At 67.1% G+C, this 111,171-nt stretch carries 103 protein-coding genes, 1 pseudogene and 1 riboswitch (2 of these 105 cut by a window edge); of the genes and pseudogenes, 59 read left to right on the top strand and 45 right to left on the bottom strand.

Annotation, left to right across the window (positions count from 1 at the left end; genetic code table 11):
- From ACSYAO_RS03170 to lpxC, 15 genes and pseudogenes are all read left to right on the top strand, one after another.
- Positions 1–135: the final stretch of a division/cell wall cluster transcriptional repressor MraZ gene (locus tag ACSYAO_RS03170; RefSeq protein WP_008266948.1), read on the top strand. The gene continues 267 nt to the left of window position 1, outside the view; only the last 135 of its 402 coding nucleotides appear in the window; its start codon lies beyond the left edge, outside the window; its stop codon occupies positions 133–135.
- A gap of 14 nt (positions 136–149) precedes the next feature.
- Positions 150–1,118 (top strand): 16S rRNA (cytosine(1402)-N(4))-methyltransferase RsmH, encoded by a 969-nt coding sequence (gene rsmH / locus ACSYAO_RS03175; RefSeq protein WP_012510046.1) that lies wholly within the window; start codon positions 150–152, stop codon positions 1,116–1,118.
- Positions 1,115–1,378: a cell division protein FtsL gene (ftsL, locus tag ACSYAO_RS03180; protein ID WP_005412242.1), complete on the top strand. Its 264-nt coding sequence runs from the start codon at positions 1,115–1,117 to the stop codon at positions 1,376–1,378. Before rsmH ends, ftsL begins: the two co-directional genes overlap by 4 nt.
- Positions 1,375–3,219 (top strand): peptidoglycan D,D-transpeptidase FtsI family protein, encoded by a 1,845-nt coding sequence (locus tag ACSYAO_RS03185; RefSeq protein ID WP_049461624.1) that lies wholly within the window; start codon positions 1,375–1,377, stop codon positions 3,217–3,219. The genes ftsL and ACSYAO_RS03185 overlap by 4 nt, the downstream gene beginning before the upstream one ends.
- On the top strand, positions 3,216–4,724 hold the full coding sequence (locus tag ACSYAO_RS03190; RefSeq protein ID WP_049461623.1) for a UDP-N-acetylmuramoyl-L-alanyl-D-glutamate--2,6-diaminopimelate ligase: 1,509 nt from the start codon (positions 3,216–3,218) through the stop codon (positions 4,722–4,724). Before ACSYAO_RS03185 ends, ACSYAO_RS03190 begins: the two co-directional genes overlap by 4 nt.
- A complete protein-coding gene (locus ACSYAO_RS03195) occupies positions 4,721–6,115 on the top strand; it encodes a UDP-N-acetylmuramoyl-tripeptide--D-alanyl-D-alanine ligase (RefSeq protein ID WP_049461622.1) in 1,395 nt (464 codons plus the stop codon). The genes ACSYAO_RS03190 and ACSYAO_RS03195 overlap by 4 nt, the downstream gene beginning before the upstream one ends.
- Complete coding sequence (mraY, locus tag ACSYAO_RS03200; RefSeq protein WP_010481929.1) at positions 6,105–7,190, top strand: phospho-N-acetylmuramoyl-pentapeptide-transferase; 1,086 nt, start codon at positions 6,105–6,107, stop codon at positions 7,188–7,190. Before ACSYAO_RS03195 ends, mraY begins: the two co-directional genes overlap by 11 nt.
- A gap of 1 nt (position 7,191) precedes the next feature.
- A complete protein-coding gene (gene ftsW / locus ACSYAO_RS03205; RefSeq protein ID WP_049399807.1) occupies positions 7,192–8,514 on the top strand; it encodes a putative lipid II flippase FtsW in 1,323 nt (440 codons plus the stop codon).
- Complete coding sequence (gene murG, locus ACSYAO_RS03210) at positions 8,511–9,599, top strand: undecaprenyldiphospho-muramoylpentapeptide beta-N-acetylglucosaminyltransferase (RefSeq protein WP_049461621.1); 1,089 nt, start codon at positions 8,511–8,513, stop codon at positions 9,597–9,599. Before ftsW ends, murG begins: the two co-directional genes overlap by 4 nt.
- 40 nt (positions 9,600–9,639) lie before the next feature.
- The gene (murC, locus tag ACSYAO_RS03215; protein ID WP_012510048.1) at positions 9,640–11,076 is read left to right on the top strand and encodes a UDP-N-acetylmuramate--L-alanine ligase; all 1,437 of its coding nucleotides are present in this window, start codon (positions 9,640–9,642) and stop codon (positions 11,074–11,076) included.
- On the top strand, positions 11,073–12,035 hold the full coding sequence (locus ACSYAO_RS03220; protein WP_049399805.1) for a D-alanine--D-alanine ligase: 963 nt from the start codon (positions 11,073–11,075) through the stop codon (positions 12,033–12,035). The genes murC and ACSYAO_RS03220 overlap by 4 nt, the downstream gene beginning before the upstream one ends.
- Positions 12,032–12,709, top strand: a pseudogene (locus ACSYAO_RS03225) (cell division protein FtsQ/DivIB); the annotation flags it as partial. The gene ACSYAO_RS03220 and the pseudogene ACSYAO_RS03225, both read left to right, overlap by 4 nt.
- 68 nt (positions 12,710–12,777) lie before the next feature.
- Positions 12,778–14,013: a cell division protein FtsA gene (ftsA, locus tag ACSYAO_RS03230; RefSeq protein ID WP_005408083.1), complete on the top strand. Its 1,236-nt coding sequence runs from the start codon at positions 12,778–12,780 to the stop codon at positions 14,011–14,013.
- A 170-nt stretch (positions 14,014–14,183) separates the two neighbouring features.
- Positions 14,184–15,419, top strand: a complete 1,236-nt coding sequence (ftsZ, locus tag ACSYAO_RS03235; protein ID WP_043397963.1) for a cell division protein FtsZ — start codon at positions 14,184–14,186, stop codon at positions 15,417–15,419.
- Positions 15,420–15,624: 205 nt separating this feature from the next.
- On the top strand, positions 15,625–16,536 hold the full coding sequence (gene lpxC, locus ACSYAO_RS03240) for a UDP-3-O-acyl-N-acetylglucosamine deacetylase (protein WP_005408085.1): 912 nt from the start codon (positions 15,625–15,627) through the stop codon (positions 16,534–16,536).
- A gap of 282 nt (positions 16,537–16,818) precedes the next feature.
- On the opposite strand, the gene ACSYAO_RS03245 is transcribed toward lpxC, so the two are convergent.
- Positions 16,819–17,268, bottom strand: a complete 450-nt coding sequence (locus ACSYAO_RS03245; protein WP_005408086.1) for a DUF721 domain-containing protein — start codon at positions 17,266–17,268, stop codon at positions 16,819–16,821.
- Between the two features lie 12 nt (positions 17,269–17,280).
- Here ACSYAO_RS03245 and ACSYAO_RS03250 point away from each other — a divergent pair, with 12 nt between their 5' ends.
- The 3 genes from ACSYAO_RS03250 (at position 17,281) to ACSYAO_RS03260 (ending at position 22,381) form a co-directional block, all read left to right on the top strand.
- Complete coding sequence (locus tag ACSYAO_RS03250; protein WP_049461620.1) at positions 17,281–18,237, top strand: M23 family metallopeptidase; 957 nt, start codon at positions 17,281–17,283, stop codon at positions 18,235–18,237.
- A gap of 341 nt (positions 18,238–18,578) precedes the next feature.
- On the top strand, positions 18,579–21,311 hold the full coding sequence (secA, locus tag ACSYAO_RS03255; protein ID WP_032129708.1) for a preprotein translocase subunit SecA: 2,733 nt from the start codon (positions 18,579–18,581) through the stop codon (positions 21,309–21,311).
- 113 nt (positions 21,312–21,424) lie between these two features.
- On the top strand, positions 21,425–22,381 hold the full coding sequence (locus tag ACSYAO_RS03260; RefSeq protein ID WP_049461619.1) for a Nudix family hydrolase: 957 nt from the start codon (positions 21,425–21,427) through the stop codon (positions 22,379–22,381).
- Between the two features lie 51 nt (positions 22,382–22,432).
- Here ACSYAO_RS03260 and ACSYAO_RS03265 read toward each other — a convergent pair whose 3' ends face one another.
- Both ACSYAO_RS03265 and metF read right to left on the bottom strand, forming a co-directional pair.
- Positions 22,433–23,023, bottom strand: a complete 591-nt coding sequence (locus ACSYAO_RS03265) for a DUF4124 domain-containing protein (RefSeq protein WP_049461618.1) — start codon at positions 23,021–23,023, stop codon at positions 22,433–22,435.
- 40 nt (positions 23,024–23,063) lie between these two features.
- Complete coding sequence (gene metF / locus ACSYAO_RS03270) at positions 23,064–23,891, bottom strand: methylenetetrahydrofolate reductase [NAD(P)H] (RefSeq protein ID WP_049399801.1); 828 nt, start codon at positions 23,889–23,891, stop codon at positions 23,064–23,066.
- Positions 23,892–24,094: 203 nt separating this feature from the next.
- On the opposite strand from metF, the gene ACSYAO_RS03275 reads away from it, so the two are divergent.
- The 3 genes from ACSYAO_RS03275 to ACSYAO_RS03285 are packed head-to-tail and all read left to right on the top strand — an operon-like array spanning position 24,095 to position 26,820.
- The gene (locus tag ACSYAO_RS03275; RefSeq protein ID WP_049461617.1) at positions 24,095–25,021 is read left to right on the top strand and encodes an alpha/beta fold hydrolase; all 927 of its coding nucleotides are present in this window, start codon (positions 24,095–24,097) and stop codon (positions 25,019–25,021) included.
- 24 nt (positions 25,022–25,045) lie between these two features.
- The gene (locus ACSYAO_RS03280; RefSeq protein ID WP_049461616.1) at positions 25,046–26,092 is read left to right on the top strand and encodes a sensor histidine kinase; all 1,047 of its coding nucleotides are present in this window, start codon (positions 25,046–25,048) and stop codon (positions 26,090–26,092) included.
- Positions 26,089–26,820 carry a LytR/AlgR family response regulator transcription factor gene (locus ACSYAO_RS03285; protein ID WP_049461615.1) on the top strand — a complete coding sequence of 244 codons (732 nt, stop codon included), beginning with the start codon at positions 26,089–26,091 and terminating at the stop codon, positions 26,818–26,820. The genes ACSYAO_RS03280 and ACSYAO_RS03285 overlap by 4 nt, the downstream gene beginning before the upstream one ends.
- Before the next feature lie 6 nt (positions 26,821–26,826).
- On the opposite strand, the gene ACSYAO_RS03290 is transcribed toward ACSYAO_RS03285, so the two are convergent.
- Positions 26,827–28,344 carry an amidohydrolase family protein gene (locus tag ACSYAO_RS03290; RefSeq protein ID WP_049461614.1) on the bottom strand — a complete coding sequence of 506 codons (1,518 nt, stop codon included), beginning with the start codon at positions 28,342–28,344 and terminating at the stop codon, positions 26,827–26,829.
- A gap of 136 nt (positions 28,345–28,480) precedes the next feature.
- On the opposite strand from ACSYAO_RS03290, the gene ACSYAO_RS03295 reads away from it, so the two are divergent.
- Together ACSYAO_RS03295 and ACSYAO_RS03300 are read left to right on the top strand one after the other, a co-directional pair.
- On the top strand, positions 28,481–29,038 hold the full coding sequence (locus ACSYAO_RS03295) for a DUF3228 family protein (RefSeq protein WP_049461613.1): 558 nt from the start codon (positions 28,481–28,483) through the stop codon (positions 29,036–29,038).
- A gap of 109 nt (positions 29,039–29,147) precedes the next feature.
- Positions 29,148–29,762, top strand: coding sequence for an energy transducer TonB (locus ACSYAO_RS03300; RefSeq protein WP_049461612.1), 615 nt, complete (start codon positions 29,148–29,150; stop codon positions 29,760–29,762).
- Here ACSYAO_RS03300 and ACSYAO_RS03305 read toward each other — a convergent pair.
- The 4 genes from ACSYAO_RS03305 to ahcY form a co-directional block, all read right to left on the bottom strand.
- Complete coding sequence (locus ACSYAO_RS03305) at positions 29,759–30,262, bottom strand: hypothetical protein (protein WP_049461611.1); 504 nt, start codon at positions 30,260–30,262, stop codon at positions 29,759–29,761. The genes ACSYAO_RS03300 and ACSYAO_RS03305 overlap by 4 nt on opposite strands.
- Positions 30,262–30,735: a Cys-tRNA(Pro) deacylase gene (ybaK, locus tag ACSYAO_RS03310; RefSeq protein ID WP_049425053.1), complete on the bottom strand. Its 474-nt coding sequence runs from the start codon at positions 30,733–30,735 to the stop codon at positions 30,262–30,264. Before ybaK ends, ACSYAO_RS03305 begins: the two co-directional genes overlap by 1 nt.
- Positions 30,736–31,037: 302 nt before the next feature.
- Positions 31,038–31,769: a GTP pyrophosphokinase gene (locus ACSYAO_RS03315; protein WP_161802495.1), complete on the bottom strand. Its 732-nt coding sequence runs from the start codon at positions 31,767–31,769 to the stop codon at positions 31,038–31,040.
- Between the two features lie 59 nt (positions 31,770–31,828).
- Positions 31,829–33,274 (bottom strand): adenosylhomocysteinase, encoded by a 1,446-nt coding sequence (gene ahcY, locus ACSYAO_RS03320; RefSeq protein WP_014036003.1) that lies wholly within the window; start codon positions 33,272–33,274, stop codon positions 31,829–31,831.
- A 36-nt stretch (positions 33,275–33,310) separates the two neighbouring features.
- A riboswitch (S-adenosyl-L-homocysteine riboswitch) is annotated at positions 33,311–33,394 on the bottom strand.
- A 120-nt stretch (positions 33,395–33,514) separates the two neighbouring features.
- On the opposite strand from ahcY, the gene ACSYAO_RS03325 reads away from it, so the two are divergent.
- Positions 33,515–36,031, top strand: a complete 2,517-nt coding sequence (locus ACSYAO_RS03325) for a S9 family peptidase (protein WP_049461608.1) — start codon at positions 33,515–33,517, stop codon at positions 36,029–36,031.
- A 172-nt stretch (positions 36,032–36,203) separates the two neighbouring features.
- Positions 36,204–38,915 (top strand): phosphoenolpyruvate carboxylase, encoded by a 2,712-nt coding sequence (gene ppc, locus ACSYAO_RS03330; RefSeq protein ID WP_049461628.1) that lies wholly within the window; start codon positions 36,204–36,206, stop codon positions 38,913–38,915.
- Positions 38,916–39,031: 116 nt separating this feature from the next.
- Here the strand turns inward: ppc and ACSYAO_RS03335 are convergent, their stop codons facing one another.
- Both ACSYAO_RS03335 and metK read right to left on the bottom strand, forming a co-directional pair.
- A complete protein-coding gene (locus tag ACSYAO_RS03335) occupies positions 39,032–39,538 on the bottom strand; it encodes an acyl-CoA thioesterase (RefSeq protein ID WP_049399791.1) in 507 nt (168 codons plus the stop codon).
- 138 nt (positions 39,539–39,676) lie between these two features.
- Positions 39,677–40,888, bottom strand: a complete 1,212-nt coding sequence (gene metK, locus ACSYAO_RS03340; protein ID WP_010481882.1) for a methionine adenosyltransferase — start codon at positions 40,886–40,888, stop codon at positions 39,677–39,679.
- Between the two features lie 335 nt (positions 40,889–41,223).
- Between metK and ACSYAO_RS03345 the strand changes: the two genes are divergently transcribed.
- From ACSYAO_RS03345 to ACSYAO_RS03360, 4 genes are all read left to right on the top strand, one after another.
- On the top strand, positions 41,224–42,939 hold the full coding sequence (locus ACSYAO_RS03345) for a lysophospholipid acyltransferase family protein (RefSeq protein ID WP_049461607.1): 1,716 nt from the start codon (positions 41,224–41,226) through the stop codon (positions 42,937–42,939).
- Positions 42,936–43,736: a UDP-2,3-diacylglucosamine diphosphatase gene (locus tag ACSYAO_RS03350; RefSeq protein WP_032129692.1), complete on the top strand. Its 801-nt coding sequence runs from the start codon at positions 42,936–42,938 to the stop codon at positions 43,734–43,736. Before ACSYAO_RS03345 ends, ACSYAO_RS03350 begins: the two co-directional genes overlap by 4 nt.
- Positions 43,737–44,034: 298 nt before the next feature.
- Positions 44,035–44,997, top strand: coding sequence for an IS110 family transposase (locus ACSYAO_RS03355; RefSeq protein WP_228355044.1), 963 nt, complete (start codon positions 44,035–44,037; stop codon positions 44,995–44,997).
- A gap of 87 nt (positions 44,998–45,084) precedes the next feature.
- Positions 45,085–46,152, top strand: coding sequence for a metal-dependent hydrolase (locus tag ACSYAO_RS03360; RefSeq protein ID WP_049461582.1), 1,068 nt, complete (start codon positions 45,085–45,087; stop codon positions 46,150–46,152).
- Between the two features lie 172 nt (positions 46,153–46,324).
- Here ACSYAO_RS03360 and ACSYAO_RS03365 read toward each other — a convergent pair whose 3' ends face one another.
- The 5 genes from ACSYAO_RS03365 to ACSYAO_RS03385 all read right to left on the bottom strand — a co-directional run bounded on the left by ACSYAO_RS03365 (position 46,325) and on the right by ACSYAO_RS03385 (position 51,339).
- Positions 46,325–47,152: a class I SAM-dependent methyltransferase gene (locus ACSYAO_RS03365; RefSeq protein WP_032129690.1), complete on the bottom strand. Its 828-nt coding sequence runs from the start codon at positions 47,150–47,152 to the stop codon at positions 46,325–46,327.
- 174 nt (positions 47,153–47,326) lie between these two features.
- Positions 47,327–48,322: a tRNA dihydrouridine synthase DusB gene (gene dusB / locus ACSYAO_RS03370; RefSeq protein ID WP_049425080.1), complete on the bottom strand. Its 996-nt coding sequence runs from the start codon at positions 48,320–48,322 to the stop codon at positions 47,327–47,329.
- 147 nt (positions 48,323–48,469) lie between these two features.
- Positions 48,470–48,901, bottom strand: coding sequence for a hypothetical protein (locus tag ACSYAO_RS03375; RefSeq protein WP_049425064.1), 432 nt, complete (start codon positions 48,899–48,901; stop codon positions 48,470–48,472).
- A 148-nt stretch (positions 48,902–49,049) separates the two neighbouring features.
- Positions 49,050–50,015: a ribokinase gene (locus ACSYAO_RS03380; protein ID WP_032129936.1), complete on the bottom strand. Its 966-nt coding sequence runs from the start codon at positions 50,013–50,015 to the stop codon at positions 49,050–49,052.
- Positions 50,016–50,040: 25 nt separating this feature from the next.
- On the bottom strand, positions 50,041–51,339 hold the full coding sequence (locus ACSYAO_RS03385; protein WP_010481870.1) for a NupC/NupG family nucleoside CNT transporter: 1,299 nt from the start codon (positions 51,337–51,339) through the stop codon (positions 50,041–50,043).
- A gap of 193 nt (positions 51,340–51,532) precedes the next feature.
- Between ACSYAO_RS03385 and ACSYAO_RS03390 the strand changes: the two genes are divergently transcribed.
- The 7 genes from ACSYAO_RS03390 (at position 51,533) to ACSYAO_RS03420 (ending at position 58,162) form a co-directional block, all read left to right on the top strand.
- Positions 51,533–52,504: an aldo/keto reductase gene (locus ACSYAO_RS03390; protein WP_049461583.1), complete on the top strand. Its 972-nt coding sequence runs from the start codon at positions 51,533–51,535 to the stop codon at positions 52,502–52,504.
- A 289-nt stretch (positions 52,505–52,793) separates the two neighbouring features.
- Complete coding sequence (hemP, locus tag ACSYAO_RS03395) at positions 52,794–52,988, top strand: hemin uptake protein HemP (RefSeq protein ID WP_005412278.1); 195 nt, start codon at positions 52,794–52,796, stop codon at positions 52,986–52,988.
- Positions 52,989–53,141: 153 nt separating this feature from the next.
- Positions 53,142–55,385 (top strand): TonB-dependent hemoglobin/transferrin/lactoferrin family receptor, encoded by a 2,244-nt coding sequence (locus ACSYAO_RS03400; protein ID WP_349675293.1) that lies wholly within the window; start codon positions 53,142–53,144, stop codon positions 55,383–55,385.
- Between the two features lie 4 nt (positions 55,386–55,389).
- Positions 55,390–55,989, top strand: coding sequence for a hypothetical protein (locus tag ACSYAO_RS03405; RefSeq protein WP_032129934.1), 600 nt, complete (start codon positions 55,390–55,392; stop codon positions 55,987–55,989).
- Between the two features lie 73 nt (positions 55,990–56,062).
- On the top strand, positions 56,063–56,989 hold the full coding sequence (locus ACSYAO_RS03410) for a DUF6607 family protein (RefSeq protein WP_049461580.1): 927 nt from the start codon (positions 56,063–56,065) through the stop codon (positions 56,987–56,989).
- 254 nt (positions 56,990–57,243) lie between these two features.
- Positions 57,244–57,774 (top strand): hypothetical protein, encoded by a 531-nt coding sequence (locus ACSYAO_RS03415; RefSeq protein ID WP_049461579.1) that lies wholly within the window; start codon positions 57,244–57,246, stop codon positions 57,772–57,774.
- Positions 57,761–58,162 (top strand): hypothetical protein, encoded by a 402-nt coding sequence (locus ACSYAO_RS03420; RefSeq protein ID WP_143048246.1) that lies wholly within the window; start codon positions 57,761–57,763, stop codon positions 58,160–58,162. The genes ACSYAO_RS03415 and ACSYAO_RS03420 overlap by 14 nt, the downstream gene beginning before the upstream one ends.
- A 215-nt stretch (positions 58,163–58,377) precedes the next feature.
- Here the strand turns inward: ACSYAO_RS03420 and ACSYAO_RS03425 are convergent, their stop codons facing one another.
- From ACSYAO_RS03425 to ACSYAO_RS03435, 3 genes are all read right to left on the bottom strand, one after another.
- A complete protein-coding gene (locus ACSYAO_RS03425) occupies positions 58,378–58,863 on the bottom strand; it encodes a hypothetical protein (RefSeq protein WP_228355089.1) in 486 nt (161 codons plus the stop codon).
- Positions 58,864–58,971: 108 nt separating this feature from the next.
- Positions 58,972–61,488: an ABC transporter permease gene (locus tag ACSYAO_RS03430; protein WP_049461576.1), complete on the bottom strand. Its 2,517-nt coding sequence runs from the start codon at positions 61,486–61,488 to the stop codon at positions 58,972–58,974.
- On the bottom strand, positions 61,485–62,132 hold the full coding sequence (locus ACSYAO_RS03435; protein ID WP_049461575.1) for an ABC transporter ATP-binding protein: 648 nt from the start codon (positions 62,130–62,132) through the stop codon (positions 61,485–61,487). Before ACSYAO_RS03435 ends, ACSYAO_RS03430 begins: the two co-directional genes overlap by 4 nt.
- 75 nt (positions 62,133–62,207) lie before the next feature.
- On the opposite strand from ACSYAO_RS03435, the gene ACSYAO_RS03440 reads away from it, so the two are divergent.
- The 3 genes from ACSYAO_RS03440 to ACSYAO_RS03450 all read left to right on the top strand — a co-directional run bounded on the left by ACSYAO_RS03440 (position 62,208) and on the right by ACSYAO_RS03450 (position 65,080).
- Entirely contained in the window at positions 62,208–62,852 is a 645-nt protein-coding gene (locus ACSYAO_RS03440) for an arylesterase (RefSeq protein ID WP_049461574.1), read from the top strand.
- Positions 62,853–62,939: 87 nt separating this feature from the next.
- Positions 62,940–63,653, top strand: a complete 714-nt coding sequence (locus tag ACSYAO_RS03445) for a response regulator transcription factor (RefSeq protein ID WP_002811889.1) — start codon at positions 62,940–62,942, stop codon at positions 63,651–63,653.
- 155 nt (positions 63,654–63,808) lie between these two features.
- Positions 63,809–65,080, top strand: a complete 1,272-nt coding sequence (locus ACSYAO_RS03450) for a sensor histidine kinase (protein ID WP_032129926.1) — start codon at positions 63,809–63,811, stop codon at positions 65,078–65,080.
- Between the two features lie 231 nt (positions 65,081–65,311).
- Here the strand turns inward: ACSYAO_RS03450 and ACSYAO_RS03455 are convergent, their stop codons facing one another.
- The gene (locus ACSYAO_RS03455) at positions 65,312–66,013 is read right to left on the bottom strand and encodes an SGNH/GDSL hydrolase family protein (RefSeq protein ID WP_049461812.1); all 702 of its coding nucleotides are present in this window, start codon (positions 66,011–66,013) and stop codon (positions 65,312–65,314) included.
- A gap of 213 nt (positions 66,014–66,226) precedes the next feature.
- Between ACSYAO_RS03455 and ACSYAO_RS03460 the strand changes: the two genes are divergently transcribed.
- From ACSYAO_RS03460 to ACSYAO_RS03505, 10 genes are all read left to right on the top strand, one after another.
- Positions 66,227–66,622 (top strand): diacylglycerol kinase, encoded by a 396-nt coding sequence (locus ACSYAO_RS03460; RefSeq protein WP_032129924.1) that lies wholly within the window; start codon positions 66,227–66,229, stop codon positions 66,620–66,622.
- 32 nt (positions 66,623–66,654) lie between these two features.
- Positions 66,655–67,404, top strand: a complete 750-nt coding sequence (locus ACSYAO_RS03465; RefSeq protein ID WP_004144462.1) for a TerC family protein — start codon at positions 66,655–66,657, stop codon at positions 67,402–67,404.
- A gap of 220 nt (positions 67,405–67,624) precedes the next feature.
- The gene (locus tag ACSYAO_RS03470; protein WP_032129923.1) at positions 67,625–68,785 is read left to right on the top strand and encodes an MFS transporter; all 1,161 of its coding nucleotides are present in this window, start codon (positions 67,625–67,627) and stop codon (positions 68,783–68,785) included.
- A gap of 543 nt (positions 68,786–69,328) precedes the next feature.
- Entirely contained in the window at positions 69,329–69,949 is a 621-nt protein-coding gene (locus ACSYAO_RS03475; RefSeq protein ID WP_049460899.1) for a LemA family protein, read from the top strand.
- 3 nt (positions 69,950–69,952) lie between these two features.
- On the top strand, positions 69,953–70,840 hold the full coding sequence (locus ACSYAO_RS03480) for a TPM domain-containing protein (protein ID WP_049460901.1): 888 nt from the start codon (positions 69,953–69,955) through the stop codon (positions 70,838–70,840).
- Entirely contained in the window at positions 70,840–71,334 is a 495-nt protein-coding gene (locus tag ACSYAO_RS03485; protein WP_049460903.1) for a TPM domain-containing protein, read from the top strand. Before ACSYAO_RS03480 ends, ACSYAO_RS03485 begins: the two co-directional genes overlap by 1 nt.
- Before the next feature lie 51 nt (positions 71,335–71,385).
- On the top strand, positions 71,386–72,273 hold the full coding sequence (gene lgt / locus ACSYAO_RS03490) for a prolipoprotein diacylglyceryl transferase (protein ID WP_049422854.1): 888 nt from the start codon (positions 71,386–71,388) through the stop codon (positions 72,271–72,273).
- Complete coding sequence (locus tag ACSYAO_RS03495) at positions 72,270–73,064, top strand: thymidylate synthase (RefSeq protein WP_049460905.1); 795 nt, start codon at positions 72,270–72,272, stop codon at positions 73,062–73,064. Before lgt ends, ACSYAO_RS03495 begins: the two co-directional genes overlap by 4 nt.
- Entirely contained in the window at positions 73,061–73,624 is a 564-nt protein-coding gene (locus ACSYAO_RS03500) for a hypothetical protein (protein WP_223224670.1), read from the top strand. The genes ACSYAO_RS03495 and ACSYAO_RS03500 overlap by 4 nt, the downstream gene beginning before the upstream one ends.
- Positions 73,625–73,637: 13 nt before the next feature.
- Positions 73,638–74,129, top strand: coding sequence for a dihydrofolate reductase (locus ACSYAO_RS03505; RefSeq protein WP_049460906.1), 492 nt, complete (start codon positions 73,638–73,640; stop codon positions 74,127–74,129).
- A gap of 89 nt (positions 74,130–74,218) precedes the next feature.
- Here ACSYAO_RS03505 and ACSYAO_RS03510 read toward each other — a convergent pair whose 3' ends face one another.
- The 10 genes from ACSYAO_RS03510 to ACSYAO_RS03555 form a co-directional block, all read right to left on the bottom strand.
- Positions 74,219–74,866: a DUF1287 domain-containing protein gene (locus ACSYAO_RS03510; protein ID WP_032129902.1), complete on the bottom strand. Its 648-nt coding sequence runs from the start codon at positions 74,864–74,866 to the stop codon at positions 74,219–74,221.
- On the bottom strand, positions 74,863–75,882 hold the full coding sequence (locus ACSYAO_RS03515; protein ID WP_049460908.1) for a symmetrical bis(5'-nucleosyl)-tetraphosphatase: 1,020 nt from the start codon (positions 75,880–75,882) through the stop codon (positions 74,863–74,865). The genes ACSYAO_RS03510 and ACSYAO_RS03515 overlap by 4 nt, the downstream gene beginning before the upstream one ends.
- A gap of 15 nt (positions 75,883–75,897) precedes the next feature.
- Complete coding sequence (apaG, locus tag ACSYAO_RS03520) at positions 75,898–76,281, bottom strand: Co2+/Mg2+ efflux protein ApaG (RefSeq protein ID WP_005412297.1); 384 nt, start codon at positions 76,279–76,281, stop codon at positions 75,898–75,900.
- Between the two features lie 13 nt (positions 76,282–76,294).
- The gene (gene rsmA, locus ACSYAO_RS03525) at positions 76,295–77,098 is read right to left on the bottom strand and encodes a 16S rRNA (adenine(1518)-N(6)/adenine(1519)-N(6))-dimethyltransferase RsmA (RefSeq protein ID WP_049460910.1); all 804 of its coding nucleotides are present in this window, start codon (positions 77,096–77,098) and stop codon (positions 76,295–76,297) included.
- On the bottom strand, positions 77,095–78,075 hold the full coding sequence (gene pdxA / locus ACSYAO_RS03530; protein WP_049460912.1) for a 4-hydroxythreonine-4-phosphate dehydrogenase PdxA: 981 nt from the start codon (positions 78,073–78,075) through the stop codon (positions 77,095–77,097). Before pdxA ends, rsmA begins: the two co-directional genes overlap by 4 nt.
- A gap of 3 nt (positions 78,076–78,078) precedes the next feature.
- Positions 78,079–79,425, bottom strand: coding sequence for a peptidylprolyl isomerase (locus ACSYAO_RS03535; RefSeq protein WP_032129906.1), 1,347 nt, complete (start codon positions 79,423–79,425; stop codon positions 78,079–78,081).
- Positions 79,422–81,923: an LPS-assembly protein LptD gene (lptD, locus tag ACSYAO_RS03540; RefSeq protein ID WP_080291831.1), complete on the bottom strand. Its 2,502-nt coding sequence runs from the start codon at positions 81,921–81,923 to the stop codon at positions 79,422–79,424. Before lptD ends, ACSYAO_RS03535 begins: the two co-directional genes overlap by 4 nt.
- 89 nt (positions 81,924–82,012) lie before the next feature.
- Complete coding sequence (locus ACSYAO_RS03545; protein ID WP_049460914.1) at positions 82,013–82,951, bottom strand: histone deacetylase family protein; 939 nt, start codon at positions 82,949–82,951, stop codon at positions 82,013–82,015.
- A 9-nt stretch (positions 82,952–82,960) separates the two neighbouring features.
- Positions 82,961–83,515 (bottom strand): cob(I)yrinic acid a,c-diamide adenosyltransferase, encoded by a 555-nt coding sequence (locus ACSYAO_RS03550; protein ID WP_049460916.1) that lies wholly within the window; start codon positions 83,513–83,515, stop codon positions 82,961–82,963.
- 8 nt (positions 83,516–83,523) lie between these two features.
- Positions 83,524–84,108 carry a hypothetical protein gene (locus ACSYAO_RS03555; protein ID WP_019338105.1) on the bottom strand — a complete coding sequence of 195 codons (585 nt, stop codon included), beginning with the start codon at positions 84,106–84,108 and terminating at the stop codon, positions 83,524–83,526.
- A 105-nt stretch (positions 84,109–84,213) separates the two neighbouring features.
- Here ACSYAO_RS03555 and ubiH point away from each other — a divergent pair, with 105 nt between their 5' ends.
- Together ubiH and ACSYAO_RS03565 are read left to right on the top strand one after the other, a co-directional pair.
- Positions 84,214–85,422 (top strand): 2-octaprenyl-6-methoxyphenyl hydroxylase, encoded by a 1,209-nt coding sequence (ubiH, locus tag ACSYAO_RS03560; protein ID WP_049460918.1) that lies wholly within the window; start codon positions 84,214–84,216, stop codon positions 85,420–85,422.
- Positions 85,419–86,600 (top strand): UbiH/UbiF family hydroxylase, encoded by a 1,182-nt coding sequence (locus tag ACSYAO_RS03565; RefSeq protein ID WP_049398145.1) that lies wholly within the window; start codon positions 85,419–85,421, stop codon positions 86,598–86,600. The genes ubiH and ACSYAO_RS03565 overlap by 4 nt, the downstream gene beginning before the upstream one ends.
- Before the next feature lie 211 nt (positions 86,601–86,811).
- Here ACSYAO_RS03565 and ACSYAO_RS03570 read toward each other — a convergent pair whose 3' ends face one another.
- From ACSYAO_RS03570 to ACSYAO_RS03595, 6 genes are all read right to left on the bottom strand, one after another.
- On the bottom strand, positions 86,812–87,207 hold the full coding sequence (locus ACSYAO_RS03570) for a hypothetical protein (protein WP_049460920.1): 396 nt from the start codon (positions 87,205–87,207) through the stop codon (positions 86,812–86,814).
- A 49-nt stretch (positions 87,208–87,256) separates the two neighbouring features.
- Positions 87,257–88,324: a 23S rRNA (cytidine(2498)-2'-O)-methyltransferase RlmM gene (gene rlmM, locus ACSYAO_RS03575; RefSeq protein WP_049460923.1), complete on the bottom strand. Its 1,068-nt coding sequence runs from the start codon at positions 88,322–88,324 to the stop codon at positions 87,257–87,259.
- Entirely contained in the window at positions 88,308–88,868 is a 561-nt protein-coding gene (locus ACSYAO_RS03580; protein ID WP_004154307.1) for a nucleoside deaminase, read from the bottom strand. Before ACSYAO_RS03580 ends, rlmM begins: the two co-directional genes overlap by 17 nt.
- 98 nt (positions 88,869–88,966) lie before the next feature.
- Positions 88,967–89,689: a DUF6348 family protein gene (locus tag ACSYAO_RS03585; protein WP_049460925.1), complete on the bottom strand. Its 723-nt coding sequence runs from the start codon at positions 89,687–89,689 to the stop codon at positions 88,967–88,969.
- Between the two features lie 46 nt (positions 89,690–89,735).
- Positions 89,736–90,389: a membrane protein gene (locus ACSYAO_RS03590; protein WP_049460927.1), complete on the bottom strand. Its 654-nt coding sequence runs from the start codon at positions 90,387–90,389 to the stop codon at positions 89,736–89,738.
- A 43-nt stretch (positions 90,390–90,432) separates the two neighbouring features.
- Positions 90,433–92,181, bottom strand: coding sequence for a glutamine--tRNA ligase/YqeY domain fusion protein (locus ACSYAO_RS03595; RefSeq protein WP_049460929.1), 1,749 nt, complete (start codon positions 92,179–92,181; stop codon positions 90,433–90,435).
- Between the two features lie 258 nt (positions 92,182–92,439).
- Here ACSYAO_RS03595 and ACSYAO_RS03600 point away from each other — a divergent pair, with 258 nt between their 5' ends.
- Entirely contained in the window at positions 92,440–92,703 is a 264-nt protein-coding gene (locus tag ACSYAO_RS03600) for a putative signal transducing protein (RefSeq protein ID WP_049460931.1), read from the top strand.
- Between the two features lie 30 nt (positions 92,704–92,733).
- Complete coding sequence (gene msrA / locus ACSYAO_RS03605) at positions 92,734–93,399, top strand: peptide-methionine (S)-S-oxide reductase MsrA (protein WP_049460935.1); 666 nt, start codon at positions 92,734–92,736, stop codon at positions 93,397–93,399.
- A gap of 591 nt (positions 93,400–93,990) precedes the next feature.
- Here msrA and ACSYAO_RS03610 read toward each other — a convergent pair.
- From ACSYAO_RS03610 to ahpC, 5 genes are all read right to left on the bottom strand, one after another.
- The gene (locus ACSYAO_RS03610; protein ID WP_049463648.1) at positions 93,991–94,947 is read right to left on the bottom strand and encodes a transaldolase; all 957 of its coding nucleotides are present in this window, start codon (positions 94,945–94,947) and stop codon (positions 93,991–93,993) included.
- 50 nt (positions 94,948–94,997) lie between these two features.
- Positions 94,998–95,402, bottom strand: coding sequence for a nucleoside diphosphate kinase regulator (rnk, locus tag ACSYAO_RS03615; protein ID WP_005408156.1), 405 nt, complete (start codon positions 95,400–95,402; stop codon positions 94,998–95,000).
- Positions 95,403–95,525: 123 nt separating this feature from the next.
- The gene (locus ACSYAO_RS03620) at positions 95,526–96,488 is read right to left on the bottom strand and encodes a LysR substrate-binding domain-containing protein (RefSeq protein ID WP_032129919.1); all 963 of its coding nucleotides are present in this window, start codon (positions 96,486–96,488) and stop codon (positions 95,526–95,528) included.
- An 85-nt stretch (positions 96,489–96,573) separates the two neighbouring features.
- A complete protein-coding gene (gene ahpF, locus ACSYAO_RS03625; RefSeq protein ID WP_049463647.1) occupies positions 96,574–98,166 on the bottom strand; it encodes an alkyl hydroperoxide reductase subunit F in 1,593 nt (530 codons plus the stop codon).
- A 225-nt stretch (positions 98,167–98,391) separates the two neighbouring features.
- Positions 98,392–98,955: an alkyl hydroperoxide reductase subunit C gene (gene ahpC, locus ACSYAO_RS03630; RefSeq protein ID WP_005408159.1), complete on the bottom strand. Its 564-nt coding sequence runs from the start codon at positions 98,953–98,955 to the stop codon at positions 98,392–98,394.
- Between the two features lie 349 nt (positions 98,956–99,304).
- Between ahpC and prmC the strand changes: the two genes are divergently transcribed.
- Positions 99,305–100,162 carry a peptide chain release factor N(5)-glutamine methyltransferase gene (prmC, locus tag ACSYAO_RS03635; protein ID WP_049463646.1) on the top strand — a complete coding sequence of 286 codons (858 nt, stop codon included), beginning with the start codon at positions 99,305–99,307 and terminating at the stop codon, positions 100,160–100,162.
- 48 nt (positions 100,163–100,210) lie between these two features.
- Positions 100,211–101,152 carry a prolyl aminopeptidase gene (gene pip / locus ACSYAO_RS03640; RefSeq protein ID WP_014646006.1) on the top strand — a complete coding sequence of 314 codons (942 nt, stop codon included), beginning with the start codon at positions 100,211–100,213 and terminating at the stop codon, positions 101,150–101,152.
- 197 nt (positions 101,153–101,349) lie between these two features.
- On the opposite strand, the gene ACSYAO_RS03645 is transcribed toward pip, so the two are convergent.
- Positions 101,350–102,234 carry a LysR family transcriptional regulator gene (locus ACSYAO_RS03645; protein WP_049463645.1) on the bottom strand — a complete coding sequence of 295 codons (885 nt, stop codon included), beginning with the start codon at positions 102,232–102,234 and terminating at the stop codon, positions 101,350–101,352.
- A gap of 105 nt (positions 102,235–102,339) precedes the next feature.
- Between ACSYAO_RS03645 and ACSYAO_RS03650 the strand changes: the two genes are divergently transcribed.
- Both ACSYAO_RS03650 and ACSYAO_RS03655 read left to right on the top strand, forming a co-directional pair.
- The gene (locus tag ACSYAO_RS03650) at positions 102,340–103,758 is read left to right on the top strand and encodes an MFS transporter (RefSeq protein ID WP_049463643.1); all 1,419 of its coding nucleotides are present in this window, start codon (positions 102,340–102,342) and stop codon (positions 103,756–103,758) included.
- Complete coding sequence (locus tag ACSYAO_RS03655) at positions 103,755–104,426, top strand: hypothetical protein (RefSeq protein ID WP_071229183.1); 672 nt, start codon at positions 103,755–103,757, stop codon at positions 104,424–104,426. Before ACSYAO_RS03650 ends, ACSYAO_RS03655 begins: the two co-directional genes overlap by 4 nt.
- A 312-nt stretch (positions 104,427–104,738) precedes the next feature.
- Here the strand turns inward: ACSYAO_RS03655 and ACSYAO_RS03660 are convergent, their stop codons facing one another.
- Genes ACSYAO_RS03660 through ACSYAO_RS03675 form a run of 4 tightly spaced genes read right to left on the bottom strand, consistent with a single transcriptional unit; the run spans position 104,739 to position 107,608 of the window.
- On the bottom strand, positions 104,739–105,536 hold the full coding sequence (locus ACSYAO_RS03660; protein ID WP_049463512.1) for an N-formylglutamate amidohydrolase: 798 nt from the start codon (positions 105,534–105,536) through the stop codon (positions 104,739–104,741).
- Complete coding sequence (locus tag ACSYAO_RS03665) at positions 105,529–106,083, bottom strand: NUDIX hydrolase (RefSeq protein WP_010481791.1); 555 nt, start codon at positions 106,081–106,083, stop codon at positions 105,529–105,531. The genes ACSYAO_RS03660 and ACSYAO_RS03665 overlap by 8 nt, the downstream gene beginning before the upstream one ends.
- On the bottom strand, positions 106,080–107,030 hold the full coding sequence (locus tag ACSYAO_RS03670; protein WP_049463514.1) for a 5'-3' exonuclease: 951 nt from the start codon (positions 107,028–107,030) through the stop codon (positions 106,080–106,082). The genes ACSYAO_RS03665 and ACSYAO_RS03670 overlap by 4 nt, the downstream gene beginning before the upstream one ends.
- Positions 107,027–107,608, bottom strand: coding sequence for a nitroreductase family protein (locus ACSYAO_RS03675; protein WP_049399990.1), 582 nt, complete (start codon positions 107,606–107,608; stop codon positions 107,027–107,029). The genes ACSYAO_RS03670 and ACSYAO_RS03675 overlap by 4 nt, the downstream gene beginning before the upstream one ends.
- A gap of 331 nt (positions 107,609–107,939) precedes the next feature.
- On the opposite strand from ACSYAO_RS03675, the gene ACSYAO_RS03680 reads away from it, so the two are divergent.
- Positions 107,940–110,261, top strand: a complete 2,322-nt coding sequence (locus ACSYAO_RS03680) for a DUF1631 domain-containing protein (protein ID WP_049463516.1) — start codon at positions 107,940–107,942, stop codon at positions 110,259–110,261.
- A 52-nt stretch (positions 110,262–110,313) separates the two neighbouring features.
- Positions 110,314–111,171 carry the 5' portion of an NAD(P) transhydrogenase subunit alpha gene (locus ACSYAO_RS03685; protein WP_032130088.1) on the top strand. The gene runs 222 nt beyond the window's last position, so the window shows 858 of its 1,080 coding nt (coding positions 1–858); the start codon lies at positions 110,314–110,316; its stop codon lies off the right edge, out of view.

Raw genomic sequence — 111,171 nt, forward strand, 5'->3', positions numbered from 1 at the left:
ATTGAGAAGAAGGCGGTATTGCTCGGTATGGGCGACAAGTTCGAATTGTGGAGCGAGCAGGCGCATCGGGCCCTGATCCAGCAGACATTGTCTGACGAGGATCTGGGTGATGGGTTGCTCGACCTGAAGTTGTGAGCCGGGGTGCCCGGATGCGCCCAGAAGCGCAGGCCGGTCACCTTCCGGTGTCGCAGTCGCCGGCGGTGCACCTGCCGGTCCTGTACACCCAGGTCCTTGAAGGCCTGAGGGTGATCGAAAACGGACGTTATCTGGATGGCACGTTCGGTCGTGGCGGTCATGCACGTGGCGTGCTCACCCAGCTCGGTCCCGAGGGGCGCCTGCTGGTCATGGACAAGGATCCGGAAGCCATCGCCGTAGCCGAGCGCGATTTCGCGCCGGACCCGCGCGTGTCCATCTTCCGTGGCAGCTTCGCCCAGCTGCTGCAGTGGGATGCGACGGCTGAAGGCCTGGACGGCGTGCTGTTCGACCTGGGCGTGTCGTCGCCGCAGCTGGACGTGGCCGAGCGTGGCTTCAGCTTCGGCAAGGACGGCCCGCTGGACATGCGCATGGACCCGGACAGCGGTGAAAGCGCCGCGCAGTGGATCAACCGCGTCGAAGATCGCGAGATTGCCGACGTGCTGTGGACCTACGGCGAAGAGCGTCAGAGCCGCCGTATCGCCCGTGCCATCGTGGCCCGCCGCGAGAAACAGCCGTTCTCCCGCACCGCCGAACTGGCTGAGCTGATCGCCTCGGTGATGCCGCGCGGCAAGGACAAGATCCACCCGGCCACGCGCAGCTTCCAGGCCATCCGCATCCACATCAACCGCGAGCTGGCCGATCTGGAAGCCGGGCTCGATGCGGCCGTGGAACGGCTCAAGCCCGGCGGCCGCCTGGCGATCATCAGCTTCCACTCGCTGGAAGATCGAATCGTCAAGCAGTACATGAACCGCCTGGCCAAGGCGCCGCCGGCCAACCGCCGCCTGCCCGAGGCGGAGGTGTTCGTGCCGACCCTGGATCTGATCGGTGGCGCCATCAAGGCCACCGACGAAGAACTGGCGGCCAACCCGCGTGCCCGCAGCGCCGTGCTGCGCGTGGCCCAGAAGCGGGAGGCCGATGCATGAGCCGGCTGCTGCTGATCATCCTGTTGGCCTCGACCGTGGCCTCGGCGATCGGCGTCGTGTTCGTGCGTCACCGTCACCGGCAGACGTTCATCGAGCTGTCGCGCGCTGAGCGCAAGCGCGATGACATCAATCTGGAATTCGGCCGCCTGCAGCTGGAACAGGCCACCCTGGCCGAAGCCAACCGTGTGGATCGCATCGCCCGCGAGAAGCTCGGCATGAAGTTCCCCGAGGCCGCCGACATCGTGGTGGTGCGCCCATGAGCAAGACCGGCCGCAACCGCCCGCGCAACGCCTTCAACCTGCGCCAGCGCCTGCGTTGGGTTGCCCTGGCGCTCGGCCTGTGCTCGGTGTCGCTGGTCGGCCGCGCGGCCTACGTGCAGATCATCAACAGCGATTTCTACCAGCGCCAGGGCGAAGCCCGCTACCTGCGCGAGCTGCCGATCAAGACCTCGCGCGGCATGATCACCGACCGCAACGGCGAGCCGCTGGCGGTGTCGACCCCGGTCGCTTCGATCTGGGTCAACCCGCAGGACCTGCTGCGTTCGCCCGAGCGGATTCCTGAGCTGGCTCAGGCGGTCGGCATGTCGGTGGATGAGCTGAGCAGCCGCCTGTCGCAGAAGTCGGACAAGGAATTCATGTACCTGCGCCGCCGGATCAATCCGGACGAGGCAGAGAAGGTGGTCGCGCTGAAGATTCCGGGCGTGGCCGCGCAGCGCGAGTTCCGCCGCTTCTACCCGCAGGGTGAGGCGATGGCGCACGTGCTGGGCTTCACCAACATCGACGACCGCGGCCAGGAAGGCCTGGAGCTGGCGTTCGACGAATGGCTGCGCGGCAAGGCCGGTGCCAAGCGGGTGATCCGCAACCGCAAGGGCGAGACCGTCGAAAGCGATCTGCTGCGCGCCGCCGAACCGGGCAAGGACCTGACCCTCAGCATCGACCGCCGCATCCAGTACCTGGCGTTCAAGGAACTGCGCAACGCGCTGGTGGCCAACAAGGCGGCCGGCGGTTCGATGGTGATCATGGACGTGACCACCGGCGAGATCCTGGCCATGGTCAACCTGCCGACCTACAACCCGAATTCGCTGACCGGCGCGCTGCCCGATGCGCGCCGTAACCGTGCAGTGACCGACCTGGTCGAGCCGGGTTCGACGATGAAGCCGTTGACCATTGCCACTGCGCTGCAGGCCGGTGCGGTGACCAAGGACACCATCATCGATACCAACCCGGGTTACATGACCCTGGGCCGCTTCACCATCCGCGACGTGCCGCGCAACAACGGCGTGCTGAACGTGACCGGCGTGATCACCCGCAGTTCGAACGTGGGCGCGGCCAAGGTCGCGGCAAAGATGCCGGACCAGGTGTTCTACGACGGCGTGCGCCGCTTCGGCTACGGCTCGGTGCCGCACAGCGGTTTCCCGGGTGAATCCGGCGGCGTCGTGCTGCGCCCGGCGCGCTGGTCAGGCACCACCAAGACCACCATGTCCTACGGCTACGGCCTGAACGTCACCCCTCTGCAGATCGCTACTGCCTATTCGGCGTTGGCCAATGGTGGCAGGTTGATCGCGCCGACCTTCGTCAAGGGCCAGCGCAACGAAGGCCAGCAGATCATCGACGAGAACGTCGCCAAGCAGGTGGTGGCGATGATGGAAACCGTGGTCACCCAGGGCGGCGCCAAGCAGGCGGCGGTGCTGGGCTACCGCGTGGCCGGCAAGACCGGTACCGCGCGCAAGGCCGGCCCCGGCGGTTACGAGCGCGGCCATTACAACGCGCTGTTCGCTGGCGTGGTGCCGGCCACCAATCCGCGCTTCGCCACCGTCATCGTCATCAACGACCCGCAGGCCGGCAAGTTCTATGGCGGCCTGGTGTCGGCGCCGGTCTACCACAACGTGATGGAAGGCACCCTGCGCCTGATGGACGTGCCGCTGGACGACCTGCAGTCGTGGCTGGCCGCACAGCAGTCCGGCAAGGTCGGCCATTCGGCCTCGATCCTGCCCGCGCCGCCGGCCGAGGCCGCGCTGCCGGTGGATGCCGCCGCTGAATTCGACGCTGCGCTGCCCAGCGCGCAAGCCCAGACGCCGCCCGCTACGGGAGGCACGCAATGAGTCCTTCGATGTTGCTTTCGCAGTTGCTTCCGGATGTGGCCCTGGCGGGCCACGATCCCGTTTTGACCGGCCTGGTGCTGGACAGCCGCGCCGTGCGCCCCGGCAATGCCTTCGTCGCCATCGCCGGTTTCGGCGCGCATGGCCTGGGCTTTGTCGAGCAGGCCCGTGCGGCCGGCGCTGGCGCCATCCTGTTCGAACCGCCGGCACCGGTCGAACTGCCGGCACCGGCCGATGCGATTGCGGTGCCGGGCCTGCGCGCGCGCATGGGTGCGATGGCCGACCAGTTCCATGGCGCACCGTCGCGGGCGATGGCGATGGTGGGCGTGACCGGCACCAACGGCAAGACCTCCACCGTGCAGCTGCTGGCCCAGGCCTGGCACCTGCTCGGAACGCCCAGTGGCAGTATCGGCACGTTGGGCGCCGGACTTTACGGTGCAGTTGAGCCGACCGGCTTCACTACGCCGCTGGTGCTGCAGATGCATGCGTTGCTGGCGCAGCTGCGTGATGCCGGTGCGCGCGCGGTGGCGATGGAAGTCAGCTCGCATGCGCTGGACCAGGGCCGCGTGGATGCGGTGCACTACGACGTGGCGGTATTCACCAACCTCACCCGCGATCATCTGGACTACCACGGCGACATGGCCAGCTACGGCGCGGCCAAGGCACGGCTGTTCCATCGCCCGGGACTGAAGGCCGCGGTGATCAATCTTGACGACGCGTTCGGTCGCCAGCTGTTCGCCGGCCTCCCGGCGGGCGTGCAACCGATCGGCCTGAGCTCGCGCGGTGCCACCGATGCCAGCGTGCGCGCCGAGGCGCTGCAGCTGGACGGCCGTGGCATTGCCTTCGAACTGGTCATCGACGGCCAGCGCGCGGCGGTGCAGTCGCCGCTGCTGGGCCGCTTCAACGTGGACAACCTGCTGGCCGTGGCCGGCACCCTGCACGCGCAGGGTCAGCCGCTGCCGCGCATTGCCGAGGTGTTGTCGGCGCTGCAGCCGATCCGTGGCCGCATGAACCGCCTGGGCGGCGAAGACGGCCTGCCGACCGTGGTGGTCGATTACGCACATACCCCGGACGCACTGGAACAGGCGCTGGACAGCCTGCACGGCCACCTGCAGGGCACGCTGTTCTGCGTGTTCGGCTGCGGTGGCGAGCGTGATACCGGCAAGCGCCCGCAGATGGCTGCGATCGCCGAGCGCCTGGCCAACCAGGTCATCGTTACCGACGACAACCCGCGTGGCGAAGACGGCGACGTGATCGTGGCCGACATCCTGGCCGGCTTCCAGAACGCCGATGCCGTGACCGTGCAGCGCAGCCGCGCGCGTGCGATCGGCCTGGCGGTGAAGCGTGCCGGTGCCGGCGACATCATCCTGATCGCTGGCAAGGGCCACGAGCCGTACCAGGAGGTGAATGGCGTGCGCCATGACTTCGACGACACCGAAGTGGCCGCCGCTGCGTTGGCAGCCAAGGCCGGTGTGCTCAGCGCGCAGGCCGGGGAGGGCATCGCATGAAGCGCACTCTGCTTTCGCTGATCGCACACTGGGCCGGCGGCGAGATCCACGGCGACGACGTGGCCATCGATGCGGTCAGCAATGACACCCGCAGCCTCGGCCCGGGCAGCCTGTATGTGGCGCTGCGCGGCGAGCGTTTCGATGGCCATGACTTTGCCGCCGACGCGCAGGCGCGCGGTGCCAGCGCGCTGCTGGTCGAGCGCCTGCTGCCGATCGAACTGCCGCAGGTGCTGGTGGCCGACAGCGAACTGGCGCTGGCGAAGATCGCCACCGGCATGCAGCGCGACCGCGATACCGAGGTGTTCGCGATCACCGGCAGCAACGGCAAGACCAGCGTGAAGAGCCTGCTGCTGTCGATCCTGCAGCAGGTGGCCCGTCATGCGCACAAGGTGGTCTACGCCAACCCGGGCAACCGCAACAACGAGATCGGCCTGCCGCTGGCAGTGATCGATGCCCCGGAAGATGCCGACTACGCTGTCTACGAGATGGGCGCGGGCAAGCCGGGTGACATCGCCTACCTGACCGACATCGCCCGCCCGCGCTATGCGCTGGTCAACAACATCGCCCCGGCGCACCTGGAACGCATGGGCAGCCTGCTCGGCGTGGCAGTGACCAAGGGCGCGATCTATGCCGCGCTGCCGGCCGATGGCGTGGCGGTGATCAACGTCGACGATGCCTACGGCCGCTGGTTCGAACAGCACTTCGTCGGCACCCCGCCGCGCTGCCGCGTACTGCGCTATGGCCTGGAGCACACCGCGGACATCACCGCGCGCGACATCCGCGCCGGCGCGCAGGGCAGCCAGTTCACCCTGGTCGCACCGGGCGGCGAAGCCCGCGTGGTGCTGGGCCTGCCGGGTCGCCACAACGTCAGCAATGCGCTGGCCGCTGCCAGCCTGGCGCTGGCCGCCGGTGTCGATCTGGCGCTGATCGCGGCCGGCCTGGCCGAAGCACAGCCGGTACCGGGCCGCCAGATCGCCCATCAGCTGCGCAACGGCGCGGTGCTGGTGGACGACAGCTACAACGCCAACCCCGGTTCGCTGGCCGCGGCCATCGACGCCCTGGCCGCCGCGCCGGAAGAGGGTTGGCTGGTGCTGGGCGACATGCGCGAGCTGGGTCCGGACGCCGAAGCGCTGCACGCGCAGGCAGGGCTCCGCGCGCGCGCTGCTGGCCTCAAGCGCCTGTATGCGCTGGGCCCGCTCAGCGCCGCTGCCGCCACCGCCTTCGGTGAAGGCGGCCGTCATTTCGCCACCCATGACGCGCTGTCGCAGGCGCTGAAGGACGAGCTGCACGCCGGCGTGCGCTGCCTGGTCAAGGGTTCCCGTGGCAGCGCCATGGACACGATTGTCAAAGCGCTGCTGGCGCAAGGAGAGGAATCCCCGCATGTTGTATGAACTGGCTCGATGGTTGCAGCAGTTGGAGAGCCTGTTCGGGCTGTTCAACTACCAGACGTTCCGCGCCATCCTTGCCGCGCTGACGGCCCTGTTCCTGTCGCTGTGGCTCGGCCCGGCGATGATCCGCAAGCTTGCCCAGTTCAAGGGCGGCCAGCCGATCCGCAAGGACGGTCCGCAGACCCATTTCTCCAAGGCCGGTACGCCGACCATGGGCGGTTCGCTGATCCTGCTCACCATCACCCTGTCGGTGCTGATGTGGGCCGACCTGCGCAACCGCTACGTGTGGCTGGTGCTGGCGGTGATGCTGTGCTTCGGCGCCATCGGCTGGTATGACGACTGGATCAAGATCGTCCGCCGCGACCCGAACGGCCTGAAGTCGCGCTGGAAGTACCTGCTGCAGTCGATCTTCGGCCTGGCCGCGGGCCTGTTCCTGTTCTACACGGCCGACGTGCCGGCGGCGCTGACCTTCTACATCCCGATGTTCAAGTCGATCGCGCTGCCGCTGGCCGGCATCGGATTCGTGGCCATCGCCTACTTCTGGATCGTCGGCTTCTCCAACGCGGTGAACCTCACCGACGGCCTGGACGGCCTGGCGATCATGCCGACCGTGCTGGTGGCCTGCGCACTGGGCGTGTTCGCCTACGCCTCGGGCAACGTGGTGTTTGCCAACTACCTGCAGATCCCGCAGATCCCGGGCGCCGGCGAGCTGGTCATCATCTGCGCGGCCATCGCCGGTGCGGGCCTGGGGTTCCTGTGGTTCAACACCTATCCGGCCATGGTGTTCATGGGCGACATCGGCGCGCTGGCGCTGGGTGCGGTGCTGGGTACGATCGCAGTGATCACCCGCCAGGAGCTGGTGCTGGTGATCATGGGCGGCGTGTTCGTCATCGAAACGCTGTCGGTGATGATCCAGGTCGCCTCGTTCAAGCTGACCGGCAAGCGCGTGTTCCGCATGGCACCGATCCACCATCACTTCGAACTGAAGGGCTGGCCGGAGCCGCGCGTGATCGTGCGCTTCTGGATCATCTCGGTCGTGCTCGTGCTGATCGGCCTGGCCACGTTGAAGGTGCGCTGAGATGAACGACCTGTCCCGCCAGGCAACACGCCTTGAGGCCATCGAAGGCAGCTACGACAAGTGGCTGCTGGGCGCGATCATCGCGCTCACGGGCATCGGCGTGGTGATGGTGGCGTCCAGCTCGATCGCTCTGATGAGCAGCCCGTTCTACTACCTCAACCGCCACCTGATCTTCCTGGCGGTGGGTATCGTGCTGGCGGTCGTAGCCGCCCGCACTGAACTGAAGTCCATCGAGCAGTACAACCAGATGCTGCTGCTGGGCTGCTTCGTGCTGCTGCTGGCGGTGTTCGCACCGGGCCTGGGCAGCACGGTCAACGGCGCACGCCGCTGGATCAATCTGGGCATCTCCAAGTTCCAGACGGTGGAAGCGGTGAAGGTGCTCTATATCGTCTGGCTGTCCAGCTACCTGGTGCGCTTCCGCGACGAGGTCAACGCGACCTGGCCGGCGATGCTCAAGCCACTGGGCGTGGCCGGTGCGCTGGTGCTGTTGCTGCTGCTGCAGCCGGACTTCGGTTCCTCGACCCTGCTGCTGGCGATCACCGCCGGCATGCTGGTGCTGGGCGGTGTGAACATGCCGCGCATGTCGATGCCGGTGATCATCGGCCTGGTCGGCATGAGCGCGCTGGCGATCATCGAGCCGTACCGCATGCGCCGCATTACCTCCTTCCTCGACCCGTGGGCCGACCAGCAGGGCGACGGCTACCAGCTGTCCAACGCGCTGATGGCCGTGGGCCGCGGCGAGTGGACCGGCGTTGGCCTGGGCAACTCGGTGCAGAAGCTGTACTACCTGCCGGAAGCACATACCGACTTCATCTTCTCGGTCACCGCGGAGGAGTTCGGCTTCCTCGGCACCTGCGTGATCGTGGCCCTGTACGCGCTGCTGGTCGGCCGCACGTTCTGGCTGGGCATGCGCTGCGTGGAAATGAAGCGCCACTTCTCCGGCTACATCGCCTTCGGCATCGGCCTGTGGATCAGCATGCAGACCTTCGTTTCGATCGGCGTGAATCTGGGTATCCTGCCGACCAAGGGTCTGACCCTGCCGCTGATCTCCTCCGGCGGTTCGTCGGTGCTGATGACCTGCGTGGCGATGGGCCTGCTGTTGCGCGTCTCCTATGAGCTCAAGCGCGCCGAGCGTCGCCAGGCCGTGCGCATCGGCGGTGGCGACGAGGCCGTGGCCGATGCACCCGTGGACGCGCCGGCCGCACCGGCTGCGGCCAGCGTGCCGATGAGCGCCGAGCCGACGGCTGCCGCTGCAGCGAACGCCGCACGCGGTACCAGCCGCCTGCAGTCGCGCATCGAACCGACCTTCGGGAGGCTGTCATGAGCGCAGCCACCGATAACGTGCGCCCGGTGATGATCCTGGCCGGTGGCACCGGCGGTCACATCTTCCCCGGCCTGGCCGTGGCCCGCGTGCTGCGCGCGCGCGGCGTACCGGTCACCTGGATGGGCGCCGATGGTGCGATGGAAACCCGCCTGGTGCCGCAGCACGACATTCCGATCGACACGCTGGCCATCACCGGCCTGCGCGGCAAAGGCAAGCTGGCCCTGCTGGGCGCGCCGTGGCGGCTGATGCGCGCGCTGCGTGCCGCCGGCATGATCATCCGCAAGCGCCAGCCGCGTGCGGTGGTCGCCTTCGGTGGTTTCGCGTCCGGCCCGGGGGGCATGGCCACACGCCTGCACGGCCTGCCGCTGCTGGTGCACGAACAGAATCGCGCTCCCGGCATGACCAATCGCATCCTGTCGCGCTATGCGCGCCGGCTGCTGACCGGCTTCCCGGGCACCTTCGCCAAGGGCGAAGAGTTCGTCGGCAACCCGGTACGTGCGGAGATCGCCGCCATCGCACCGCCGGAACAGCGTTTCGCTGACCGCCAGGGTCCGCTGCGCGTGCTGGTGGTCGGTGGCAGCCAGGGCGCGCGTGCGCTCAACACCGGCGTGCCGCAGGCGATTGCTGCGCTGGGCACGAGTGTGCCGGTGCAGGTTCGCCACCAGAGCGGCGAAAAGCTGCATGCCGAAGCGGTCGAGGCATATGCCAAGGCCGGCGTGCAGGCTGAAATCACGCCGTTCATCGCCGACATGGCCGAGGCCTTTGCCTGGGCCGATCTGGTGGTGTGCCGTGCGGGCGCTTCGACGCTGGCCGAGCTGTGTGCGGTGGGTGTCGGCAGCGTGCTGGTGCCTTTCCCCGCTGCCGTCGACGATCACCAGACCCGCAATGCGGAGTACCTGGTCGAACGCGGCGCGGCGGTTTTGCTGAAGCAGGACGGAACGCTGGCCGACGGCATTGCCGCACTGCTGCGCGATCTGTCCGAAAATCCCGCCCGCCGCATGCAGATGGCGCAAGCCGCGCGTGCCCTGGCCAAGGTCGATGCCGCCGAGCGCATCGCCGATATCATTCTTGAGGAAGCTGTATGAAGAAGGCATGCCACCGCGCCTGCCCTGCGCGAGGCCGCGCATGATCCGTCGCCTGCACGACACCAACGACCTGGTGCGCGCGTTCCCGCGCGTGCATTTCGTCGGCATCGGCGGCACCGGCATGAGCGGTATCGCCGAAGTGATGCTGACGCTGGGCTATGAGGTGTCCGGCTCGGACAACGCCGACAACGTGGCGACCCGTCGCCTGGCCAGCCTGGGTGCGCGCATCATGCGCGGCCACTCCGCAGCCAACGTGCTGGGCACCGACTGCGTGGTGGTCTCCAGCGCCATCCGCGAAGACAACCCGGAACTGATGGAAGCGCGCAGCCAGCGTATTCCGATCATGCCGCGTGCGGCGATGCTGGCCGAGCTGATGCGCTTCCGCCGCGGCATCGCTGTGGCCGGTACCCATGGCAAGACCACCACCACCAGCCTCACCGCTGCAGTGCTGAGCGAAGGCGGGCTCGACCCGACGTTCGTGATCGGTGGCCAGCTGCTGGCTGCCGGCGCCAACGCCAAGCTGGGCGGTGGACAGTGGCTGGTGGCCGAGGCCGACGAAAGCGATGGCAGCTTCCTGCGCCTGAACCCGCTGATGTCGATCATCACCAACATTGACGCCGATCACCTGGAGAACTACGGCAACGACTTTGCCCGCGTGCAGGCGGCGTTCGCCGAGTTCCTGCAGCGCCTGCCGTTCTACGGCCTGGCGGTGCTGTGCATCGACGATCCAGAAGTCGCGGCTCTGGCTGCCAAGACCCCGCGCCACGTGATGAGCTACGGCATGAGCCCGCAGGCCGACGTGCGCGCCGAGAACGTGGTGCAGGAAGGCTCGCGCATGCGCTTCACCCTGCGCCTGCCGCAGGGCACCAGCCAGGAAGTGGTGCTGGCGCTGCCGGGCAAGCACAACGTACTCAACGCGCTGGCCGCCGCTGCGGTGGGCTGGCAGCTGGGCGTGGCACCGGACGCGATCGCGCGCGCACTGGAAGGCTTCGCCGGTGTCGGCCGTCGCTTCAACGATCTGGGCGAAGTGACCACCGCCAGCGGCGCCAAGGTCCGCATCATCGACGACTACGGTCATCACCCGAGCGAGCTGGAAGCGGTGTTTGCCGCCGCCCGTGGTGGCTGGGCCGACAAGCGCCTGGTGGTGGCCTTCCAGCCGCACCGCTACAGCCGTACCCGCGACCAGTTCGACAAGTTCGCCGCGGTGCTGTCCAGCGTCGATGCACTGGTGCTGAGCGAGGTCTACCCGGCCGGCGAGGAACCGATTGCTGGTGCCGATTCGCATGCGTTGGCCCGCGCCATCCGTGCGCGTGGCCGCAGCGAGCCGGTGGTGGTGGGCAAGGCCGCCGAGCTGGCCAGCGTGCTGCCGGACGTGCTGCAGGACGGTGACCTGCTGCTGATGATGGGTGCCGGCGACATCGGTGCCGTGGCCACCCATATTGCGGTGGAAGGCTTCAAGGGGGAGGGCGAGGCGTGAGCGCGCTGACCTTCCCGCCGCTGCGCGTGACCGACCCGGCCGTGTTCGGCCGCGTCGCCGTGCTGCTCGGCGGCAGCTCCAGCGAACGCGAGGTGTCGCTGGACTCCGGCCGCAACGTACTGGAAGCGCTGCAGTCGCGCGGCGTCGATGCGTTCGCGGTGGATGGCATTCCGGCGCTGGCCAAGGCGCTCGCCGCCGGTGGCATCGATCGCGTGTTCAACATCCTGCATGGCCACAACGGTGGCGGTGAGGACGGCATCGTGCAGGGCCTGATGGACGCCTTCGGCGTGCCGTACACCGGCTCGAACGTGCTGGGCTCGGCGCTGAGCATGGACAAGATCCGCACCAAGCAGGTGTGGCTGTCGCTGGGCCTGCCCACCCCGCAGTACCGGAAGGTGGACGCGACCACGGTGCATGCACTGGCAGCCGAACTGGGCCTGCCGGTAGTGGTGAAGCCGGCCAATGAAGGCTCCAGCGTGGGTATCAGCCGGGTCACCGATGACGCGGGCCTCGATGAAGCCGTGGCGCTGGCCGCGCGCTACGACGGCCAGCTGCTGATGGAACAGATGGTGGTGGGCGACGAGCTGACCGTGGCCATCCTCGGCGATGTCGCACTGCCGTCGATCCGCATCGTGCCCAAGGGCCAGTGGTACGACTACAACGCCAAGTACATCGCCGAGGACACCCAGTACCTGTGCCCAGGCCTGGATGGTGACGACGAAGAGGAAATCCGCCGCATCGCGCTGGCCGCGTTCCGTGCCGCCGGCTGCCGTGGCTGGGGCCGCGTGGACGTGATGCGTGACCGCAGCAGCGGTCGCTTCTTCCTGCTGGAAGTGAATACCGCGCCGGGCATGACCAGCCATTCGCTGGTGCCCAAGGCCGCAGGCCAGGCCGGCATCAGCTTCGAAGAGCTGGTGTGGCGCGTGCTGGAACAGACCCTGGAGGCCTCGCACGCATGAACGCGGTGCTGCGCATCTTCGTCTGGCTGTTGGCGCTGTCGGTGGTTGCACTGCCGGTGGTGGCCGTGGTCAATGGCTGGGTCGGCGCCGAGCGCTGGCCGCTGGCGAAGCTGCGCGTGCATGGTGAGTTCAAGCGGGTGCCGGCCGAGCAGTTGCAGCAGGTGCTGCTGCCGTACGCGCATGCGGGCTTCTTCGCGGTCAAGCTGCAGGACGCGCAGGACGCCCTGGAGCAGCTGCCGTGGGTGGAAAGCGCGCAGGTGCGCAAGCAGTGGCCGGACGTGCTGGAAGTGACCCTGGTCGAGCACAAGCCGTTCGCGCGCTGGGGCAACGACCGCCTGGTTTCCGAGCAGGGCAAGTTGTTCCCCACGCCGAAGAAGCTGGCCGATCTGGCGCTGCCCGAACTGGACGGCCCCGACAGCCAGACCGAAGAAGTGATGAAGCTGTACAGCGACTCGCGTGCATTGTTCGCACCGGCCGGCGTCGACGTGCGCCGGGTGACGATGGATGCGCGCGGCAGCTGGTCGCTGGTGCTGAGCAACGGTACCGAAGTGGTGGTCGGCCGCGACGACGCGCGCTCGCGCATGCAGCGCTTCGTCAAGGTGCTGCCGCAGCTCAACCGTCAGGACGCGCCGATCGAGCGCGCCGATCTCCGTTACACCAATGGTTTCACGCTGAGCTGGGGTACCCCGGCCACGCCGGCGAAAACGCCGGCGACCCCAGCCAGCAGGACGCAGGAAAGGACATGAATCGCAAGGGTGACAAATCGCTGATCGTTGGGCTGGACATCGGCACCTCCAAGGTGGTGGCGCTGGTGGGCGAGTACTCGCCGGGCAACCCGATCGAAGTGATCGGCATCGGCTCGCACGAGTCGCGCGGGCTCAAGCGTGGCGTGGTGGTGGACATCGAATCGACCGTGCAGTCGATCCAGCGCGCGGTGGAAGAAGCCGAGCTGATGGCCGGCTGCGAGATCCGCTCGGTGTATGCCTCGATCTCCGGCAACCACGTGCAGTGCAAGAATTCGCCCGGCATCGTGCCGATCCGCGACGGCGAAGTGACCTGGGGCGACCTGGATCGCGTGCTCGATGCGGCCAAGGCCGTGGCGATTCCGGCCGACCAGAAGATCCTGCACGCGATCCCGCGCGAGTACGTCCTGGACGATTCGCAGGAAGGCATCCGCAACCCGGTCGGCATGACCGGCGTGCGCCTGGAAGTGCATGCCCACCTGGTGGTGTGCGCGCAGTCGGCTGCGGCCAACATCAGCAAGTGCGTCCAGCGCTGCGGCCTGCAGGTGGACGACCTGGTGCTGTCCTCGCTGGCCTCCAGCGTGGCGGTGCTGACCGCTGACGAGCGCGAGCTGGGCGTGGTGCTGGTCGACATGGGCGCCGGCACCACCGATATCGCGGTGTTCGTGCAGGGCGCGATCTGCCACACGGCTTCGCTGCCGATCGCCGGCGACCACGTCACCAATGACATCGCGCACATGCTGCGCACGCCGACCCCGGAAGCCGAGCAGATCAAGGTGCGCTATGCCTGCGCCCTGGCCCAGCTGGCCACCGCCGAGGAAAGCATCCAGGTGCCGTCGGTGGGCGACCGCCCGCCGCGCCGCATGCCGCGCCATTCGCTGGCGCAGGCCGTGCAGGGCCGCTACGAGGAAATCTTCGAGATGGTGCAGGCCGAACTGCGCCGCTCCGGCTTCGAGGAACTGGTACGCGCCGGCATGGTGCTGACCGGTGGCGCTTCGAAGATGGAAGGCGTGGTCGAACTGGCCGAGGAAATGCTGCAGATGCCGGTTCGCGTGGGCATCCCGCAGCACGTCACCGGCCTGGGCGAAGTGGTGGGCAACCCGGTGCATGCCACCGGCGTGGGCCTGCTGCTGATGGGCAGCCAGATCGAGCACCCGCGGCGGCCGTCGCTGCCGACCGGGCGCGCTGGAAGCATGTTCAAGAAACTCAAGACCTGGTTCCGCGGCGAGTTCTGACGCGGAACCCGTAACACCGGGCATCGCCCGGGCGCAGCACCCGCAGTACCCGTAGCACAACGCAACACCGGCAACACACAACCCACACAGCCGCAACGTCGGCATGCAGCAGGACGGCAGGACGCCCGAATGCCCATGCCAGCCAAAGCGGATACAACGAGGACACGGACATGGCGCATTTTGAACTGATCGAAAAGATGGCACCCAATGCGGTGATCAAGGTGGTTGGCGTGGGCGGCGGCGGCGGCAATGCCGTGGCGCACATGGTCAACTCGGCGGTGGACGGCGTGGAATTCATCACCGCCAACACCGACTCGCAGGCCATCAAGAATTGCGGTGCCAAGCTGCAGCTGCAGCTGGGTACCAACGTGACCAAGGGCCTGGGCGCAGGCGCGAACCCGGAAGTCGGCCGTCAGGCCGCGCTGGAAGACCGTGAGCGCATCATGGACGCCCTGCAGGGTGCGGACATGGTGTTCATCACCGCCGGCATGGGCGGTGGTACCGGCACCGGCGCTGCGCCGGTGGTGGCACAGCTGGCCAAGGAAATGGGCATCCTGACCGTGGCCGTGGTCACCAAGCCGTTCCCGTTCGAAGGCCGTCGCCGCATGCAGGTGGCGCTGAAGGGCATCGAGGAACTGAGCCAGCACTGCGACTCGCTGATCACCATCCCGAACGAGAAGCTGATCACCGTGCTGGGTCGCAACGCGACCATGATCCAGGCCTTCCGTGCCGCCAACGACGTGCTGCAGGGCGCCGTGCAGGGCATCGCCGACCTGATCGTGCGTCCGGGCCTGATCAACGTCGACTTCGCCGACGTGCGCACCGTCATGTCCGAAATGGGCCTGGCGATGATGGGTACCGGCACCGCCCGTGGCGATGACCGCGCCCAGGCCGCCGCCGAAGCCGCGATCCAGAACCCGCTGCTGGACGATGTGAACCTGGCCGGTGCCAACGGCATCCTGGTCAACATCACCGCCGGCGCCGACTTCACCATGGCCGAGTTCGACGAAATCGGCCGCACCATCGATGGCTTCGCTTCCGAAGACGCCACCGTGGTGGTCGGTACCGTGCTGGATCCGGACATGCAGGACGAAGTGCGCGTGACCGTGGTCGCTACCGGCCTGAACCGCGTGTCGGCCAGCAAGACCCAGCGTCCGGGCGAGCGTGCGCCGATCAAGCTGGTCCGCAATGCCACCACCGGCCAGCCGGAATTCGGTGACTTCGACAACGGCGGCGACGCCGTGTCCAAGGCCGTGGGCGGCATGGGTCTGGGCCTGCGTCGCGCCAGCAGCGATACCGCGGCAGCCTCCGCTCCCTCGGCCCCGGCCGCTTCGGCCCCGGCGGCGGCGGAACTGCCGAACGACTACCTGGACATCCCGGCGTTCCTGCGCCGCCAGGCGGACTAAGCGGGGCACCCGGGGCTTGTCCTCCCCGGGTTGCGCCACCATGTCCTGAAAACGCGGGCGCCGGGCCAGGATGGGTCCGGCTGCCCTGCTTCACGCGCGTCCCCACGGCGTGCCGGTGCGTCCTGCCTGCAGCCTTCACTGGCGTTTCAGCCAGGGTAGGGGAGGGCGCGTGTTAATCTAATGTGTCACTTCCGGCCCATCCCCCATGATCCAGCAACGCACCCTCAAGAACACGATCCGCGCCACCGGCGTTGGCCTGCACAGCGGTGACAAGGTCTACATGACCCTGCGCCCGGCACCGGTCAACCATGGGATCGTGTTCCGTCGCGTGGACCTGGACCCGGTGGTGGAAGTGCCGGCCAAGGCCGAACTGGTCACCGAAGTGACCCTGTGCACCGGCCTGACCTGCAACGACGCCAAGATCCAGACCGTCGAACACCTGATGTCGGCGCTGGCCGGCCTGGGTGTGGACAACATCATCGTCGAACTGTCCTCGGCCGAGCTGCCGATCATGGACGGTTCGGCCGGCCCGTTCGTGTTCCTGCTGCAGTCGGCAGGCATCGTGGAACAGGATGCGCCCAAGCGCTTCATCCGCGTGCTGAAGACCGTGGAAGTGACCGAGGGCGACAAGGTGGCCCGCTTCAGCCCGTACGAGGGCTACAAGCTGGGCTTCACCATCCAGTTCGATCACCCGATGATCCCGGCCAAGCAGTCGCGCCAGGAAATCGAGTTCTCGACGCTGGCCTACACCAAGGAAATCTCCCGCGCGCGCACCTTCGGTTTCATGCGCGACCTGGAATACATGCGCGAGCGCAACCTGGGCCTGGGCGGTTCGATGGACAACGCCATCGTGCTGGACGAGTTCCGCGTGCTCAACGAAGACGGCCTGCGCTACGCCGACGAATTCGTGCGCCACAAGATCCTCGACGCGATCGGCGACCTCTATCTGGCCGGTGGCCAGGTGCTGGGTGCCTACGAAGGCTTCAAGTCCGGTCACGCCCTCAACAACAAGCTGGTGCGGGCGCTGATGGCCGACGCCACCGCCTGGGAATGGGTCAGCTTCGACTCGCCGGCCACCCCGGACCCGGTGGAATATGCCACTCCGGCCTACGCCTGATTCCTGTAGATCGTTGAATTGAAAGACAAAAGCGCCGCCTTCCAGGGCGGCGTTGTCGTTTCAGGCGTGTCCGGCGCATTCAGCATGCTTGACGCGCGTCAAGGCCGGTTCGAGGTCACGGTTTTGTGAACCTGTTGGATCGGAAGCCTGAATTTAACGTAGTTTTAACAACAATCTAACGACAGGCCCCCGGATGGCAGCTAGGATGCGACCCGGCCCCCGAAATGTTTCACGCCGTGGTGACACGCGCGACGGGGAGCGGAGCCGGATGCTCCGTTGTCGTCAGGACCGCTTCTTCGGCTTCGAAGGAACGTCCTGCAGGCAAGCCAAGGCGTCGCGTAGCCCTTTGTGCGTGGCGGCTGAAACTGCGTGGGGTCCATTCCGGTTGTCGAGCGCTGGGGAGCGCGTGGGAGTGGGAGACGCAGTCTTGATGGTCACCCTGGTGGCCTTCAGCCCGATGGAACGGGCCGCGTCGAGCAACTGGGCTTCGGCAAGCCGCAACTTGGCATGCCAGACCGGGGACTCGACGAGAAAAACGAGGTGTTCCCCGTCCACATTGGCCAGCCGGCAACGGCTGCGCAGAGGTGGCGGCAACTGGGGGCGCAACTGACGGTCCAGCGCGTCAAGCCACAAGGCACGCCGCAGCGGGTTCCCGCTTTTGTCCGCCATCACCGCATCCAGCGCCGGCTTCGGCACTGACGCGGGGCGAACGCTGGATTTCGGCTCAGACATGAAAACTCACTGATGGCATTCAAAAAGATCGTAATCAAAACGCGTGAAGGACAGGCCAAAGCGTCGCCGATCGCGCGTTTGCGGTTCTATTTCGAGGACCGCCCCCGCGCCCTGCTGGGCAGCGTGCTCGGGGTAGGCTGCATTATCGGCCTTGCCGGCGGCATTGGCGCCAGCGCGCTGAATGATTCCCGCCTGCAGGCCAAGGTCGAGCGCCAGGATGCAGAGCTGGCCAAGATCAAGCGCGATGCGCAGACCCAGGTCAACGCGCTGGCGGCCCGCCTCGGCGAGCTGCAGGCCCAGGCCACCCGCCTCAACGCCCTCGGCGAACGGCTGACCCAGATGGGCAAGCTGGAAGACGGCGAGTTCGACTTCAACGAGACCCCCGGTCTCGGTGACGGCGACGCCGGCGGCCCGACCAGCGACATCCCGGTCAAGGACGTCAACGCCGACTTACAGGTGCTGGAGCAGCGCTTCGCTGCTTCAGGCCGCCAGCTGTCGGTGATGGAATCGCTGATGTTCGACCACCAGCTGCAGCAGAACGCCGTGCCGTCGCGCATGCCGATCCGCAACAGCTACGTGACCTCCGGTTTCGGCACCCGTGCCGACCCGTTCGGCCGCGGTGCCGCCACCCACAAGGGCATGGACTTCCACGCCAGGGTCGGTGACCCGGTGATGGCCGTGGCCGAAGGCGTGGTCAGCTTCTCCGGCGTGAAGGGCGGCTACGGCAACGTGGTCGACGTCGACCACGGTAACGGCTACGTCACCCGCTACGCGCACAATTCGCGCCTGGTGGTGAAGGTCGGCGACCTGGTCCGTGCCGGGCAGGAAGTGGCCAAGGCCGGTTCCACCGGTCGTTCGACCGGCGCCCACGTGCACTTCGAAGTGTGGGAAAACGGCAACGTGGTCAACCCGCGCAAGTTCCTCGGCGACGGCGGCAACACGCCGGTCGGCCGCGTCAGCCGCGGCTGATGCCCCATTGGGGTGCCGGCTGCCGTCGGCACTACCGCCCCCGGAGTACGGGGGCAGCGCCGTAGGCGCGGGGGTGTGGAGGCGAGGTAAGTGGGGCCCACGGTTCGCGCAGCGAAGCGTGGGAGCGCCAGCGCGCATGCGCTGACGCGTACCCGGCCAGCGGCCGGCACTACCGGGAGTGTTCGGATGCCATTGCCGCCAAAGGGTTGAAACCCCTTGCGGCCGTCCCAAGCTACAATGGGTGTTGCCATCGACAGGGCGCCAGGCGCCCTGTTTCGTTTGCGGCGGACGGATCCCAAGGGGGAGGCCGGGCGTCGTGTCCATCCAACCCGGTTCCTTCAATGATCAACAGCCTGCTTACCCGCGTATTTGGCAGTCGTAACGAACGACAGCTGCGCCAGCTCAACCGCATCGTCGCCAAGATCAATGCGCTGGAGCCGGAGATCGAGAAGCTTTCCGACGAGCAGCTTCAGGCCAAGACGCCGGAGTTCAAGCAGCGCATCGCCGACGGTGAAGCCTTGGACAAGGTGCTGCCGGAAGCGTTCGCGGTCTGCCGCGAAGCCGGTCGCCGCGTGCTGGGCATGCGCCACTACGACGTGCAGCTGATCGGCGGCATGGTGCTTCACCTGGGCAAGATCGCAGAAATGCGCACCGGTGAAGGCAAGACCCTGGTGGCGACCCTGCCGGTGTACCTCAACGCGCTGGAAGGCAAGGGCGTGCACGTGGTCACCGTGAACGACTACCTGGCCCGCCGCGACGCCGCGCAGATGGGCAAGCTGTACAACTGGCTGGGCCTGAGCGTGGGCGTGGTGTACCCGGGCATGCCGCACAGCGACAAGCGCGAAGCCTACGCCTCGGACATCACCTACGGCACCAACAACGAATTCGGCTTCGACTACCTGCGCGACAACATGGCGCTGTCCAAGGCCGACCGCTACCAGCGCGGCCTGCACTACGCCATCGTCGACGAAGTCGACTCCATCCTGATCGACGAAGCGCGTACCCCGCTGATCATCTCCGGCCCGGCCGACGATTCCCCGGAGCTGTACATCCGCGTCAACCGCGTCGTGCCGAACCTGGTCAAGCAGGAAGCGGAAGACGGCGAAGGCGACTTCTGGGTCGATGAGAAGGGCAAGCAGGTGCACCTGTCCGAAGCGGGCATGGAGCACGCCGAGCAGCTGCTGGTCGAGGCCGGCATCCTCGACGGCGAGACCGAAGGCCTGTACGCGCCGCAGAACCTGACCGTGGTCCACCACCTGAACGCCGCGCTGCGCGCGCACGCGATCTACCAGCGTGACGTGGATTACATCGTGCGCGATGGCGAAGTGGTCATCGTCGATGAGTTCACCGGCCGCACCCTGTCCGGCCGCCGCTGGTCCGATGGCCTGCACCAGGCGGTGGAAGCGAAGGAAGGCGTGCCGGTCCAGCGCGAGAACCAGACGCTGGCGAGCATCACCTTCCAGAACCTGTTCCGCATGTACAAGAAGCTGTCCGGCATGACCGGTACGGCTGATACCGAAGCCTTCGAGTTCCAGAGCATCTACGGCCTCGAAGTGGTGGTGATCCCGACCAACCGCCCGACCATCCGCAAGGACAGCCCGGACCAGGTATTCCTGAACCGCAAGGGCAAGTTCAATGCGGTGCTGGCCGACATCGAAGAGTGCGCCAAGCGCGGCCAGCCGGTGCTGGTGGGTACCACCTCGATCGAAACCTCGGAAATGCTGTCCGAGCACCTGCGCAAGGCGGGCGTGAAGCACGAAGTGCTCAACGCCAAGCAGCATGACCGCGAAGCGACCATCGTCGCCAATGCCGGCCGTCCGGCGGCCGTGACCATCGCCACCAACATGGCCGGCCGCGGTACCGACATCGTGCTGGGCGGTTCGCTGGAAGCGGAGATCCACGAGCTGGGCGAAGGCGCGACCGACGAACAGAAGGCCGCGGTCAAGGCCGATTGGCAGAAGCGCCACGAGGCCGTCAAGGCTGCCGGCGGCCTGCACATCGTCGGTACCGAGCGCCATGAATCGCGCCGTATCGACAACCAGCTGCGCGGCCGTTCGGGCCGCCAGGGTGACCCGGGTTCGTCCCGCTTCTACCTGTCGCTGGAAGACAACCTGATGCGCATCTTCGCCTCCGACTGGGTGCAGAAGGCCATGCGCATGATGGGCATGAAGGAAGACGACGTCATCGAGGACCGCCTGGTCAGCCGCCAGATCGAGAAGGCGCAGCGCAAGGTCGAGGCCCACAACTTCGACATCCGCAAGAACCTGCTGGACTTCGATGACGTCAACAACGACCAGCGCAAGGTGATCTACGCCCAGCGCGACGAGCTGCTGGACGCCGAGTCGGTGAAGGACAACGTCGACGGCATCCGCGACGACGTGATCTTCGACGTGGTGGCCCGCTTCGTGCCGCCGAACTCGATCGACGAGCAGTGGGACCTGCGTGGCCTGGAAGCAACCCTGGAGTCGGACTTCGGCCTGCAGATGTCGCTGACCGATCTGGTCAAGTCGCACGAAGAGCTGGACGCCGAAGCCATCGCCGCCAAGGTGCAGGAGCGCGTCAACCAGCACTTCGCCGAGAAGGAAGCCGGTGTCGGTGAGGAAACCATGCGTGCGCTGGAGAAGCACGTGATGCTGACCGTGCTGGACCAGAGCTGGAAGGAGCACCTGGCGCGCATGGACTACCTGCGCCAGGGCATCTACCTGCGTGGTTACGCGCAGAAGCAGCCGAAGCAGGAGTACAAGAAGGAAGCCTTCGAGCTGTTCTCGGACATGCTGGAGAACGTCAAGCGCGAAGTGGTGACCCTGCTGTCGCGCGTGCGCATCCGCAGCGACGAGGAAGTGCAGGCGCTGGAAGCAGCCGAACGCCAGCAGGCCGAAGCGCGCCTGAGCCAGTCGCAGTTCCAGCACCAGGACGTGGGCGGCTACAGTGCCGACGAGGAAGCCGCGCAGGTGCAGGCTGCCCAGCAGGGCATTGCACAGGCGCAGCGCGATGAGCCGAAGATCGGCCGCAACGATCCATGCCCGTGCGGCAGTGGCAAGAAGTACAAGCACTGCCACGGCCAGCTGAGCTGACCCCGAAGAGCCCCGCGAAAGCGGGGCTCTTTTTTCATGGCGGCTGTTTCGTGGGGCTGATCCGGCCCGATCCGAGATTGCGCGGGCCGCCCTGTTCTGGGCATGCTTCCCCCATGGCTCCCCCCACCCGATCGATCCACGTCGTGGCCGCCGTCATCACCGACGCCCGTGGCCGCGTGCTGCTCAACCGTCGTACCGAGAACCGCGACATGGCCGGCCTGTGGGAGTTCCCCGGCGGCAAGCGCGAATCCGGCGAGACCTCCGAGCAGGCGTTGGTTCGCGAGCTGCGCGAGGAACTGGGCATCGAAGCCGATGTCGGCGAATGGCTGATGGATGTGCCGCAGCGCTACCCGGACAAGCACCTGACCCTGGAAGTGCGCCACGTGCGCAGCTGGAAGGGGACGCCACGTGGCCGCGAGGGCCAGGCCATTACCTGGGTGGCGCCGGATAAACTTGGTCGCTATTCGATGCCACCGGCCGATCTGCCGGTGGTGGCCGCGCTGCGCCAACCCGACAGCTACCTGATCACCCCGGCGCCGGCCGATGACGCCGACGGCGTGCAGCACTGGCATGAGCAGCTGCAGCGTGTGGTGGCGGCGGGCCAGCAGCGCATCCAGCTGCGGTTGCCGACGGCACATCCGGAGCGCCAGGCGATGGTCGAACAGGCCGTGCGCGCACATCGTCGCAGCGGGGTGCAGTGGCTGCTCAACCGCGATATCGAACGCGCGCGCGTACTGGGCGTTGGGGTGCACCTGGGCAGCGAGCAGCTGCTGGAGCTGTCGCAGCGTCCGCTGCCCGAAGGCCAGCTGGTGGCCGCGTCCTGCCATGACCTGCAGCAGCTGCAGGCCGCACAGCGGTTGGGCTGCGACTTCGCCGTGCTGGGCCCGGTGCAGGCCACGGCCAGCCATCCCGATGCCGTGCCGCTGGGCTGGAACGCGTTCGCCGAGCTGCGCGCGCAGGTGTCACTGCCGATCTATGCGCTGGGCGGCATGGGCCGCGGTCACATCGCCGAAGCGCGTCGCCATGGTGGGCAGGGCATCGCCGCCATCCGCGCGCTGTGGCCGGAGTGAGCCGGCATGCGGGGTCAGATCCCTGCGCAGCAGGGCTCTGACCCCGCCCGATCACAACGTGATCCAGAAACACCCGTACTGGCGCCGCAACCCCAGCACCGTCGACGCGCGCGACGCGCTGCCGGGCAACGTCTGCTCCAGGCGCAGGCCGATGGGTTGCCGCGCCACAGAGGCCACAGGGTCGGATCCCAACACGGCAGGGCTCTGATCCTCATCCTGCGATTGCTGCAGCGCCTGTGACGGATACACCGGCACCACGTCCACCAGGGGCCGCCGCGCCAAGGATTCCAGCTGGCCGAGGATGCGCTGCGCGCCCGCATCGGAAACCGCGCCCCACAGATACAGTGAGGACAGCCGATTCACATCGTTGCTGACGATGCCGATGCGCAGCGCGTCCACCAGTTCACTCAGCCGCCGCGGGCAGCGTGCCCCCAAGGTGTCGCGCTGCAGGGTATTGCCGGCGGGCGCAGGCGGTGGCAACCGCGACCGCGCGCCCAGGCTGTCGCAGGGCCGGTCGGTGTAGACGCTTTGGCCCTGGGCATCGGTGCAGCGGTTCAGGCGCGTGGACTGTGCGTGGGCGACGCTCGACAGCACGCACAGCGGCAGCAGCAACAGCAACAGCAGGAAGGAAAGCCGGATCATCCTCGCAGGGTAGCGCCGATCACGCTTGCGCGCCGTGCTTTCAGCCCTGCAGCAGCTTCAGCACCGAAGTGGTCGGCTTGGCCAGGTTCAAGGTGTAGAAGTGCAGGCCGGGTGCGCCGCCTTCGATCAGGCGCTGGCACAGCTTGGCCACCACTTCAGTGCCGAATGCACGCACCGACTCTGCATCATCGCCATAAGCCTGCATCTTGCGGCTGATCCAGCGCGGGATCTCCGCACCGCACTGTTCGGAGAAGCGGCGCAGCTGGCTGAAGTTGGCGATCGGCATGATGCCGGGCGTGATCGGTACCTGCACGCCCAGCCGCCGCACTTCGTCGACGAAATGGAAGTAGGCATCAGGGTTGAAGAAGTACTGGGTGATCGCCGCATCGGCACCGGCGTCGATCTTGGCCTTGAAATGCTTCAGGTCGGCCAGTGCGTCGGAAGCCTGCGGGTGCGTTTCGGGGTACGCGCCCACTTCGATATGGAACGCATCGCCGTGCTCGGCGCGGATGAAGTCGATCAGTTCGGCGGCATAGCGCATGTCACCGGGGAAACCCATGCCCGACGGCAGATCGCCGCGCAGCGCGACCAGGCGGCGGCAGCCGATGGCGCGATACAGCTTGAGCAGCTCGCGGATTTCCTGACGGGTGCCGCCGACGCAGGACAGATGCGGTGCGGCATCGAAGCCATGGTGCTGGTTGAGATGGCGCACGGTCTCGGAGGTATAGCTCAGGGTCGAGCCACCGGCGCCGAAGGTACACGACACGTACTCGGGACCGTAGTCCTTCAGCCTGGCCGCGGCGCGGTCCAGCTGGCTGCGCTGTTCGTCGGTCTTGGGCGGATAGAACTCGAAGCTGATGGCGGTCATGGCACGGGCGGCAGCGGCGGGTGCGGATTAGTATATCGCTTCATCAAGATGGATGTTGTCAATTTATGCGGACGTACATCGTCAGCCGCCTGCGACCGTTCGCCCCGGCGATCGGCCGCTGCTCCGAAATCGCCCTCCGGGTGCCGTGGCCGGCGGCACGCTGAGCCCATTCCGGGACCACCCACCTGACGAAGGAGCAGACGATGAAGATCTTCCTGGCACTCTGGTATGCAATGAAGGCCCTGGCCCGGCTGGCGATGATCGGCATGGCGATGGCCGTGCTCGGCTCCGGCTCGGCGCACGCCGCCAGCGCCCCGGCGGCGGGCAAGGTGCAGGTCGAGGTGGTCGGCAAGGGCCGTCCGCTGCTGATGATCCCCGGCCTGAACAGCAGCGCCGAGGTCTGGCGCGAGACCTGCCTGGCGCTGAAGGACGTGCAGTGCCATCTGGTGCAGCTGCCGGGCTTTGCCGGCGCTGCGCCAGCCGACCCGCGCCCGGCCGAATTCCTGCCGGCCATGCGCGGGCAGCTGCTTGCCTACCTGCATGACCAACAGCTGGGCCCGGTGGTGGTGATCGGCCACAGTCTTGGCGGCCTGCTGGGGCTGCAGGTGGCGCAGGCCGAGCCGAAGGCAGTCAGTGCGCTGGCGGTGGTCGACGCATTGCCGTTCCTGCCGGCGGCGCGTGACCCGAACGCCACCGCAGACAGCGTGCGGCCAATGGCTGACCAGCTGCGCAAGGGCATGCTCGCCGCCGATGCCGCGCAGTGGCAGGCGCAGCTGAAGGCCGGCCTGCCGGGCATGACCCGCGATCCGCAGCGGCAGGCCGAGCTGGGGCGCTGGGGCGAAGCCAGCGACCGCCAGACCACCGCTGACGCCATGCATGCGGTGATGACCACCGACCTGCGTGACAGCATCGCCTCGATCACCGCACCGACGCTGGTGCTGGGCAGCTGGGCCGGCTACCAGCCGATGGGCGGCACCGAGGACAGCACGCGCGCGGTGTTCCAGGCGCAGTACGCGAAACTGCGGGGCGTGCAGATCGCGATGAGCGCGCAGGGTTTCCACTTCCTGATGTGGGATGATCCGCGCTGGCTGCGCGGTCAGGTGCAGGCCTTCCTCGACCACCACCACTGAGTTTCAACACGCCTGGAAATGGACATGCCGGATTCCTCCTCGACGGTACGCTTCTGGCTGCTCAATGCGCTGGTGTGGGCGCTCTATGGCGTTGCCGGAATCGGCCTGCGCCAGACCTATTTCAGCGATGCCGGAAGCGCGGGCGTGTTGATCACGCTGGGCCTGGCGTTGGCCCTGTTCGGGTGCAGCGGTGCCATCCGTGCGCTGGCGCTGCGCGCCGACTGGTGGGCGCGCGGTACGGCCGGGCTGTTGCTGCGGCTGGCGCTGTCGGTGGCATTGGGCGCGGCAGTGGCGCAGCTGCTGGTGAACATCGCGCTGCACTCGGCGCTGGCCTGGAACTGGGTGAGCCTGGGGCGGCAGACGGCCGACTTCAGCCCCAAGGCGCTGCTGCTCTACTGGTACACCACTGCGGTGATGCTGGCCCTGTGGGCAGCGCTTTGGGCAAGCCTGCACAGCCTGCGCCGGATACGCGGGGCGGAACTGGCCCGCCTGCGCGCCGAAGCCGAGCGCAGTGCGCTGGAACGCGATGCGCTGCGTGCGCGGCTCAACCCGCACTTCATGTTCAATGCGCTGAACAACCTGCGTGCGCTGATCCTGGAAGATCCTGAGCGTGCGCGCGACATGGTCACCCGCCTGTCGCGCACGCTGCGCCAGGCGCTGGCGCACAACCGCAGCGAGCAGGTCACGCTGGCCGAGGAACTGGCGGTGGTCGACGACTATCTGGCCATCGAGGCCATCCACTTCGAGCAGCGCCTGCAGGTGCGGCAGCAGATCGATGCCGATGCCATGCAGGCGCAGCTGCCTGCGATGGCTTTGCAGCTGCTGGTGGAGAACGCGATCAAGCACGGCATCGCCAGCCGCCCCGGCGGCGGCGAGGTGCAGATCCGTGCCACGCTGGACAATGACGTGCTGCGCCTGCAGGTGGACAATCCGCTGGGCAGCGCCAACGAGCCCACCCCTGGGCATGGCGTCGGCCTGGCCTACCTGCGTGCGCAGCTCGGTACGCAAGGTCGTTTCACCCTGCAGCCGGTCGGCGACCGCATGCAGGCCCTGCTGGAGATTCCGCAATGAGTGGCGTGCTGCGCGTATTGATCGTTGATGATGCGCGGCTGGCGCGGCAGGAGCTGCGCACGCTGTTGTCGGCGCTGCCGTGGGTGCAGTGCGTGGGCGAAGCCGACGATGTGCCTGCCGCACGCGAGGCGATCGCCACACTGGCGCCGGACCTGGTGCTGCTGGATGTGCAGATGCCGTCCGGCAGTGGCTTCGATGTGCTGGACGGGCTGGAGGCGGTGCCGGCGGTGGTGTTCGTTACCGCCTATGACACCTACGCGGTGCGCGCGTTCCAGGCCAACGCGCTGGACTATCTGGTGAAGCCGGTCGAGGCACCGCGCTTGCTGGAAGCGTTGCAGCGGGCGCGCCAGCGCGAGGTGGTGGCGGGCGAAACGCCGGAGCCGCGCAGCACGCTGGGCGCTCAGGACCAGGTGTTCGTGCGCGAGGGCGAACGCTGCTGGTTCGTCGCGGTCTCGGAGATCCGCCGGCTGGTGGTGGATGGCAACTACACGCGGCTGTGGTTCCGCGACCAGAACGCGTTGCTGACCCGCAGCCTGAGTGCGCTGGAGGCACGCCTGCCGCCGGATCTGTTCTTCCGTGCCAACCGCAACACGCTGGTCAACCTGCGCCGTATCCGAGGCGTGACGCCCAGCATCGCTGATGGTTATGACCTGGCACTGGACGACGGCAGCGAGGTGGAGGTGTCGCGCCGGCAGGCGCGTGAACTGCGCGAGCGGATGGCGTTGTAGTTGCCGCTACAGCTCGGCACTGACCGGGCTGGTGATGAAGCCCCACAGCAGGCGCGCCATCACCGCCGGTGAACGTGCCTGCGCGCGGGTGTAGGCGAGCAGTGCATCCAGCCGCGAGCGGTCGTAGAGGTGCCCGGCCAGCAGCACCGCGTGCACACGACGGGTGTTGGCGGTGTCCTGCAGCGGGTTGCCGTCGAGCAATACCAGGTCGGCGGCTTTGCCGACCTCGACACTGCCATGCGATGCCTGCAGCTCCAGATGACGCGCCGCGTGCAGCGTTGCCGCGCGCAGCACGTCGGCCTGGCTCAGGCCTGCCTGGCGCAGCCACTGCAGTTCCTCGTGATAGCGGAAGCCACCCAGCCCGGTATCGGTGCCGACCAGCACGGTGACGCCGGCACGATGCGCGGCACCGGTGAGGGCCAGTCCATGCTCGAAGTACGCCTTCAACGCGTCTTCGCCGCGCAGGCCAGGATAGCGTTCGGTGGTGGCCGTCAGATCATCGCGCCATGCCCAGCGCGAAAGTGGATCGAGATAGGCCAGACGTGGATCGTTGATGAAGGCGGGGTCGCGCGCACGCGCATCCTCTTCGCGGGTGACATGGGTGGGTACGAACGCGGCACCGCTGGCCTGCATCACACCGAACGCCTCGTTGCAGAGCGCGGGCTGGTAGCCGCCGACCATGCGTTCGGCCAGCGCGGTTGGATCCTCACTGTCGAGCGTGCCACCGCGCCACGCCGCCGCGTTGTCGAAGCAGTGGCGTACGAACAGATGGGCATGCTCGAAGCTGCGCTGGCCCGCCCGCACCGCGGCGTCCAGAGGCACGGCCTTGGGCAGGTGGCCGATCAACGGACGGCGCAGCTGCTGCGCCTCGGTGGCCAGCCGCTGGTAGGTGTCCGCACGCAGCTGGTTGTAGACCTTCAACGCGTCGACACCGCGCGCGCTGTACGTGCGTGCACGCTCGGCGGCGGCCTCCGGCGCGAGTGATGGATCCTCGAAGTAGAAACTGGCGATCTGCACGAAGCGCGGTGCAACCTGCTGCCCGGCAATGGCCTGTGCGGTCCAGCGGCGCTTGTCGGCCACGCAGGCGATCAGCGGATCGGTGGCCTGCGGGCAGTCCATCATGTCGCGGGTGCCGGTGATGCCGTTGGCCAGCATCAGCGGGAACTGCAGCTGCGGCGACAACTGCAGTGCATGGGTGTGCATGTCCCAGAAACCGGGCAGCAGCCAGCGGCCACCGGCATCGAGCACCGGCAACGCGGTGTCCCGTGGAGCTTCGCCAATGGAAGTGATCGTGCCGTTGCGCACTGTCACTGTGGTGGGTTCGCTGACCTGGCCGCGCGCGACGTCCACCACCCGCGCGTTGACGATCATGCGGCTGTTGCCCGGCTCGGGCAACGGCGGTGCCGACAGCGGCCAGAGCAGGGCGGCGGTGAACAGCAATGGCGGCGCCAGCAGGAGGACGGCCAGGGCGATCGGCCATCGCCGACGGCGGGCGGAACGGGGCAAGGCGTGTGCTGCATCCATGAGCCGGCGATCCTTGCATTGGGTCGCCCGCAGAGTGCTGCAAGCCGGACGCGGGCGCCAGTGACCATCGGCATCCGGCCCTGCCTGCCTCCGGGGCGGTTACCCTGTGCGGTGGAACTCCTGACCACGCCCTGCTATGTCCATCGTCCTCACCGATTTCGCCCGTCCCCGCCTGTTCCCGCGCGTGCCGCGCGGCAACACCATCCAGGACTGTACTGCCGAGCAGTTCGAGGCACACCTCAATGCGCACGCGCCGTTGAAGGTGCTCGATGGCTACGCCCCGTTCTGCAAGCTGTTCGTCTACGAGAACTGGACCAGCACGCGTTGCCTGACGGTGCCGGTCACCGACGCCAACCGCCACCAGCTGCGCAGCGGCTATGAGGCGCGCAACCGTGAGGAACTGCCGGTGCTGGTGCGCTGGTTCGAGGGCGTGGAATCACCGCGCGCGAACTACCTGGTGGTAATCCTGTACAGCGCCGGGCAGCTGGCGAAGGAGGGTTCACCGATCGAAGCCGACTGGGGCATCGTCGGTTGCATCTATACCTCCGAGCCCGAGGAAGTGCCGATGGCACCAATCACCATGATGCGCAATGCACTGGGCGTGGAGGAGGGCGGTTCCGGTGTGCCGCTGGATCGCGAGGCTTACCAGCGCTCCGTCGCGTTCTGGGAGAACAACGCCAACTGGCGGCCGTGAGCCCACGCTGCGGCCGGACAGTCGGCATGTGAACAGGGAGGATTGCAGCGGGGCGCTACCATGGCAGTGAATCAACGCAGGGAGCACAGGGATGGATGTTCGCAGTTGGATGCCGTTTGCATGGGTCGCCGCAGGTCTGCTGGCCGCAAGTGAAGGCTCGGCAGCAAAGTACGATGCAGGCGCCGCCTGTGGTGCCCTGTCCGACGTGACGCCGATCCGTGATGCCGGCGTGGGTTCACTGCAGGCGCAGGCAACGTTGGGGCGCTGCACGTTCCATGTGGAAGCGGATGACGCTGCAGCGCTTTCGCGTCAGCAGTCGTTGCTGCAGAGCGTGTCTGCGATCGCCTGTGGTGCGCCAGCCACCACCCGGCCTTCGCAAGGGGCTGCAGGCTTCGACCTGCAGATGCCTGCACGTTGCCCACTCTCTTCCAGCACGCCGTTGATTGCCCGGGAAGGAGGCTGGCACCAGCGGCGACTTTCGTCGGTCCCGACGTATCCTGCGGCCGCCATGCGCGAGGCCCAGCAGGGAGGTGTCGAGCTGATGCTGCTGCTGGATGCGCAGGGCAAGACCCAGGCGATCATCCTGTCCCGATCCAGCGGCTACCCGCTGCTCGATGCGGCGGCGCTCAAGCACGCGCGTGACTGGCGCTACGAGCGTGAAGCGGCAGGCAAGGCACCAAGCATGAGCCTGATACGCGGCACGGTCACGTTCAAGCTCAACTAAGGCGTCTGCAGGGCGGGCTCGGGCTTCCACTCCCACCAGGTGTAGTGGTATTCGCGCTCGGTCGCGCTCCATTGCTGCGCGCAGCAGGTGCACGTCAGCCGGTAGCATTCGCCCCAGCCGTCCTCCGCTTCGCCCCGTGCACGCAGCTGCACGTGACCTTGTTCCAGCAGCGGCTCGGGACTGAAGAACACATAGGATGGGTAGAGCGCGCACAGGCAGCCTTCGCGTGCCTGCCAGTAGCGCAGCCGTTGCAGGGCCGCCTTGAGGTGCGCCTGGTTGCTGATCAGCATGCCGCCAAGGGCGATGCCTTGGCAGCTGCGTTCGATCGTATCCACATGCGCGACCAGCGCGTCCAACGATGAGGCGCTGAACAGCCGAGCGACCGTACGCGCGGCATCGGTGATGCGCGTTGCATCGCGCGACAACAGGTCCTGCAGCAGCACGTCGGCCTGTGCTTCGTCGAGCCGGGGTATCGGTGCTGCAGACCACGGCCAGCGCATCAGCGTGACTTGCCGATGGCGGCGTAGTGGCCGGCCGTCAATCGCAGCAGGTCGGTCGGCGCCAGTTCCACCTCGAGGCCGCGGCGACCGGCGCTGACATGCAGCGCGGGCAATGCCTGCGCGCTGGCGTCCAGGAAGGTGCGCAGGCGCTTCTTCTGCCCGAGTGGGCTGATGCCACCGACCAGGTAACCGGTCGCGCGCTGCGCGGCATCGGCCGCGGCCATTTCGCACTTCTTGCAGCCGGCTGCTTCGGCCAGCGCCTTCAGGTCCAGCTGGCCGGCCACCGGCACGATCGCCACCAGCAGCTCGTGGGTTTCGGTGCTGGCCAGCAGGGTCTTGAACACCTGGGCCGGGTCGAGGCCGAGCTTGTCGACGGCTTCGCCCCCATACGATTCGGCGTGGGCGTCGTGCACGTAGCTGCGCACGGTGTGGGCGATCTTCTCGCGCTTGAGCAGGTTGATGGCCGGGGTCATGGGGGCATCGTAGCGCGGGGCAGGGGTGTTGCCTTGACCGAGGCTACTGCACCATCAGACCTATTCGGTCCTGCGGCCAAAAGGATTTAGCTTCGTCAAATCAGCGAAGTATCTGCTATGACTGCGCTGAAGGTCTGTCATGTCCTTAGCTTCCAGTATGACGACCTCGTGTCCGTCGTCGTGCCCAATTAGGCTGATCTCAATTGCGAGCTTTTCGCGTGATGCAGAAGGTCTGTCCACAAACTCACTTAGCCTGAGGACTGATCTGGAGCGCCGATTGTAGTGAACAAGGTAATACATATTTAGATTCCCTTAAGCAGCTTGCTAGCAAGTAGCTTGCTAACGTGGCTCATGGCGCTTTCATATCTCTTCTTGGCGCTAGATTTATCGTCGCGAAGCTTCTTCCAAGTGTCTTTGGAGACGCCAGAACGCTTCGCTTGCACCACGCTAACGTGCGTCAGTGCATACTGCTCGTTGCGATCCTCGGCCACTCTGAATGCTTCTGAGAGATCAATGAGGTGGCGCTGCAATTCCGGAGGCCCCCCTCCGTATTTGACTTCCTGACCATGGAGATCGGCGACCTTCTCTGAGATGCTTGCCCAGAAATTCTGAATGAGCGTTCTGATTTGAATTTCGACAACGCGGCCATCATGTCGAACAAGTGCGTGTATAGCTCTGTAACCGTTACTTGGGCGTGTAGTGCGATCAATGAATTTAATGTCAGGAAACCACTGTCTGAGAGAGTCGGCAATCTCCCTCTGCTCCATTGTCGTAGTGGCGACGACGCGGCAACCCGCAATATCTTGAATTTGAGCAAGTCTGCTGCTGCTTCGTCTCAATTTTTCAATGATCGAAATTGTTGATTTGAAGCGCCCGGTGACCGAAAGAAGCAGCTTATCTTTCAGGATTCGAACTACGTGGTTGTATGCGGGTACGAATTCTGAACGATATGCTTCTAGCTCGGTGAGCGTATTGGCATCGTCATTACCATTCTTCAGCTGCTCGCCGAGTCGTGTAACACTGCTGTTGCTCAACAATGTTGTGTCCCTCAAACCGACGGGGCGGTAAGGCCCCGTCGGATAGATAAAAACGATCAGTAGCGGTAGTGGTCCGGCTTGAACGGGCCTTCCACCGGCACGCCGATGTAGTCGGCCTGTTCCTGGCTCAGGGTGGTCAGCTTCACGCCGATCTTTTCCAGGTGCAGGCGGGCCACTTCTTCGTCCAGCTTCTTCGGCAGCAGGTAGACCTTCTTCTCGTAGCTGTCCTTGTTCGCCCACAGGTCGATCTGTGCCAGGGTCTGGTTGGCGAAGCTGTTGGACATCACGAAGCTCGGGTGGCCGGTGGCGCAGCCCAGGTTCACCAGGCGGCCTTCGGCCAGCAGGAAGATCGCGTTGCCGTTCGGGAAGATGTACTTGTCCACCTGCGGCTTGATGTTGACGTGCTTGATGCCGGCGAACGACACCAGCGCATCGACCTGGATCTCGTTGTCGAAGTGGCCGATGTTGCAGACGATGGCCTGGTCCTTCATCGCGCTCAGGTGCTCGATGCGGATGATGTCCTTGTTGCCGGTGGTGGTAACGTACAGGTCGGCACGGCCCAGGGTCGATTCGATGGTGTTGACTTCATAGCCTTCCATCGCCGCCTGCAGGGCGCAGATCGGGTCGATCTCGGTGACGATGACGCGCGCGCCGTAGGCACGCAGCGAGGCCGCGCAGCCCTTGCCGACGTCGCCGTAGCCGCAGACCACGGCCACCTTGCCGGCCAGCATCACGTCCATCGCGCGCTTCAGGCCATCGGCCAGCGACTCGCGGCAGCCGTACAGGTTGTCGAACTTGCTCTTGGTGACCGAGTCGTTGACGTTGATCGCCGGGATCAGCAGGGTGCCGGCCTGGGCCAGCTGGTACAGGCGGTGCACGCCGGTGGTGGTCTCTTCGGAGACGCCCTTCCAGTCCTTGACCACGCGGCCCCAGTAACCCGGGCGCTCCTTGGCGACGCGCTTGAGCAGGTTCTTGATGACCTGTTCTTCGTGCGAGGCAGAGGCGGTGTTGACCCAGTCGCTGCCGTTTTCCAGCTCGTAGCCCTTGTGGATCAGCAGGGTCACGTCACCGCCGTCGTCGACCACCAGCTCCGGGCCGGTCAGGGTGCCGTCGGCCAGGGTGAAGGTCAGCGCGTCCAGGGTGCAGTCCCAGTACTCTTCCAGGGTCTCGCCCTTCCAGGCGAACACCGGGGTGCCGGTGGCGGCAATGGCGGCAGCGGCGTGGTCCTGGGTCGAGAAGATGTTGCACGAGGCCCAGCGCACGTCGGCACCGATGTCCTTCAGGGTCTCGATCAGCACCGCGGTCTGGATGGTCATGTGCAGCGAGCCGGTCACGCGCACGCCCTTCAGCGGCAGCTCGGCCTGGTACTTGCGGCGGATCGACATCAGGCCCGGCATTTCGTGCTCGGCGATGTCCAGTTCCTTGCGGCCCCAGTCGGCCAGCGTGATGTCGCGGATCTTGTAATCACCTTCGGTGGAGAAGGTCTTGGCAACAGCGTTCATTCGTGTGCTCCGGTTGTGGGCGAGCGGGTGCTCGCATCTAGCCGGGCGCCGTTGTTACAAAGCCACCTTACCGAGCCTGGCCGGGCCTCATGGGATCCGGTCGCAGCGCCCCTCGGCAGGGGAGAACCCCCATTATATCGCGGCCCCGGCGTGACATCCGGATGACCCAACCATCGGCAGGTGGGATCACGTGCACGGCCTGTTAAGGTCGGTGTTTTCACGCATCACACAGGTGGAACGATGAGCATGCACGCGCGCCGCACACGGCGCTGGACCGGCCTGGTCCTGTCGATGGGACTGCTGGCGGTGGCTCCGCTGGCCTGGGCCGCGTCCCCGCAGCCCGCCCAGGTACAGGCCCAGGGCGTCAACGGCTACGAACTGCCGTCGGCGGCGCTGCAGGCGGTGGTGGACGCGCCGCGCGCGCCCTCGCTGTACCTGTCGCCACGCCGCGATGTCGCCGCGATGATGCAGATGCCGTCGCTGCCGTCGATCCAGGTGGTGGCGCAGCCGGAACTGAAGCTGGCCGGCCTGCGCATCAACCCGCGCACCTTCTCCGACAGCCGCTTCAGCTTCGGCGAGAAGCTGTGGCTGATGAACGTGGCCGACGGCAAGGAACGGCAGATCAGCGGCCTGCCGGCCACGCTGTCGATCGCCAGCGTGATGTGGTCGCCGGACCAGAAGTGGCTGGCCTTCAACCAGGTCGACGCCGCCAGCGGCGCCAATGAACTGTGGCTGGTGGATGTGGCCGGCGGCAGCGCCCGTCGTCTGGTCGCCGGCCTGAACACGGTGATCGGCAGTGGCTACCAGTGGCTGCCGGACAGCCGCGGCCTGGTGGTGTTCACCCGTCCGGCCAACCTTGGTGCGGCCCCGGCCGCCGACGGCATTCCGACCGGCCCGGCCGTGCAGCAGACCAGCCAGGGCGGCGGCGTGGTGTCGATCCGTACCTACCAGGACCTGCTGAAGAACGAGGCCGACGCGCGCCAGTTCGATTACTACGCCACCACCCAGCCGATGGAAGTCAGCCTGGATGGCAACACCCGCGCGATCGGCGCAGCTGGCATCTTCATGGGCTTTGCGGTGTCGCCGGATGGCCGCTTCGTGCTGCGCCAGCCGGTGCAGCGGCCGTATTCCTACGTGGTGCCGGTGAGCAGTTTCCCGCGCCGCATTGAAGTGATCGACCGTGCCAGCGGCAAGCTGGTGCACACCGTGGCCGTGCGTCCGCTGGTGGAAGGTTTGCCGACCGGCAACGACGCTGAAGTGACCGGCGTGCGCGATATCAGCTGGCGTGGTGATGCCGATGCCACGCTGGTCTGGGCCGAAGCCCAGGACGGCGGCGACCCGAACAGGGAGGCCAAGGTGCGCGATGCGGTGCTGATGCAGGCTGCGCCGTTCGACAAGCCGCCGGTCACGTTGGCCCAGCTCGGCAGCCGTCTGGTGGGCATCAACTGGGGCCGTGGCGACCTGGCCCTGCTGACCGAGTCGTGGTGGAAGACGCGCAAGACCAGGACCTGGCTGATCGCCCCGGACAATGCCGGAGCCGAGCCGCGCCTGCTGTGGGATCGCGACGGGCAGGACCGCTATTCCGATCCGGGCCGGCCGCTGTTGTCCAGCGACGACCGCGGGCGCTCGCTGCTGCAGACCAGCGCCGATGGCAGCAGCCTGTATCTGGCCGGTGCCGGTGCATCGCCGGAAGGCGATCGTCCGTTCGTGGACCGCTTCGACGTTGCCACGGGCAAGGCCACCCGCCTGTTCCACTCGCAGGCGCCGAGCTATGCGCTGCCGGTGGCGTTGCTGGACAACCAGGCCAGCTCGCTGCTGCTGAGCCGCGAGAGCCCGGATGAGCCGGCCAACTTCTACGTGCAGTCGCTGGCCGATGCCGGTGCTGCACCGCGTGCGCTGACTCACTTCGCGCATCCGCTGCCGCAGTTGAAGGGCGTGCAGAAGGAGCAGATCCGCTACAAGCGCAAGGATGGCGTCGACCTGACCGCGACCCTGCTGCTGCCGCCGGGCTACGACCCGAAGCGCGACGGCCCGCGGCCGCTGCTGATGTGGGCCTACCCGGGCGAGTTCAAGAGTGCGGCTGCGGCCAGCCAGGTGACCGATTCGCCGTACCGCTTCAATTCGGTCAGCTACTGGGGCCCGCAGGCGTTCCTGGCCAAGGGGTATGTGGTGCTGGCCAGCCCGTCGATGCCGATCATCGGCGAGGGCGACAAGGAGCCGAACGACACCTACATCGAACAGTTGGTGGCCAACGCGCAGGCAGCCGTGGATGAAGTGGTGCGCCGTGGCGTGACCGATCGCGATCACATCGCCATTGGTGGCCATTCCTACGGTGCGTTCATGACCGCCAACCTGCTGGCGCATACGCGCCTGTTCAAGGCGGGCATCGCGCGCAGCGGCGCCTACAACCGCACGCTTACGCCGTTCGGCTTCCAGGCCGAGGAGCGCAACTACTGGCAGGCGCAGGACGTCTACCAGAAGATGGCGCCGTTCAACTACGCCGACAGGATCAAGGATCCGATCCTCTTCATCCACGGCGTGGACGACAACAACTCCGGCACGTTCCCGATGCAGAGCGAGCGCATGTTCGCCGCAGTGAAGGGCCTGGGTGGTACCGCGCGCCTGGTGATGCTGCCGAACGAATCGCATGCCTACCGTGCACGCGAGTCGATCATGACCATGCTGGCCGAAAGCGAGCGCTGGCTGGAACAGACCATCGGCCCGGCCGAGCAGGGCAAGGCGAAGAAGAAGCGCTGACGTGACCCGGTAGTGCCGGCCGCTGGCCGGCAACCTCATGGACCTACGCGACCTGAGGTTGCCGGCCAGCGGCCGGCACTACCAGATGAAACCATTTTTGCAACGCAGCACGATGCCCGTTCTGGGATAGGCTTGGGGTCTGGATCCGATGACCGAGGCCTGTGCGTCGCCGATGAACGAGTACCGCAGCAGCATCGAGTTTGCTTCCCCCGATCTTCCGCTTCGCGATGATGTGCGCCGGCTCGGCGCGCTGGTTGGCGACCTGCTGGTTGAACAGGTCTCCGCCGCCTTCCTCGACGATGTGGAAGACGTGCGCACCCGCGCCATCGCCCGCCGCGAGAACCAGGCGCCGTTGTCGGAGCTGGCCGATGGCCTGGCCGGGCGCACGCCGCAGCAGGCCGAAACCATGGTGCGGGCCTTCAGCACCTACTTCCAGGTGGTCAACATCGCCGAGCGCGTGCATCGCATCCGCCGTCGCCGTGACTACCAGCGCGCCGGTACCGCAGGGGCGCAGCCCGATGGCCTGCAGGATGCACTGCAGCACCTGAAGGCGCAGGGTGTGGGCCTGGACGAGCTGGCGCAGTGGCTGCCACGCATCGACATTGAACCGGTGTTCACCGCACACCCGACCGAAGCGGTACGCCGCGCGCTGCTGGAAAAAGAGCAGTTGATGGTGGCCAGCCTGGTCGACAACCTCGACGGCCAGCGCACCCCGGGTGAGGCCGCCGCCGATGCCGCGCGCTTCCGCATGGCGCTCACCGCGTCGTGGCAGACCACCGATTCCTCACCGGTGCGGCCCACCGTGGATGACGAGCGCGAGCACGTCGGCTTCTATCTGGTGCAGGTGCTGTACCGGGTGATTCCGGTGCTGTACGAATCGCTGCAGCAGGCGTTGCGCGATACCTATGGCGAAGAACTGCCGCTGCCGCGCCTGCTGCGTTTCGGTACCTGGGTGGGCGGCGACATGGACGGCAACCCGAACGTGGATGCCCATACCATCCGCAATACGCTGGATGCGCAGCGGCAGGCGGTACTGGGCCGTTACCAGAAGGAACTGCTGCAGCTGGCCAGCCTGCTCAGCCAGTCCACCGAGCGGGTGGGCGTAAGCGATGCACTGCAGGCGCGCGTGGCGCAGTACCACCAGTTGCTGCCGCAGGTGCAGTCGCGCCCGCGCCATGCCGACATGCCCTACCGCCTGCTCAATGACCGCATGCGTGCACGCCTGCAGGCCACGCTGGATGACGGCGAAGGCGCCTACGCCGGCCCTGATGAACTGATCGAGGACCTGCAGTTGATCCTCGACAGCCTGCGCGCCAACCGCGGCGAACATGCCGGTGGCTTCGCCGTACAGCGCCTGCTGTGGCGGGTGAAGACCTTCGGCTTCCACCTGGCACGGTTGGACGTGCGCCAGGAATCGAGCGTGCATGCGCGCGCGCTGGCCACCGTGCTGGGCGGCGACGCAGCGTGGGACAGTCTCGATACCGTGGGGCGTGCGCGTCTGCTGGCGCCGCATGCCAGTGGTGACGCGCCGTTGCCGAAGGGCGACGACGAAGGCAACCAGCGTCTGGATGCGGTATTTGCGGCGTTGGCCGATGCGCGTGTGCGCCATGGTGGCGATGCGCTGGGCAGCTACATCATCTCGATGGCACACGACCGCAGTGACGTGCTGGCCGTGCTTGCGCTGGCACGCCGTGGCGGCCTGGTGGAAGCGGGCGGGGCGGTGCCGCTGGATATTGCGCCATTGTTCGAAACCGTGGACGACCTCAAGCGTGGCACCGCGACCCTGCGCGACCTGCTGGCCGACCCGGTGTACCGTGCGCATCTGCGTGCACGCGATGACGTGCAGATGGTGATGCTGGGGTACTCGGACAGCAGCAAGGACGGAGGCATCGCTGCCTCACGCTGGGGCCTGCAACGTGCACAGGTGGAACTGATGGAAGTGGCGGCCGAGGCGGGCATCCGCCTGACCTTCTTCCATGGCCGTGGCGGTTCGATCAGCCGTGGTGGTGGCAAGACCACGCATGCGGTCGACGCCTCGCCGCGCGGGAGCATCGATGGCCGCCTGCGGGTGACCGAGCAGGGCGAGGTGATCCACCGCAAGTACGGCATCCGTGCATTGGCCCTGCGCTCGCTGGAACAGGCCACGGGTGCGGTGCTGCGCGCCAGCCTGCGCCCGCGTGCAGCGGAGCCGCGCGAGGATGACTGGCGGCCGGTGATGGATGTGGTCGCCGGCTCCAGCAGCGAGGTCTACCGCACCTTCGTCGGCCAGTCTGGCTTCATGGACTACTTCCGCACGGCCACGCCGATCGACGTGATCGAGCGGATGACGCTGGGTTCGCGTCCGTCGCGCCGGCTCGGTCAGGACGCAGCACTGGGCAACCTGCGTGCGATTCCGTGGGTGTTCGCCTGGAGCCAGGCGCGTGCCGTCATTCCCGGCTGGTATGGCGTGGGCAGCGGACTGCAGGCGGCGGTCGATGCTGGTCACGAGCAGACCCTGCGCGAGATGGCACGTGACTGGCCGTTCTTCCGTACCTTCCTGGACGACATCGCGATGGTGCTGTCCAAGGGGGATATCACCATTGCCGAGCAGTTCTCGCTGTTGTCGGGCGACCTGCACGGGCGCTTCTTCCCGCAGGTACAGCGCGAACTGGAACTGACCCGGCACTGGCTGCTGGCGCTGATGGACCAGCAGACGCTGCTCGACCACGATGCGCGGCTGTCGCTGTCGATCCGTCTGCGCAATCCCTATGTCGATCCGATCAGCGTGCTGCAGGTGGATCTGCTGCAGCGTTGGCGCGAAAGCGGGCGCGAGGATGACGAGCTGCTGCGCGCGCTGGTGGCCTGCGTGAACGGTGTTTCGCAGGGTGTGCAGAACACCGGGTGAAATGCATCCGCCGGGCGTGGCCCGGCGAATTCGAAATGGTAGTGCCGGCCGCTGGCCGGCAACCTCATGATGTCTGGCAGCACGCGCGAGGTTGCCGGCCAGCGGCCGGCGCTACCTCACTCTTCCGGCGACGGCGGGTTCGACGCCAGCAGTTCCAGATGGCGCTGCTCCATTTCCTGGCGCAGTTGGCGGCGGATCAATGCGGCTGCCTGGCGGCGCTTCTCGTCCGACGTGACCGGCTGCAACGACGGCACCGGCGTCGGCCGGCCTTCCTCGTCCACGGCCACCATGGTGAAGAAACAGCTGTTGGCGTGGCGCACGCTGCGCTTGAGGATGTCCTCGGCCACCACCTTGATGCCGATCTCCATCGACGAGGTGCCGGTGTAATTCACCGAGGCCAGGAAGGTGACCAGCTCGCCCACCGCGATGGGCTGGCGGAACATCACCTGGTCCACCGACAGGGTGACCACGTAGCTGCCGGCGTAACGGCTGGCGCAGGCGTAGGCGACCTGGTCGAGCAGGCGCAGGATGGCGCCGCCGTGGACCTTGCCGGAGAAATTGGCCATCTCCGGCGACATCAGCACGGTCATGGACAGCTGGTGGGTTTTGAGTTCGGTCGACATGGGGCGATTGTATCGGCAACCGGTAGTGCCGGCCGCTGGCCGGCAACCACGCGATTGTTTCCGGAGGCCATGAAAAAGCCGGCCAGCGGCCGGCTCTACCAGAAGCAGAAGGGCCGCGTGAGCGGCCCTTCGTGTTTCTTACTTCAGCTTCGCATCGGCGCGCAGGGCGGCAGCGCGGTCGGTCTTCTCCCAGGAGAAGGCCGTGGCGTTGACGGTCTCGCCTTCGCCGTTGAGGTAGCTGAACTCCTTCGGCTTGCGGCCGAAGTGGCCATAGGCCGCAGTCTGCTGGTACATCGGGTGCACCAGGTCCAGCATCTTGATGATGCCGTACGGGCGCAGGTCGAAGTGCTTGCGGATCAGCTTCTCGATCTTGTCGTCGCTGATCTTGCCGGTGCCGAAGGTGGTGACCGAGATCGAGGTCGGCTCAGCCACGCCGATGGCGTAGGAGACCTGCACTTCGCAACGGTCGGCCAGGCCGGCGGCAACCACGTTCTTGGCCACGTAGCGGGCCGCGTAGGCTGCCGAACGGTCGACCTTGGACGGGTCCTTGCCGGAGAAGGCGCCACCACCGTGACGGGCCCAGCCGCCGTAGGTATCGACGATGATCTTGCGGCCAGTCAGGCCGCAGTCGCCCACCGGGCCGCCGATCTCGAACTTGCCGGTCGGGTTGATGTGGAACTTGGTGCCCTTGTGCAGCCACTTGGCCGGCAGCACCGGCTTGATGATCTCTTCGCGGACGGCCTCGATGAGGTCCTTCTGCTTGATGCCCGGGGCGTGCTGGGTCGACAGGACCACGGCGTCGATGGCCGAGACCACGCCGTTTTCATAGCGCAGGGTGACCTGGCTCTTGGCGTCCGGGCGCAGCCACGACAGCGGCGAGTTCTTCTTCTTGCGGATCTTGGCCTGCTGCTCGACCAGGCGGTGCGACAGGTGGATCGCGGCCGGCATGTAGCTGTCGGTCTCGTTGGTGGCATAGCCGAACATCAGGCCCTGGTCGCCAGCGCCCATTTCTTCCGGCTTCTTGCGATCCACGCCCTGGGCGATGTGCGGCGACTGCTTGCCGATCAGGTTCAGCACGCCACAGGTGGCGCCGTCGAAGCCGACGTCGGAGCTGTCATAGCCGATGTCCGTGATGACCTTGCGGGTCAGCGCTTCCAGGTCGATCCAGGCGCTGGTGGTGATCTCACCGGCCACAATGGCAACACCGGTCTTGACCATGGTCTCGCAGGCCACGCGGGCGCGCTGGTCCTGGGTCAGGATCGCGTCCAGCACCGCATCGGAGATCTGGTCGGCAACCTTGTCCGGATGGCCTTCGGAGACCGACTCGGAGGTGAAGAGATAGCTGGACATCAGGCGTAATATCCCTTGATTCGGATGGAAAGATGGGCGCGAATGATACACGGGGTGCGCCGCCTGTGCATTGTGAACCTGTACCGGTTGCCGGTGGTTAAGCCCGCGTAGCCCCGGCAGGGGCCGTCCGGCCGGGATTGGGGCTCAGCCTCGAGGTCCAGTGTTCCACCAGCGTGACAACGCAGCGGGCGGCTACCGGCCCCGACTGCGCGGGCCACAACGCCCGGCAGCGGCTGTGCGGCCGTCATCGTTCTGCCCAAAAACCGCCATCTGGCTGCCGCCTGCCGGGCGCAGGCTGTCGGCCAATCCGGCCGCCGGGCATGAGTGGATCCGCCATGCAGGAACTTGAACAGCGTCTCCAGCAACGCTTCCCCGATTGGTTCCATGGCCGCCGGGGCCAACTGGCGCGACCACTGCTGCGCAGCGTCGGTCGCTGGTCGCGGCTGGACCAGATCGAAGCCTTCCTGCAGCGCAGCTCAGGCCTGCGTGGCTTCGGCTTCGTCGCCGCCGGCCTGGAGTTCATCGACGGCCAGTACCAGGTGGATCCGGCCGCGCTGGCCAGGATCCCGGCCACCGGCCGCCTGCTGATCGTCGCCAACCATCCCTCCGGGGCACTGGATGCCCTCGCTCTGCTGGACGCGGTCGGCCGCATCCGCCGTGACGTGCGGATCGTGGCCAACGACCTGTTGGGGGCAATCGCGCCACTGCAGGACCTGCTGCTGCCGGTACGCATCCTCGGTGGCAAGGCCCAGCGTGGCAGCCTGCATGCCGTCGAAGAGGCGCTGGCCGCCGAGCAGTGCGTGATCGTGTTCCCGGCCGGCGAGGTCTCGCGGCTGTCGCTGCGCGGCATCCGTGATGGTCGCTGGCAGCGCGGTTTCGTCCGCTTTGCCCGTGCCGCTGGCGCGCCGGTGCTGCCGGTGCGTGTGGAGGCGCGCAACTCGGCGCTGTTCTACGGCGCCTCGACCCTGTTCAAGCCGGCGGGCACCGCGCTGCTGGCGCGCGAGATGTTCACCCGTCGTGGCCGTCCGCTGCGGCTGCGCATCGGTGAGCCGATGCAGCTGGGCAAGGGCGGCGACCCGGGCGCACAGCTGCTGGCGGTGCGCCGCGCGCTGTATGCGCTGGGCCGTAATGGGGCCGCGGGCGATGCAGCTGCTGTAGCAGGCCCCGAGCCGCTGGCGTCCCCGGTGCCGCCTTCACAGGTGGCCGCAGGCATCGCCGCGGCGACCCAGCTGGGCCAGACCGCCGACGGCAAGCAGATCCTGCTGGCGACCTGTACCGCCGATTCGCCGCTGCTGCTGGAGCTGGGGCGTCTGCGCGAGCTGACCTTCCGCCAGGTAGGCGAGGGCACCGGGCGCAGCCGCGATCTGGACGATTACGATCCGCGGTACGAACACATCGTGATCTGGGACGCGGCCGCGCAGCGCATCGCCGGCGCCTACCGGATCATGCGTGGTGCCCACGCGCTGGCCCGGCACGGCCTGTCCGGGCTCTACAGCGCGTCGCTGTTCCGCTATTCCGACGACGCCATCACCCACATCGCCGAAGGCCTGGAACTGGGCCGCAGCTTCGTGGTGCCTGATTACTGGGGCAGCCGCAGCCTGGACTACCTGTGGCAGGGCATCGGTGCCTACCTGCAGTGCCGGCCCGGCATCCGCTACCTGTTCGGCGCCGTGTCGATCAGCGCAGCGCTGCCACGCGATGCACGCGAGCAGCTGGTGGCGTACTACCAGCGCTACTACAGCGGTACCGCCGGCCTGGCCGAATCGAACCGCCCGTTCCAGTACTTCGCCGCGCCGCCAAGTTTCGGCGAGCTGGATGCAGGTGCCGCGTTCGATGTGCTCAAGGCCAACCTGGCCGCACTCGGCACCGGCGTGCCGACGCTGTATCGCCAGTACACCGATCTGTGCGAACCCGGTGGCGCCCGTTTCCTTGCCTTCGGTGTCGACCCGGACTTCAGTGATTCGATCGACGGCCTGATTGAAGTGGACCTGTGCGCGATCAGGCCGAACAAGCGCAAACGCTACCTGCGCGACGCGGGGGCGCCGGCATGAGCGCGCTGGCGAACCTGTCGCCGCACCGGCGCGCAGTGTTCGTCTCCGACGTGCACCTGGGGTCACGTCATTGCCATGCCACCGAGCTGGCGCGGTTCCTCTCGCAGCTGCGCTGCGAACGGTTGTACCTGGTGGGCGACATCATCGACCTGTGGTGGATGGCGCATCGCCGCGCCAACTGGCGCCAGTCGCATAGCGAAGTCATCCAGGCCCTGCACGCGCTGCGCCGTGCCGGGACCGAGATCGTCTACATCCCCGGCAACCATGACGCGTCACTGCGCCACGTGTGCGGGCTGATGCTCCCAGCGATGCAGGTGCGCCGCCGCGCCATCCATGTGACCGCCGATGGCCGTCGCCTGCTCGTTGCGCATGGGGACGAGTACGACGGCGTGACCCACTTCGGTGGCCTGCAGGAAAAGTTCGGTGACTGGCTGTACTACCGCATCCTGACCGGCAACCAGGCGTTGAATGCGGTGCGGCGGCTGCTGGGGATGCGCTACTGGTCGCTGTCGGAGTTCCTGAAGAAGCGCAGCGGTGCGGCCGAACGCTACATCGAACGCTTCGTGCAGGCCGGGCTGGACGACGTGCGGCGGCGCGGACTGGATGGCATCGTCTGTGGCCACATCCACCGCGCCGCGCTGATCGAGCGCGATGGCCTGGTCTATGCCAACGACGGCGACTGGGTGGAGAGCCTGACCGCGCTGGCCGAAGACCATGATGGCGCGCTGCGCCTGCTTGACCACAATGGCCAGACCCTGGTGGAACTGCCGGGCGCGCGCATCAAGCAAGCGGCTTGACCCACTCTTGTAGAGTCGAGCCATGCTCGACTGCTCTTCTCAGACTGCCCCGCGTACAGCAGTCGAGCATGGCTTGTATGTTCCTCCCGGCTCCTACGCGGTATGTAGGAGCCAGGGTGGAGGGACCGTCAAGCATGCATCTGCGGATACTAGCCGACAGACGAGTCGAGCGATCCCCATCCCGCACACGAACGTCGATAAAGGATCGTACGGCCCCCAAAGGGGATCGTCGATGTAGGCAAGCTAACGTCGGTGCGGTACCACCCCAGCCCCTTAAAGATAGCTGGGAGCCGTACAAATGTCTGATTCTCTCGATATTGGCGTGGACGTGGACTCCAAGGAGTTCGTACCGGCAGTGGCCGACCGCAAGGCCGGCGACAGGATCGCCAACACCCGGGCCGGCATAGCCCAGTGGCTCAACACCTTGCCCCAGCGATGCCGGATTGGCATGGAGGCGACGGGGCGGTACTACGAGTTGTTGGCTCGGATGGCTGGCCAGGCAGGCCACGTTGTCTATGTGATCAATCCACGTCTGATCAAGCACTACGGCCGGGCGACGGGCTCGCGTGGCAAGACGGACGCCATGGACGCCGAAGCGATCGCCCGGTACGTGAAGAAGGAGAACGATCGCCTGCGTGAATACGTACCGCGTACCGATGAGCAGCAGCAGATGCACGATTTGCTGCGCAAGCGGCAGACGCTGGTAAAGACACGCGCGCGCCTGGAGCAATCCTTCGGGGTAAGCAAAAGTGCCCCCGGGGAGCTGTCAGATCTGTTCTGCGCTCTGGCTGGGACGCTGTCCGAGCTGGAAAGCGAACTGCAGCGCTTGGGTCGCGATGGAGAGCATGGCGCGCTCTACAAGCGCCTGTTGACCATCCCTGGTATCGGCCCTGCCGTCGCCGCTCACCTGATTTACTACATGACGCGCTGGCCGTTGGCCAACGCCAACGCGTGGATCGCCTGCACGGGCCTGGATCCCCGGCCTAACGAGTCTGGCGGCAGAACGGGACGGCGTCGGCTGTCCAAACAGGGCGCGCCAGTGCTGCGCCAGATGCTCTACATGGCCGCAATGGGGCTCAAGCGGTGTCGCCAGGGGCAACCGCTCTACGACGAGCTGTCAAAACGCGGTCACCCCAGCACCGCCGTCTTCAACATCCTGGCCAGAAAGCTGGCCAGGATCGCCTGGGGTGTCTTCAAAAGCGGCCGGGACTTCGATCCGGCCATGCTGAAGGTGGGTCAAGCCTGCTTCCAGCAGGCTTGACCACGAACATAGGATCTCGACTCTACAAAAGAGCGCGAGCGGCTGTGCCATCAAGACGGCACGCCCGCAAGCCGCTAGCATCGGCCCATGGATTCCCTGACCCAGATCGTGCTCGGCGGCGCCGTCGCTGCTGCCATCGCCCCGCCCGGACATCGCCGTGCGGCCCTGCTGGCCGGTGCCGCGCTCGGCACCCTGCCGGACCTCGACGCCCTGTGGCTCGGCTTCACTGCCGCCGACCCGGTGGCGAACATGATCGAGCACCGCAGCTTCAGCCACTCGCTGCTGGTGCTGCCTTGGGTGGCGGCACTGATCTGGTGGTTGTTCAAGCGCTTCGGCAATGGCCGCGTCGCCCAGTCACCGGTGCGCTGGTTCTGGGCGATCCAGCTGGCGCTGGTCACCCATCCCATGCTGGATGCGTTCACCGTCTACGGCACCCAGCTGTGGTGGCCGCTGCGCCCACACCCGACCATGGGTTCCAGTGTCTTCATCATCGATCTCGGCTACACGGTATGGCTGCTGCTGGGCTGCGTGCTGGCCTGGTTTGGTCGCGCCCGCCCCTGGGCTGGCAAGGTGCTGGGTGTGGCGTTGCTGGTCAGCAGTGCCTACCTGGGTTGGGGCCTGATCGCCAAGGCGCAGGTCGACCGTGCTGCCCAGCAGAGCCTGGCGGCGATGGGCCTGGGCGATGCGCCGCGCTTCTCGGTGCCGATGCCGTTCAACACCCTGCTGTGGCGCGTGGTGGCAATGACGCCGAACGGCTACGTGGTGGGCGACCGCTCGCTGGTGGCCGACCACGGGCCGATGCGGTTCGAAGGCCACGCATCCAACGTGCAGGCCTTGCGCGAAGCGCAGGCCATCCCGGCGGTGCAGCAGCTGACGTGGTTCAATCGTGGCTTCATGCGTGCGCAGGTGGTGGACGGCCGGCTGGTGCTGAGCGACCTGCGTATGGGGCTGGAACCGGACTACACCTTCAACTTCGCGGTGGCCGAGCAGGCTGATGGGCAGTGGCGGGCGATCACGCCCGAGCAGGTGCGGGTGGATTACAGCAGCCCGGCTGCACGCGCCGACGTCGGACGCCGGTTGGCCGCGATGTGGCAGCGGATCTGGCATCAGCCGGCAGCACAGCCGGGTGCGGTCGACCACAGCGCCGTGCATTGATCCGTAGATCCACGCCATGCGTGGATGGCGCGGACATCGGCGATGGCAGCCACGCATGGCGTGGCTCTACTGCCTCCATCGGCGGTGCAGTGTCGCATCCGTAGATCCACGCCATGCGTGGATGGCGGGGTGCATCGGCCAAGGCAGCCACGCATGACGTGGCTCCACCGAATCAATACACCGTGGCGCGGCCCTGCACGAACGAATAGAAGAACACCGCGTTCGGATCGTTCTGCACCAGGCGGAACTCGCGACGCATGCCTTCCACGGTTTCCTCGTCCACCGATCCGGCCTGCAACAGCTGGTCGGCAGCCGACAGCAGCAGTTGTTCCCAGAACGCGATCATCGTCTTGCGACGGGCCGGTTCGCGGTTGTCCAGGTGGATGGTCTTGATCTCGGTGTGCACGTCGCGGAAGCCGCCGGCTAGCAGCAGGTTGCCCAGCTTGGCGCCGACGAACGGATCTCCCCCGTGGTCGTACTGGAAATCGTTGAAGGCCATCCAGTAGCGCCAGATATGCGGCGAATACGGGTCGAGCAGGAACGAGGCATTCATCACCTCGGTGATGTAGACCGGCGAACCCGGGGCCAGCACGCGGCGCACTTCGCTCAATACGCGTGCTGGTGACGGCACGTGCTCCAGCACCCAGCACAGGAACGCCGCGTCGAAGCTGCGTGCTTCGAACGGCAGCTCGCCGGCGTCGGCCTGCTGCAGGGTGTAGCGGTCGCTGCACCACGGTGTGCGCGCCAGGTTCTCGCGCGCGGTGGCCAGCTGTGTTTCGCTCAGGTCCACGCCGGTCACGTGCAGATCGGGGAAGCGGCGCAGCAGGATTTCGGTCTGCGCGCCGACGCCGCTGCCGACTTCCAGCAGGCGACGCGCGCCGCTGTAGTCGATCTGGCCGAAGATGCTCGATTCCAGCAGCCGTGCCTGGGTCATCAGGCGCTGCTGCTCGGTGCCGGAGAATCCGTGCAGGTAGGTCGGGGAGGAAATCGGCGGGGTCATGGGGGCGGGCTCTTGTAGCGTCGAGCGTGATCAATGGAAGGGGCGCGTAGAGTCGAGCGTGCTCGACTGTTCAGAAAGCCAGTCGAGCACGCTCGACTCTACGGTGTGGAGCAGTCGAGCAAGCTCGACTCTACGGATCAAGGCAGTCGGGCGGGTTACGAGGGGCTGGCGCGCTCAGGCTGCCGAAGACAACGCCGGTTCCCCGGCAATCAGGCGGTCGAAGTACTCGGTCGTCAATGCGATCTGGCTGGCCGGATCTTCGGCACGGTTGACCACCGCGCGGAAGGCGGCATTCTCCGGTCGATCCTTGGCGTACCAGCCCAGGTGCTTGCGCGCGATGCGCACGCCCTGCGGCTCGCCATAAAACGCATGCAGTGCATGCAGGTGGCCGAGCAGGATGTCGCGCACTTCTGCCAGTGACGGCGGCGGCAGTTCCTCGCCGGTGGCCAGGTAATGCGCCACCTCGCGGAAGATCCATGGCCGGCCCTGTGCCGAGCGGCCGATCATCACTGCATCCACGCCGGTTTCCTTCAGGACGTAGGCGGCCTTCTGCGGCGAATCGATATCGCCGTTGGCGATCACCGGAATGCGCAGTGCGGCCTTGATCTCGCCGATCGTGGCGTACTCGGCCTGGCCGGTGTAGTGCTGGTCGCGGGTGCGGCCGTGCACCGCCAGTGCGGCGATACCGCTGTTCTCTGCGATGCGCGCGATCACCGGACCATTGCGATGGTCGCAGTCCCAACCGGTACGGATCTTCAGCGTGACCGGCACGTCCACCGCGTTGACCACGGCTTCGAGGATGCGCGCCACCAGCTGTTCGTCGCGCATCAGTGCCGAACCGGCCCAGGCGTTGCACACCTTCTTGGCCGGGCAGCCCATGTTGATGTCGATGATCTGCGCGCCGTGGTCCACGTTGTAGCGGGCGGCTTCGGCCAACTGCTGCGGCTCGGTGCCGGCGATCTGCACGCTGATCGGTGCCGGCTCGCCGTCATGGTCCATGCGATGGATCGACTTGCGCGTGGTCCAGAAGCGCGGGTCGCTGATGGTCATTTCCGAGGCGGCCAGTCCCGCGCCCAGCCGTTTGCACAGCAGGCGGAAAGGCTTGTCGGTGACGCCGGCCATGGGCGCCAGCACGACGTTGGGGGCAATGGTGTACGGGCCGATCTGCATGCGCCCATTGTAGGGCGCGGGCGGCGGTACGGCCGTGTCGGGCGCGGTCCGGTTCAGGCCGATCCGCACCCAGCTCATGCCGTACCGGCATCAACAGATGCTTGACGGTTGCTTCCGCCGCCCCCAAGGGCGGGCGATGGTAGGCGGCTACCCCAGGCTCTGCCAGGCCTGGCGGGTCCCCAGCGCGAAGGCCAGCCCCAGGCTGAGGCAGGCCAGTGAACTGAGTACCCAGAAGTGCCGGCCGTTGTAGCCGGGCCGGAGCAGCGCCAGCCCGAAGCCCATCGCCGCGCGCACCAGCAACAGCAGGGCGATGCCCGACAGCACCGGACGGCTGGCCGGCAGCGGCGAATGCCAGCCTGCGGCTGCCAGCGCGTACAGCGTCCAGGCCACCAGCACGGCAGTAATGCCGGCGGTCATCAGTGGTGGCCACCAATGCCCCGCCTGTGCCAGCCGGACCATGCGCTGGCCAGCGCCGAACCACCGGTACCAGGGTGCCCCAAAGGCAATGCAGCCGATATGCAGCAAGGCTGCGATGGCACTGCCGGCGGCGGCAACCAGCAACCAGGGGAATCCGTCCATGTCCTGCCCGTGCAGAGAAGCTGCGCGGATGTTCGGCGAGGGGCGGGGTGAGGGCAATGCGGCAGGCGGTCGCAGAGCTGGACAATGGGCAAAAGAAAGGCCCGGATGCCAGCGCACCCGGGCCTTCCCATCCACGCATGGCGTGGATCTACTTCACTTCCACGTCGGCCGGGGTGAAGCGCGGCATTGCCGCAGCAGCGCCTTCCTTCTCGGTCGAACGACCGGCGAACTGGTTGGCGAAGCGCACGTGGCGGGCGAACGGGGCGTCGGCCACCTGCGCCAGCGACGCGGCCAGCGCACCGTTGAAGGCGTCACCGGCACCGGTGGTGTCGATCGCCTGCACCTGTTCGGCACCCACGCGGTAGTACGGCTGGGTATCGCCGCGCAGGTTCTCGTCGGCATGCGACACGAATACACCCACCGAACCCAGGGTCACCACCACGGTACCGTTGCCGACCAGCTTGCGGCACAGCGCATGCAGGCTGGCACCATCCAGCGCGGCGACGTCGTTGGCATCCACGCGCTCACCGACATGGCGGCCGAGCAGGGCTGCGAACTCGGTCTCGTTCGGGGTGATCACATCGGCCAGCTTGAGCAGGCCGATGGTCGAAGGGGCGTCGGCCGGTGCGGTGTTGAGCACGGTGGTGACGCCGGCCTCGCGGGCCGTGGCCAGCGCCGCTTCGATGGTCTGCACCGGCGATTCCAGCTGCACCAGCACCACCTTGGCGCCGGTCAGCAGGGCCTGCTGCTGTTGCAGGAAGTCGGTGCTCAGCGCGGCGTTGGCACCCGGTCCGATCACGATGGTGTTGCGGCCACGGGCATCGACGTAGATGCCGGCGGTGCCGGTCGGCTCGCTGCTGGCCTCGGCGATCAGCGCGAATCCATCCTGCGCGGCCAGCTCACGGGCGGTGGCACCACCGGCGTCGTCGCCCAGCGCGCATACGAAGTGCGTGTCGGCACCGGCGCGGCAGGCCGCCACGGCCTGGTTGAAGCCCTTGCCACCGGGGCCGGTGCTGTAACGGCCGGCAATGGTCGCACCCGGTGCCGGCAGCGACTCGCACCGCCACACGTGATCGACATTGAAGGAACCGACGACAACGACACTGCTGCTCATAGGGAATCTTTTCTCAACCAAGGGTTCAACTGAAGTGCGTCAGCACGCCGGCGATGGTCGCCGTCATGAAGGTGGCAATGGTACCGCCCAACACCGCGCGCAGGCCGAACTTGGCCAGATCGTGGCGACGTTCCGGGGCCAGGCCGCCGATGCCGCCGATCTGGATCGCGATCGAGCTGAAGTTGGCGAAGCCGCACAGCGCGTAGGTGGCGATCAGGCGACCTTCCTCGGACAGGCTCACGCCGGCGATCTGACCGTTCACGATCTGCGACAGCTCGGTGTAGGCCACGAACTCGTTGATCACGACCTTCTGGCCGATCAGCGAACCGACGGTGGTGGCATCGGCCCACGGGGTGCCGATCACCCAGGCGATCGGGGCCAGCACGTAACCGAAGATGGTCGACAGGTTGGTCGGCTTGCCGATGGCAGCGGCCAGGCCGGTCACATCGCCGATCCAGGTCAGCGGGGCGTTCAGCAGCGCGATCAGGGCGATGAAGGCCAGCAGCATCGCACCGATGTTCAGCGCCAGCTTCAGGCCGTCACCGGCGCCGGCTGCGGCCGCGTCGATGATGTTGCTGGAGGTCTTCTCGACTTCCATCTTCACCGTGCCGCGGGTCAGCGGGGTGCCGGTTTCCGGAATCAGCAGCTTGGCCACGACCAGCGTGGCCGGCGCGGCCATGATGCTGGCCGCCAGCAAGTGCTTGGCGTAGAAGGCCTGCTGCGCCGGATCGCCACCGCCGAGCATGCCCACGTAGGCCGCCAGCACGCCGCCGGCGATGTGCGCCATGCCGCCGATCATCATGGTCAGCAGCTCGGACTGGGTCATCCTGGCGATGTACGGGCGCACGGTCAGCGGCGCCTCGGTCTGGCCGATGAAGACGCTGGCGCAGACGCTGGTGGTTTCCGCACCCGACACGCGCATCACCTTGGTGATCGACCAGGCCATCACGCGCACGATGCCCTGCATGATGTTGAGGTGGTACATCACCCCCATCAGCGCAGAGAAGAAGATGATGGTCGGCAACACCTGGAAGGCGAAGATGAAGCCGTAGTTCTTGGTGTCCATCAACGAGCCGAAGATGAAGCCCGAGCCCTCGTTGACGTAGCTGAGGATCTTGACGAAGCCCTTGCCCAGCGCGTCGAACACGTCGCGCCCGCCCGGCACCAGGATCACCAGCGCCGCAAAGGCGATCTGCAGGGTGATACCGGTGGCAACCAGCTTCCAGTCAACCGCGCGCTTGTTATTGGAAAACAACCAGGTGATGCCGATCAGCACCGCCAACCCGAACAGGCCGAAGCCGATCCTGCCCAAACCTTCGACCATGTGAGTGACTCCCCTAGGGCGTCGCGAAAAACGGGAAGCCTAGTGCAGGGCAGGGGCCGGGGCAAGAAAAAGCAGCGTGCGCGCGGCCAACGGTACCGATCAGGCCAGCAACGGCAAGGGCTTGCGGCTGGCGGCGGCGGGTAGAATGGGGTTCGATCCCGGCCCGGATGCGGGCCCGCAGCAGGAGATTCGCATGCAATACCGTCGCCTGGGCTCCACCGGCCTGCCGATTTCCGCCTTGTCCTTCGGCGCCTGGGTGACCTTCGGCGACCAGGTCCCGCGCGATGAGGCCCGCAACCTGGTGGCCGCCGCCTGGGATCATGGCGTCAACTTCTTCGACAACGCCGAGGGTTATGCCAACGGCCGTGCCGAACAGGTCATGGGCGACGTGATCACCGACCTGCGCCTGCCGCGCGACGGTTTCTGCGTGTCCAGCAAGGTGTTCTTCGGCAGTGCCAAGGACCCGCGGCCGACCCAGCGCGGCTTGTCGCGCAAGCACGTGACCGACGCCTGCCATGCCGCGCTCAAGCGCCTGAGGGTGGACTACCTGGACCTTTATTACTGCCACCGCCCGGATCCGGACGCGCCGATCGCCGAGACCGTGCACGCCATGGATACCCTGGTACGGCAGGGCAAGATCCTCTACTGGGGCACCTCGGAGTGGTCGGCGGCGCAGATCCAGCAGGCGCTGGACATCGCCGAGGCGCGCAACCTGCAGGGCCCGTCGATGGAGCAGCCGCAGTACAACCTGTTACACCGCGAGCGGGTCGAGGTCGAGTACGCGCCGCTGTATGCGGGTGCCGGCCTGGGCACCACCATCTTCTCGCCGCTCGCCTCGGGCCTGCTCACTGGCAAGTACGACCAGGGCATCCCGGCCGATGCGCGGCTGGGGCGGGAAGGCATGGAGTGGTTGCAGGGCCTGGTGCTGGGGGCCGACGCCGGGGCCCGCCTGGGCCAGGTGCGGCGCTTCAGCGAGGTGGCACGCGCGCTCGGCCATGCCCCGGCCACGCTGGCCATCGCCTGGTGCCTGCGCAACCCGAACGTTTCCAGCGTGATCCTCGGCGCAAGCCGGGTCAGCCAGCTGCTGCAGAACCTGCAGGCACTGGACGTGCTGGAGCAGGTCGACGCGGCCGGCTGGGCCCAGGTCGAAGCCGTCTTCGCCTGACAACCCTTTGGAGAGTCGAGCCACGCTCGACTCCAGGTTGGTCGGGCCTTTGTAGAGTCGAGCCATGCTCGACTCCGCACGTAGCGCGGGCATTTCCAGGCGACGGCGCGAGAGCAGTCGAGCGTGGCTCGACTCTACAAAAGCCGTGTGCCCCCACCTTTCAATATATGAAATCTATCGAATTTCAGAATTCGATCATTAATCTCATCAATCAAATTGAGAATGGTTGTTGATTGTCAACTGAGAATCATTATCATTTAACTCGTCCCTCGCACGAGTCCAGATGCTCATGAATGCTCAACCTGTACTGCTGCGCCCCGAAACGCTGACCCTCCGCGATCGACCGGTCCGCGTCGTTCCGCCGGAAGAGGTCATCGACAGCGAAGCCCTGCTCAAGGGCCGTCGTGAAATCCTGATCCAGCACGGCGACCGCTTCTATCGCCTGCGGCACACCAGCAACGACAAGCTGATCCTGACCAAGTAATCGCGGCCTGGTCGCCCGCCTCCCTCCCTCCTGCCGGCAGCGCCGACAGGGTGGGCGACCCGTCCGCTCCCGCTCTCTCCCCCTCGGTCTACCGCGTGCACCTTCCGGGTGTGCCGGTAACCGGGGGTTCCCCTGCCTGACCGAACGAACCCGATGACCCGCCATACCGCCCTGTGTCTTGCTGTCTGGATGGCGTTGCCGCTGTCCGCCCACGCTGCTGCCACCGCCGCCCCTGATGCGCGCGAATTCGATCGGGTGCAGGTCACCGCCACCCGCACCGAGCGGGCCGTGAGTGACGTGGCGGCCACCGTGGACGTCATCGACCGCGAGCAGATGGACCGGCACCTGGTGCAGGACATCAAGGATCTGGTGCGCTACGAGCCGGGCCTGTCGGTCACCCGCAGCGCGACCCGCTTCGGCCTGGATGGTTTCCGCATCCGTGGCCTGGACGGCAACCGTGTGCGCATCCAGACCGATGGCATCGTCATGCCGACCCGGTTCGACATCGGTTCGTTCGCCAGTTCCAACCGCAACTTCACCGACCTCGATACGCTCAAGCGCGTGGAGATCGTGCGCGGCCCGGCCAGCTCGCTGTACGGCTCCGATGCACTGGGCGGCGTGGTGGCGTTCGTCACCAAGGACCCGGCCGACTACCTCAAGGACGGCAAGAACAGCTACTTCGGCCTGAAGTTCGGCTACGACGGTGAGTGGAAGGGCCTGCTCGGCGGTGCCACCGCCGCCTTTGGTGGCGACCACTGGAGCGGCCTGGTCAACGTCAACCACCACCAAGGCCAGGAAACGGACAGCAAGGGCACGGTGCGCAGCGACAACGACACCCGTACGGCGTCCAATCCGCAGGACCGCGACGGCCGCAGCCTGCTCAGCAAGCTGGTCTACGCACCGAGCGAAGACCAGCGCTTCCGCCTGACCGTGGAAGGCAACGAAGACACCACCGATACCAATGTGTTGTCGGCGATTGCCAGCGTTGCACCGCGCCCCGGCGCGATGGCTGCGGCTACTGGCATGAAGTCCCACGACACGCAGAAGCGTACCCGCGTGTCCTTTGCCCACGAAATGGATGCGCTGGACCAGCCGTTCGCCGACAGCCTGCATTGGCAGGTGTATGCGCAGAACAGCGAAACGCGGCAGCAGACCGACGAGACCCGCACCGACGGCAGCCGCCGTCACCGCGTGTTCTCCTTCGACCAGCATGCCTTTGGCCTGCAGGCGCAGTTCAACAAGGCGTTCAGCACCGGCAGCGTCGAGCACGCATTGACCTACGGCTTCGAAGGCACCCGTACCGAGATCCGCCAGAAGCGCGACGGCTACCAGGTCAACCGTGCCGGTGTGGTCAGCAACACCGTTACCCCCGACACCTTCCCGGTGCGTGACTTCCCGATCAGCAAGACCACCGAGTTGGGCCTGTACGCGCAGGATGAAATGCGCCTGGCCGACGGCAAGCTGTCGCTGGTGCCGGGCGTGCGCGTGGACCGTTACGAGCTGAAGCCGGAAGTGGACAGCATCTTCGCCGAAGACAACCCGACCACGGCCGTGGCGCAGCTGAAGAAGACCAGCGTGTCGCCGAAGCTGGGCATGGTCTGGCGCTTCACCGACCAGTGGTCGCTGTTCGCCGGCTATGCGCGTGGCTTCCGTTCGCCGCCGTACAACGACGTCAACATCGGCCTGACCAACGTGGCCTTCGGCTACACCGCCATCGCCAACCCGGACCTGAAGCCGGAAACCAGCGACGGCTACGAGCTTGGCCTGCGCTTCATCGCGCCGGCGGCGTACGTCAGCGTCAGTGGCTACTACAACGACTACAAGGATTTCATCGAGTCCAACGTCGATACCGGCCGCAACGCACAGGGTTTGACCGTGTTCCAGTCGCAGAACATCGCCGACGCGCGCATCTATGGTGCGGAAATGAAGGCCGGCATCGAATTCGGTGAGCTCAGTCCGGCGCTGAAGGGCTGGGCGCTGCGCAGTGCGTTGGCCTGGTCGCGTGGTGACAACCGGACCGATGACGAACCGCTGGCCTCGGTCGATCCGTTGCGTGGCACGCTGGGCCTGATGTACGACACCGATACATGGGGAGTCGAACTGGCCGGCACCTTCGTGCAGCGCAAGAAGCGCCTGCCGCCGCCTGCTGCGCAGACCAATCCGAACGCACCGGCGCCGTTCGTCTACCAGCCGGCCGGCTACGGCGTGCTGGACCTGATGGCGCACTGGAACTTCGCACCGGGTGCGACCTTCAATGTCGGCGTGTTCAACCTGGCCGACAAGCGCTACATCGAATGGTCGTCCATCACGCCGAGCCTGATCACCAATCGCGCACTGAGCGATCGTTTCAGCAGCCCGGGCCGCACCTTCTCCGCCAGCCTTGCCGTTTCCTGGTGACCTCATGAGCCGAGCACTGTCCGCACGCAGGAATGACTCCATCGCCGCGCCGCACAGCGCGGCCTGGCCGACCCCGGCACAGCTGGCCACGCTCGGCACCGTGCTGTGCCTGTACCACGCCGACGGCAACGAGCTGGGCGGCTGGCGCCAGGCCGTACGCGTGCATGCCTGCCAGGGCGTGGACAGCGAAGGCCTGCGCGAAAGCCTGTGCTTCCTCGATGGCCGCGGCCGCTGCGTGTGGCGCCTGTACCTGCTGCCGGACAGCGACTTCCTGGCCTGGGACCGGCTGGTGGCTGCGCTGCCGCCGGGGCCCGAGCACGACAGCGATGGCAGCGTCGGCGAACGCCTGTGGCGGCGCCTGGCCGGTCATCTGGGTGGCCAGCGCTGGCGCCTGTGCGCGCTGCGCCTGCATGCCGCCGACGATGGCCGCACGCTGGCCGCCAGTCTGTCGACCCTGTCCTCGCTGGGCGCAGCCACCGCGCGCCGCATTGCACGGCTGGAAGGTGCCGAAGGCGAGCTGGCAATCGACGATTGCTGCTGTGCCGATGCCGCGCGGCGTCCGGCGCCGCGAATTCCCGGCGACCTGCCGCTGATCCGCCTGTGACCCACTCCTGATGGAACGCCTGTCGGCCACGGACGGCCTCTCAACGCATCTGCAACCCCGAAGGAAGACCCCGATGAAGCTCCAGACAGCCAGCGCCCTGCTTGTGCTCGCCGCCAGCGGCGTGGCCAGCGCGCAGCCCTCCGATATCGCCCGTGACCACGACAGCATCCTTGCCATGCAGGGTGAGTACACCGTGGACTTCGCCTTCGACGAGACCGTGCTGCTGAAGCCGGGCTACGAGCGCGCGCCGGCGATGCGCAGCGGCGGCAGCGAAGTGGTCATCGTGGTCGAAGACACGCCGAAGCGCATCGTGCTGCAGCACCTGCTGCTGGACGAGAAGAGCGGCCACATCACCAAGCACTGGCGCCAGGACTGGGTGTACGAAGCACCGAACCGTTTCGAGTTCAGTGCCGACCAGACCTGGAAGGTGCGCAGCATTCCGGCGGCGGTGAACCAGGGCGCCTGGACCCAGTGCGTATACGAAGTGAGCGACGCACCGCGCTATTGCGGCACCGGCACCTGGACCTACACCAACAACGTGCCGAGCTGGACCAGCGACCTGAGCTGGCGTCCGCTGCCGCGCCGCGAGTACACCAAGCGCAGTGACTACAACGCGCTGGCCGTGATCAACCGCCACACGCTGACCCCGAACGGCTGGACCCACGAGCAGTTCAACACCAAGGTGCAGCGCAACGCCGATGGCAGCCAGGTGGAGACCGCCCGCGAGTTCGGCTTCAACGACTACGTGAAGACCACCGAGGTCGACTTCACCCCGGCGCGCAACTACTGGAAGGCCACCGCCGGATACTGGGCCAAGGTGCGCCAGCGCTGGGATGGCTTCCTCGGCCAGGCCCCGGGGGTGCACCTGAAGACCAAGATCGACGGCATGGCGATGATCATCCCGATGTTCACCCAGGCCGAAGAGATCCAGGCCGGCAAGAAGGTGAAGGACAAGCAGATCGACGACGTGTTCGCCAAGTACGTGGAAAAGGCCCAGTAAGTCGAGCCCTGCTCGACTCATGGCGCAGATCCTCTGGTCAGGTGCAGCGCCGCGTATCCGCTTCTGGTAGGTGCCGAGCTTGCTCGGCACGCTCTTCGCCGGCGATTGCACGTGGCATCCATGCTCGGGGTCGCGTTACATGGCGCCTGATGCGTATCGCTTTGACGTAATTCGCCACATTCTCTCGAAACCTCCGCTCGGAGGTTGGGTGTGCGATAGGGTGGCTGCCCACGCCGCCCTTGATCATCCCACCGATGAAGCTCTCCGACCTCTGTAGTCAACTGTTGTCCGGCGAAGCCTGTGACGACATCGACAGTTTCCATCTCGAAATCGACGACTTCGAGGAGGTGGAACTTGTCTCGCGCTTGAGTCGGATTGATGGAGTGCTGGAGCGCCTTGGGCCTCGATGGACCTCGGCCTATCTGCTCAGTCTCTGCAGTCACGTGCTTTCAACAGTCCGCATTTCCGGTCGTGCACGTGATTCAGCCGATGCGAAGATGTTCCTCGCATTGAGCTTCACCGACTTCGAGCTGCACGCGCAAGAGGGCATCCTGCTTCCAAGCGTCTTCTATTATCCAGGCCCCGAAGGGGTTGCGTTCGGGAGCCACCGTCGGCACGAATCCGACAGGGCGGCTTCGGCTGAAATCGACATCGTGCGCTCCGTGTTCGAAGATGCTGGCATGCTCGCTGGATTTCGCTTCTGCGAGAGCCGCACTGATGGTCCTCCAGGTCACGACGTGGTTCGTGTCCTTGCGATTCCATTGCTCGAAAATGAGGTTCGCTGATGCTCGTGGAAGAGCGCCAGTTGTTCGAAACGTACCTGTCCGATCCGCAGTTCATGATCGTCTCGAACAGCATTTCCTCGACGCGTTCACGGCCGGCATCCAGACGGCCAATCTGCGTGCTGAAGACTTCCGCAGCCCGCATTACAACGTGTTCTTCGTCGATGGTACGAAAGACCGCGAAGCCAACCCCATTTTCTCCGCCAAGCATCTGATCAGCGGCAACATCGTCCGTATCGTCATTTTCGAAAGCCCTCCGGACTACACCGAAGTCCACAACCGGGTAGGGGATGACAATGCCAAGGACGAGCTCTGCGTGTTCACAGCGCTTTCGGGAATGCAGCGTGCGATGGATACGACCGTGGCTTGGGCAAAGCAGCAGGCGTTGTGAGCCGCATCCACGCATGGCGTGGATCTACCAACCCCTGCTTCCGGTAGGTGCCGAGCTTGCTTGGTAGGCTCTTCGCCGGTGATCGCACACCGCATCCACGCGTGATGTGGATGTGCCGTGCCGGATATCTGCTCCTGGTAGGTGCCGAGCTTGCTCGGCACGCTCTCCATCGGTGATCGCACGCTGCATCCACGCCATGCGTGGATGCGGTGCACTCAAGACGCCTTCTCGCCCAAGGTGGTCAGGTCCAGCCCGGCGTCCTGGAACGCACGCAAGGTGGCCTGCAGGCTGGCCTCGTCATCGCGGGTGCGGACGCCCATGACAGCTTGGTGGCAACGCACTCGATCCGTGCTGCAGGCGCTACGGTCCGGCAGCAGCAGCGCGGTCTGTGCGACGAGGATCGCCATGTGCGCCACTTCCTTTCTCGGCTTCGGTTGGCCCCGGTAGAACCGGTCGAACTCAGCACGCAGGTCGGCCACCACGCCGGCATCGCTGCGCGTGCGTGACACGCTGGCCGGAACCAGATAGGTCGGGTGGCCCTCGAGGAAGGCTTGCGCTTCATCAGCCAGCACCGTTTCCAGCACGAAGGCCTGCACCGCGTCAGGAACATAGCCCTCCGCCGCGCGGGCGCCTGCGGGTAGCACCGCGGTGAGCAGCGGGGAACTGGCCAGAAGGATGCGCAGACAGAGGCTGTATTTCATCTTCATTCCTTGAACCTCGGGAGCGCGGGAGCAACGTTCCGCGCTTCCGGACGATCTGATCGGGTGGGGCGCGCAGCATAGCGCCCCCCCGAGCGTGTCACGATCGCGTCAGGCTTCGCGCAGGGCCAGTGCCGGTGGCGTATGCAGGATCGCGCGCGTACCCCACCAGCCTGCCAGCAGGCTCAAGCCGATGCCGACCACGCCGCCGATCAGCAGGCCCGGCCACGGCGGCAGCAACGGCAGTTCGAACACCTTCTGCGAGACCGCCACGCCGATCGCAGCGGCCGCGCCCACCGCCAGCAACGCGGCCAGCGTGCCCAGCGTACCGAATTCCACCAGCACCGCGCCACGCAGCTGGCGACGGGTCGCGCCCAGCGTGCGCAGCACCGCGCTGTCGTAGCGCCGTTCGCCCGCCGTGGCCTGCAGCGCGGCCAGCAGTACCAGCACGCCGGCCAGCAGACTGAACACCATCACCAGCTGCACCGCCTGTGCCACCCGTTCCATCACATCGCGCACCTGCGAGATCACCGCATCCACGTCCAGCAACGACAGGTTCGGCTGCGCGCGTACCAGCTCGCCCAGTCCGGCGGCCTTGCCGGCCGGTAGATGGAATGCCGACAGCAGGTTGTGTGGCGTATCGCCCACCGCATTCGGGTTCAGCAGCACGAAGAAGTTCGGACGGAAAGTGTTCCAGTCGGCCTTGCGCACGCTGGTGACAGTGAACTCGCGTTCCTGCTCGCCCACCGCAATGGTGATGCGGTCGCCGGGATGCACGCCGTAGCGCTTGGCCCAGCCGATTTCCACCGAGGCTTCGGCGGCGGTGCTGTCTGCCTTCCAGAAGGTGCCGTTGACCAGTGTGTTGGCCGGCGGGAAGCTGCTGCGCCAGCTGAAGTTCAACGGCCGGTTCTCGTCGTCGTCATCGCGCTGGCCTTCGCCCTGTGCCGGCTGCCCGTTCTGCTCAGGCGAGCGGTCCACGCGCAGCGGCGGCTTGCCGTTGATCGCGATCAGGCGGCCAGTGGCCATCGGTTCGATGCTGGCGTCGTTGGCGCCCAGTCCACGCAGTGCGGCCAGCACGCTGTCGCGCTGTTCGGGCTGGATGTTGATCAGGAAGTAGTTCGGCGTATCCGCGGGCAGTCGCTCGCGCCACTGCTGCAGCAGGCCGGGGCCGGTCACCGCCAGCAGCAACAGCGCGCACAGCGACAGCGACAGCCCCACCAGCTGCATCACCGCCAGCATCCGGCGCCGGGTCAGCGCGGCCAGTCCCAGCCGCCAGTGGCCATGCAGGCGGTGCTGCAGGCCGCGCAGCAGCTGCAGCAGCACGAAGCCGACCACGCCGGCCGCCACCGCCAGCGCGGCCAACCCGCCCAGCACCCACAGCGCCAGCTTGAGATCACCGGTGACCTGCACCGCCAGCAGCAGGCTGGCCGCCAGGGCAGCCACGTAGGCCAGCAGCGAGGCCGGCGGCAGGGCGGCGAAGGAACGGTTGAGCACCCGCATCGGCGGCACCCCGCGCAGGCGCAGCAGCGGCGGCAGGCCGAAGCCGAACAGCAGCAACAGCCCGATGCCGGCACCGGTCAGCGCAGGCATTGCCTCGGGCAGCGGCAGGCGCTGCGGCACCAGGCTGCCCAGCACCTGCACCAGGCCTTCCTGCGCCGCCATGCCCAGGCCGATGCCGAGTGCGCAGGCCGGCACCGCCAGCATCAGCAGCTGCAGTGCCAGACCGGACAGGATGTCGCGCTGGCGCGCGCCCAGGCAGCGCAGGATCGCCACCTGGTCGATGCGGCGCAGGGCGAAGCGGTTCGCCGCCAGCGCCGTGGCAACACCGGCCAGCAATACCGCCAGCAGCGCGCTGAGGCCGAGGAAGCGCCCGGCCAGGTCGAACGCCTGGCGCACGCCACGCTGGGTGTCGTCCACACTCAGCAGGCGCAGGCCCTTCACCTGCGGCAGCAGCCATTGCCGAAGTGCCGCGATCGGTTCTGCTGCTCCGGCGAACATCAGCCGGTAGTTGATGCGGCTACCCGGACCGAGCAGGCCGGTGCCTTCCACATCGGCGCGGTTGACCAGCAGGGTGGGGGAAAGCGTAAGCAGGTCGCCGCCGGTATCCGGCTCGGCCTCGATGATGCCGGCGATGCGCAGCGTGCCAGCGCCGAATTCAAGGTCGTCACCGGCCTTCAGTCCCAGCCCCTGGAGAAGGCGTGGGTCGGCATAGGCCTGGCCTTTGGCCGGCATGCCGGCGTTGTCGATCAGGGCGCCCCCGGGCGTGGCCCGCACCCGCAGCGTGCCACGCAGCGGATAGCCCGCCTGCACCGCCTTGATGCTGGCCATCTGGCTGGCATCACCGTTGAAGAGCACGCTGCCGAAGCTGGCGATACGGGTGTAGGCCAGTCCGCGCCGCTGCGCCTCGTCGGCGAACGCCTGCGGCGGGTCATCGCGCCCGGCGATGCCGAGGTCGCCGCCTAGCATTTCCGCTGCGCTGCCGGTCAGTGCCAGGTTGACCCGGTTCACCAGCGTGCCGACTGCGGTCATCACCGCCACGCCCAGCACCAGCGCGGCGAACACGGTCAGCAGGTCGCCGGCCAGCGCCTCGCGGCGCAGCGCGCGCCACGCGTGTTGCAGCAGGTTCATGCCTGCGCCCCACGCTCGACCGGCAGCAGGCGGCCGTCGTCGATGCGGTGGATGTACTGGCAACGCTGGGCCAGGCGCAGGTCGTGAGTGACCAGCACCAGGGTGGTGCCGCTGCCGGCGTTGAGTTCGAACAGCAGGTCGCTGATGTGCTGGCCGGTGGCGTGGTCCAGCGAGCCGGTCGGTTCGTCGGCGAACAGAATGCGCGGGCGGGTGACGAAGGCACGTGCCAGTGCCACGCGCTGCTGCTCGCCGCCCGACAACTGGCGCGGATAGTGGCGGGCGCGATGGGCCAGGCCGACCTGGGCCAGCACTTCTTCGACCCGCGCCCGGTCTTCGCGCCCGGCCAGTTCCAGCGGCAGCGCGACATTCTCGGCGGCGGTCAGTGCCGGCAGCAGATGGAAGCTCTGGAACACGAAGCCGACTTCACGCGCGCGCAGCTGGGCGCGGGCCTCCTCGTCCAGCGCCGCCAGGTCCTGGCCGGCCAGCGCGATGCGGCCGCGGCTGGGCAGGTCCAGCCCGGCCAGCAGGCCGAGCAGGGTGGTCTTGCCGGAACCGGAGGCGCCGACGATGGCCGCGCTGGTCCCTTCATGGACGGTCAGGGTGATGTTGTCCAGTATGTGGACTTCACCCTCCGGGCCCTGCACGGATTTGCCGACCCGGTCGACGGCGATGGCAACGGACGCGCTGCGGGGGGACAGGCTGTCGATGAGGAGACTCCAATGCGCAAGACGGGATGGAGCCGGCGAGCCGGCGTGATGATGGTGCTGCTGCTAGGGTTCCTGCTGCTGCCCGGGCTGGCGTGTGCCAAAGGTCCGGCTGGCACCGTGCTGGTGCTCGGCGACAGCCTCAGTGCTGCCCACAATATCCCTGCCGACGCCGGCTGGGTGAGCCTGCTGCAGCAGCGGGTCACGCAGCAGTCGAAAACGCCGGCGCGCATCGTCAACGCCAGCATGAGCGGGGAGACCACCGCTGGCGCGCTGACCCGCCTGCCCGGCCTGCTGGCGAAGGAAAAGCCGACCGTGGTGGTGATTGCCCTCGGCGGCAATGACGCACTGCGCGGGCTGACCCCGGCGCAGGTGCAGGGCAACCTGGAAAAGATGGTGCAGGCCAGCCAGAAGGCCGGTGCCAAGGTGCTGCTGCTGGGCATCGACGTGCCGCCCAATTACGGGCCAGCCTATCGCCAGCGCCTTGCGGCGGCCTACAAGGCGCTGGCCACGCAGTACAAGTTGCCGCTGCTGCCCTTCCTGCTGGAGGGCGTGGCCCTGCAGCCGGGCATGATGCAGGCCGACGGCCTGCACCCGACCGCACAGGCGCAGCCGAAGGTGCTGGACAACGTCTGGCCGCTGCTCAGACCGCTGCTCTGAACCGTTTGTTTACCTCTTGACGGAACTTCACATCGCGTCCACCGTCGATCCGGCATGTTTCACAAAGCTGAAGTTAGAGGGAATCACATGCGTCAGACGAAGGAGACCTCCGGCTTGGTGCTGGTGGTCGAAGACAACCGCAACATCTCCGAGATGATCGGGGAATACCTGGAAGGTCGCGGCTTCGAAGTCGACTATGCACAGGACGGCCTGGATGGCTACCGCCTTGCGGCGGAGAACAGCTATGACGTCGTGGTGCTCGACTTGATGTTGCCGCGCCTGGATGGCATCGAAGTGTGCCGTCGCCTGCGCAACGATGCGCGCAAGTCCACCCCGGTGCTGATGCTCACGGCACGCGACACGCTGGACGACAAGCTCACCGGCCTCGGTTTCGGCGCCGATGACTACCTGACCAAGCCGTTCGCGATCCAGGAGCTGGAAGCCCGCCTGCGCGCGCTGATCCGCCGCGAGCGTCGCCAGGTCGGTTCGGAAGTGCTGAAGGTCGCCGACCTGGTGCTCGATCCGGTCAGCATGCGTGCCACCCGTGCCGGTACCGAGCTGCAGCTGTCGCCGATCGGCCTGCGCCTGCTGACCATCCTGATGCGCGAATCGCCGCGCGTGGTCACCCGCCAGGAGATCGAACGCGAGATCTGGGGCAACGGCCTGCCGGATTCGGACACCCTGCGCAGCCACCTGTACAACCTGCGCAAGATCATCGACAAGCCGTTCGACCGTCCGCTGCTGCATACCGTGCAGAGTGCCGGCTACCGCATTGCCGACATCGCCCAGCCGATGGCCTGAGCAGGCCCGCGCCGGTGCAGCCGCAGGCCGGGCCGGGCTGCGGCCAGGCACAAGGGCAGGGGATGACCGTCCGGCAGTGCCGCCGGTCATCGCCCGTGCATCCCAACGGCGCGGTGCGCTGCCTATAATCGCAGCGCTCTGACCGGGACCCCGCAATGCCGCACGGCCTGCCGCGCAAGATCCGTATCGCTTTCATCCTGCAGGCAGTGCTGGCCAGCCTGGGCATCCTGCTCGGTGCGTGGCTGGTTTCGCTGGTGATCAAGCACAGCCTGGTCGGCGCCGCCCTGCGCGAGGAGGCGGCGTACTTCTGGACGCTGCACGAGGCCTCGCCGGTGCAGCCGCCACCCAACACCCAGAACATCCGTGGCTACCTGCTGGAAAGCGGGCAGTCGGCCCTGTCGTTGCCGGCCAATCTGCGCAACCTGGAGCCCGGCTTCCACGAACTGCCCAAGGACGACCAGCTGGTGCTGGTCGATGTGCGCCCGGCCGGCCGCCTCTACCTGGTATTCCTGCGTTCGCGTGCGGAGATGCTGGCGTTCTGGTTCGGCATCGTGCCGGTGCTGCTGACCCTGCTGGCGGTGTATGGCGCCAGTTGGGTCACCTATCGTGCGTCCAAGCGCCTGGTATCGCCGGTGAACTGGCTGGCGCGGCGCGTCTCGCGCTGGGACCCGGGCCACCCGGAGGCGGCCGACCTGGAGCCGAACAAGCTGCCGGCGGACATGCAGGGCGAGACCCGCCAGCTGGCGGCCGCACTGCATTCGCTGGCCAACCGGGTCAGCGCGCACGTGGCGCGCGAGCGCAATTTCACCCGCGATGCCAGCCATGAACTGCGCACACCGCTGACCGTCATCCGCGTGGCCAGCGACATGGCGCTGGGCGATGACAGCCTGGAGCCGCGCCTGCGCCGCAGCCTGCAGCGCATCCAGCGTGCCGGCCGTGACATGGAGGCGGTGATCGATGCCTTCCTGATCCTGGCCCGCGAGGCCGACGTCGAACCCCAGGTCGAGCTGTTCGACGTCAATGACATCGTCCGCTACGAAGTGGACAACGCCAACGAACTGCTGGGTACGCGCCCGGTGTCGGTGCATCTGCACAGCGATGGCCCGGTGCAGCTGCATGCGCCGCCGCGGGTGCTGCAGGTGGTGGTCAGCAACCTGGTGCGCAACGCGTGCAGTTACACCGATGAGGGGCGCATCGACGTGCATGTGCACAACGATCGGGTTGTGGTGCGCGATACCGGTATCGGCATGTCGGCCGACGCACTGTCGCGGGCCTTCGAGCCGTTCTACCGCGCCGAGCCGAGCCGCCCGCAGGGCACCGGCCTGGGCCTGTCGATCGTGCGCCGGCTGTGCGATCGCTTTGGCTGGAAGGTCAGCCTGGCCAGCGAGCCGGGTCAGGGCACCGAGGCCACGGTGATCTTCCGGTAGAGGGCTTTTGCCGGGCTGCGCCCGGCACCCGCCGAGGCGACATCAACATCAAAAGCGGGCATTCCGTGAAATGGCGGGGCGGTGTGGGTTTGCAGGACACGCCGTAAACCCGTCCATGGGGGCTCGATGGCGCCATCCATGGCGCCAACGGTCCTGCAAACCCACACCGCCCCGCCTTCGACAGTTTCCCGCGATCCGCAGTAGATCCACGCCATGCGTGGATGGGGTTGCTCAGTTGCACTTCACCTTCGGCGCCAGCGCCTTGGTCCAGATCGCATAGCCGGCCGGGGTCATGTGCAGCATGTCCTCGCGGAACAGCGACGCATCCGGCTGGCCGTCGGCGCCCAGCATCGGCGTGTAGACGTCGGTGAAGCCGGTATTGGGCAGCTTGGCCAGCGCGGCCTTGATCAGCGTGTTGGCCTCGTTGATCGCCGGCAGCAGGTGCGCGCGCGACGGGCTTGGCTTGATCGACAGGTACTCCACCTTCGTCTTCGGCAGGTCGCGATGCACGCGCTGCACGAAGGCAACCACATCGTCGCGCACCTGCACGGCGCTGCGGCCGCTGTTGAGGTCGTTGTCGCCGGCGTAGAAGAACACCTTGCATGGCGCATACGGCACCACGATGCGGCCGGCGTACCAGGTGCTGTCGCGGACTTCCGAGCCGCCGAAGCCGCGGTTGAACACCGGCTGGCCGGGGAAGTCGGTGGCCAGGCTCTCCCAGAAGCGAATCGAGGAGCTGCCGATGAACTCGATGCCACCACGCGGCGGCGGGCTGGCCTGGTCGGCGCTGGCGAAGTGGGCCATGTCGCCGGCCCAGGCCACGTTGGAGACCTGCTCGGGCACGCGCGGCGGCTTGGCCGGGCTCAGCGCCTGGGCCAGGGGGGCGGCGGTCAGCAGGCCCAGCATCAGCAGGCAGGTACGGCGACGGGACATCAGGCGCTCCAGCAGGGAAGGGGAAAGCCATCATAGAAGCTGGGGCGGGCCGGGGCTTGCCCCTGGCAGTCCATTCACCGGGCCGGTGCCGGGATGCGGCTGGCGGCCTTGTGGCAAAATGGCGGCCATCTGCCTATCCCTGTGCACCCATGATTCCCTGCCGTGCGTCTGAGCGGTCGCTGCGCCGCGCCCCTGTTGCTGGATGTTCCACCCGTGGCTGATCAGTTCGGCCATCTGCCCCGCGGCCCGCGCCGCATCTTCCAGGCCGCGCGCTGGTCCTGGCAGGGCCTGCGCGCCGCCTGGCTGCATGAGTCCTCGTTCCGGCTGGAGGTCTACCTGCTGATCCTGCTGACCCCGGTCGCGGTCTGGTTGGGCCAGACCCCGGTCGAGCGTGCGCTGCTGATCGGCTCGATGCTGCTGGTGCTGGCGATGGAACTGGCCAACTCGGCCATCGAGGCGGTGATCGAACGTTACGGCAGCGAGATCCACGAGCTGGCCGGCCGCGCCAAGGACATGGGTTCGGCGGCAGTGTTCGTGCTGATGATGAACGTGCTTCTGTGCTGGGCGCTGGTCGTGGTCCCGCATGCAATGGCCGGCAATTACGGCTGATCCCCATTCCCCCACTGCCCTGAAGAGTTTCCATGTCCTTTGAGTTCCTCGCCGACCCCAATGCCTGGGTGACCCTGTTCACCCTGAGCGCACTGGAAATCGTGCTCGGCATCGACAACCTGGTGTTCATTTCCATCGCGGTCAGCAAGCTGCCGGAAGAGCGTCGCCCGTTCGCGCGCAAGCTCGGCATCGCCGTGGCCTGCATCACCCGCATCGCCCTGCTGGTGTCGCTGGCCTATCTGGCGCACATGTCCGCCAACCTGTTCACCGTGGCTGGTATGGGCATCTCCATCCGCGACCTGGTGCTGATCGTCGGTGGCCTGTTCCTGATCATCAAGGGCTACATGGAGATCAAGGAGCTGATCACCGGTGGCGAAGACGAGAACCCGGCCACCAGCAAGGCCTCGGGTGTATTCGGCATGGTCATCCTGCAGATCGCCATCATCGACATCGTGTTCTCGCTGGACTCGGTGATCACCGCCGTCGGCATCGCCGATCACATCCCGGTGATGGTCGCCGCCATCCTGCTGTCGGTGCTGGTGATGCTGCTGGCCGCCAACCCGCTGGGCCGCTTCATCGACGCAAACCCGACCGTGAAGATGCTGGCACTGGCCTTCATCCTGCTGATCGGTGCGGTGCTGATCCTGGATGGCCTGGACGTGCACGTGCCCAAGCCCTACATCTATGCGGCCATGGGTTTCTCGGTGCTGGTGGAATGGCTGAACCTGCTGATGCGCCGCCGCGCACGCGATCACCACGTGCCGGGTGCTGGCGACTGGTAAGCAGATCACAGGCAAATGTGTGTCCCAGAACCCCCGGCCAGCGCCGGGGGTTCTGCGTTATGGGACCCATTGGGCTCGCCGGGCCATGCCCGGCGGGGAGGTTCCCGCCAGCTGTGAATTGGGGTCAACAGTGTTTTCCCGGGGCGAGGCTTAATCCGGGCCGACAAAGCGCGCAGGCTACGCGCTCTTTTCCAGGACCTGCCCCACGCAGGATGACCCCATGAACTCCAGAGCCGCCTTGTTGGCCCTTGCCGTCGGCGCCTTCGCCATCGGCACCACTGAATTCGCGCCGATGGGCCTGCTGCCTGTCATTGCCGACGGCGTCGGCGTGAACATTCCAACCGCCGGCATGCTGATCACCGCCTATGCCGTGGGCGTGATGCTGGGCGCGCCGGTGATGACCCTGCTGATGGGACGGTTTGGCAAGCGCACCGCGCTGATGCTGCTGATGTCGATCTTCGTGGTCGGCAACCTGCTCTCGGCACTGGCCCCGAACTACGGCCTGCTGTTGCTGTCGCGTCTGGTCACCAGCCTCAATCACGGTGCCTTCTTCGGCATCGGTGCGGTGGTTGCCGCCAGCCTGGTGCCGAAGGACAAGCAGGCTGCCGCCGTGGCCACCATGTTCATGGGCCTGACCATCGCCAACATCGGCGGTGTGCCGTTGGCCACCTGGGTGGGCCAGCAGCTCGGCTGGCGCCTGTCCTTCGCCGGTACTGCGGTGCTGGGCCTGGTCGCGATCACCGCGCTCGGCCTCGCACTGCCGGCATCCGCGCCGGGGCCGCGCCCGGACGTGCGCCGCGAACTGAGAGCGATCCTGCAGCCGCAGGTGCTGCTGGCGATGGCTACCACCGTGCTTGGCGCCGGCGCGATGTTCACCCTCTACACCTACGTGGCGCCGGTGCTGACCGAGCTGACCGGTGCCTCCAACGCCTTCATCGCGATGTCGCTGGCGCTGATCGGCATCGGCTTCACCTTCGGCAACGGCATCGGCGGGCGCATGGCCGACTGGTCGCTGGATGGCGCCACCCGCATCCTGCTGGCGGTCCTGGCCGTGTTGATGTTCGTGCTGCCGCTGGCCTTCATGAATCACGCCACGGCGGCGCTGGGCGTGCTGCTGTTCGGCGCGGCGACTTTCGCCATCGTGCCGCCGTTGCAGATCCGAGTGATGCAGGCGGCCAGCGAGGCGCCGGGACTGGCGTCGTCGATCAACGTCGGTGCGTTCAACCTGGGCAATGCCGTGGGTGCGGCGCTGGGCGGTGCGGTGATCAGTTCGGGCCTGGGCTACGCCGCGATTCCGGTGGCCGGTGGCCTGCTGGCGGCCTCGGGGTTGCTGCTGGCATGGCTGGGGCGTCCGCGCACTGCGGTGGCCGAGGCTTGCTGAGGAGTGTTGGATTCCGGCAGGGCTTGCAGCCCTGCACCCGCCGAATCAACGTCAACGTCAACGGCAAAAGCCTGCATTCCGTGGGTTGGCGGGGTGGGTCCGGTTGAGGGGGACGCTGCAAGTACGTCCATGTAAGCTCGGTCGCCGCATCCATGCGGCTCACGCCCCCTCAACCGGACCCACCCCGCCTTCGACAGATTCCCGCGGTCTGTCGGAACGTCGTTCTGCTTTGGCAGGTGTCGACCTTGGTCGACACGAATGCCTGAAGAACCGGCTTTTGCTTTTGCTTTTGCTTTTTTCTGATCTTTCCCGCGGTGGCAGGAAATTGTCCCTGGTCGGGAGGGTGGGTTGGCTGGGGGCGTGAGCCGCATGGATGCGGCGATCGAGCTTACATGGACGTACTTGCAGCGCCCCCCAGCCAACCCACCCTCCCGGCCAACCACAGAGAGCCCGCCAACCACCGCGGAGGGGGCGGCGCCCGATGGCCGGTCTTTCACCCGAACCATGGCATGCTCGGCGCCAAGCCCACCCGGAACCTCCGCCATGCGCCTGTTCACCCGTGTCCTGCCCCTGATGCTGTTGGCCTCCCTGCTCTCCGGCTGCGGCTACAACGCCATCCAGCAGAAGGATGAAGCGGTCAAGGCCAGCTGGTCGGAGGTCATCAACCAGTACAAGCGCCGCGCCGACCTGGTGCCCAACCTGGTGCAGACCGTGAAGGGCTTCGCCAGCCAGGAAGAGCGCGTGCTGACCGAAGTCACCAACGCCCGTTCGCGCGTCGGCCAGATCAACGTCAACGCCGACGACGAAGCCTCGCTCAAGCAGTTCCAGCAGGCCCAGGGCGAACTTGGCAGCGCGCTGTCGCGGCTGCTGGTGGTCACCGAGAACTATCCGGAACTGAAGTCCAACCAGAACTTCCGCGACCTGCAGGCGCAGCTGGAAGGTACCGAGAACCGGGTCACCGTCGCCCGCGGCCGCTACATCCAGCAGGTGCAGGACTACAACACCTACATCCGCTCGTTCCCGCAGGTGATCACCGCCAAGATCTTCGGTTACAAGACCAAGCCGAACTTCACGGTGGACAACGAAGCGCAGATCTCCAACGCGCCGGCGGTCGATTTCGGCAACGCGCCGCAGCAGCAGCCGGCACCGCAGCCGGGTCACTGACCCATGCGCCTGGCCACTGCGCTGCTGGCCCTGCTGCTGTGGCTGCCGCTGGCGTCGCAGGCGCAGCAGCTGGCGCCGATTCCGGCGCTGGATTCGCCGGTGGTCGATACCACCGGCACGCTGGACACCACGCAGAAACAGGCACTGGTGCAGCAGGCGGCTGACCTGCAGCAGCGCAAGGGCAGCCAGCTGCAGGTGCTGGTGGTGCCCAGCACCCAGCCGGAGGACATCGCGCAGTACACCACGCGGGTCTTCGACCAGTGGCAGATCGGCCGCAAGGGCGTGGATGACGGGGTGCTGCTGGTGGTGGCCAAGGACGACCGGCGCGTGCGCATCGAGCCGGGCTACGGTCTGGAAGGCGCCATTCCCGATGCCATCGCCAACCGGGTCATCCAGGAATACCTGGTGCCGCGCTTCCGCAGCGGCGACTACGCCGGTGGCATCACCGACGCCACGGCGGTGCTGGTCAAGCTGATCGACGGCGAAACGCTGCCGGCACCGGTCAGCGGCCATCGCGGGCGTGAGCCCAGCAGTGGTGGCGATACCTGGTTCCTAGCGCTGTTCATCGGTGTGTTCGCCGGCAGCATCCTGCGCGGCGTGTTCTCGCGCGTGCCGCGCCCGCTGCGCGGCCTGCTCGGCGGTGCCGGTGCGGCGCTGGCGGCGTTCCTGTTCACGTCCACGCTGCTGGCCAGTGGCCTGGCAGGCGTCGTAGGGCTGATCGTGGCCATGCTCTCCGGCCATCCGGGCCGCTTTGCCGGTGGCGGCGGCTGGGGCGGTGGCAGCTGGGGCGGCGGAGGCGGCTTCGGTGGGGGCGGTGGATTTGGTGGTGGTGGCGGCTGGGGTGGCGGTGGTGGCCGCTCCGGTGGTGGCGGTGCTTCGGGGGGCTGGTGATGATCCAACGTCTATGTCGGCACGTGTTTTCGCCGTCGGTACGGCGCGCGTTCCCGCCCGCCACATTGCAGGCGATCACCGAGGCCATCGCGGCCGGTGAGCAGCGCCACGGTGGGCAGGTGATGTTCGCGGTGGAAGCGGACCTGCCGCTGGGGGCGCTGTGGCACAGGGTGACCCCGCGCCAGGCCGCCGAGCATGCCTTTGCCCGCCTGCGCACCTGGGATACCACCCACAACAACGGTGTACTGATCTACCTGCTGCTGGCTGACCACGCCATCGAGATCGTCGCCGACCGGGGTCTGCAGGGCCGGGTCAGTCCGGCGCAGTGGCAGCGGGTCTGCACCCACCTGCGCGAGGGCCTGCGTGGTTCCCATCCGGTGGAAGCGCTGCAGGATGCCATCGACGAGGTCTCCAGCCTGATCGAAGGGCACTTTCCGGCCTCGACGCGGTCGAACGATGACGCGTTGCCGAACTCGCCCCAGTTCCTTGGTTGAGCCGGGGCGGCACTGGCCCGAGAATAGGCGTTCAACCGCAAGGCACCTTCCATGATCTATTTCCACGACATCGACCCCATCGCCCTCTCGCTGGGGCCGATCAAGGTGCACTGGTACGGCATCATGTACCTGCTCGGCTTCACTGCGGCCTGGCTGCTGGGCCGCAAGCGCATCGCTGACGGGCGCCTGCCGGGTGTCGATGCCAACGGCTTCTCCGACCTGCTGTTCTACGCCATGCTCGGCGTGGTGCTGGGCGGGCGCATCGGCTACATGCTGTTCTACGCGCTGGGCGATTTCCTGCACAACCCGCTGCTGCTGTTCAAGGTGTGGGATGGCGGCATGAGTTTCCACGGCGGCCTGCTGGGCGTGATTGCCGCCTGCTGGTGGTGGTCGCGCAAGCACAAGCTGCACTTCTTCGACACCATGGACTTCATGGCGCCGCTGGTGCCGCTGGGCCTGGGCTTCGGCCGTATCGGCAATTTCATCGGTGCCGAGCTGTGGGGCAAGTACACCGACGGTAGCTGGGGCGTGGTGTTCCCGTCCGGCTTGCCGGCCCCGCTGAACCAGCTGGACCATGCGACGCTGCAGGCGCAGTTCGCCACCGGCGCGCTGAATCAGTTCGCACGCCATCCCTCCCAGCTATATGAAGCGTTGCTGGAAGGGCTGGTGATGTTCGTGGTGCTGTGGACGGTGTCGGCCAAGCCGCGTCATCGCTACCTGGTCGGTGGCCTGTTCGCGCTGATGTACGGCCTGTTCCGCTTCGCGGTGGAGTTTGTGCGCATGCCCGACAACGGCGTCTACGTGGCCTTCGACTGGCTGACCCGTGGCCAGATCCTCAGCCTGCCGCTGATCGCCTTCGGCCTGGTGCTGCTGGTGATGTCGCGCCGCGCGCCGGTACTGCAGCCGCAGCCGCTGGTAGCTGCCGAGGGCAAGGCATGAAGGCTTACCTGGACCTGCTCTCGCACGTGCTCGAACACGGCGCCGAGAAGAGCGATCGCACCGGCACCGGCACCCGCAGCGTGTTCGGCTGGCAGATGCGCTTCGACCTCAACGAAGGCTTCCCGCTGGTCACCACCAAGAAACTGCACCTGCGCTCGATCATCCACGAGCTGCTGTGGTTCCTGAAGGGCGACACCAACATCGGCTACCTGAAGGACAACCAGGTGCGGATCTGGGACGAGTGGGCCGACGAGAACGGCGACCTCGGCCCGGTCTACGGCAAGCAGTGGCGTAGCTGGGCTACCGCCGATGGCGGTGAGATCGACCAGATGCAATGGCTGGTGGACGAGATCAAGCGCAACCCCGACTCGCGCCGGCTGGTGGTCAGCGCCTGGAACGTGGGCGAGCTCTCGCAGATGGCGCTGATGCCGTGCCACAACCTGTTCCAGTTCTACGTGGTGGACGGCAAGCTCAGCTGCCAGCTGTACCAGCGCAGCGGCGACATCTTCCTCGGCGTGCCGTTCAACATTGCCAGCTACGCGTTGCTGACCCACATGGTGGCGCAGGCCACCGGCCTGGGCGTGGGTGACTTCGTGCACACGTTGGGCGATGCGCACCTGTATTCGAACCACTTCGAGCAGGCGCGCGAGCAGCTGTCGCGTGAACCGCGCGCGCTGCCGACGCTGTGGTTGAACCCGGAGGTGACCGACCTGTTCGGCTTCCAGTTCGACGACATCCGCATCGACGGCTACGATCCGCACCCGGTCATCAAGGCGCCGGTGGCGGTATGAGTACCCGCCTGATTTCCAGCGGCCTGCTGGCGCTGTGCGGCATGCTGCCGCTGGCCATGGTGCAGGCCGGACCGGCCGATGCGCTGTCGTTGGCCAGGCAGGTCAACGAGCAGATCGTGCACAAGCACATGCGCGAGGAAGTGCAGGCGTTCGCCGGGGCATTCAACGGCAGCACGATGATGCCCCAGGATGTTCCGGAAGGGTGCCGGGCGCAGATGCATGAGGCGGTAACCGGGATGTACACGGCGATGACCGAGCATCTGAAGGCCGGTATCGAGGATCCGGTCTATCAGCGCACGCTCGAGCAGCAGCTGGCCAACGTCTATTCCAGCGACCAGTTGAAGGCATTTCTGGCACGTCGTGCCAGCACCGACACCGCTGCGCTGTCGGCAGACATCCTGTCAGGACCGGGCCTGAAGGATATCGAAAAGGCGCAGAAGCAGAAGATCCTCGGTGGCCTGGATGAGCGGTCCACGTCCAACCCTGCGCTGGCTGCGGCGTTGCAGGCTGCCAGTGCCGCGAACGCTGCCTGCGAACGCCTGCAGATCGACGCCAGCTGAGGAGGTGGCAGCAATGAAGCTCTCGATGATTGTGGCACTGGACCGCAACCGTGGCATCGGCCAGGGCAATGCCATGCCCTGGCACCTGCCGGATGATTTCAAGCACTTCAAGGCGCTCACCCTGGGCAAGCCGATCCTGATGGGGCGCAAGACGGCCGAGTCGATCGGCCGCGTGCTGCCGGGGCGGACCAACCTAGTGCTGACCCGCAGCGGCCAGGTGCCGTTCGAGGGCATGCGCGCGGTGGCGTCGCTGGACGAGGCGAAGGCGATTGCCGAAGGCGAGGGCGCCAGCGAGCTATGCATCATCGGCGGCGGCGAGATCTTCCACCAGCTGCTGGACCAGGTCAGTGACCTGTACCTGACCTGGGTGGATGCCGAAGTCCCCGCCGATACCCATTTCCCCGAAGTGGACGTGCAGGACTGGCGGGAAGTGAGCAGCGAGCCGCATCCGGCCGACGAACGTCACGCGTACGCGTTCCGCTTCGTGCACTACGTGCGCCGTTGACCGCCGCCCATCTGTAGAGCCGAGCCATGCTCGGCTGCTGTTGCCGGACACATCCCGTAGCCGAGCATGGCTCGGCTCTACAGGATTGCCTACGGCATCCGGTAATGCCCGATGATGGCGTGCCGGAACAGCAGGTTCTCTTCGCGGGTGCCGCGCGCGATGTTGTGCAGCACCAGCGGCGTGCCATCGGCCAGCTGCCGGTCGGAGACGATGCCCACGTGCAGCAGGCCGTTGCCGTTGAGCTTCCAGGCAACGATGTCACCGGCCGCATAGTCGGTGGCGAGGGCGGTGATCGGTTGCTGCCAGCCCTGCCGTTCGAACCAGCGCATCAGGTTCGGTACACGACGATGATCGATGTTGCGGTCCGGCCGTGACAGGCCCCAGATCGCCGGATAGGCACTGAAGTTGCCGCGCATGTCTTCATGCACGCGTGCCTGCAGGTCCAGGCCCTGGCTGCGCAGGGCGCGCACCACCACATCGGTGCACACGCCGCGATCCAGTGGCACGTCGCCGCCGGGATAGGCCAGCACTTGATAGGCAGGGTCGTAGCGGGTGGTGACGCCGATCTGCGCGCGCGCCGCAGCCACCAGTGGCGGCGAAGGCGCCTGTGGTGGCGTCGGTGTGCGTTCAGCGCTGTCCGCAGCCGTGGGAGCAGTCGGCGAGCCGGGCTGGCAGCCGCTGGCCAGGGCCAGCGTCAGCAGCAGCACCGTCCATGGTGCCCAGCCGTGCCGCGTCATGCCTGCGGCGGGGTGCTGTTGTTGTTGGGACCGCCGGAGCCACCACCACCACCACGGCGACGACGACGGCGCGGGCCGCGGTTGCCCGGGTTGGCGGCCGGAGCATTGCCGCCGCCCTGTTCCTTGCCCTGCGCCGGTGCAGCCGGGCGCTCGCGCGCCGGGCGCGCTGGCGGGCGGGCGTTGGGCACGGGTGCCGGTACATCGCGGCCTGGCACCTGCACCACGCGCAGTTCATCGGTATCGAGCTGGATCGCGGTCAGCTTGCCGCCCCAGACCGCGCCGGTGTCGATGGCGTGCACGCCCTGGGTGATGGTCAGGCCCAGCGCCGACCAGTGGCCGCAGACCACCTTGAGGTCACGCTCGACCCGGCCCGGCACTTCGAACCAGGGATACAGCCCCTGTTCCTGGGTGCCCGGCGTGCCCTTGTCCTCGATGCCGATGCGCCCGCGCGGGGTGCAGTAGCGCATGCGGGTGAGCACGTTGATGATCGCGCGCGAGCGGTCGTAGCCGGACAGGTTCGGTGCCCAGCTCGGCTTGTCGCCGTACATGTTGCGGAACAGCTTGCGGTAGCCGGCGCCGTGCAGCTGCACCTCGACTTCGGCCGCATGCTTCTCGGCCATCTGCGTGGTCCACTTCGGCGCCAGGCCGGCGTGCACCATCATCCAGCCCAGCTCGCGGTCCACGTGCACCAGCTTCTGCAGGCGCAGCCAGTCCAGCAGTTCGTCGCGGTCCTCGGCCTGCACGATGCGCAGCAGGTCCGGGTTGACCTTGCGCTGTTCCTCTTCGGTGCGCGCACCGACGGCCAGCAGCGAAAGGTCATGGTTGCCCAGCACCACCACGCTGTGCTCGCGCAGCGAATGCACCAGCCGCAGCGTTTCCAGTGACTGGCCACCGCGGTTGACCAGGTCGCCGCAGAACCACAGGGTGTCCTGCGCCGGGTCGAAACGGATCTTCTCCAGCAGTCGCTGGGTGACGTCATAGCAGCCCTGCAGGTCGCCGATCGCCCACACACTCATCGTTCGGCCTCCGTGTCAGTGCAGGGTACGCGGGATGGCCAGCACGAAAGGTGCGACCGGCGCGGCAAATTCGGTGCCGTCGTCGGCGACCATGTCGTAGTGGCCCTGCATGGTCCCGTGATCGGTCCCCAGCATGACACCGGACGTGTAATGGAAGTCTTCACCGGGACGCAGGCGCGGCTGCTCGCCGATCACCCCGTCACCATCGACGTGCTCGACGCGGCCGTTGGCATCGGTGATGCGCCAGTGGCGTGCGACCAGGCGCGCGGCAACACGCCCCTGGTTGTGGATGCGGATCGTGTAGGCGAACGCATAGCGCCCGTCTTCCGGCGCGGATTGATCGTCGAGGAAGCGCGGTGCGACTTCGACGGAGATGGCATAAACGTCAGCGTCTTCCATACCGGCAGTGTAATCAGGAGGCATTGGCCAAAGCGATGAATTCGGCCACGTCCAGCTGTTCGGCGCGGGCATCGGGACGCACGCCGGCGGCAACGAACTGTTCGGCGGACACCACGTTGTTCAGGGCGTTGCGCAGGGTCTTGCGGCGCTGCCCGAAGGCGGCCTTGACCACCTCGGCGAAACGCTTGTGGTCGTGGATGTTGATCGTGGCCGGGTCACGCGGCACCAGCCGCACCACGGCCGAATCGACCTTCGGCGGCGGCCGGAACGCGCCCGGCGGCACCACGAACAGCGAGGTCACCTGGCAGTAGGCCTGCAGCATCACGCTGAGCCGGCCGTACACCTTGCTGCCGGGGCCGGCGGCCATGCGGTCGACCACTTCCTTCTGCAGCATGAAGTGCATGTCGCGGATCACCGCCGCATGTTCCAGTGCATGGAACAGGATCGGCGAGGAGATGTTGTAGGGCAGGTTGCCGACCAGGCGGATCGACTGGCCGGCAGCCAGCTCGGTGAAGTCCACGCGCAGCACGTCGCGGTGGACGATGGTCAGCTCGCCCAGCGGCTCGGCGGCGGCGGTCAGTGGCGCGATCAGGTCGCGGTCGAACTCGATCACCGTCAGTTTCGGATGCACGCGCAGCAGCGGCAGGGTGATCGCGCCCTGGCCCGGGCCGATCTCGACCAGGCGGTCACCGTCTTTCGGGTTGACCGCCATCACGATCTTGTCGATGTAGTGGCGGTCGGCCAGGAAATGCTGGCCAAGCTGCTTCTTGGCCGGGGCGGTGAACACCGGGCCGGAGGGGGAATGCGGGGAATTCATGCGCTCAGTGTACGTTGCCGCGCAAGCTGCGCACACAACGTCGTTGCCGCCTGCAGGCTGGAAGGATCGGCAATGCCGAGGCCGGCAAGGTCCAGCGCGGTGCCATGGTCCACCGCCACGCGCGGGTAGGGCAGGCCCAGGGTCAGGTTCACCGCCTGCTCGAAGCCCGAATACTTCAGCACCGGCAGGCCCTGGTCGTGGTACATCGCCAGCACGCTGTCGAAGCCTGCCAGCTTGGCCGGCAGGAAGGCGGTATCGGCCGGCAGCGGCCCGATCAGGTCCATGCCCTCCGCGCGCAGGCGCTGCAGCAGCGGGATGACCAGGTCCAGTTCCTCGCGGCCCAGATGACCGTCTTCACCGGCATGCGGGTTCAGGCCGAGCACGGCGATGCGTGGCGCGGGCAGGCCGAATTCGCGGCGCAGCGCAGCGTGCACGGTGCGCAGGGTGTGTTCCAGGCCGGGCGCGGTGATCGCGTCGGCCACCTCGCGCAGTGGCAGGTGGGTGGTGGCCAGGGCCACGCGCACGATGTGGTTGGCCAGCATCATCACCACCTTCACCCCGGCCTGGTCGGCCAGCAGTTCGGTGGTGCCGCTGTAGGCGATGCCGCCTTCGTTGATGACCGCCTTGTGCACCGGGCCGGTGACTACGCCGTGCAGTTCGCCGGACAGGCACGCCTGGCCGGCACCGAGCAGGGCGCCGATGACGGCGCCGGCGTTGGCCGGATTGGCCTGGCCGAAGTGGCTGGGCACGGTATTGGCTACCACGCGCACACGCAGATCGCCGGGGACGCGTGCTTCGGCGTCCTCGGGCAACAGCTGCAGGGGCAGGTTCAGCGCGGCCGCGGCCGCGCGCAGGGTATCCGGGTCGGCGAAGGCCAGCAGCCGGCAATCTTCACGCGGCTGCTGGACGAGGCGGACACACAGCTCCGGGCCGATCCCGGCGGGCTCGCCCGGTACCAGAGCGAGCTCGGGGCGCATCGGTCAGGACTGCGGCGGCGTGGCGGTGTTTTCCGCGCGGTCGCCGCTGCGGAAGCTGACGTAGGCTTCGCCACGCAGTTCCTGCAGGAAGCGGTTGTACTCGTCTTCCAGCTTGCGGCGGCCGATGGTCTCGCGGACCTGGGCACGCTGGTTGTCAGTGGTCACGTCGGTCTGGCGGGTGCCCACGCGCTGCACGATGTGCCAGCCGGCATCGGTGCGGAACGGCTGGCTGACGCCACCGTCCTGGATGCCGGACACCTGCTGGCCGAACGCCGGACCGAACGCGTCGGCCGGGAACCAGCCCAGATCGCCGCCCTGGCCCTTGCTGTTGTTGTCCTCGGAGGACTCCTTGGCCACGGTCTCGAAGTCCGCGCCACCGGCGATGCGGGCACGCAGGGTATCGATCTTGGCCTTGGCGGCAGCGTCGGTCTGGTGATCGTCCACGCGCACCAGGATGTGGCGGCCGTGGTACTCGGTGACCGTGTGCTCGCCACCGCTGGCGGCGCTGGCATCACGCACTTCCACCAGCTTCAGCAGCTGGAAGCCGCTGGGGCCGCGGATCGGGCCGACCACTTCGCCGGGCTTCATCTTTTCCATCATCTGCGCGAAGGCCTGCGGGATTTCGTCCAGGCTGCGCCAGCCCAGGTCGCCGCCTTCCAGCGCGTTGGGGCTGTCCGAATAACGCACGGCGGCGGCGTTGAAGTCCAGCTCACCCTTGTCCAGCAGGGCCTTCACGCCTTCGGCCTTCTTCTGGCCGGTGGCGATCTGGTCGGCGTTGGAGCCGTCGGGCAGGGCGATCAGGATGTGCGCCAGGTGGTACTGGTTGCCAACCGTGGCCTGCTGCTTCAGGGCGGCGTCGACTTCGCCCTCGCTGACGCTGATGCGGCTCTGCGCGAAGCTCTGGCGCAGGCGCTGCACGGTGATTTCATCGCGCACTGAAGCGCGGAAATCGTTGAAGTCGATGCCGTCGTGGGCCAGGCGCTGGCGCAGTGCATCCAGGTTCGAGCCGTTCTGCTGAGCGATGGCATTCATCGCCTGGTTCAGCTCCTGGTCGCTGACGCGGATGCCGCTGCCCTGTGCGCGGGCCACCTGCAGCTTGACCAGCACCAGGCGCTCGAGCACCTGGCGGCTGAGTACGTCTTCCGGCGGCAGCTGGTTTTCACGGCCGGCGTACTGCGCCTTGATGTTGGCGATCGCACGCTGGAGCTCGCTCTGCAGGATCACGTCCTCGTCGACGACGGCGGCGATGCGGTCCAACGGCTGCGCCTCCTGCGCGAGCACCTGCAGGGGGGCGGACACGCTGGACACCGCCAGCAGGGAGGCGAGAAGAACGGGGAAGCGCTTGGTCATGGGATCTGATTCGGATCGTAGTCATCCCGGGTCGCCCCGGTGTTGCTGGGCGGCACGAGATAGAGGTCGTCGCGGTTGTAGCCGAGGATAGCACGGCGCAGCGTACGGTCCGTGTCCTGGCCGATGGAGCTGAGGCCCTTGAGGACGAACTCCAGCTGGATGGAATTGTTCATGTCGCCTTCGCGGTTGCGCACGTAGCGGCGGGCCACTGCACGCACGGCCAGGCAGCAGCTGTCCCACTGCACGCCGGCGATGATCTCCAGCGGTTCCTTGTCCTGCAGCGAGTAGTAATACCGGCCCACCAGGCTCCAGCGCGCATTCAGCGGGTACAGGAACGACAGGTCGGCCTGCTCCAGCAGGGTCCGGTCATGCTTGTTGGCGGTTGCCGGGGCGCCGGCATTGATGCGGTAGCGGTAGCTGAGGTTGATCACGCCATCGTTGGGCATCAGATAACGGGCGCGGACGCTGGCCAGATCCTCGCGCTTGTACTTCGGGTCCCACTGGTAGGTGGCGCCCAGGGTCCAGCGGTCGTTGATCATGTAGTTGCCGTCGGCGATCCACGCCGACTTGCCCTTCTCCACCGGCGCGCCGCCCGGCGTGGTGCTCACCCGCGATTCGTCGAAGTACTGGATCTGGCCGATCGCGGCCGAGAAGCGTTCCTTGCCGGTGGTCTGGTCGATGAAGCGGGTGCCCAGTGCCAGGGTCAGCTGGTTGGCATCGTTCTGGCGGTCGGCGCCGGTATAGCGCGAGTCGCGGAACAGCTGGCCCCAGCTGAAGGTGAAGTCACGGGTGTCGAAGATCGGCAGCTCGTCCTGGTTGCGGTAGGGGGTGCGCAGGTAGAACAGGCGCGGCTCCAGGGTCTGCAGGAATGACTTGCCTCCGATCGACGTCTCGCGATCGAAGAACAGGCCGGCATCAAGGCTGCCGATCGGCAGGCTGCGGCTGGGCGAGGTATTGCCGCGCAGCTGTTCCGGAGTGGCCGTGGCCGGGTCGATGCCCTGCGAGCGCAGGATCTGGGCCTGGATGCCCCTTACCCCATCCACTAGACCACGGTCCAGTTGATAGGCGGTGTAGCGGTAGGCCAGGGTAGGGGTCACATACCAAGCTGCGCCACTGATCGGGAACGACACATACGGCTTCACGTCCAGTCGTGAACCGCCGCTGACACCGACGCCGTCGGTCCACTGCACTCCATTACGGGTGTACTGCAGATCCTCGCCGGCGCCGACGGCATTCTTGAAGTTGATGTCGTCATGCGTGAAGCGCACCGCTTCGGTGTAGATGCCGGTTTCCAGCCACGGCAGCACCGGCTTGTTCCAGTTGAAGAACAGGCGTGGCTCGCGGTTGTAGGGCAGGGCGCGCTCGTCGAGGGTGTAGTCGGTCAGCTGCCAGCGGTCGGCCATGATGCCGGCCGTCCAGTTCTGGCCGGTGCCGTACAGGCCGATGGTGCTCTGCAGGTTGGAGGCGGTCACCCCCACCAGGCGGTTGGCGAAGTCCTCGACATAGCGTTCGTCGCTCACCCAGGCCAGGTTGGCGCGGGCCTGCCAGTGGCTGTTCACGTTGTGGTAGCCGTCGAACATCACCCGGCCGCGGTCGCGGTCGCGCAGCTTGTCGTTGGGCATGTAGCTGGTCAGCACCTCGCCACGGCCGCCGTTGTAGAGGTAGCGGAACTCGTTGTCGAGCAGCAGGCCGCGCCGGCTCATGTAGCGCGGGGTCAGGGTATCGTCGTAGTTCGGCGCCAGGTTGAAATAGATCGGCTGCGCATAATCGAAGCCATTGCGCCCGGACATGCCCAGCTGCGGGAACAGCAGGCCGGTCTTGCGGCGGTCATCGATCGGGAACTTGAAGTAGGGCGCCCACAGCACCGGCACCTTGCCGATCCGCAGCACGGCGTTGCGGGCCGTGCCGAAGCCTTCGTCGTTGTCCACTTCGATCTGCGGCGCCGACAGCTTCCACACCGGCTGCGACGGGTCGCAGGTGGTGTAGGTGGAGCGGTGCATCTGGCCGACCGCGCCCTGCAGGTCGACCGACTCGGCATCACCGTTGCCCCGGCGCGATACCAGCTGGTACTTGATGTCGGAGATCTTGTGGGTGTCGCTTTCCTGGTTGCCTTCGGCGCGCTTGGCGACCATCCGGATCGACCCGTCCTGGTAGCGGACATTGCCGTCGGCGATGTAGTTGCCGGTCTCGGTGTCGAAGCTGAGCTTGTCGGTACCGACGAACTGGTCACCCCGGCGCAGCGCCACGTTGCCCTCGTACTGCGGCACCGTGGTGGTGCCCAGCAGCTGGTCGCCTTCGATGTCGGTCGGCTGGTTCTCGCGGGCGGCTGCGGCAGCAGCCTTGTCCTGGGCCGGGACCGGGGTGGGGGCGTCGGTGAACGCGGGAATGACGTCGGTGGCCGGGCACAGGCCCCAGTTGAGCGGCTTATCATCGGCCATCGCCGGCAGGCTGATGGCGATGCTCAGAGGCAGGGGAAGCAGGCGGAGGGCTCGGCGCACGCGGTTCGGATTCGGGCGAAAACGGACGGTAGCTTGCCCCATCCCTTGCATAGGGGCAATGAAGGGCGCCGGAGCCTGCCGGTTCGGGTTCATCCGGCGGAGGCACCCGCAGAGGGGGTGATCAGGGCCTGGACATGGGCCATGCTGCACTCGGCCAGGGCCTGCAGGTCGTAGCCGCCCTCCAGCATCGAGACCACCCGGCCGGCGGCGTGACGGCGTGCCAGCGCATGCAGTTCACGGGTGATCCAGGCGAAATCGTCGGTCTCCAGCATCAGATCGGCCTGCGGGTCGCGCAGGTGGGCGTCGAAGCCGGCGGAGATCAGCAGCAGCTGCGGACGGAAGTCGTCGATGGCTGGCAGCATCTCGTCGGCCCAGACGTTGCGGAAGCGGAAGCCGCCGCTGCCCGGTGGCAACAGGATGTTCATCAGGTTGCCGGCACCGCGGTCGCGGCGCAGGCCGGAATTGGGGAACAGCCCGGCCTGGTGGGTGCTGTAGTAGGAGACCCGGGCATCGTGCTGGAAGATGTCCTGGGTGCCATTGCCGTGGTGGACGTCGAAATCGACCACCGCGATCCGCTCCAGGCCATGGCGGTCACGGGCATAGGCGGCAGCGATGGCGATGTTGTTCAGCAGGCAGAAGCCCATCGCCGTGCTGCTGGTGGCGTGGTGGCCCGGCGGGCGTACCGCGCAGAAGGCCAGCGGGTCCTCGCCCAGCATTACCGCATCGACCGCGGCCACACCGGCACCGGCGGCGTGCACGGCGGCGCTGGCCGAACCTGGCGAGGTCCAGGTGTCCATGTCCAGCTGGCGCAGCGGCGCGGTCTGCGGCTGCAGCACGAAGTCGAGCAGGGCGCTGTCGTGGACCCGGGTCAGTTCGCCGAACTTGGCCGGCGGCGCCTCGCGCCAGTCCAGCTGATCAGGGAAGGCGGCGTGCAGTGCGTCGAGTACGTACTGCAGGCGCTGCGGGCACTCCGGATGGCCGGGGCCGGGGTCATGCAGCAGGCAGGACGGGTGGGTATAGACCAGCATCGTGCCGACTCAGCGCTGGCGCTGCTGTGGCTGCCACAGCGCTTCGCCGTGGCCATCGGCTCGGGCCAGCACCCGGGCCAGCACGAACAGCAGGTCCGACAGCCGGTTGAGGTACTGCAGCGCCTCGCTGCGCACAGCCTCGTGGCGGGCCAGGGTGACCGTTTCGCGCTCGGCGCGGCGGACAATGGTGCGGGCCAGATGGCAGCGCGCGGCGGCTTCGCCGCCGGCCGGCAGGATGAATTCCTTCAGCATCGGCAGGTCGGCGTTGTAATGGTCCAGCTGCTGTTCCAGGGCCGAGACGTCGGCGGCGTGGATCGCGGCATGGCCGGGAATGCACAGCTCGGCGCCCAGGTCGAACAACTGGTGCTGCAGATGCACCACCAGCGCGCGCACATCCTCGGGCAGGGGCGCGGCCAACAGCAGGCCGAGCGCGGCATTGGCCTCGTCGACGGTGCCGTAGGACGCCACGCGGGCGTCATCCTTGGCTACGCGCTGGCCGTCGCCAAGGCCGGTACTGCCGTCGTCGCCGGTGCGGGTGTAGATGCGCGAGAGGCGATGACCCATGGCGCGGCTCAGTGGCGGATGTCGCGGCGGGCCTGCTGGAGCTTCAGCACCTGCTCCACGGCCAGCTGCAGGGCGGCGGCCAGCGCCACATAGATCGCCGTGGTGCGAAGGTAGGGCCCGAACCACTGCGCGTAGTTCTGTGCCCAGCCGGCCAGGGTCGGCTCGGCCACGTTGCGGCTGCTCCAGTAGAAACCGCCCTGTGCCAGCAGGTGGCAGACCGCCACCGAAGCGACCAGCAGCAGTGCGCCCTTGGCCAGTACCGGCCAGCGCGCGCTCTGGTAGTTGCGGCCCAGCAGCATGCCGCCGGCCCACAAAGAGAAGTAGGCCGGCAGCAGCAGCCAGTAGCCCGGCGACACGCAGTAGTGCTGCCAGAAATCCAGACCGCTGCTGCGGATCACGATCCAGTCCACCAGCACCGCGAACACCATCAGCAGCGGGAACGCCCAGCGCGTCCAGCGCGCCAGGTAGAAGCCACCGATGAAGAACACGGCCCAGGAGGCATCCGGAATGGCCGCGAAGTGATTGACCCGGGTCGCCGCCAGCAGCAGTACGAGTACGGACAGGACGAAGGCGCGGTTGGCGGTATCGGACATGGTGGGGCCCGGAGCGGATTCAGGTTTCATTCTAGCCCGCCGCGCAGGTTGGCGCAGGTGCCGCCCGTTCGGCGTACAGTCGGGGCGAGCGCGTATCATGAACACATGAGTGAACGACATGACGTGCTGATTGTCGGTGGTGGCCTGGTCGGTGCCAGCCTGGCCATCGCCCTGGACCGGCTGGGCCGCGACGTGGGCCTGCTTGAGGCCAGCCCGGCCGGCGAGCTGCCTGCGGTGTTCGACCAGCGCAATCTCAGTTTCGCCGCTGCCACCGTCAATGCGCTGACCGCGCTGGGGGTGATGCAGAAGCTGGCGATGGCACCGGGCCCGATCCGGCGCATCCATGTCAGTCGTGCCGGCGATTTCGGCCGTGTGCAGCTCGAAGCGGCCGATTACGACCGGCCGTGGTTCGGCCAGGTGGTGGTCGCGCGCGATTTCGGCCAGGCGCTGGAAGCGCGCCTGCAGGAACTGCCGCGCCTGCGCCGTTACCGGCCGATGCGGTTCCTGGGGCTGGGTGAGGTGGTCGATGGTTACCGCCAGGTACGGGTGGCTGACGAGGCTGGCGAACGCGTGCTGCTGGCACGGTTGGTGGTGGGGGCCGATGGCACCACCAGCGGCGTGCGTGGCGCGCTGGGCATCGAAGTCGACCGCCATGATTTCCAGCAGACCCTGTTCGTGGCCCGCGTGCGCAGCCAGCGCGCGCCGGATGGCACCGCCTGGGAACGCTTCACCGATACCGGCCCAACCGCCCTGCTGCCGCGTGGCGATCGTCACTTCGGCACCGTGCACGGGGTAGCGCGCGACCAGGCCGATGCGGTGATGGCGTTGGACGATGCGGCCTGGCTGCAACGCCTGCAGAGCGCGATCGGCTGGCGTGCCGGCCGCCTGCTCGAGTCCGGCCCGCGCAGCGCCTACCCGCTCATCCAGGTGCTGGCGCGCGCGCTGGCCGGTGAGCGCACGGTGCTGCTCGGCAATGCCGCGCAGACCATCCATCCGCTGGGCGCACAGGGCTTCAACCTGGGCCTTCGCGATGCGCTGACCCTGGCCGAACTGCTGGAGGATGCGCATGAGGATGCCGGCAGCGATGCGCTGCTGAAGGCCTACGTCGCGCGGCGCGAGGAAGATCGCCGGCAGACGGTGGCGTTCTCCGGTGGGCTGGCACGATTGACCAGCAACCCGGCACCGCTGATGCGGCCGCTGCGCAGCCTCGGCCTGGTGGCCGCACAGCGCGAGTCGGTGCAGTCGATGCTGGTCGGTGGTGCGATGGGCTTCCGTGGTGACGTGCCGCGCCTGTGCCGCGGAGAAGCCGCATGAGCCGGCGCACGCGTCTTGATGTGGCCATCGTTGGTGGTGGCGTGGTCGGTGCCGCGTGTGCGCTGGCGCTGGCCGATGCCGGCCTGTCGGTTGCGCTGGTGGAAGGCCGCGAACCGGCACCGTGGCAGGCCGCACAGCCGGACCTGCGCGTGTTCGCCTTCGCCGCTGACAACGTGCAGCTGTTGAACCGCCTGGGTGTGTGGCCGGCGATCGCGCAGGCCCGCGCCTGGCCTTACCGGCGCATGCAGGTGTGGGATGCGGCCGGTGGCGAGGATCTGCTGTTCGACGCCGATCGCTTCGGCCGTCGTGAGCTGGGCTACATCGTCGAGAACGGCCTGCTGCAGGATCGTCTGTGGGCGGCGCTGCCGGCGGCGGGCGTGCAGCTGCACTGCCCAGCACGGGTGGAAGCGCTGGAACAGGATGAAGACGGCGTGCGCCTGCGGCTGGATGACGGGCGCCGCCTGGAAGCGGCACTGGCGGTGGCCGCCGACGGTGCCGAGTCAACCCTGCGCCAGCTGGCCGGGATCGAGGTTGAAAAGCATGACTACCACCAGCGTGGCGTGGTGGCCTATGTGGACAGCGATCTTCCCAACCAGGCCACGGCCTGGCAGCGCTTCCTGCCGACCGGGCCGCTGGCGCTGCTGCCGGTGGCCGAGCGTCGCAGTTCGATCGTCTGGACCCTGCCCGAGGATGAAGCGGCTCGCGTGCTGGCCCTGGACGAGGACGCCTTCAACCGCGAACTGACCCGTGCCTTCGCTGCGCGCCTGGGCGAACTGCGATTGGCGTCACCGCGTGCGGCCTTCCCGCTGCGTCGCCAGCTGGCCCGTCACTACGTGGCTGGCCGCGTGCTGGCGCTGGGTGATGCTGCGCATGTGGTGCATCCGCTGGCCGGGCAGGGCGTGAACCTGGGCCTGCGCGATGTCGCCGCCCTGCAGCAGTGGCTGGCGCCGTCGGCCGAACGCCGCGGCCAGCCGCGGCTGTCGCCGCAGCGCCTGCAGCGCTGGGCACGCGAACGGCGCAGCGACAACCACATCGCCGCCTACAGTTTCGATGCGATCAACCGCCTGTTCTCCAACGACGAAATGCACCTGACCCTGGCCCGTGGACGCGCGCTGGGCTGCGTCGGCAAATGGCCGCCGCTGGTGCAGGCGTTCTGGAAGCGCGCCGCCGGGGTCTGACCGGAATACAGGTCGCTCTGGCAGGTGCCAACGCCGCTCTGGTAGGTGCCAACCTTGGTTGGCACAAGGCTGGAAATACCCTCGCCTCATCTGGGCCCAGGATGCCTGATGGATGTGCCAACCAAGGTTGGCACCTACCAGAAGCGGGCTCCGCTACCGCCGTTGATCCAGTAGATCCACGCCATGCGTGGATGAAGATCGCGCCGGTGGATCAATCAACCAGCCAACCAGCCAGGTCGGCACGATCCAGCTTGCCGCGACGCTTCACGTCCAACGCATTGAACTCATCGGCCAGCGCCGGATTGGCCTGCGCTTCCTCGCGGCTGATGAAGCCATCACCGTTCACATCCAGCGCGGCGAAGTGGATGCGGTACTGGCCGACCACGCTGCTCGGTTCCAGCGAACGCACGGTCACCTGTGCCTCGCCGGCCGGCCGTGCAATCTCGACGCTGCCGGTGACCTGGCCGGCGCCCAGTGGCTGCTGGCGGATGGCGCCGCCGGTCGGGCCCAGCGGCTGGACCTGCGCCGGCATGGACGGCAGCTGCTGTGCAAGGGCCGTTGCAGTTGCCAGCAGGGCGATCAGTATCGGAATCGAGCGGTATCGCATGGTCCCATTCCTCGGTAGCGCCGGGCCACGCCCGGCGGGCACGACGGCCTCAGCGCAGCGGCGACGCCAGCACGGTGATCTCTTCACGATCGTGATAGAGCTGCTTGGCGCGGACCACCAGCGGCTTGCAGGCCTGCTCCTGGAACAGGTCCAGGCACAAGCGGGTTTCGTCCCAGCGCTTCTTCATCGGCAGTTTCAGGTTGAAGATCGCGTGCCTGCACCAGCCTTCGCGGAACCAGGTGGCCATGCGTTCGGCCACGCGCCGCGGCTGCTCGACCATGTCGCAGACCATCCAGTCCAGCGGCTGTTCCGGGAGCCAGTGGAAGCCATCGGCACGCAGGTGCTCGACCAGGCCGGTGTCCAGCACGTGCTGGCGCAGTGGGCCGTTGTCGATGCTCAGCACGTGCATGTGCTGGCGGGTCAGCACCCAGGTCCAGCCGCCGGGTGCGGCACCCAGGTCAGCCGCGCGCATGCCGGGCCTGGCCAGCGCTTCGCGTTCTTCCGGCGCCAGCAGGGTCAGCAGGGCTTCGTCCAGCTTCAGTGCCGAACGCGACGGCGCTTCGGGCAGCAGCTTCAGGCGCGGAATGCCCAGTGCCCACGGTGCGCTGTCGGCCGGGTCGGCTACGCAGACGAAGGCGTGGGTGCCGTCGACGAACACCACGTGCAGGCGCGGCAGACGGTCGTTCGGCTTGTCGGTGAGCTTGCCGGCCTTGCGCAGCGCCGGGCGCAGCGCATTGCCGAAGGCACGGGCCAGCCCGGACAGCGGCTTGCCGGCGTCCGAATCGGGATGTTCCACCCACAGGTCGCCGAAGCGCGGCGCATCGGCCAGCACCTCCAGCATCGGGGTGATGCGGTCGGCTGGGTCCAGCTGCGGCAGCTCGGCCAGCACCACCAGCTTCTGCCGCGCGAAGATCAGCTCGCGCCAGCGCAGGCGCGGTGCCAGGGCGGCGGCTTCGTCGCACATGAACAGCACGTAGCCATCATTGCGCTGGGTGCGCGCATAACCGGCGAAACCGGCTTCACCGGCGCGGAACTGCAGTTCGCCGGCCAGCTCGGGCTCGAAGCCCTGCCGGCACAGGCACAGCAGGCCGATGCCGGCCTCAGTAACGGGCGCCATCGCTTTCCCCATAGGCACGCAGCACGCTGCGCGCGGCGTCGCGGTTCAGGCCCTGCACCACTTCGATGCCGCGCTTGTTGAGTTCACCCACCCAGTCGGCCGGCAGCGGGCCTTCATCGAACGGGGTCAGCTCTTCGACGTCGGCCGAGTTGGCACCGATCAGCAGGCGGTCGATGCCGGCCCACACGGTGGCGCCGTAGCACTGGCAGCACGGCTGCGAACTGGTGGCCAGGGTGACCGGCGACAGCACTGCGTTCAGGCGCGGGGTCTGCAGGCGCTGCTGGGCCAGCATGTAGGCCATGTTCTCGGCGTGCGCCAGCGAGGTCGCGTGCGGCATCACCCGGTTCACGCCGGCGGCGATGACCTTGTCATCCGGGCCGAACACCACTGCACCGAACGGGCCGCCACTGGCGTGCTCGACGTTCAGCCGCGACAGCTCGATCGCCAGCGCGACCTTGGCCTCATCGCCCGGATATCGACGATCCAGGTCGATCTGGTCGTGGATCCAGGCGGGAAGGGTCAGGTGGACTTGCGCGTACAGCATCGCGGGGGTGCCTCGTAATGGGATGGAAGAAGGTGCGGTTGCTTGGGAAACCGGCGCGCAGTGTAGCCGCACCGGCCTGTATCGGGTGTGGCGGTGGGTCAGCCCGGCGAGCCGGTGCGGATCACTACGTACTGCTTGCGGAACTCCAGCCCGGCCTGCGGCCAGCTGGCCGCGTAGGCGCGCAGCAGGGGCAGGGCGGCGGCGAAGTCGTGGCCGTTGACCCGGCAGTCGGCTTCGCACAGGCCGTCGGCATCGCGCGAGGCGAACAGGCGGATGGCGAGGAACTGGCGGGCTTTCAGCAGCTCATCGAAGGCCTCCATGCTGCGGGTGAACAGGCAGCAGGGGCAGGAACCGTGGTCGTCCTCGCTGCAGGTGGAGGCATCCACCTCCTGTGCGCGGTAGTGCGCCAGCGGCCCCAGCACTACGGTGCGCTGGTGTTCCTCGCCGTCATCGCCGGCCGGATAGGTCAGGCCCATCATCGGCAGGCCCTGCGCGTCTTCGGCGCCGATCGCGGTCTGCAGCGTGGCCAGGTCCACCCGCACCCAGGCCTGGAAGCCGGACAGCAGCGATGCCTGCTCATCGGCACCGTTGGCGTGCTGGTACTCGAACAGGCCATCGGCGAACAGCACCGGATGCTGGCTCTCGATGACGGTGGAGGTCTGCCAGCCGCCGTTGTCGCGCGCGTGCGCGGCCATCGCATGCGGGGTCAGGTGCAGGCCGCTGTCCAGCAGCAGCGCGTCGCCGTCGACGTGGCTGGCGATGCCGGCCTCCTGCAGGACCTGCTGCAGCAGCGGGAGGAGGGCGGTGGAGGTCGTGGTCATGTCAGGCCTGTGGATGGGGTGGAACATCCAGGCAAGGCCTGGGGATCTAGCGGTCGAGCGCGTCAAGTTCGGCGCGATATCGCTGCGCGTCGGACTGCTGCTGCGGATCGTTGCCGTGGTCGCGCAGCCAGGTTTCCAACTCGCGGCGATAGTCCGCGCGGAAATCGGCGTTGCCGGGGCTGAAATGCAGCTTGCGTGCCGCCACTTCCACCCGCTCGCGCGCGCTGGCACGGGCCTGGGCGATGCCGTGCGGGGATTCGTTGGTGAGGATGACGAAGTTGCGCGGGAAACCCGGCGTGTACTTGACCACGAACGGCTGGTCGGGCGCCGGGATGCGGATCGCGTTCTCCAGCGGCCACAGCGAGGCGGTGTTGGTGTGGAACACCACCTCCACGTCGCGGCCCTCGGCGGTGCGCAGCACCCCTTCGTAGCGCCAGATGTACTGCTCGTTCATCGTCGAACTGGTGCGCTCGGACTTCACGATCACCGCTTCACCACGCTCGCCCACCACGTTGAGGAAGGCGGCGTTGAGGAAGTGGCCGAGGAAGATGTTGAGCATCGCCAGCGGGAACACCACGATGGCGTAGCCCGGAAAACGCCGCCACCACGAGACCAGCCCGGCCAGCACCATCGCCGAAAAGAACGTCAGCAGCGGATGCTGCGAGATGAACCAGAACAGGACGGAAAGGGCGGTGATCATCGTCGGAGTCATGCGGGCGCCGTGCTGGCGCCCGCGCAGGTCCTCAGGCCGACCAGGTGTCGCGCAGGGTCACGCTGCGGTTGAACACCGGCTTGGCTTCGGTGTGGTCGCGGCGGTCGGCCACGAAGTAGCCGGTGCGTTCGAACTGGAACGACTGCTCCGGGGCAGCGCTGGCCGCGGCCGGCTCGACATAGCCGGTGACGGTGCGGCGCGATTCCGGATTGAGGTAATCACGATAGGTCTTGCCTTCCGATTCGTCGTCGGGGTTCGGCACCGAGAACAGGCGGTCGTACAGGCGGATCTCGGCCGGCACGCCATGTACGGCGCTGACCCAGTGGATGGTGCCCTTGACCTTGCGGTTGGCGCCTTCCATGCCCGGACGCGATTCCGGATCCAGCCAGCCACGCAGCTCGGTGATGGTGCCGTCGGCATCCTTGATCACTTCATCGCAGCGGATGATGCCGGCACCGCGCAGGCGCACTTCGCCACCCGGGACCAAGCGCTTCCAGCCCTTCGGCGGCACTTCGGCGAAGTCCTCGCGGTCGATCCACACTTCGCGTGCGAACGGCACTTCGCGGCTGCCGAAGCTCTCGTCCTTCGGGTGGTTGCTGAAGGTGAGCTGCTCTACGTGGCCTTCCGGCAGGTTGGTCAGCACCAGCTTGACCGGGTCGACCACCGCCATGCGGCGCGGCGCGGCGCTGTCCAGGTCTTCGCGCAGCGCGCCTTCCAGCACGCTGAAGTCGATCAGCGAATTCTGCTTGCTGATGCCCACGCGCTCGGCGAACAGGCGCATCGCGGCCGGGGTGTAGCCACGGCGACGCAGGCCCTGCAGGGTCGGCATGCGCGGGTCTTCCCAGCCGTCCACCAGCTGCTCGGTAACCAGCGCCATCAGCTTGCGCTTGCTCATCACCGTGTAATTGATGTTCAGGCGCGAGAACTCGATCTGGCGCGGCTTGGCGGCTTCGCGCGGCAGGCCGGCGTCGACCAGCGGCTGGGTCAGCGTGTCGTCATGGGCGAAATCGACGTTGTCCACGCACCAGTCGTACAGCGGGCGGTGGTCTTCGAATTCCAGCGTGCACAGCGAGTGGGTGATGCCCTCGATCGAGTCGCCCAGCGCGTGCGCGAAGTCGTACATCGGGTAGATCGGCCACGCGTTGCCGGTGTTCTGGTGCTCGACGTGCTTGATGCGGTACAGCGCCGGATCGCGCAGGTTGATGTTGCCGCTGGCCATGTCGATCTTGGCGCGCAGGGTGCGCGCGCCATCCGGGAATTCACCGGCGCGCATGCGGCGGAACAGGTCGAGGTTTTCCTCGACGCTGCGGTCGCGCCACGGCGACGGGCGGCCCGGCTCGGTCAGGGTGCCGCGGTAGGCGCGCACTTCCTCGGCCGACAGGTCGCAGACATAGGCCTTGCCCTGTTCGATCAGCTTTTCGGCGGCCAGGTAATAGGTCTGGAAGTAGTCAGAAGCATGGCGCAGTTCGTTCCAGCTGAAGCCCAGCCAGCGCACGTCGTCCTGGATCGCGGCCACGTATTCCGGGTCTTCCTTGGCCGGGTTGGTGTCATCGAAGCGCAGGTTGCACACGCCGCTGAACTCGCCGGCGATGCCGAAGTTCAGGCAGATCGACTTGGCATGGCCGATGTGCAGGTAGCCGTTCGGTTCCGGCGGGAAACGGGTCTTGATCGCCTGGTGCTTTCCGCTGGCCAGGTCCTCGCGCACGATCTGGCGGATGAAATCGCGCTTTTCGTGGCTGTCGGCGGGGGTCTCGGGGCTGGCGGGGGTGTGCTCGGACATGAGTCGGCGAAAAGAAAGGCAGAAAGATCGCCAGTCTAACGCGTACGGGGCAGGGCTGCCCGGTAGGGTGTGGGGATGCCGGCCAGCGGCCGGCACTACCCAACTGCACGGCGATCCACATTCCGCCGGCCCGCTGCCGGCGCTACCGGAAAGTGGATGGGTAGTGCCGGCCGCTGGCCGGCAGAACGGTCATGCGCCGTCACCACCACCATTCAGCCCCCGGGCGTATGCTGGAACCCTGTCCCACGGAGCTGCCGCATGCACATCGTGTACAAGGCCGACAACCTGTTCGACGCCCACCTGGTCAAGCACGCGCTGGAGGATGCCGGCATCCCGGCCTTCGTGTTCGGCGAGTCGTTGCTGGGCGGCATGGGCGAGCTGCCACTGTTCGGCGTGCTGCGGGTGGGCATCCCTGGTGCGGCACGGCCGCAGGCCGAGGACATCGTGGCGGCGCTGGACTTGGGCCACGCGCCGGACGCCCCCATTTCCGATGCAGACGACATAGCCGGCCTTCCGGCGTAGGAGCGCATCATGTTGGGAATTGGCCAGGGCATCCTCGGCATCGGCGCCTTCAAGCAGCGCCTGCCGCGCCCGGAAGAAGCACTGCCGGGGCGTGACCAACCGCTGCCGCTGCACAGCAACCAGCACTTCGTGAACAGCCATCCGCTGAAGGACCGTTTCGCCGGCCTGCAGCAGATCCGCTTCGCGCTGGGCTGCTTCTGGGGCGCCGAGCGCAAGTTCTGGACCGAACCGGGCGTGTACAGCACCTCGGTGGGCTACGCCGGCGGCATCACCCCGAACCCGACCTATGAAGAGGTGTGCTCGGGCCTGACCGGCCACACCGAAGTGGTGCAGGTGGTGTTCGACCCGGCGGTGGTGAGCCTGGAGCGGCTGCTGCAGCTGTTCTGGGAAAGCCACGACCCGACCCAGGGCATGCGCCAGGGCAACGACACCGGCACCCAGTACCGTTCGGCGATCCACGCCACCGACGAGGCGCAGTACGCCGCCGCGCTGGCCAGCCGCGAGGCCTACCAGGCGCAGCTGGCCGCAGCCGGCTACGGGCCGATCACCACCGAGATCGTGTACCCGGCACCGGCGTACTACTACGCCGAGGACTATCACCAGCAGTACCTGGCGAAGAACCCGAACGGTTACTGCGGCATCGGCGGCACCGGGGTGAGCTGCCCGATCGGATTGGATGTGGAGGCGCCGCGCTGACGCGCGGTGGTCCGCCTGCGGCGGGCAACGTCAAAATCAACGTCAACAGCCAAAGCGGCTCTGGGTTGTTGTGAGTTTGGCGGGACGGGTACAGATGGCGGGACACGCCGTAAACCCGTCCATGGGGGCTCGGCCACGGCATCCATGCCGTGGACGGTCCCGCCATCTGCACCCGTCCCGCCTTCGACAGTTTCCCGGTGACGGGGGGCAAGAGCATTGGGTTACTGACGAACTGAAGGAAAACAAAAAGGACGCGGCGTTCGCCGCGTCCTTTTTGTTTGATCCTGCAGTGCTTTCTGTAGAGCGGAGCCATGCTCCGCTCCGAGCAAGCGAAGCGCGCGACCCGCTTTGCTCTTCTTTCTTTCATCCGTGGCGCGCGGCCACCGGAAACTGTCAGAGGGCGGGCGGGTTGGGTTCGCGGGAGTGTCCGCGGCATGGATGCCGCGGCCAAGCCTCCAGGGACGGATTCACGGCGTCTCCCGCGAACCCAACCCGCCCGACCCAGCGCGGCTTTTGCTTTAGCAGTCAGTCGAGCAAGCTCGACTCTACAAATCGATCCGCCACGAGGGGCTCAGCCGTTGGCCGAAATCCTCACAGTTCCGAACGAATGCGCTCGCGCAGCGCCTGCAGATCCTTGGCAAACGCATCGATACCGGTCGCCAGCTTCTCGGTCGCCATCGGATCGGCCGCCAGATCCGATGCGAACTTCGCCGCATCGATCGGCGTCACCGCCACGCCATCCGCCGCACCGGCCACCAGCTTGCGCGGCAGCTCGCCGTGGTCGGCGTCCAGCTTCTCCAGCAGGTCCGGCGAAATCGTCAGGCGGTCGCAGCCGGCCAGCGCTTCGATCTGCGCGGTCGAACGGAACGAGGCGCCCATCACCACCGTCGGCGAACCGCGGCGCTTGAATTCGGCATACACGCCGCGCACGAACTTCACGCCCGGGTCTTCATCGATGTTGGCCGGGGTCTGGCCGTTGGCCACGTACCAGTCCAGGATGCGGCCGACGAACGGCGAGATCAGGAACGCGCCGGCTTCGCTGCAGGCCAGCGCCTGGGTCGGGTTGAAGATCAGGGTCAGGTTGCAGTCGATGCCTTCGGCCTGCAGGATGCGCGCGGCTTCCACGCCTTCCCAGGTCGCGGCGATCTTGATCAGGATCTTCTCGCGCGGCACGCCGGCATCGGCGTACATCTGGATGAACTGGCGGGCCTTGGCTACGGTGGCAGCGGTGTCGTGGGCCTGGTCGGCATCCACTTCGGTGGACACGCGGCCCGGCACCAGCGTGCTCAGCAGCGCGCCGACGCCGATGGTCAGGCGGTCGGCCACGGCGTGCACCACGGCTTCGCGGTCGCCACTCTGCTGGCGGCCCCAGGCCAGTTCGCGTTCGATCAGCTCGGCGTAGACCGGCAGGTCCAGCGCCTTCTTCACCAGGGTCGGGTTGGTGGTGCAGTCCACCGGCTGCAGGCGCTTGATCGCCTCGTAGTCACCGGTATCGGCAACGACCACGGACAGTTCGCGCAGCTGGGACAGTTTGGACGGGGTACTCATTACGGCTCCTGGTGCAGGGGGATCGAATCGCGCGCGGTGCGCAGCGGTAATCAGGGGCGGTCGTTGTGGACCGCGGTCACGCGCAGGCGCAGCTTGCGGCCGCCGGGCGCGTTCCAGTCGATGCTCTGGCCGATCGAAAGGCCGAGCAGGGCACTGCCGACCGGGGCCAGCACGGAAACCTTGCCTTCATCGACGTTGGCTTCGCGGGGGAAGACCAGGGTCAGGACGTGCTTCTCGCCCGACACTTCATCTTCGCACTCCACGCGCGAATGCATCATGACGATGCCTTCGGGAATCTGGTCCGGTGCCAGCACGGTGGCACGGTTGAGTTCTTCAGCAAGCGCGAGCGCGGCAGGCGTCTGGCTCAGCGCAGGGGATTCGAGCATGGCGTCCAGGCGGTCCATGTCGAAGGTGGAAACGGTGATCGACGGCGGCAGGCCGCTGGCGGTACTCATGGTGAAGCTCCTTGGTTGAAAGCCATGCAAAAGGCGGCACCTGCTGGCGCCGCCTGTCTGTATTGTGGGGACAAATGCGACCGGAATCGACTCCTGCCGATTCCAGGCCGGTGCTGCGGGGGTTCAGCCGTTCAGCGCGGGGCCGGGCAGGGCGGTCGTGTCGCCGGCGGCGTTGACCGCTTCCAGGGTGAACAGCGCCTGCGGCAGGCGCTTGAACTGATCGGCCAGCTCCATCAGGAAGTCGTTCATGGCCGAGCTGCGGCGCCAGATCATCGCGATGCGGCGGCTGGGGCGTCCTTCGCCGGTGAAGTCGAGCAGGCGGATGTTGTTCGAGCGCGGCACCGGCGGCTGCACCGACAGGCTTGGCAGCAGGGTGATGCCGACGTCGGCGGCGACCATCTGCCGCAGGGTTTCCAGGCTGGTGGCGCGGAACTCGGACTTCTCGTTGGCACCGAACAGGCGGCAGACTTCCAGTGCCTGGTCGCGCAGGCAATGGCCATCTTCCAGCAGCAGCAGCTTCTGCGTGGCCAGCTCCTGCACGTCCAGGTGTTCGCGACGGGCCAGCGGGTGGCGCCCGGATACGGCCAGCAGGAAGGGTTCCTCGAACAGGAACTCGGCATGCAGCTGGTCGTCGATCACCGGCAGGGCCAGCAGTGCAGCGTCGAGCTTGCCTTCGCGCAGGCGGTCCAGCAGCACATCGCTCTTTTCCTCGACCAGCAGCAGTTCCAGCTCCGGGAAGCGATCGCGGATGCGCGGAATCACATGCGGCAGCAGGTACGGGCCCAGGGTCGGGAAGATCCCCAGGCGCACCGTACCGGCTTCCGGATCGCGACTGCGACGTGCCGCTTCCTTCAGCTGTTCCACTTCGGACACGATCACCCGTGCCCGTGCTGCTGCTTCCTGGCCGGCCGGGGTCAGCATCACCTTGCGCGGTGCACGTTCCACCAGCGGCAGGCCCAGCTCTTCTTCCAGCTTGCGGATCTGCGTGGACAGCGTCGGCTGGCTGACGAAGCAGGAGGCGGCAGCCCGGCCGAAATGCTTGTGGTCGGCCAGGGCTACCAGGTACTTCAGATCACGTAGGTTCATCCTTACACCCCAGGGGTAACGGACCGGCTGACGGCATGGTTACCCGACAGGCAGACAATGTTCCCGGTGATCTGGGAACGATGGATCAGGCAGCTTCAGCAACAGCACCACTGCTGCTGCTCACCGACGAGCGGATCAGGTGGTCGAACGCGCTCAGTGCGGCGGTCGAACCGGCGCCCATGGCGATGATGATCTGCTTGTAGGGTACCGTCGTGCAATCGCCAGCAGCGAACACGCCCGGCAGGTTGGTCTGGCCGCGGTCATCGATGACGACCTCGCCACGCGGCGACAGCGCCACGGTGTCCTTCAGCCACTCGGTGTTGGGCAGCAGGCCGATCTGCACGAAGATGCCTTCCAGCTCGACGCGGTGGGCGTCGCCGCCGACACGGTCCTTGTAGACCAGGCCGGTGACACGGCTGCCGTCGCCCAGCACTTCGGTGGTCTGTGCGCTGGTCAGCACGGTGACGTTGGCCAGGCTGCGCAGTTTCTTCTGCAGCACTTCGTCGGCGCGCAGGCTGGAATCGAACTCCAGCAGGGTTACATGCGACACGATGCCGGCCAGATCGATGGCCGCTTCCACGCCGGAGTTGCCGCCGCCGATCACCGCCACGCGCTTGCCCTTGAACAGCGGACCATCGCAGTGCGGGCAGTAGGCCACGCCCTTGTTGCGGTACTGGTCTTCGCCCGGCACGTTCATCTGGCGCCAGCGTGCGCCGGTGGACAGGATCACCGAACGCGACTTCAGCACCGCGCCGTTCTCCAGCTGCACCTGCACCAGGCCGTCTTCACCGGCCGGCACCAGCGCACTGGCGCGCTGCAGGTTCATGATGTCCACCTCGTACTCGCGCACGTGCTGTTCCAGCGCCGTGGCCAGCTTCGGGCCCTCGGTCTCCTTCACCGAGATGAAGTTCTCGATCGCCATGGTGTCCAGCACCTGGCCACCGAAACGCTCGGCGGCGATGCCGGTGCGGATGCCCTTGCGCGCGGCGTAGATCGCCGCTGCTGCGCCGGCCGGGCCACCGCCCACCACCAGCACGTCGAAGGCGTCCTTGGCGGCGATCTTCTCGGCATCGCGCTTGCTGGCATTGGTGTCCAGCTTGGCGACGATCTGCTCGAGGGTCATGCGACCCTGGTCGAAGACTTCACCGTTGAGGTACACGGTCGGCACCGACATGATCTCGCGCTTCTCGACTTCGTCCTGGAACAGGGCACCGTCGATGGCCACGTGCTGGATGCGCGGGTTGAGTACCGCGGCCAGGTTCAGCGCCTGCACCACGTCCGGGCAGTTCTGGCAGGACAGCGAGAAGTAGGTTTCGAACCTGTATTCACCTTCCAGGTTCTGCACCTGCTCGATCAGCTCGGCGGTGGCCTTGGACGGGTGGCCGCCGACCTGCAGCAGCGCCAGCACCAGCGAGGTGAACTCGTGGCCCATCGGCAGGCCGGCGAAGGTCAGGTGGATATCCTGGCCCGGGGTGCCCAGGTCGAAGGACGGCACACGGCCCTGGCCATCGCGCAGCACCTGCAGCGAGATCTTGTCCGACAGGCTGTCCAGGGTCTGCAGCAGTTCCAGCATTTCCTGCGACTTGGCGCCGTCGTCGGCGTGCGCGGTGATCTGGATCGGGCGGGTCACGCGCTCCAGATAGGTCTTCAGCTGCGACTGCAGGTTGGCGTCCAACATCGGGTCATCTCCTGGCTTCAGGCAAACAGGGGGCGTGGCACCGCTGTAGAAGGTAGCGGACCAGCAGGGGGTAGGGGTGAACCCAAGACAGCGACCGTGGAAGGGGCTGGCTGGCCAAGGCGGGCGAGCGTTGGCTGTCTTGGGTTCACCCCCACGCCGGCGGGGGGACCGGCACGGGGATGAAAGGCGCGCCGTGGCGTGGGGCCACGGCAGGCCGGTACTGCTTTAGATCTTGCCGACCAGGTCCAGCGACGGGGTCAGGGTCTTCTCGCCTTCCTTCCACTTGGCCGGGCACACCTGGTTCGGGTTGGCGGCGGTGAACTGGGCAGCCTTCAGCTTGCGCAGGGTTTCGGAGACGTCACGGGCGATCTCGTTGGAGTGGATCTCCAGGGTCTTGATCACGCCTTCCGGGTTGATGATGAAGGTGCCGCGCAGGGCCAGGCCTTCTTCCGGAATGTGCACGCCGAAGGCGTTGGTCAGCTGGTGGGTCGGGTCGCCGACCAGCGGGAACTGGGCCTTGCCGACGGCCGGCGAGGTTTCGTGCCACACCTTGTGCGAGAAGTGGGTGTCGGTGGTGACAATATAGACCTCGGCGCCGGCCTTCTTGAACTCGGCGTAATGGTCAGCGGCGTCTTCGATCTCGGTCGGGCAGTTGAAGGTGAAGGCGGCCGGCATGAAGATCAGGACGGACCACTGGCCCTTCAGGCTGGCGTCGGAAACCTTGATGAACTCGCCATTGTGGTAAGCGTTGGCTTCGAACGGCTGGATCTGGGTGTTGATCAGGGACATCGTTTTTCCTCTGGTGAAGGGGAGTGGGTGAATCGACAGGAGCTAGGTTACCGACTCGCTGGCGATAAGAACAATCCATTGATTGCATCTATTTGATAGATGGAATCTATCATTTGGTCATGAGCAGGCACTGAACCTTGCCGCTCCCATCCTGCAACTGGCTGTGTGACAAGGGAAATCTTCCGGAACGGCTGAATAGGGCCAATAGTCCCTCCTTATCCCCTCGGGCAGAACCTGAACGGATTGCAGCCTTTTGTAGAGTCGAGCCATGCTCGACTGCGGACCTGTGGATGTGTAGCTCGACTGCGCCAGAAGCAGCCGAGCATGGGCTCCGCTCTACAATTGCGGCATGTTTTCCCAAACCGAACCCTCCCTGCGCCAGATCGTGGCCGAGGCCAGTGCCCGCCTCGGCGGCGTCGAGGCCCGCCACGAGGCCGAACTGCTGCTGCTGCATGTGCTGGAGCGCCCGCGCAGCTGGCTGTTCGCGCATGCCACCGATCCGCTGGCCGCCGCCGACCTGGCCGCCTTCGAAGCGTTGCTGGCCCGCCGCGTGGCCGGTGAGCCGGTGGCCTACCTGACCGGCCGCCGCGGTTTCTGGACGCTGGACCTGGAGGTCGACCCGGCCACGCTGATCCCGCGTCCGGAAACCGAGCTGCTGGTCGAGCTGGCGCTGGAGCGGCTGCCGCCAGACCAATCGCTGCAGCTGGCCGACCTCGGCACTGGCACCGGCGCGATCGCCTTGGCGCTGGCCAGCGAACGGCCCCAAGCGCAGGTGCTGGCCACCGATGCCAGCCCGGGCGCGCTGGCCGTGGCCGCGCGCAATGCTGCGCGCCATGAACTGCGCAACGTCCGCTTCGCCGAGGGCGGGCAGGACTGGTATGCGCCGCTGCAGGGCGCGCGGTTCGACCTGATCGCCAGCAACCCGCCGTACATCGCCAGCGACGATCCGCACCTGGCCCAGGGCGACCTGCGCTTCGAACCGGCCACCGCGCTGGCCTCCGGCGTGGACGGGCTGGATGACATCCGCCGCATCGTCGACGGTGGCCAGGCCCACCTGCTGCCCGGCGGTTGGCTGCTGATCGAGCACGGTTGGGACCAGGGCGTGGCGATCCGCGCGCTATTCGACGCGGCGGGTTTTGCGGAAGTGCAGACCGTGCAGGATCTGGAGCAGCGCGACCGCATCACCCTGGGCCGGCGTCCGGCCTAGAATGGAGGTTCTCCTGCCCCGGCAGGGCATCACCCTGGAGCTGCAAGCATGCGTACGCTGTACCCCGCCATCACCCCCTACGACGTCGGCACCCTGAAGGTCGACGACCGCCACACGCTGTACTTCGAACAGTGCGGCAACCCGGACGGCAAGCCGGTGGTGATGCTGCACGGTGGCCCGGGCGGCGGCTGCAGCGACAAGATGCGCCAGTTCCACGACCCGTCCAAGTACCGCATCATCCTGTTCGACCAGCGCGGTGCCGGCCGTTCCACCCCGCACGCGGACCTGGTGGACAACACCACCTGGGACCTCGTCGCCGATATCGAGAAGCTGCGCGAGCACCTGAAGGTGGATCGCTGGCAGGTGTTCGGCGGCAGCTGGGGGTCGACCCTGGCGCTGGCCTATGCCGAGACCCACCCGCAGCGCGTGACCGAACTGGTCCTGCGCGGCATCTTCATGCTGCGTCGCTGGGAGCTGGAATGGTTCTACCAGGAAGGCGCCAACCGCCTGTTCCCGGATGCGTGGGAGCATTACCTCAAGCCGATTCCTTCGGTGGAGCGTCATGACCTGATCTCGGCCTTCCACCGCCGCCTGACCAGCGACGACGAAACCACCCGCCTGGAAGCGGCCAAGGCGTGGGCGGTGTGGGAAGGCGCGACCAGCTTCCTGCACGTCGATGATGACTTCATCAACAGCCACGAAGACCCGCACTTCGCGCTGGCCTTTGCCCGCATCGAGAACCACTACTTCGTCAACGGCGGCTTCTTCGAAGTGGAAGACCAGCTGCTGCGCGACGCACACCGCATCGCTGACATTCCCGGCGTGATCGTGCACGGCCGCTACGACGTGGTCTGCCCGCTGGCCAACGCCTGGGACCTGACCAAGGTGTGGCCGAAGGCGAAGCTGGAAATCACGCCGGCGTCGGGTCACTCGGCGTTCGAAGCCGAGAACGTGGACGCGCTGGTGCGCGCCACCGACAGTTTTGCTTGAGGCAAAACTATCCACGCATTCCACCTTATCCCCGCGCCTGTCGGCGCGCCCCCTTGAACAACAAGGGGGCTCTGCTCCAGACCGGGTTCGGTGCACTGATCAGTAGAGCCAGGCCACGCCTGGCTGCGGTAGTGCCGGCCGCTGGCCGGCAAACCTGAGACGGTTGGATTCCTGGAGGCGCCGGCCAGCGGCCGGCGCTACCACTCCCCAGCCAGCAACGCGTCGGCCAGTACCTGCAGCTTCGGCGAGCATTGCCGCGAGGGCGGATAGATCAGTGACAGTGCACGGCTGCGGCCTTCAAACGGCTGCAGCACGCGCTGCAGGCGGCCATCGGCCAACGCATCGGCCACGGCGAAATCCATCACCTGCACGATGCCGATACCGGCGATGGCCGCTTCCACCAGCGGATCGCCGCTGTCGAACACCATCCGCGTCGGCGGCGTGAACTCGCGCAGTTGCCCGTCCTGCAGGAACTGCCAGTCCACCAGCCGGCCACTGCGCAGGTTGCGCACCGCCAGGCAGGCATGGTCCTGCAGCGCGGCCACATCGTCCGGTGCGCCACAGCGGGCCAGATAGGCGGGGCTGGCCACCGTCACCCAGCGCAGCGGCCGCAATGGCCGCGCGACGATGCGCTGGTCGGCGATGACGCCGGTGCGCAGCGCGGCATCGAAGCCTTCCTCGACCAGATCGACCAGACGGTCGCTGAGCACCGCTTCCACCTGCAGCTGCGGATGCTGTTGCAGCAACGGCGCCAGCATCGGCACCAGCACCTTGCGCCCGAACATCGACGGCGCACTGATCTTCAACGTGCCCGAGGGCGTGCACGGGCGGTCGGCCAGTTGCCGTTCGGCATCGTCCAGGCCGGCCAGCAGTGGTGCCACCTGTTCCACGAACTGGCGGCCATCCGGGGTCAGCGCCACGTTGCGGGTGTTCCGCTGCAGCAGCTTCACCCCCAGCGACACTTCCAGCCGCCCGATCGCGCGCGACAGGCCGGATTGGCTCAGGCCGAGCTGGCCGGCGGCCACGGTGAAACTGCGGGCTTCGGCCACCTGCACCAGCATGCGCACCGCATTGAGGTCCATCGAGGCTCCATTCATGCCGAAAATCATGACAGATATGGTCGGGGAGGGGTTTATTGATTGGCTCGCATCAATGAGACTGCGCTCCCCCACCGCGCCAGACCGCCGATGCCTCCCCTCAAATACCCGCGCTGGGCGCTGACCCTGCTGGCCACCGCCCAGCTGATCATCGCCCTGGATGCCACCATCATCTTCGTTGCCCTGCATGACATGGGCCGCGCGCTGCAGATCAACGCGCAGCAGCTGCAATGGGTGGTCAGTGCCTACACCGTGGCCTTCGGCGGCAGCCTGCTGCTCGGCGGGCGCGCCGCCGACCTGATCGGCCGCCGCCGCTTCTACCGGCTGGGCATGCTGCTGTTCGCGCTGGCCTCGCTGCTCGGTGCGCTGGCGCCGAACGCCACGCTGTTGATCATCGCGCGCGCCGCACAAGGCGTCGGGGCGGCGCTGCTGTTCCCGGCCACGCTGGCGCTGATCAACACGCTGTACGCCGAAGGCCCGGTACGCAATCGTGCGCTGGCGATCTGGAGCATGGCCAGCGCGGTCGGCCTGGCGCTGGGCACGCTGCTCGGTGGCGTGCTGACCCAGGCGTTCGGCTGGCCGGCGGTGCTCGCGGTGATCGTGCCGCTGGCCACGGCGTGCGCGGTCGCGGCCGGTACATGGCTGCCGGCCGATGGTCCACGCGTGCAGGGCCGTTCCTTCGATCTGGCCGGTTGTCTCACTGTCACCGCTGGCGGCAGCCTGCTGGTCACCACCCTGGTGCAAGGGCCGGAGTGGGGCTGGACGGCGCCGGCTACGCTCATCTGCCTGCTGCTTTCAGCCGTATTGTTGACGGTGTTCGTACAGATCGAAAAGCGCAGCCGTGACCCGCTGATGCAGTTTTCGCTGTTGCGCCTGCCCGGCCTCCGCGCCGCGCTGGGTCTGACCTTCGCTTTCATGAGCAGCTATGGCGTGCAGTACTACTTCCTGGCGCTTTACTTCCAGGATGGCTATGGCTGGAGCCCGCTGCAGGCCGGTATGGCCTTCCTGCTGCCGACATTGGTGTGCACCTTCGGCATCCGGATTGCCGAACGCATGCTGCGGCGCCGTTCGCCACGGCAGGTGCTGGCCTGGGGCTTCGCCGCAGGTGCCGTCGGCATCGCCGCGGTTGCGTTGGCGATGCCGCATGGCGCCAGCTACTGGCCGCTGTTGCCGGGCATCGTGGTGCTCAGCATCGGCCAGGGCATGAGCTGGACGGCGATGTGGATCGTGGCCGGGCAGGGCGTGCCGGGTCCGCAGCAAGGCGTCGCGTCCGGCATGGCGGCCACCGCCCAGCAGATCGGCGGCGCCTTGGGATTGGCGGTACTGGTGATGGTCGCCAACGCTGCGCGCGGCACGCAGGCGGCAACCAGCCCTGATGCGTTGCAGGGCATGGTCAATGCACAGTACGGCGCCGCGCTGTTCGCCGCGCTCGGCGTGGTGATCGCGCTGGGCCTGCGCCCGGCGCCGGTAGACTCGGCAGCGACTGCCTGCCTGAGCACCGACGCATGATCGAACTGCTGGATCTGCAACAGACCCTGCATGCCTTCGCTGCCTGCAACGATGACGATGAGGTGTGGAACGCCTTCGGCTGGGTGATGGCCAGCGACGAGGACCTGCTGGCTGCGCGGTTGTGGTTGCCGTCATCCAGTGATGAAGCGCTGGATGACGACGGCGAGCGATCGGCCGCTTCGGCAGCGATGGGGCTGTTCCCGTATCTGGAACCGGCCATGTTTGCCGACGTGCTGGATGTGCAGAAGCGGCAACGCCCGCTGTCGTCGCTGCAGGACTACGCGCAGGCGCTGGCGTACTACACCGAGTACGACGCATTCCAGCAGGTCGAAGGTATCGACGAGGCCCTGGGCGAAGCGGGTGCTGAGGAACAAGCGGAGGCGCGCGAGGCAGGGCTGGGCGCAGGCATCTTCGCTTCCTTCGATCTGACGCTGAAGGCGTGCTCGGAGGGGCAGATCAAAGCCGCAGCGCAGCGCGTGGCGCGCCTGCTGGAGATGCCGGTGGGCGAGGCGTTGGCGCGCTGCCGTGCGTTGCCGCTGGTGCTGGGTGAGGCGCTGGATCGTCGCCGCGCGCAGGCGATCAAGGATGATCTCGAAGCGATCGGTGCGACCGTGCAGGTGCACGGGGTCAAGCCGTTCCCGTGGATGGATGCGCCCGTATTGCGGTAGTGCCGGCCGCTGGCCGGCAACCTCAGGTTCGTTGGATCATTGCAGTTGCCGGCCAGCGGCCGGCACTACCAAGCCTGGGTAAATCACCCGGCGGCCAGCAACTGCGGTTGCAACGCGCTGAAGATCCGCGCCAGCCGCTCCCAAGGATGACTTCGACGCCACCGGTGCGACCGTGCAGGTGCACGGGGTCAAGCCGTTCCCGTGGATGGATGCGCCCGTATTGCGGTAGTGCCGGCCGCTGGCCGGCAACCTCAGGTTCGTTGGATCATTGCAGTTGCCGGCCAGCGGCCGGCACTACCAAGCCTGGGTAAATCACCCGGCGGCCAGCAACTGCGGTTGCAGCGCGCTGAAGATCCGCGCCAGCCGCTGCGCCCATGCCAGCTGCCCGGCGGCATCGGCGATCAGGTCCTGGCGGATCTCCAGTTCCACGTGCACCAGCCCGCGGCCTTCGCCATGCACCGGCACCGCGTAGTCGCTGGTACTGCTGACCGAATACGGTTCGTTGTCGCCCACCACCAGGTCGCCTTCGTCGCGCAGTGCCTGCAGCAGTGCATGCGCAAAGCGCGTGTCCTGGTGGTACAGCACGCCGGCATGCCACGGCCGCTGCGCGCCGTTCATCGCCGGGGTGAAGCTGTGCATCATCACCAGCAGGGTGGGGCGACCGGCATCGCGGCGTGCGTCCAGTTCGGCGTCGATGCGTGCGTGGTACGGCGCGTGGATCGCATCGATGCGCTGTTGCCGCTGTGCCACTGACAGACCGGCATTGCCCGGGACCACGGTGTGGTCGCTCACTTCCGGAATCAGCGTGGGCGAGGCCAGTGGGCGGTTGCAGTCGATCAGCAGCCGCGAATAGGTCTGTTCGATCGCCCAGGCATCCAGCCGTTCGGCCAGCGCGCGGGTGGTGCCGGCAATGCCGATGTCCCAGCCGATGTGGCGGTCCAGTTCGACCTGTGGCAAGCCCAGGCCGGCGAGGGCACCCGGCACCTGTTGGCCGGCATGGTCGGCCAGCAGCAGGTACGGCGAAGCGCCCTGCGGCCGGTGAATCGCGTAGATTGCCGGATCATCGGCGCCGAGCAGCGCCGGCAGCGCATGCAGGTCGGCGTCAGCCACGCGGGCGCCCGTCCAGGTGGTGCTCGATCATCCACAGGCCGGCCCAGAGCTTGGCGTCCAGCTCGTAGCCTTCGCCCATCTTCTGCACCAGCCAGGCCGCGGCCTCACTGCGTGGAATCTCGTGCACGGTGATGTCCTCGCTGTCATCACCGCCACCTTCGCCGATCCGGCGCAGGCCGGTAGCGCGGACGAAGGCGATCTTCTCGCTGCTGGCGCCGGACGACGTCGGGCCGATCATCAGCACTTCGGCGTGATCGGCGGTCCAGCCGGTTTCTTCTTCCAGTTCGCGCACGGCCGAGACTTCAATCGATTCGCCGGCGTGGATGTCGCCGACCAGGCCGGCCGGCATCTCGATGGTGGGTGCCTGCAGCGGCACGCGGAACTGCTCGACGAACAGCACCTTGTCCTCAGGGGTGACGGCGATGATGATCGCGGCCAGGCCACCGGCGTGGGTACGTTCGCTGTATTCCCAGGTGCCGCGCACCAGCATGCGCTGGTACTTGCCTTCATAGACGACACGCGGGGCTTCGGTGTTGCGCTGGCTCATGCGGGCTCGCTGGAATTGGAAAAGGATGGAGTGGGAACGGGGTCGGCCACACCGGCGGCATCGAACAGCCGGCGGCGGGTCATCGGGCCGAAGCGCAGGGTCTGGCACAGGCCACCGAGCAGCTCCGGGTCGGCCGCCTGGCGCAGCAGACCGGGTTGGCTGCCTTCCAGCGGCGCGTCCAGCGCGATGGTGGTCAGCTGGCGCCAGAGCTGGGCGTGCTCGCGCTGTTCGCGCAGGCGCACCGCCATCTGTGCCGCGCCGCGCAGGCGCAGGAACGGCACTTCGTCCAGGCGTTCGTACAGCGCATCCATGCTGCCGAAGTGGGCCAGCAGCACGGCGGCGGACTTGCTGCCGACACCACTGACACCGGGAATGTTGTCCACCGCATCGCCGCACAGTGCCAGGTAATCGGCGATCTGGTGCGCGTGCACGCCGTGCCGCGCCTTCACTCCGGCTACGTCCCAACGCTGGTTGCGTGCGTAGTCCCACTGCTCGTCGTGATCCAGCAGCAGCTGCGACAGGTCCTTGTCGGCGGAGATGATCACCCCGCGGTGGCTGCCACGGTGCACGTGCAGGGCGCTGCCGATCAGGTCATCGGCTTCGAATTCGTGGTGGGCCAGCACCGCAAGGCCCAATGCCGCGCACAGCGCCTTGCAGTGTACGAACTGGCGCTTGAGCGCCTCCGGTGCCGGGTCGCGGTTGGCCTTGTAGGCCGGGTACAGGCGATGGCGGAAGCCGCTGTCGAGCGCTTCGTCGAAGGCGATGGCGATGTGCCGGGGGCGCTCGCGCTCCAGCAGGTCCAGCAGGAAGCGGGCGAAGCCGTGCACGGCGTTGGTCGGCCAGCCCTGCGCGTCCTGGAACTGGTCCGGCAGCGAGTGCCAGGCGCGGAACACGTAGATGCTGGCGTCGACCAGATACAGCGACGGCGGCGGAGCCGGCAGGCTCATGCCGGCGGCGTCCAGTCGCGCAGCAGGGCCGCCGGATCGGGGCGCTCGCGCTCAGGTACATCAGCCTTGGGTGTACCGATGTGGATGAAGCCGGCGATGCGTTCGCCTTCGACCAGGCCCAAGTGGGCCTGTACCGCCGGATCGAAGGCCATCCAGGCGGTCAGCCACTGCGCGCCGAAGCCCAGCGCCTGCGCGGCCTGCAGCAGGGCGAAGCAGACGCAGCCGGCGGTCATCAGCTGTTCCTGCTCGGGCACCTTCGGGTCCGGCCGCGGGCTGGCCACCACCACGATCACCAGCGGCGCATGGCTGAAACGCTGGCGGTCCTTCTCGAATACCGCCTCGCCCGCATGCGGGTCGCGCTGGCGGCTGCGCTCGGCCAGGAAGTCGCCCAGAGTGTGACGTGCATCGCCGGCGATCTTCAGGAAGCGGAACGGTACGCGCTTGCCGTGGTCGGGCACGCGCACGGCCGAGGCCAGCATGCGCTGCAGGGTGGCTGGATCCGGTCCGGGCTCGCCCAGTTGCCGCGAGGGCACCGAGCGGCGGGCATCCAGGGCAAGCAGGGCAGCGGGGTCGGGCATGGAGTCTGAACCGGTCATCACGGGTGTTTGATTATAGTCGGGGTGGTCAATGACGCCGTCTGTGTCGCGTCCCGCCCCTGAATATCAAACTGTGATGAACATCATGCCACTGGCGGGAAAGGGACGACCGCTTCCTCTCGCCTCGTGGGCCTCGCACGGCTTACGATATCTATCTTGCCGGGCCGCCGGTCATGAGGTTTGAAGTGAGGACTGTTTCACTGTCCGTGACGGGCTGGCCGGCCTACCATCGACGTACCGGCACATGGGGTGTGCCGGCCGTCGCGATGTCCATGCTGTCTGTCGTACCAGAGAAGGTGGGGAGCCTTCCCGAATGATGAGCGCGCCCACACCGATGGGATCGCCGGGCCGTGACCCGGTCCAGCTTCAGCGTGCCCGGGACATGGTCCTGCCGGCGCTGTGCCAGGCGTTCGGGGCCGCACTGGCGCGTTTCGACGATGCACTGTTCGACCGCGCCGGCAATGCTGGCTCGTCGCAGCTGCTGTTCCTGGATGCGATGCGCGAGCTGCGCCGTCGCCGTGAGGACATCGCCGCCGCCTTCGCCGGCCACCTGCAGCGGGCCTGGGATGCACTGGCCAGTGGCGAGCCGTTGTCGGCCGAAGCCACCCTGTCCGGGCCGGCCGAGGATGGCCTGAGCCTGCTGGCTGAACATGTACTGGAATCGCGGCTGGCGGTGCGCAATTTCGCCACCGTGCTGCTGCGTGACTTCAAGCCGGTGCTGGCGCGGCTGGACCGCCGCCTCGGCCGCCTGATCGGCGGCGCCGAGCTGGATGCCGATCACAACCCGGTCAGCCCCGAACATCTGGGCGTGGCCATCCATGAGGCCTTTGCCGGCTGCGAACTGGCGCCGGAAGTGCACCTGGTGCTGATCAAGCTGTGCGAGCGTGACCTGCGCGCGCCGGTGGGCCGCATCTACGAGAAGCTGGACGAGCAGCTGGCCGCCGCTGGCGTGATGTCGCAGATGGGGGCGCCGCGGCGTCCAATGTCTGCCGCGCCCGACCCGCGCATGGCGCCCGGGTCGGACGATCTGGTCGAGCCGCGCCACGCGGCGGGCTTCGAATCCGAATTCAGCGATGATGAACAGGCCGCGCCGGCCTGGGCACAGCGCTTCGCTGCGCGCTGGTCCGAGCGCCGTGGCCACATGCAGCAGCACCTCGGGAGCGAGGATGCCGGCAACGGCGAGGCGTATGCCGGCCAGCAGGGAATGCTGCTGGAGGCCCTGCATGAGCTGCTGCAGCAGACCCGTCACGTTCGCGAGGACGCCACCTCGGCAGCGCAGGTCGCGGTCGGCCAGCACCGCCCGTTGAGCCAGCGCGAGATGATGTCGGTGCTGTCGCTGCTGCAGGCCACGCCCAGCGCCACCCTGCGTGCGGCCATCGGCGAGGACGGCGAATCACTGGCGCAGCGGCTGAAGAGTGAAGTGCTGTCCAGCGCCACCCGTCTCGGCGTCGATCCTGGCCAGACCCGGCTGGACCCGCAGGACGAAGATGCGATCGATCTGGTCGGCATGCTGTTCGACGTGATGCTGGACGAACGCGAACTGGAAGGTCGCTCGCGCGAGCTGATCGGCCGCCTGGTGGTGCCCTTCGTCAAGGTGGCGATGCTCGACCGCCGCATGTTCGTGCAGAAGACCCACCCGGCCCGCAAGCTGCTCAACTCGCTGGCCGAAGCCTGCGAGGGCAATACCGGCGAAAGCCAGGCCGAGCGCATGCTGATGGCCAAGGTCGAGGAAATCATCGAGCGCCTGGTGGCCGAGTTCAACGAGAACCTGGCGATCTTCCTGACCCTGGAAGAAGAATTCCGCGAGTTCCTGGTGCAGCATCGCCGCCGCGTGGAGATCGCCGAGCGCCGCGCCGCCGAAACGCAGCGCGGCCAGGAGAAGCTGGAAATGGCCCGCAGCCGGGCGGGTGCCGAACTGGATCGCCGCATCGGCGATGCCACCCTGCCGCCGGCCATCGCTGAGTTCCTGCGCCAGCCATGGCAGCACCACCTGACCCTGGCGCTGCTGCGCGAGGGCGAGGAGGGCGCGTCGGTGGCCGAGGCACTGAGCCTGGCTGACGGCCTGCTGGAGGAAGTGGCCGAGGCCCGCCGCCAGATCGTCGGCAAGCCGTGGCTGCAGGCCTGGCAGCCGGTGCTGGCCAAGGTATTTGCCAGCGTCGGCGTGCACGGCGATGCCGCCACCGGTGCCATCGACGCCCTGCACGACACCCTGCAGGGCATTGCGGAATCGCGACCGGAACTGCAGCGCGCGCTGCCGGAGCTGCCGCAGGTTGCCTTGCCGGCGCCGCCGGTGGCTGAGTCGCCAGCGGTGGAGCTCGGCGGGCAGATCGACGCCGACGATTTCGACAACGCCGACGCCGACCGCTTCCGCCGCATGGAAATCGGCAACTGGCTGGACTTCGTCGACAAGGACGGCAAGGTGCAGGCCGGCAAGCTGTCCTGGGTCAGCCCGATTTCCTCGCGCCTGCTGTTCGTCAACCGCCGCGGCGTGCGCTTCTGCGTGGCCTCGCCGGAAGAACTGGCAGTGATGGTGCGGCTGGGCCGCCTGCGCGCCCACGTCGACGATGGCGCCTTCGACAGCGCGATGCAGGGTGTGATCGATCGGCTGGACCCGGGCAGCGCAACACTGCACTGAGCCGTGGCCGCCTGCTAGGATCGGGAAAACTCACCGATCAGCGGGGACCTGCATGGCCGTGGCGTTGCTGGGGATCAAGGAGACCGCGCCGGGCGAACGGCGCGTGGCGTTGACGCCGGAAACCGCGCGCAAGCTCGGTGCCTTGGGCATCACTGTCTGGTATGAGGCCGGCGCCGGTCTGGCGGCGGGATTTACCGATGCTGCCTATGACGACGCCGGTGCACGTGTGTTCGATGTAGGTCGCTGGGCCGAGATCGATATCCTGCTGTGCGTGCAGGCACCGCCGGTGGCGGTGCTGGAGCAGCTCAAGCCCACTGCCAGCGTGGTCGGCCTGCTGACCCCGGCCAGCGATCCGGCGCTTGCGGCATTGGCCGCTGGCGACCGCCTGCACCTGTTCCCACTGCAGCAGCTGCCGCGCACCACCCGCGCGCAGGCGATGGATGTACTCAGCTCGCAGGCCGGCATGGCCGGTTACAAGGCGGCACTGATCGCGGCCGAGCGTGCGCCGCGTTTCTTCCCGATGCTGACCACCGCCGCCGGTACCGTGCGCCCGGCCAAGGTGCTGGTGATCGGTGCCGGTGTGGCCGGTCTGCAGGCCATCGCCACCGCGCGTCGTCTCGGTGCACAGGTGGAAGGTTTCGACGTGCGCCCGGAAACCCGCGAGCAGATCCAGTCGCTGGGCGCGCGCTTCCTTGATCTTGGTGTGAGTGCAGCCGGTGAAGGCGGCTATGCGCGTGCGTTGACCGATGAGGAACGCGCCGAGCAGCAGCGCCGGCTGGCCGACCACCTGCGCAGCGTGGATGTGGTGATCTGCACGGCAGCGGTACCGGGGCGACCGGCGCCGACGATCGTGACTGCCGCGATGGTGGAAGGCATGGCCACCGGCAGCGTCATTGTCGATCTGGCGGCA

The sequence above is a fragment of the Stenotrophomonas sp. STK16_22 genome (assembly GCF_051984505.1).
Taxonomy (GTDB): Bacteria; Pseudomonadota; Gammaproteobacteria; order Xanthomonadales; family Xanthomonadaceae; genus Stenotrophomonas; species Stenotrophomonas maltophilia_A.

What these genes read in the sequence shown, in the direction of transcription:
- rsmH (WP_012510046.1), top strand. Translation starts at nt 150, where the DNA reads ATGCGCCCAGAAGCGCAGGCCGGTCACCTTCCGGTGTCGCAGTCGCCG.
- ftsL (WP_005412242.1), top strand. Translation starts at nt 1,115, where the DNA reads ATGAGCCGGCTGCTGCTGATCATCCTGTTGGCCTCGACCGTGGCCTCG.
- ACSYAO_RS03185 (WP_049461624.1), top strand. Translation starts at nt 1,375, where the DNA reads ATGAGCAAGACCGGCCGCAACCGCCCGCGCAACGCCTTCAACCTGCGC.
- ACSYAO_RS03190 (WP_049461623.1), top strand. Translation starts at nt 3,216, where the DNA reads ATGAGTCCTTCGATGTTGCTTTCGCAGTTGCTTCCGGATGTGGCCCTG.
- ACSYAO_RS03195 (WP_049461622.1), top strand. Translation starts at nt 4,721, where the DNA reads ATGAAGCGCACTCTGCTTTCGCTGATCGCACACTGGGCCGGCGGCGAG.
- mraY (WP_010481929.1), top strand. Translation starts at nt 6,105, where the DNA reads ATGTTGTATGAACTGGCTCGATGGTTGCAGCAGTTGGAGAGCCTGTTC.
- ftsW (WP_049399807.1), top strand. Translation starts at nt 7,192, where the DNA reads ATGAACGACCTGTCCCGCCAGGCAACACGCCTTGAGGCCATCGAAGGC.
- murG (WP_049461621.1), top strand. Translation starts at nt 8,511, where the DNA reads ATGAGCGCAGCCACCGATAACGTGCGCCCGGTGATGATCCTGGCCGGT.
- murC (WP_012510048.1), top strand. Translation starts at nt 9,640, where the DNA reads ATGATCCGTCGCCTGCACGACACCAACGACCTGGTGCGCGCGTTCCCG.
- ftsA (WP_005408083.1), top strand. Translation starts at nt 12,778, where the DNA reads ATGAATCGCAAGGGTGACAAATCGCTGATCGTTGGGCTGGACATCGGC.
- ftsZ (WP_043397963.1), top strand. Translation starts at nt 14,184, where the DNA reads ATGGCGCATTTTGAACTGATCGAAAAGATGGCACCCAATGCGGTGATC.
- lpxC (WP_005408085.1), top strand. Translation starts at nt 15,625, where the DNA reads ATGATCCAGCAACGCACCCTCAAGAACACGATCCGCGCCACCGGCGTT.
- ACSYAO_RS03245 (WP_005408086.1), bottom strand. Translation starts at nt 17,268, where the DNA reads ATGTCTGAGCCGAAATCCAGCGTTCGCCCCGCGTCAGTGCCGAAGCCG.
- ACSYAO_RS03250 (WP_049461620.1), top strand. Translation starts at nt 17,281, where the DNA reads ATGGCATTCAAAAAGATCGTAATCAAAACGCGTGAAGGACAGGCCAAA.
- secA (WP_032129708.1), top strand. Translation starts at nt 18,579, where the DNA reads ATGATCAACAGCCTGCTTACCCGCGTATTTGGCAGTCGTAACGAACGA.
- ACSYAO_RS03260 (WP_049461619.1), top strand. Translation starts at nt 21,425, where the DNA reads ATGGCTCCCCCCACCCGATCGATCCACGTCGTGGCCGCCGTCATCACC.
- ACSYAO_RS03265 (WP_049461618.1), bottom strand. Translation starts at nt 23,023, where the DNA reads ATGATCCGGCTTTCCTTCCTGCTGTTGCTGTTGCTGCTGCCGCTGTGC.
- metF (WP_049399801.1), bottom strand. Translation starts at nt 23,891, where the DNA reads ATGACCGCCATCAGCTTCGAGTTCTATCCGCCCAAGACCGACGAACAG.
- ACSYAO_RS03275 (WP_049461617.1), top strand. Translation starts at nt 24,095, where the DNA reads ATGAAGATCTTCCTGGCACTCTGGTATGCAATGAAGGCCCTGGCCCGG.
- ACSYAO_RS03280 (WP_049461616.1), top strand. Translation starts at nt 25,046, where the DNA reads ATGCCGGATTCCTCCTCGACGGTACGCTTCTGGCTGCTCAATGCGCTG.
- ACSYAO_RS03285 (WP_049461615.1), top strand. Translation starts at nt 26,089, where the DNA reads ATGAGTGGCGTGCTGCGCGTATTGATCGTTGATGATGCGCGGCTGGCG.
- ACSYAO_RS03290 (WP_049461614.1), bottom strand. Translation starts at nt 28,344, where the DNA reads ATGGATGCAGCACACGCCTTGCCCCGTTCCGCCCGCCGTCGGCGATGG.
- ACSYAO_RS03295 (WP_049461613.1), top strand. Translation starts at nt 28,481, where the DNA reads ATGTCCATCGTCCTCACCGATTTCGCCCGTCCCCGCCTGTTCCCGCGC.
- ACSYAO_RS03300 (WP_049461612.1), top strand. Translation starts at nt 29,148, where the DNA reads ATGCCGTTTGCATGGGTCGCCGCAGGTCTGCTGGCCGCAAGTGAAGGC.
- ACSYAO_RS03305 (WP_049461611.1), bottom strand. Translation starts at nt 30,262, where the DNA reads ATGCGCTGGCCGTGGTCTGCAGCACCGATACCCCGGCTCGACGAAGCA.
- ybaK (WP_049425053.1), bottom strand. Translation starts at nt 30,735, where the DNA reads ATGACCCCGGCCATCAACCTGCTCAAGCGCGAGAAGATCGCCCACACC.
- ahcY (WP_014036003.1), bottom strand. Translation starts at nt 33,274, where the DNA reads ATGAACGCTGTTGCCAAGACCTTCTCCACCGAAGGTGATTACAAGATC.
- ACSYAO_RS03325 (WP_049461608.1), top strand. Translation starts at nt 33,515, where the DNA reads ATGAGCATGCACGCGCGCCGCACACGGCGCTGGACCGGCCTGGTCCTG.
- ppc (WP_049461628.1), top strand. Translation starts at nt 36,204, where the DNA reads ATGAACGAGTACCGCAGCAGCATCGAGTTTGCTTCCCCCGATCTTCCG.
- ACSYAO_RS03335 (WP_049399791.1), bottom strand. Translation starts at nt 39,538, where the DNA reads ATGTCGACCGAACTCAAAACCCACCAGCTGTCCATGACCGTGCTGATG.
- metK (WP_010481882.1), bottom strand. Translation starts at nt 40,888, where the DNA reads ATGTCCAGCTATCTCTTCACCTCCGAGTCGGTCTCCGAAGGCCATCCG.
- ACSYAO_RS03345 (WP_049461607.1), top strand. Translation starts at nt 41,224, where the DNA reads ATGCAGGAACTTGAACAGCGTCTCCAGCAACGCTTCCCCGATTGGTTC.
- ACSYAO_RS03350 (WP_032129692.1), top strand. Translation starts at nt 42,936, where the DNA reads ATGAGCGCGCTGGCGAACCTGTCGCCGCACCGGCGCGCAGTGTTCGTC.
- ACSYAO_RS03355 (WP_228355044.1), top strand. Translation starts at nt 44,035, where the DNA reads ATGTCTGATTCTCTCGATATTGGCGTGGACGTGGACTCCAAGGAGTTC.
- ACSYAO_RS03360 (WP_049461582.1), top strand. Translation starts at nt 45,085, where the DNA reads ATGGATTCCCTGACCCAGATCGTGCTCGGCGGCGCCGTCGCTGCTGCC.
- ACSYAO_RS03365 (WP_032129690.1), bottom strand. Translation starts at nt 47,152, where the DNA reads ATGACCCCGCCGATTTCCTCCCCGACCTACCTGCACGGATTCTCCGGC.
- dusB (WP_049425080.1), bottom strand. Translation starts at nt 48,322, where the DNA reads ATGCAGATCGGCCCGTACACCATTGCCCCCAACGTCGTGCTGGCGCCC.
- ACSYAO_RS03375 (WP_049425064.1), bottom strand. Translation starts at nt 48,901, where the DNA reads ATGGACGGATTCCCCTGGTTGCTGGTTGCCGCCGCCGGCAGTGCCATC.
- ACSYAO_RS03380 (WP_032129936.1), bottom strand. Translation starts at nt 50,015, where the DNA reads ATGAGCAGCAGTGTCGTTGTCGTCGGTTCCTTCAATGTCGATCACGTG.
- ACSYAO_RS03385 (WP_010481870.1), bottom strand. Translation starts at nt 51,339, where the DNA reads ATGGTCGAAGGTTTGGGCAGGATCGGCTTCGGCCTGTTCGGGTTGGCG.
- ACSYAO_RS03390 (WP_049461583.1), top strand. Translation starts at nt 51,533, where the DNA reads ATGCAATACCGTCGCCTGGGCTCCACCGGCCTGCCGATTTCCGCCTTG.
- hemP (WP_005412278.1), top strand. Translation starts at nt 52,794, where the DNA reads ATGAATGCTCAACCTGTACTGCTGCGCCCCGAAACGCTGACCCTCCGC.
- ACSYAO_RS03400 (WP_349675293.1), top strand. Translation starts at nt 53,142, where the DNA reads ATGACCCGCCATACCGCCCTGTGTCTTGCTGTCTGGATGGCGTTGCCG.
- ACSYAO_RS03405 (WP_032129934.1), top strand. Translation starts at nt 55,390, where the DNA reads ATGAGCCGAGCACTGTCCGCACGCAGGAATGACTCCATCGCCGCGCCG.
- ACSYAO_RS03410 (WP_049461580.1), top strand. Translation starts at nt 56,063, where the DNA reads ATGAAGCTCCAGACAGCCAGCGCCCTGCTTGTGCTCGCCGCCAGCGGC.
- ACSYAO_RS03415 (WP_049461579.1), top strand. Translation starts at nt 57,244, where the DNA reads ATGAAGCTCTCCGACCTCTGTAGTCAACTGTTGTCCGGCGAAGCCTGT.
- ACSYAO_RS03420 (WP_143048246.1), top strand. Translation starts at nt 57,761, where the DNA reads ATGAGGTTCGCTGATGCTCGTGGAAGAGCGCCAGTTGTTCGAAACGTA.
- ACSYAO_RS03425 (WP_228355089.1), bottom strand. Translation starts at nt 58,863, where the DNA reads ATGAAATACAGCCTCTGTCTGCGCATCCTTCTGGCCAGTTCCCCGCTG.
- ACSYAO_RS03430 (WP_049461576.1), bottom strand. Translation starts at nt 61,488, where the DNA reads ATGAACCTGCTGCAACACGCGTGGCGCGCGCTGCGCCGCGAGGCGCTG.
- ACSYAO_RS03440 (WP_049461574.1), top strand. Translation starts at nt 62,208, where the DNA reads ATGCGCAAGACGGGATGGAGCCGGCGAGCCGGCGTGATGATGGTGCTG.
- ACSYAO_RS03445 (WP_002811889.1), top strand. Translation starts at nt 62,940, where the DNA reads ATGCGTCAGACGAAGGAGACCTCCGGCTTGGTGCTGGTGGTCGAAGAC.
- ACSYAO_RS03450 (WP_032129926.1), top strand. Translation starts at nt 63,809, where the DNA reads ATGCCGCACGGCCTGCCGCGCAAGATCCGTATCGCTTTCATCCTGCAG.
- ACSYAO_RS03455 (WP_049461812.1), bottom strand. Translation starts at nt 66,013, where the DNA reads ATGTCCCGTCGCCGTACCTGCCTGCTGATGCTGGGCCTGCTGACCGCC.
- ACSYAO_RS03465 (WP_004144462.1), top strand. Translation starts at nt 66,655, where the DNA reads ATGTCCTTTGAGTTCCTCGCCGACCCCAATGCCTGGGTGACCCTGTTC.
- ACSYAO_RS03470 (WP_032129923.1), top strand. Translation starts at nt 67,625, where the DNA reads ATGAACTCCAGAGCCGCCTTGTTGGCCCTTGCCGTCGGCGCCTTCGCC.
- ACSYAO_RS03475 (WP_049460899.1), top strand. Translation starts at nt 69,329, where the DNA reads ATGCGCCTGTTCACCCGTGTCCTGCCCCTGATGCTGTTGGCCTCCCTG.
- ACSYAO_RS03480 (WP_049460901.1), top strand. Translation starts at nt 69,953, where the DNA reads ATGCGCCTGGCCACTGCGCTGCTGGCCCTGCTGCTGTGGCTGCCGCTG.
- ACSYAO_RS03485 (WP_049460903.1), top strand. Translation starts at nt 70,840, where the DNA reads ATGATCCAACGTCTATGTCGGCACGTGTTTTCGCCGTCGGTACGGCGC.
- lgt (WP_049422854.1), top strand. Translation starts at nt 71,386, where the DNA reads ATGATCTATTTCCACGACATCGACCCCATCGCCCTCTCGCTGGGGCCG.
- ACSYAO_RS03495 (WP_049460905.1), top strand. Translation starts at nt 72,270, where the DNA reads ATGAAGGCTTACCTGGACCTGCTCTCGCACGTGCTCGAACACGGCGCC.
- ACSYAO_RS03500 (WP_223224670.1), top strand. Translation starts at nt 73,061, where the DNA reads ATGAGTACCCGCCTGATTTCCAGCGGCCTGCTGGCGCTGTGCGGCATG.
- ACSYAO_RS03505 (WP_049460906.1), top strand. Translation starts at nt 73,638, where the DNA reads ATGAAGCTCTCGATGATTGTGGCACTGGACCGCAACCGTGGCATCGGC.
- ACSYAO_RS03510 (WP_032129902.1), bottom strand. Translation starts at nt 74,866, where the DNA reads ATGACGCGGCACGGCTGGGCACCATGGACGGTGCTGCTGCTGACGCTG.
- ACSYAO_RS03515 (WP_049460908.1), bottom strand. Translation starts at nt 75,882, where the DNA reads ATGAGTGTGTGGGCGATCGGCGACCTGCAGGGCTGCTATGACGTCACC.
- apaG (WP_005412297.1), bottom strand. Translation starts at nt 76,281, where the DNA reads ATGGAAGACGCTGACGTTTATGCCATCTCCGTCGAAGTCGCACCGCGC.
- rsmA (WP_049460910.1), bottom strand. Translation starts at nt 77,098, where the DNA reads ATGAATTCCCCGCATTCCCCCTCCGGCCCGGTGTTCACCGCCCCGGCC.
- pdxA (WP_049460912.1), bottom strand. Translation starts at nt 78,075, where the DNA reads ATGCGCCCCGAGCTCGCTCTGGTACCGGGCGAGCCCGCCGGGATCGGC.
- ACSYAO_RS03535 (WP_032129906.1), bottom strand. Translation starts at nt 79,425, where the DNA reads ATGACCAAGCGCTTCCCCGTTCTTCTCGCCTCCCTGCTGGCGGTGTCC.
- ACSYAO_RS03545 (WP_049460914.1), bottom strand. Translation starts at nt 82,951, where the DNA reads ATGCTGGTCTATACCCACCCGTCCTGCCTGCTGCATGACCCCGGCCCC.
- ACSYAO_RS03550 (WP_049460916.1), bottom strand. Translation starts at nt 83,515, where the DNA reads ATGGGTCATCGCCTCTCGCGCATCTACACCCGCACCGGCGACGACGGC.
- ACSYAO_RS03555 (WP_019338105.1), bottom strand. Translation starts at nt 84,108, where the DNA reads ATGTCCGATACCGCCAACCGCGCCTTCGTCCTGTCCGTACTCGTACTG.
- ubiH (WP_049460918.1), top strand. Translation starts at nt 84,214, where the DNA reads ATGAGTGAACGACATGACGTGCTGATTGTCGGTGGTGGCCTGGTCGGT.
- ACSYAO_RS03565 (WP_049398145.1), top strand. Translation starts at nt 85,419, where the DNA reads ATGAGCCGGCGCACGCGTCTTGATGTGGCCATCGTTGGTGGTGGCGTG.
- ACSYAO_RS03570 (WP_049460920.1), bottom strand. Translation starts at nt 87,207, where the DNA reads ATGCGATACCGCTCGATTCCGATACTGATCGCCCTGCTGGCAACTGCA.
- rlmM (WP_049460923.1), bottom strand. Translation starts at nt 88,324, where the DNA reads ATGGCGCCCGTTACTGAGGCCGGCATCGGCCTGCTGTGCCTGTGCCGG.
- ACSYAO_RS03580 (WP_004154307.1), bottom strand. Translation starts at nt 88,868, where the DNA reads ATGCTGTACGCGCAAGTCCACCTGACCCTTCCCGCCTGGATCCACGAC.
- ACSYAO_RS03585 (WP_049460925.1), bottom strand. Translation starts at nt 89,689, where the DNA reads ATGACCACGACCTCCACCGCCCTCCTCCCGCTGCTGCAGCAGGTCCTG.
- ACSYAO_RS03590 (WP_049460927.1), bottom strand. Translation starts at nt 90,389, where the DNA reads ATGATCACCGCCCTTTCCGTCCTGTTCTGGTTCATCTCGCAGCATCCG.
- ACSYAO_RS03595 (WP_049460929.1), bottom strand. Translation starts at nt 92,181, where the DNA reads ATGTCCGAGCACACCCCCGCCAGCCCCGAGACCCCCGCCGACAGCCAC.
- ACSYAO_RS03600 (WP_049460931.1), top strand. Translation starts at nt 92,440, where the DNA reads ATGCACATCGTGTACAAGGCCGACAACCTGTTCGACGCCCACCTGGTC.
- ACSYAO_RS03610 (WP_049463648.1), bottom strand. Translation starts at nt 94,947, where the DNA reads ATGAGTACCCCGTCCAAACTGTCCCAGCTGCGCGAACTGTCCGTGGTC.
- rnk (WP_005408156.1), bottom strand. Translation starts at nt 95,402, where the DNA reads ATGAGTACCGCCAGCGGCCTGCCGCCGTCGATCACCGTTTCCACCTTC.
- ACSYAO_RS03620 (WP_032129919.1), bottom strand. Translation starts at nt 96,488, where the DNA reads ATGAACCTACGTGATCTGAAGTACCTGGTAGCCCTGGCCGACCACAAG.
- ahpF (WP_049463647.1), bottom strand. Translation starts at nt 98,166, where the DNA reads ATGTTGGACGCCAACCTGCAGTCGCAGCTGAAGACCTATCTGGAGCGC.
- ahpC (WP_005408159.1), bottom strand. Translation starts at nt 98,955, where the DNA reads ATGTCCCTGATCAACACCCAGATCCAGCCGTTCGAAGCCAACGCTTAC.
- prmC (WP_049463646.1), top strand. Translation starts at nt 99,305, where the DNA reads ATGTTTTCCCAAACCGAACCCTCCCTGCGCCAGATCGTGGCCGAGGCC.
- pip (WP_014646006.1), top strand. Translation starts at nt 100,211, where the DNA reads ATGCGTACGCTGTACCCCGCCATCACCCCCTACGACGTCGGCACCCTG.
- ACSYAO_RS03645 (WP_049463645.1), bottom strand. Translation starts at nt 102,234, where the DNA reads ATGGACCTCAATGCGGTGCGCATGCTGGTGCAGGTGGCCGAAGCCCGC.
- ACSYAO_RS03650 (WP_049463643.1), top strand. Translation starts at nt 102,340, where the DNA reads ATGCCTCCCCTCAAATACCCGCGCTGGGCGCTGACCCTGCTGGCCACC.
- ACSYAO_RS03655 (WP_071229183.1), top strand. Translation starts at nt 103,755, where the DNA reads ATGATCGAACTGCTGGATCTGCAACAGACCCTGCATGCCTTCGCTGCC.
- ACSYAO_RS03665 (WP_010481791.1), bottom strand. Translation starts at nt 106,083, where the DNA reads ATGAGCCAGCGCAACACCGAAGCCCCGCGTGTCGTCTATGAAGGCAAG.
- ACSYAO_RS03670 (WP_049463514.1), bottom strand. Translation starts at nt 107,030, where the DNA reads ATGAGCCTGCCGGCTCCGCCGCCGTCGCTGTATCTGGTCGACGCCAGC.
- ACSYAO_RS03675 (WP_049399990.1), bottom strand. Translation starts at nt 107,608, where the DNA reads ATGCCCGACCCCGCTGCCCTGCTTGCCCTGGATGCCCGCCGCTCGGTG.
- ACSYAO_RS03680 (WP_049463516.1), top strand. Translation starts at nt 107,940, where the DNA reads ATGATGAGCGCGCCCACACCGATGGGATCGCCGGGCCGTGACCCGGTC.